Here is a 115343-nt window from a genome sequence, read left to right as displayed (position 1 = left end):
ACACCTCTGTCTCACGGCTGCCGAGCACAGCATTCATTCCGTAGTTATAAAAACGGATCTGATAAGCTTCTGGGGAAATCTCCGGATAATAGGCATATACCTGCTTTTCTACCTGGAGCTCGATGTCCTGGATATTCTCAAGCAGGATCGGATCGCGGATGCCGGCAAAGACAACCGTCCGGTAGCTTGTTTTCCTTGCTCCCTCCAGCTTGATCAGATGCTGTTCGGCCGGGATATAGCGGCTGCCGGAAACCTCCACCTCTCCTTCACCCAGTTCTGTAAAGCGGCAATCGCTCAAATCAAGCAAAAAACCCGGGCCATGAAGCAGAAATGGATGCTCTTTTTCATAAAATGTATGGGCCGCTACAGAAATCTTCGTGCAGATGCGGGATGGATTCAGTGACCTGACGGTAAAGCAATCATCTTTGATGGTGCCGAGAATGCTGTCCTTGGTCGTGCCGGGTTCCGCACACAGAGCGCCGCATTCAAGAATTTTCCCCAAATGATAGGAAAGCCCGCTATCCTTTCCATGTAAAATGCCCACGGCTGCAAATGGAGAAGGGTCATAGGACCGTCCGCATACAATAATACCGGCACCGCCCTTCAGAGCTTCCAAAATAGGTTCATGTCCCATCTGGGCGACAATTCCGTTTGTTTCCAGAATTCTTTTCTCAGACAGGTCCGGGACATTGGGACTCATCGGCCTGACTTTTCCATTCTGCTGTGCTTCTAAGACCTGCTCCTTTGCAATATCTGCCCAAATGATGGCAAGCTTCACAGAAAAGCCTCTTTCGCGAAGGATTTCCCGGATCACATCCACGGTCGACTCTACATGTACCTTAGCCCCCGCGCCTCCGGCGGAGCCAATAATAATCGGAACCTTGGCTGGGACTCCATAGGAAATCATGATTTCCAAATCCTTTTTCAGGGCTCTCCTGCTTACAATCGAAACACCGGCACCAAGCTTATGGGGCCCCGCATCCGTTGAACCGGCATCCACCACAATCGCATGCGGCCCCGCTTCCATCCCCCGCCTGAACGAGCTCTCCGGAAAACCATAGCCCAGCATCCCGCACGGAGAAAGGATTCTGACTTCCTTCATTCTCAATCACCTCTATTTATCAGATATGACGATTTACCTGTTTCTATGAATAAAATATGTAACCGGTTACACAACACCCTCAAAATATGCCGGCTACTTATGTAACCGGTTACACATTATTCTAAATGTTCAGATAAATGGTGTCAATAAGATAACAGATATGTTAGCCTATCCTAAAAAAGGAAATCACACAAAAAGTATCCTCCTTGCAATAACTAATCAATACCTTACCGAACGTATGTAAATTCATAGAGGGAACAAATAATGCTCATTTGAGAAATGACTTATAAATTTATAAAATATCCGGCAGGAAAAATGTCGGAATATATAGAATGTTGACAATAAAAAGAGATGATCACATGGAGCAGAATGTCAAAAAAAAATGGATTTGCTCTCAATGCAATTCCGAGATTGCTGACTACACGGAGTATGTCGATAATGATGGAGTTTGTGATGATTGCTACAGCATCCCTTTGAAGAAGAGGCGGGGTCTGGTTATTCGGTGACAGGTACCTCCCGTTTTTTGTCGAAATTTGAACTGATATTTGCATTCAAAAAGCCGGCTGAATTTTCTTCAGCCGGCCTTTTTTTTAGTGACAGGCACCTCCCGGATTTTGTCGAAACAACCGGGAAATACCCACTCACTTCTTTAGTTCATCAGTTCTGCTTTTCGCAGGAATTCTGCAAGGATTTTTGCCATTTGGTCACGTTTGGTGTAACCATTTGGATTGAATGTGCTTTTCGTCATTCCTGACATGATGCCGGATTGATAGACAGCCTCGGCACCTTCTTTTGCCCATGCTCCGAAATGGCTGGCATCTTTGAAGTCTGTCAGCTTTTTATTCGCATTCAGCTGCGATTTGTCAAACTCCAGGAAGTCCAAATCCATTGCTCTTGCGATCATAATGGCCGCCTGGGCGCGTGTCAGCTTTTCGTTTGGCGCAAAGGTGCCATCCGGTTTGCCGCTGATAATGCCGTAGCGGACAGCTGCTGTCAGTTCCCCGTTTGCATTGAACCACTCATTCCCCTTAACATCCGAGAATTTCCCGTCATACGCTTTTGCCGGAAGCCCTAAAGCCCTTACAAGCAGGACGGTGAATTCCGCCCGGGTGATTTCTTCCCCAGGTGCATATTTCCCATCTGCTTTCCCTTTAATGATGTATTTGGAAGCTAGGGTTTCAATATACTCCTCTGCCCAGCTAGACCGGTCAACATCCGGGAATGTCTTATTATTTTCAACGATCGCATAAACGGAATTTGTCAGTGATTTGATCTTCGCTGTTTGACCGTCAAATACAGTTGGAACAGCTGTAAAGCTGCCATCCTCGTTGAATCTGACAGCAACCGATCTGTTAGGATCAAATTTCTTGCTGCCCTTAATCTCTTTTTCTGCAAACTTTCCAAATGCTGAAATGCTCTCTTTTTTATCCCCAGCTCTAGCCTCCAGTTCAAACGAGAACGCATCTGACACAATTTTTGCATGTACAGATGGAGCTGCAGTTCGATTAACCGACACTGTAATATAAACAGCATCTTCAGAAACACCCATTTTTTGGGCCAGGGCCGCAGTATCAATCTCTGATACTGGGATTCTGTAGATTGCACCTTCCGCCTGGATTTCGATGATTACATTTTTGTTTTTTCGAGCTGCTTCACTGAACAGTTTTGCAGGCAGCTGCGCCAGGACAGTTTCCCCTGCAGCAGGCTTCTCCAATTTCACTTCTATTACTGTTCCATCAGATGAAATAGCATTTACGATCTCCGCCATCCTCTCGGAACGGATTTTTGTAATAACCTCCATTTTGCCGGATGGGTTCTTTTGCCTGACTATTTCTGCAGCCCCTGCCGGAAGCTGAATGGTTCCAGGCTTTCCAGGTGCAGGGGGATTGGGTGGCTCATGATTGCCGCCACCATTGCCGCCAGGGTTTTCCTCTCCCTTTTCGCCTTCCTTGATGATTACAACTGTTAATGGATCCAGTGTCAGCTTTCCGTCTGCAAGGGTAAAGCCGGACTGATTTTTAACAGCCTTCGTTCCAGCTTCATCATTATCGACAAGGACAGTTCCTTTGGAAAGATCCAGTTCCCCAAGTGTTATGCTGCGGGACTTGCTGTCAGCATTCATAAAAACATAATAGCTGCCAGTTTTGTCTGTTGATACATTTTTATAAGCTATCAGCAGATCCTGATCCTTCATTTCAGGGAAATTAAGCAGGGAAACGTTTTTGTCTACAAGGTCCTTCTCCCCGAGGCGGAAGGCGTTTGTTGATCTTCTCAGTTCAATCAGGCCTTCAGTGTATTCCCTTGTCATTGTATTTACTTTATAAGCTGATGCGTTTGTGGCTTTCTGCCAGTCGAATTTGTTGATCGCATCAGATGAATCATAGGAATCATGGATAAAGTAGCCAAATGGATCCCCGTTTTCATCTGTCAGCTCATGGTATTTCTGCTCAGGCACACCATCAGCGAGCCATTGCTTTGTGCGTCCGTATTCCTGGCCTGCATGCAGGAAGGCAGTCCCCTGCGAGGTCAGGATCAGCGAGTTGCCGAGGCGGATCCGCTTATGGATTTCCAGATTATTTTCCGGGATGGCCGGGTCTTTTTTAATAGACTGGGCGATCACATCGTACAGCGGCAGATTATCGTGCGCTGCAATGTACTGGACCATGTCGCCTGGATCATCATCTGCAGTATTGGACGGCTGGCCTTTAATATTATTGAATATAACATTCAGATCTCTCGCGCCGCCTGTGATGAATCTCGGCTCCCCTTCAGAACCGAATCCGGATTTCAGCTCATTGCGGATTTCATCAGAGAACACGCCGACATCATCGGTCTTATCCATCCAATCCTGGTCCGCTCCCATTCCTTCAAGTGCCGGGTCAGATAGATGTCCTGCAAATGTCCGCCAGCCTTCGCCGATGAACAGGGCATCCGGATTGATTGCAGCAGCCGCATCATAGGCATTCTGGATGGACGGATAAGTTGCATCCCCCATCATGTCGAAACGCATGCCATCAATCTTGTATTCATCAAACCAGTATTTCACAGAATCAACCATCAGCTTCTCAGCCATCGTATGGCTTGTCGCCAGGTTATTGCCGAATCCTCCAAGGAAATTGCCTTTGGCATCCTGGAAAGCATAATAGTTTGGCACAATATCATTGAGCGTGCTTGCTTTTGCCATATGGGTGTAAACAACGTCAAGGACAACACCCATACCGGCATCGTGGATCGCATCAATCAATTCCTTCAGTTCCTTCACACGCAGCTCAGCGTCTGCAGGATTTTCCGAGTAAGCACCGTCAGGAGAGAAATAGCTGTGCGGATCATAGCCCCAGTTATACTCGTTTCCTCCTGCTGAATATTCCATTTCCCTCTCGCCCATTTTCGTCTCATCGCCAAAATACCAGGCCATGACAGGCAGAAGCTGGACGTGCGTCACACCCGTCGACTTAATATAGTCAAGCTTGTCGATGAATGCTTTATAAGAGCCCCATCTCGCATCCAGATCGCTTTTAATGGAAGGATCGGAAGTGAAGTCGCGGACATGGACCTCATAGATGATGGCATCCTCACGCTTTTCATACCCTTTAATGGAAGCATGATCAAAGCCCTTAGGATCCGTTCCCTTCAGGTCGATGATTGCCGCTTTTCCGACATCATCTCCGTCCGGACCGGCCTCCCCTTTCGTATTTACGGTAAAAGCCGCCATTGATTTCGCATAAGGATCAAGCACCTTTTTGGTTACTCCGTTATTGGTCACTTCATACTGATAGTAATAGCCTTTCAAGTCCTTCACCCGAAGGTCGGACGGCTTGACTTCTTTTGACCAGACGCCCTTTTCTCCAAGCTTGAGGTCTACACTGCCGATCAGCTTGGCAGCATCTTTTTTATCATAAAAATTGGCCGTAACCTTGCTTGCTGCCGGCGCCCACAGTTTCAGCACCGCTCCGCCTTTTTTGTAGGCAGCTCCAAGGTCATCTCCATCATAGCTGTACAGTTTATCAAGCATCCGCCAGCCTGATGATGCAGAAACTGTGCGTCCGGAATAGGATACAGAAAGCGGCAGCTTCTCAAGATCGAATGCTGCTTTAACTTCAGCCGTTTTTTCACCTGTAATCTCTGCACTGGTGACAGATATTTCTTTTCCATCCTTATCACTGATGGACAAGCCGGCTTTCAATCCGTCTGCAGTCAATCCTTCTGTCATTGTAAAGTTTAATAGAATTGTATCTTCTGAGATGACTTCTGCAGTGGTCATCCCTGATGCCACATCTCCATATGGAGAAATATAGACAACATCGTCTCCCTGCTTGATCCATAGCTGATTATACTTATCCAGCAGGTTGAAGGTCTTATCCCCTGCATCTTTTTCCTGCGTCTTTTCGTTCACAATAAGGAAGCCCAGCTCCTTGCCATCTTCCTTCAATTCGATGTCAGCATACGCTCCATAACGGTCTGTTCCGGTAAAATCAGCCGCACCAGCTGGCCAATTATCAGAAGGAGCTGCTGAGTCGCCCCAGTGCCAGAGACCGAAATCATCATAGTCCCCGTTTTCACGGGTATAATGGATGCGGACGGTGTTATCCGGAAGATCGACAGGTTCATAGGTATACACCTCATCCGACCCCTGCTCTATCCAGATTTCATTCATCTCCGGCGAGGAAATGGTGAAGCTCTTATCGCCGCCGTCCTTGCCTGCATCCCCTTTGGATACATCCATGATAAGGAAGCCGATATTTTTGGCTCCTTCAGCAAGAGGTACATCTATATAGGAACCATAGCTGTCTTTCTTTTCAAACATCGTAGCACCTACCGGCCAATTGGCTGACGGTGATTTCACATCATTCCAGAGCCATGCTCCATAATTGTCATAGCTTCCGTCACCGCGGTTATAGTGGATGCGGACAGAGTTCTCAGGAATCGGCTCTATTTCAGGTTCCTCGCCCTCATCCCCGCTTTGAAGCGCTGCCCCTGTGATGCTGCCATTATCCACGGTCAGCAGGACAGTACCGCCATCAGAGTTGGCCGGGATTGTCAGCACAACTTCTCCAGCTTCAGCAGTTTGGTAGCTTCTATTAGAATAATGATCTGTTACTGTGGCTGTTTTTGAATCAACCGACAGTTTGATGGTTTTTGCATTCTTCGCTGTGTTCAGGCCGGCATAAACGGTCTGTTCCCCATAGCTGCGGGCAAACAGCAGGAATTGCTCCTTGTCAGAGCCGCCGATCACCGTACGGTCACCTTTGGCAAAAACCTTTGAATGGTCTTTCCTGAAGTTAAGAATCTTTTTATAATGATCGAGCATATCATTGCCATCAACTTTATCCCATGCAAAATCGTAGCGGTTGTCATATTGCGGGTAGTTGTTGGCGCCTGTCTGGCCAAGCTCTTCTCCGTAATAAATGACAGGCTGTCCTTTTGCAGTTGCCTGCAGGGAGGCTGCTACCTTCATTTTGCCTGTGTCCCCGCCAAGTGAATGCAGGAACCCGTCCTCGTCATGGCTGCTTAAAAACTGGCCAAGAGTCGCAGTGTTGTCTACTTTGTCATTCCGGGCAGCAAGGGCATCATTGGCAGTCTTCAGCTTGCCGTTCACAAAATTGCGGGCTGTTTCTTTGAAGCCGAAATCAAGCAGGGAATCCATCATCCCGGACTCGAGGTAGCCAAGATTATTATCTGCACTTGCTCCCCATGCTTCACCGATCATTTTGAATGCCGGCATCTTTTCGGTGAGCGCATTTTTAAAGCTCATCCAGGTGGCGTCCTCCACGTGCTTGACAGTATCAACACGGAAGTAGTCAATTGTGTTGCCGTTTGCAGTTGTTGCTTTCTCAATCCAGTCTGTCTGCCAGTCGATGATCTGCTTGCGGACGGCGGGGTCCTCAGTTTTGATATCGGGCAGGCTGGAAAGCTCGCCAACCACTTCATCGGTGCCCACATTGCCCTGGCGTACGATATCTTTGAAGCGGCTGCGGTCTTCATCGTCCGGATAGCCTGGCGGAGGGTTTTCTTTGCCGGCATCCAGCTCTTTGAGGCCGTATCCGGTATGGTTCAATACAACATCCACCATGATTTTAATACCGCGCTCATGGGCTTCGTCGATGAGTGTATGGAAGTCCTCCATTGTGCCGAAATGAGGATTAAGCTTGCTGAAATTTTCCGCCCAGTAGCCATGGTAGGCATAATACGGTTCGCCATCAGCCTCACCGCTGCGGACATCATATTGGATATTTTCCACGACCGGGGAAACCCAAATTGTATTGATGCCAAGCTCATCAAGGTAGTCCAGCTTTTCTGTTACCCCTTTGAAATCACCGCCCTGATACGCGCCGCGGGAATCGTCATAGTCCAGTCCGTATGGATCATTATTGGAGGAATTGCCGTCAAAGAAACGGTCTGTCAGCATAAAGTAGATGACTGACTCATCCCAGTCGAAATCATTTTCGCCGGCAGATTGGCGTGTTTTGATTTCAATCTCGGCATTCCCGCTATATTCATTGCCATAAGAATCTACTGCAGTAATGGGGATATTTTTCACACCGGCGGTTGTGCTGTCCTCTGCAGCAATGGTGATTTTACCGAGTGAAGGGTCGATTTCCAGCTGATCAGGACCGCCCAAAGAGGAAGTATCAGCAAGAATTTTAGTAATCTTCACCTCATCAGTCAGTCCTGCTATATCCACACTCAGAACCGCATTTTGGCTATAGTCTATGGCTGCCGGCCTGGTTATAGCAGATACAGTCAAGTCAGCCTGCTGAAAGTCGATGGCAGAGATACCGTCCTTGGTGTTGTAAGGATCTGTGACCTCTGCTGTCTCTCCGCCTTTGGTTACAAGAAATGAGTATTCATGCCTTCCGTTCGGGATATTCTCGTATGTAAGCATGAAACGCTCGTTTTCAGGCTCATACACCATCTCTTTTGTTTCGCCGTTGAACTTGAGTTCAACCTTCTCAATAGAGCTCATGCTGTCATTGGCAAAAAGCTCTTTATCGCGGTAATAGAAAGTGGCATTGCCTTTATTAATGACAGGCGCTGAACCGTCCGGAACAATCCGGATCTTTTCCACACCGCTCGTGATATAAGCCTTTGTCAAAGAATCATTTTTGTTCACAGGAATGAAGCGGTCTCCAAATTCCTTTTGTGCTGTATTCCAGTCCTCTGTGCTGCGGAGCACAAAGCCGAACTGCTTTGTTTCAGGGGCAACAGCAATATTGACGGTCGCAACCCCGTTTTCATAGGATTCAAAATTAATCTGGTCATCCTTCACGCCTGTGTTCCAGGCCCAGATATTCCAGCCCTCATAGGCTTTGTCATCGCGGGTATAAGTAAAACGGACCTGCCGTTCAGAGGTTTCTGCTGCTTCTGGGGTGTCGGATGCTTCTGTTTCTGCTGCATCTGCCGATCGTGCCGGCAAAAATGGCAGCCACAGGCTCAATAGCATGATTGCCGACAGGAAGATGGATAACTGGCGTCGGTTTTTTTGCATGTGCTTTCCTCCTTTTGGTTGGTTAATAGGATAGTTTTTTTCGGGGGGAGCCTCCTTTCTTGGAAATGATCCTGCAGGATAAGCTGCTGTATCCCGCATTGCGAAAACGTTTGCACAAAGTTGCACAACTAATTAACTGTAACCGTTTGCAAAATATAGGACGAAATGACTATATTCACTAGCGAATATTATAATAGAGTTTGTGCAACCGCTTGCAATACGTAACCAAATTTTACAATAATTTTCAGAAAACAGCAACCGCAAAATGGGCCGGGGGGGTCGGTTCAAGTGGGCCGGGGGGTCAGACCCCTTGGCCCATTTTGCAAATAAAAAAGGGACAAGACATGACCTTCAGCGAATCACCTTTTCCCTTTCATCCTTTTATAATTCACTGTCTCTTTCAAACCTGACTTTGGGGTCCCTTCAACACAATAACGCAGACAACAAGAAAACTCTTGTAACTTTTTTTCGCCACTTACGTCTATTTCCAAAGATAAGGAGGAGAAGTATGGCAAAAAAACTATTATTATCCACCACGTTGCTCGTCTTGCTGCTGGCAAACTTATTTACCCCCCCAGTGAAAGCAGATGCCACTGATGATGCAGCTAAAATGTATTTAAAACGGCATGAATTAATCATGAAAAAGAACTCTGCAAAGGCCCAGCTTGATGGCAAAACCATCTCTGCTGATCCGTTTCTAATTCGGAATGGCCGGACATACGTACCTTTAAAACTTATCCGCGATTTAGATATGGGGTCAGTTCAATGGATTGCCAAAAATCAAGCCGTGCGGATTGAGCTGAAGGAAGAATATTTGAATAGGAAGGCCGAATTCAGGGTAGGCAAGCCTTATATGTATGGGGAAGATGGAACAGCATGGCCGGAACCACCCATTCCTGAACCTTTTAACTTGAACGGAAGGGTCTATCTTTCTGTTAAAAGTTTATCAGTGCTCGGAATAAGTGCTTCCTATCAAAATGGAACGCTTAAATGGGCATGGAGCGAGAAGAGGATAGATCTATCAAAGCCACGCATCAAGGCAGAAAGCTCAAAAACCAGCTTTACTGTTCTTTCTGAAGAAGGACTTTATGCGCCGCAGTATATGACAAGCACAGGATTGAATGGCTGGACAGGTTCTACGGGGCAAGTTGTTGAAAAAGGGATTAGTATGGATGGCAAGACATTCAATCGCGTTAAATTTTCTATAAATCTGCATCCTGGCATAAATCCTGTACAAGTAACAGCTGTATCCATGGGAAGCAAAACACTAGAATTTCTTTGGCAGCCGGAAAAGGATGTTCCAGTTCCAATTTCAGATGATAGAGGCTTAGAAATTACTGAACCGGCTAAAGGCTATCTAACGTTGTCGAAAGGCGACACCCTTACAATTCAAGGGAAGATAAAGGTAAGCGAAAAGAATCTACCGGTAGACGAATTCACATTTTATACTTCTAAATACAGCAATCTTGACTGGAAGATCATAAACCAGGAGAAAGCACCGGTTAAAAATCAGCAGTTTTCAAAGAAACTCACCTTCACAGAACCAGGCTATTACTATATTAATATCTATGGACCAGATATCCGATACAGTTCAAGATGGTCCCATATAATAGTAAAAGTTGATTAAACAGGAGCAATTGCTCCTGTTTTTTTAGGTGTGCAAAAGTGGTATAGGTGACAGGCACCCATTTTTTCTTCTTAGCCACTCCAAAACCCTATCATAAAGGCTTCGACAAATTTCGGGAGGTACCTGTCACCTATACAACCCCCATCTATACAACTACTACTATATATTGTAAAATAATCTATATTTGACCATTATAGGAGGGCATTATGCCAAGGAAGTTTATGAGGGTGTTGATCCTGTTTGTGTTTTTAGTTGTGTCTTTGTTTCCGGCTTCTTCTTTTGCTGCTGATAAGAAGATTAAGATTTATGTAGATGATAAGCAGTTATCTGCTGACCAGGCTCCTGTTATTATCGGCGGGAGGGTTTTGGTTCCCCTGCGCTCAATTTTTGAGGCATTGGACTCTAAGGTGAGTTACAGCGCGAAAACCAAAACCATCTCTGCCCAAAAAGGCGGAACAAATATTGAGATAAAAATAGGTTCACCGCGGGCAAAGATCAATAGCCAGGGCGCCACAATGGATGTTCCGGCTCAGATTCTTAACAGCCGCACACTTGTCCCAATCCGGTTTGTAAGTACTGCATTGGGGAGTGAGGTAGCATACAGCCATCAAGATAAAAGAGTGGACATCAAATCAGCCAGCTATACAGTTTCTGAGCTGACGGCTTCTGACACAGGAAATTTTGGAGATGCCCGGGATATGAATGTCAGCTTTAAGCAGCCCGGAAATCATTCTGCTATCGATTTTTACAGATTAATAGCTGTTAAAACATCAAAGGCTGCAGCTTTTAATGTTAACAATGCATTCAGACTGCCGGCAAACCGCTATTTGGATGCTGCAGACAGCAGAAATACAGTAAGCAGGAATCTGTCTTATGGAACATTGGATTCTGATGGCGAGATAATCAGGAACGACATTTCCTACACGATATTTGTCATTTCAGTAAGCCATTCAAGAGGAATATTGGGATCAAGCTCTGCCGCCATCACCCTTCAGGATCGCTTTACAGCAGGAAAGGTGTCAGGGGTTAAACTCAAGGATGCCAGTGATTATGGGGATGGACGGGATATTGAGATGTCGTTCAGCCGCCTCTCTGATGAATACGGCCTTGATCATTATCGTGCAATTATTGTAAAATCCAGCAAAGCGAGTTCATTTGATCTATCGGCAGCCCTGCAAGTACCTTCTTCCTATTATACTGCCATAAGCAAAAATGGACAGAATATAAAGCAGACATTAGCAAGCAGCACGAGAGATAGTGACGGCACCTTCATACAGGAGGGTATAAAGTATAAGCTGTTTGTTGTTTCAATAGGTGACCGAACTTGGGGATTCAGCAGCTCTTTGTCTTCCCCATCTTCGGATCTTACGCTAATTTCAAAACCGGAGGAAATCCGTGCTTCCAGTGTTTCAGTGAAGGATACATCGGATTTTGGAGACGGGCGCGATCTGCAGGTCAGCTTTAAGCCGGCGGCATCTGAGTCCCGTGTTTCCGAATATCGGGTCATGGTTGTTAAAGCTTCAGATGCAAGCTATTTCAGTTTGGCAAAGGCTTCTTATGTGAGCTCATCCAACTATACCCGGGTAAATAAAACGGGAGCAGACATCACATTGAATCTCCAATCCGGCACCAGAGACGTGGACGGAAACTATATACAACAGGGCATCCCATACCGCGTCTTTATTTTTACCGCGGGCAGCCAGGGCAATGACTATAAAAATTCATTGTCTTCAGCATCAGGCTCGGTAACTCTTGCCAACAATATATTAGCCTCTGCAGTATCCAATGTAAAAGCGAGTGATATAGGCGACTTGGGCGATGGAAGAGATCTGGAAATCACCTTTAATAAGGCTTCAAAAGAAGACAATATTACCTCTTACCGGATCTTGGTCATCAAGTCATCCCAGGCAGCTTCCTTTAACCTGGCTGCTGCAAATTCCGTTGCCTCCCGAAATTACACAACTGCAGCTAAAACTGGCGGCAACATCAGGACGTCCCTTTCAGCTGCTGCCCGGGATGTTTATGGTGAAGTAATACGAGAAGGAGTCGCTTATAAAGTATTTGTACTTTCCGTTTCTTCAGGAGGGAACACAGCCAATAATTCATTATCATCCGCTTCGCCTGTAGTTACGCTTGAAGGAAACAGTACAGCTGACCCAGTTGGAAACGTGCAGGCCGCTGATGTAGCAGATACCGGAAACTCAAGCGACATTGAAATTTCCTTCACAAAAGCAGCAGACGAAAGCAAGATAACTGAATACAGGATTATTGCTGTAAAAACAGCAGAAGCTTCATCGTTCAATTTAGCGAGGGCGAATGGGACTGCGGCTGCCAATTACACCAGAGTCACCAAAACCGGCGGCGATATAGTGAAAAGGCTGGCATCCAATGCTAAAGATGCCAATGGAGAGCTTATCAGGACAAGAGAATCCTACAAGTTTTTTGTCCTGAGCGTTTCGGCGGCAGGAAATCCCAGTTCAAATGCACTTTCACTAGCATCACAGCCTCTCCTGCTGCTTGATGTTCAGGTTAACGCGGCTGCCCAGGTTACAGCAGCTGACATCTCAAACAATGGAAATGGTTCCGATCTAAATATCAGCTTTAACAAGCCTAGTGACGATTCAGGCATCATTAGGTATGAAATCATGATTGTCAAAGAATCAGACGCTGCTGGCTTTGACCTGAACACAGCGAATGCAGTCCGTAATAACATCAATCTATGGGTTGAAAAAAATCAGCCCTCTCAATTGACGCTTCGGTCTGATACCGTTGATATCTCAGGCAGACTCCTTCAGCCGAACATTGACTATAAGGTATTCGTCCTGGCAATCGCTGATGGGATAACCGCAAGCAGGAATAATTTATCTGCTCCATCAAACACAATTACTTTGACTACTAATTGACAAAAAGAGAACATTTTAAAACACTTGGATTCTTCCAAGTGTTTTTTCTTATTTCACTCTCCGTGGTAAATGAATCCATTCCAGTATTCTTCCTCCTTTCACATTACATTTCTGTTACAATAATTCCGGAATTACAAGATTATTGGGAGGTTACTATGAAAAAGCTAGCATCATTGTTTATTGCCATCACGTTCTTTTTCATACCATTATCAAATGCGTCAGCATCACCTGGAGGAACGGATTCAAGCGGGGGCCATACCTGCTGGACCAATTGCGCTCAATATGGACTCAAAACAGGTGAATATCATTATCATGATAGTAACGGAGATATAATTAGGGAGACTCCGGAACCGATCCCTTCACAGCCGGAGCCTGCAGGTCTTTTTACGGACACAGGCGGCCATTGGGCTGAAGCGAATATTAATCTGCTCTATGAAATGGGCCTCGTTGGCGGTTATTCAGACGGATCGTTTGGCGTTAAGAAAAGCATTACTCGTGCGGAAGCAGCTGCAATCATTACACGCCACCTTGGCTTATCCCCTTCCAAGCCTTCATTCACAGACGTTTCTTCTGGACATTGGGCTTATGCTTCAATCGGGGCGATTGCAAAGGAAGGAATTATGGGAGGCTATACAGACGGGAGCTTTAAGCCTAACGAAGCAATTACAAGGGCCGAGTTATCGGCTATGCTTGTAAGGGCATATGAGCTTTCTGGTAAAAGCACCATCTCTTTTAAGGATGTTTCAAGCAGGCACTGGGCATACGGTGTGATCCAGATCATGGTTAAAAATAACATTACCGGAGGGTACCCGGACAATACGTTCAGGCCTAATTCAAATGTTAATCGGGCGGAATTTGCATCATTCCTTGCACGGATTATTCGAAATACAGATGCAGAAGCAGCTGGCGGTGAAATCACCGCCTTTTTTATTGATGTCGGCCAGGGAGACAGCATTCTAATTAAAACCCCAAATGGGAAAAATATATTGATCGATGGAGGAAACCGCTATGCAGGTGATGAGGTTATCAGCTTTTTAAAGCAAAAAGGCATCAACTCCATTGATCTAATGGTAGCTACCCATCCTGATGCAGATCACATCGGTGGACTCGTTGACGTGTTAAAGCAGTTTCCTGTAAAAAAAGTATTGGACAGCGGGAAAGTCCATACAACAGAAACTTATTCAGAATATCTGTCACTCATTGACCTAAAGGGAATCCCGCTTGAAATTCCTTCTGTGGGGGAATATTTGAACATTGATGAAGACCTGATTGTACGGGTACTGAATTCAGCGAATGAAAGCTCCAGCTTGAATGAGTCATCAATCGTATTGAAAATCGTCCATGAAGATGTCAGTTTTCTGCTGACAGGCGATGCAACTGTTGAAAATGAAGAGGATATGCTTCATAGCTTTGATGTATCAGCCGACATTTTGAAGGCTGGCCACCACGGCTCAGATACATCCTCATCTATAAATTTCCTAAGGGCGGTTCAGCCTGCTTTTACAATCCTGTCATATGGGGAAAACTCATATGGACACCCGTACTCAACCGTCATCCAACGATTACAATCAATTGGCTCTGAGCTATTCAGCACTTATAATGATGGAAATATCAAGGTACAATCCACTGACAGCGGATATTCTATAACGGGAGACAAATAAGATGAAGGCATATATCGTTGAAGCAATAGAAGGCGAAATTACTATCCTCCTGCCTCGCAATGACGAAAATGAAAGAGTTATCGTCCAGGCAGGTCAGCTGCCCGCGGGAATTAAAGATGGGGATATCATTGAAGCTGAAATTAGCGATGAGAGCAGAGTTGTGGAATACAAGCTGTTGACTGAGGAAACTAAGGAAGTGGTTGAGCGGAATCAGGGGTTGTTGGATAAGATTCTGAGAGATAAGAAGTGAATTATTTCTGTTCAAGAGAAAACCTTCATTAGTTCACTGTAAATATCTGTATTATTATTTATGTTACTTCAATTATATTGAAGAGCTCCTCTCAGATGAGAAGGAGCTCTTCTTTGCTAGTTATATAGGGTTATTTTGCTCAACTTAATCAGTGTTCAGAAGGCAAACCAAAAATAGTAACGTTCCCGCTACCTTGAACACCAGAAGACTTGATTAAGCTATGTTCAGATGGTAAGCCAGCCTGTTCAGAATACCCATTAAAAAGTGAGGAGCCTAAAGCTATTATCCCTAGAGCCATTGTACCTGCCAAAAGAATTTTCTTCATAGAAAATACCTCCCTATCTCATATGTTTATTGTATATTTTACCATCAAGTTAATAAATTTTCCAATTCACTCTCAACGATTCTCACTAATTTTTCATTTCTCTGTAATTTCAAAATGTATATTGATTTGTTAATATATTCTTTTCCTTTTTCTACTTTGCCTAATTTTATAAGATTTTCTCCATATTGATAATATAGGTTAGCTGAGAGAAATAGGATTTCCTCATGAATACACAGATCAATCCCTTTCTGGCAAAAGATCAATGATTCATTATAATCTTCAATCTCCGTAAGTGTTTGGGCAAGACCTAACAACACTCTGACCTTTCCTCTGGGATCAAGTATATGTGGGAGTTTTTCTAAATCTTCATATGCCTTCTTAAAGATTGAGATTGCCTCCCTATAATCCTTTGTATCTCTATGTAAAAGTGCAACACTCGTCAATATCTCAATCTCCCGCTCAGACAAATTCTCCCTTTTGGGATTAGTCAAATCAATCGCCTGATGCAGAAGGCTGATTGCCCTTTCTTTATCCTTTTCCAAGTAGAAAACGCATATGCCCTGGTGCCAAAGAAGAAACTGTTTCAACAACACAGGCTGAAAAATTGGATTATTGAGCTCTTTTTGCACGATTTCATAGATTGCTTCATAGTTCCAGGTTCGTTTATGTTTATTTATAATTTGCATGACTGCTGTAGAGTAATTAATAGAAGATTTTGAGGCGACGTTAAAGAAATATGTAAGATCAATGCTAAGCTTGTTCAATAATTGATTAAGGATTTCAAGGCTTGGGTAGTCTCTCTCCTTCTCATATGAGATCAACTCTTCCTCCGTACAAATCCCTTCGGATAGCTCTTTCGTACTCATATTTTTATATTGACGAAAAGACTGCAGGCTATCACCAATTAGGTATTCACTTAAATTCATGATCCTTCCCTCACTAATATAGGATATTTGTTAGAACTATAGTACCACTAAAACAGTACCAATTAGTATTAAAATATGCTTGCATGAATAATTTTTAATAACTTCTGCCACTGGAAGCTGTGTCTGCTTTATATAAACTATTATCATAATAACTGAGTCTGGCACTTTTTCAAATTTTGGCTTTTTATAAAAAGAACCCTCCCGGCAGCAAGTGCGTCAGGAGGGTTCTTTGGTATGCATACCTTACGAGAAGGTATAATTATTTTTTCACTACGCTCAAACCAGATTTCTGGGCATTTCCAGCTGCGTCTTTGAGGTTAGCATCTTCTGCATTTACTTTGATAGTAGCCAAAGAGCTAACTTTTGAAGAATCTGCAACAGTTAATACCAGCTTGCCATTTTCAACTTTAGGATTAGTGAAGGCAACCACTGCACCCTTGCTATCAAGCAGTGAAATCTCATCAGCAATGGAAGGGTTAGTACCAGTAATAGCGATATTCTCTGAGTATGCCACAGTAACTTCAGTCAAGTTTGTCACAGTAAGTGACGTTACTTCTGGAGCTGTGTTATCAGTGATTTCCAGAGTCTGAGTGAACGGCAGGCTCTCTTTGTTATCAAGAGTCTTTACACCAGTAACAGTGAAGATCGCCTTTGCGTCGCTAGCTTTTACAAAGCCTTCTGGAAGAGTGATTTCTACTGTTGTCTGATCAACGGCACCATTGTCCTTCTTGAAAGCAATATCAGTACCAGCTGGAAGCACAGTTCCGTTAACTGTGTATGCAGCAGGGTTTAGAGCTGAACCAGTTCCAGTAGCTAGTACCTTTTCACCGAAATCTACAGTAATGACATTGGAAACTGCATCCGCGTCTTCGATTTCAAAAGTTGTTTCTACAGGCTGGCCGTCTTCTGTTACATCTACTGAGAATTCGTGTTTAGCGCTGTCGTTAGGTGCAAGTGCTTTGTCTGCTACATAACCTTCTGCAAGTACGAAGCTGTATTTATCTGCTTTAAGATCGCTAGCAAGTGTAAATACGACAGTCTTAGCATCGTTAGCAGCTAGTTTTGCATCTGTAACTACCTGGCCAGAAGAAAGAATTTCCCCTTTAGAGTTCACAACAGAAATCTTGCCAGCTTCATTAACTGTTACTTCCTCACTGTAAGTCACAGAGAATGAAGTTACTTTACCAGCAGTTTTAGACGTTTCTACTTTTACAACTGAAGGAGCTGTTACGTCTTTGTTAACTGTAACAGTTTTAGTGATTTCAGCAGCATTTGTGTTGCCGATTTCGTCAGACAAAGCATCTTTTGCAACTGTCAGAGTTACAGTGTCAGAGTTTCCGTTTTTGTAAAGGTAGCTGTCATTCAGAGTAACGATGTACTCTTTGCTGTTTTCTGGGTTTACTACTGCTTCTGTAACAATATTAGCAGTGTAAGTTCCAACCTTACCTGAGATAGTAAGTTTGTTATCCTTCAAATCCTCATCAACTGCAACCTTAACCTGGTTTTCACCAGCAGCTGTTACGCTTGTGATTGAAGGAGCTACGTTGTCAACAGATAGTGTCAGTGCCTTTGTTTGAACTGCTTTCACGTTGTTGGCAGCATCTTTTGCATTTACAACAGTAACATCGTAAGTTTTAGTTGCATCAAGGTTAACTGCTACAGTTGCTTTGTTTCCAGCAACAACAGCATCGTAGTTAGTACCATTGATTTTAACTGTTTCAATAGAAGAAACTTCTTCGTCAAATGTTAATGTTACTTTTTTGACTCCGTCAGCTGTATCTTTGATCGCTGCTGCTGCAGAAGTCAGGACTGGAGCTGCAGTATCGTTTACAGTTACTTTTGCATTTACAGGCTTAACGAATTCGCCGTCTGTATCTTTAACAGCTTCGAAAGGAACCTTTACTGTGTAGCTGCCCTTGAAGATTTTTTGAGCTTTCAGTGTCAATGTTTTGCCGTCTGCACTCAATTCTTTAGAAACAGTACCTGCATCAGAAGCACCTGTTCCAGCTTCCAGAGTGATTGCGTCAATAGTTTTAGTGTCTACTGCCTTTGTGAACTTAACTTCGATTGTTTTTGCGTTAACGCCTGTTACGCTGTCAACAGAAGCTTGAGCCGCATTTGGCTTTTCTAGAGTAGAGCCTTTTTCCCAGTCAGTTTCAGTCAGAAGCTTGGCAAAGTCTGCACGCTTGATCTGAGCATCTGGTGAGAAAGTAGTGCTTGTAGTACCAGTTACAAGTTCATGTGAGAACAGGATCGCAACATAGTCAGCATACCACTTGTCAGCTTTTACATCAGTGAAGTTAGCTTTCGGGCCATTAGCATTTAAAGTTAAGTCGTAAGCATCAACAACCATTTTAGCGAACTCGCCGCGAGTCAATGTACCGTTAGGGTCGAATTTGCCTGCTCCTTTACCATCAATAAGGCCTTCTGCATAAAGAGCATTGATGTACTCTGCGTACCATTTAGACTGATCTACATCAGAAAATTTAGCAGCTGGAGCTTTGTCTGTATCCAGCTTAAGGATGTTTGCCACCATTTTAGATGCTTCAGCGCGGTTGATCTTTCCGCCTAAGTCAAATGTTCCGTCAGGACGGCCATCGATGATATCAGCATCTGCAAGAGCAGTAATATAGTCATAGTAGAAGTTATCAGCTTTTACATCTTTAAAATCAGAAGCTGCGAAGCTGGCAGCTGGTGCCACTGCAGAAGCAACCATAGCAGCTGTCATAGATGATGCAATAAACTTTTTATAATTTTTGGATTGGTAAGCCATAATAAATTGTATCCTCCCTGTTAATTCTAGTAGTAAAATCTAGTATTCAATTCAGAGAATGTATGTATGATTTCCCAGAATCATAGCATTGCTCTCTGTCCTGTATCTTTTATCACGGTAAAAAAAGCACCCATCAGAGGGATTAACCTACTCAAATGCTCTCTTTTACCAAAATGATTATATCAAAGGGAATTATGTTAATAAATAACATAGGCATTATTACATTAATTTACCGTTTTAGTATAATTTTTATTATATTTCCATAGTATATATTAATCTTCTAATTGAAGGAAATTAGGCAATCAGAAATTATTATGCCTTATGTCGAGCTTATATAGTCCTGCTGAATCAGAAGCTGAGGGACAAAGGACCTAATCACCCGTTTTTTCTGATGGGACAAACTATTCAATTGTTTCGAAAAGCGAAATATTCGACACCCTTCATTTCATTCCTACAAAACTAGACCCGAACATGGTTCCTAAATCGACAAGGTGTCAGCGGCTTGTCGATTTAGAATAGTCTTTGTAAGAAAAATAAAGGGGAGTGGCAGGATGAAGAAAAACAAATGGATTACAGGATTAAGTACAGCAGTTGTTTTATGTGCGGGGATTGGAGGCACAGCCATTGCGGCCCCATCTCCTGATGCCGGCAAGGCAGGACAGTACGAAGCCAGCTCTGTAGCTGGATTTACTGACTATGCCGAAATGGTGAACAAGCTCCAGCAGATTGAAAAGAGCAGCCAGGGAAAAGTGTCGTTATCGGTTGTCGGGCAATCCAACCAGGGGCGGGACATTTACCAGGCACGAGTCGGTACGGGGAAAAAAGTGATTCTGATTGAAAGCGAAATTCACGGCAATGAAAAGACCGGTACAGAGGCTTTGCTGAAAATCCTTCAATACCTGGGATCAAGCAACTCACCAGAAGCCAGGGAAATCCTCGAAAGTGTCACTTTGGTCGTTCTGCCAAAAATAAATCCGGACGCTTCAGAGCTTGACCGACGCGGAAACGATATGTCCTGGGCAGAAGCTGTGCAGGAATTCCCTCAGCTTGCAGCGGCAGTGAGGCCGGCCTGGAATTATTATGCATCTGGCACAATCCAGGAGAGAAATTACACCGGACAGCCCGGGTTTGATGTAAACCGCGACTTCAACCCTGACCTGGATTACATCCCCCGAGCCGAGGATTTCCCAGGCAGGTCAAGCCAGCCAGGCTGGTACATAACACCGGAATCCCAAACCGTAAGGGACGTGTATAAAGGATTAATGGCCGAGTTCGGGAAGGTTGATGTCTTCGTTGACCTTCACCATCAGGGGCAATACTATGTAGAGGGAACGGATGACATCGTTACTATGTCTTTGTCAGGCGAGTTTGTGCCTGATCCAAACACTCCAGCAGGAGCAAAATATGCGGAATATGCGGATCAATATAATGTTGAGTTTTCCAAGCAGCTGAATTTAGCAGCTTACAATGCCTTGCAATCAATCGGAAACTCTCCGTTCAATAACATTACCCTCTATCAGCGGAACCTTGACCTTCCAGGAACTGCATTGGGAAGCTTTGCCCTTAACGGCAGCGGCACTGTTTTGTTTGAGGTGAGAGGCCAGTCACATACGCTTGGCCAAAAGAAAAAAGGTCAGCTTGTCAAAGCAGTCGAAACCGGATTGAATGCCATTATTAAAGGAGTTGCAGATGGATCCGTGGAAAACCTGGATGCGGATGATTATGAAAAAATCCCGAATACCGCTTATGAGCCAGGGCTGTAAAGGATAAAAGAAGCCTCCATCCTGTTCACGACAGGATGGAGGCTTTAATTGTATTAATTGCAGTTATATGTAGTTATACGCTGGCCCACATAGATTTTGTTCGGATCTGAGATATTGTTCAATGATGCCAGATAGGCTGTTGTAACTCCATATTTAGCGGCAATTCCTGAGAGTGTATCTCCAGATTTCACGTAATAATAGACCGGGCCGAAGCAGCCTGCAGGGGCAGCCTCAGCAGTAGAAGCACCAATATTCCCAACACCGCCCAGGATACCTAAAGACATAGCAGACGCTAATACGATTTTCCCAAGTTTTTTCATAATATCTCCTCCTAAAATAGTTTCGGGTCCTTCCCTTCAAAACTATCAAATATTGGCAGCCGCAACAATGGGGTTGGCCTTGGGAAAACTTACGAAAATCCTGTCATTATCATTTAGGCCTTATGTAGTGTTTATTTGAAGACTGGTCTGATTCAAGAATGCCAGGTTCTCTATTAAGTAATTTATTCGCTGCAAGGGTTGTCCTGAAGTTCTTTATTGCAGTACCTGCTTGGGAAAATCTAAAGATAATAGTATTTTTCAGCAAAAAAAGAGGAACAAGTACCTGTCCCTCTTTCCTTATACCGCCTTAGACTGTATCATAAATCTTCTCTCTCCGTCCCACCATGCTACCCTGAGTTCAGGATATTGAGAGGATATTAGAATGGCCTCTTCAACATTCACCGTCACCACATGGGTAAAGCCGAGTGAAATCGCCATTTCCCCTTTATCGATATGCCCTGCCGCAATTCCATCGCCTTCGCGGACAAGGGAAAAGAGCTGCTCATCCCAAAGGGTTCTCTCAAATTGATGATCGGCGATATTTTCTGCTCTTGAAACCCTGCTTTCCGCTGGATTGAGCCTGAATCTTTCCCATGGCAAAATGAAGCGGGCATTTTCTTCCTTTGTTTCAAAGCAGAAAAAGTCAGGCATTGAAGCGGATTTCGGATCCTTGCAGATAACCAGTGTCTTTACTTCAATTCCTTGCTTTATTAAAAACTCTTTGCTGTTGATCAGCGTATTCCCCATCCCCGCAAAGTCTTCAACTAGGAGGGCTTTCTTTAGGCTGGGGCATGGCCTTTCCACTCGGGCGACTCGCTGCTGCGGTCATATGTCAAAAAATAATAAGGCAGCCCTGTCAGGAAAGCCAGGTGAAAGCCAGGAAAAGAGCCGCCCCGCAAAATAATCACGAGACCGTCAAAGCCCTCCCCCCTTATCTCGTCCGCCAGAGAATCAAGCGAAAGGGAAATCTGATTATAATCAAGATATATATTCTTCATTTATCCAACCTCTATTAAAAAGACTCAATAAACAGTAAAGCTGCTAGAATGCATCTAAAAGCTTTGCCTGTGTCATTATATTATAAAAAAAGAGGAAGGGTAAATGGCAAGATTTGATTGATTCCTTCGGAGGAGCTGTGCGCCAATTACCAGAAAACCGTTATTTGTTCTGGCTCATACTTTTTTGCTGCCTGTTTTGGCCTGCAGCATATTTAATTAAACCAAAGACAAGCAGCGCAAGAAAGATGCCTCCGCAGTCCACCATCACATCCAGCAGCAGCCCGCTCCTCATAAAGCACAGCTGCAGTATTTCTGTTGCCATCGCATATATGGCTGCGATTATAGCTGAATATGCTTGGGGGATGAGGCTCAGCAGCCCGCCAGTCAAAATAAAAAAGGAAAGAGCATGTCCAGCCTTCTGGAAAGCAAAATCCCTATCAGCACTGGGTGGCCAAGGCAGCAGCAGCTCTCCAAACGAAGGGTCCCCCTGCCATTCAAAATGAACTTCTCCAGATTCTTTTAAATCAGCAAAACTGCTCGAACAAGTACAAACAAATATAAAGGCACTCATCACAACCACAAAGAGAATCCTCAAAATAGCGCACCGCCTTAGTTTCTTTAAGAACAGTCTCGCCGTTGAGGAATTAAACTATACAGCGTAGATCCCCGTGTCAGGCACTGCTCGTGGACAAATATAGGAAAAGTGTCTTTTCGCGGTGCCTGACACGGACCAAAAAGGGGCAGCCGCCGCTGCCCCTTTTCTTTGTATTATTTGCTAAAATCTATAATTTCTCTTTCCTCCCCCAGCAGAATAGAGGTCTGCCTTGGGCTTGTCTGCGCGATGATCTTGCCGTTCCTGATAGAGTAAAGGACGGCTGCCTGTTTGCGGATGGCTTCGTATTCATTTTCAGCGTCAAGGACAATGAAGCTGGCCGGTTTTCCAGCTTCTATCCCGTAGCTGTCTTCGATATGAAGCGTCTTGGCGCTGTTATCTGTAATCAGATCGAAGGAACGGACAATTTCTTCATAACCCATGAGCTGGGATACGTGGATGCCCATGTGGAGAACCTGAAGCATATTGCCTGTTCCAAGCGGATACCATGGATCAAAGATATCATCATGCCCGAAGCTCACATTCATTCCCGCTTCGAGAAGCTCCTTCACTCTTGTGATGCCCCTCCGTTTTGGATACGTATCAAAACGGCCCTGAAGATGGATATTTACAAGGGGGTTAGCCACAAAGTTTATTTCCGACATCTTCAGAAGCCTGAAGAGTTTGTAGGCATAAGCATCATTATAGGAGCCCATCGCCGTCGTATGGCTGGCCGTCACCTTGCTGCCGAATCCGCGCTCATATGCTTCCGCTGCCACTACTTCTACAAACCGTGACTGCTCATCATCGATTTCATCGCAGTGAATGTCTACAAGGCGGTCATATTTTTCCGCAAGGTCGAATGCAATTTTCATAGAAGATACGCCATATTCTCTCGTAAACTCAAAGTGCGGAATGCCGCCGACCACGTCTGCACCCATTTTCAGCGCTTCTTCCATCAGCTCTGCCCCGCTCGGATAAGAAAGGATTCCCTCCTGCGGAAAAGCGACCAGCTGCAGATCGACATGTGAAGCCATTTCTTCTTTTACTTCTAAAAGCGCCTTCAGCGCCGTCAAGGTTGGATCCGTCACATCCACATGTGTGCGGACATGCTGGATTCCCTGTGCGATCTGCCATTTGAGCGCTTTTTTAGCCCGCTCCTTTACATCCTCATGTGTCAAAGTCTCCTTGCGCTGTGCCCATCTCTGGATGCCCTCGAACAATGTGCCGCTCTGATTCCATTCAGGCTCTCCTGCTGTGAGCGTTGTATCAAGGTGGATATGCGGTTCAATGAACGGGGCAGAAACAAGCGCCCCTTTTACATCAAGCTCCTCACCTTGCCAATCTGATACATCCCCCTTCGACAATTCCGCAATCTTTTCGTCTCTTACTGTTATATTCCAAAGCCCATCCTTACCTCTAAGCTTCGCATTTTTAATTAACATCATTTAGCTCACCTTTTCCATTTCTGATATCGTGCCTGTGTTTGCCGTGAGAGCTGCAAGCTTCGTGATGACAACGAATGTGATCGCCGCTCCTAGCAGTGCATTGACCGGAGGGATCCCCGGAATAAAGTTCGCAGCAAGCACACCTGCACCCCATGCGATCATGGCCGGCCAGTTGACAGCTTTGAATGTCATTTGCTCAAATTTCTTATACTTGCCTCTGTTGATGATAAAATAGTCTGCGAGAATGATGGCGCCAACAGGCGGCAGAGCTGCCCCAAGGATGGTCAGCCATCCGACGAAGTTATTGTAAAGCCACATTGCCAGGATAGTTCCGACGATTCCGTTAAAAATGACAACCTTGCTTTTTGAGATTTTCGTGATGCTTGAGAAACCGAGTCCGGATGCATACAGTGCATTGTCATTAGTTGTCCAGATATTAAGCCCCAGCACAAGGATGGCCGGGAGGATCAATTTTTGAATGAACATCACTTCGGAAATATCTGATTGGCCAGTTGCGATTGCGCCGATAGCACCGAAGATGAACATGAGTGAATTTCCGATAAAGAAGGCAATTACAGTCGTAATGATAGCTGAACGCTTTGTCTGGGCGAAGCGGGCAAAGTCAGGCGTCAGCGTTCCGGCACTGATAAAAGAACCGACACAGATCGTCAATGCTGCTGCAAGCCCGATTGCTTCTGTAGGCTGATACTGCATAAGGCCGTCAAGACCTCCAACCGTTTCTGTTGCCTTGAACACTGAAAAGCTGCCAAGAATGGTGATAAGCGGAACCGCGATAAAGCTCAAGATCGCCAGTGCCTTCATTCCGAAAAATGCTGTCGCCGTCATCAGGATGCCGGCAATCGCAATCAGCAGATACGCATCAAGCCCTGTCACCTTCTGGACAGGAAGAGCAAACATCGCGACACCGACGCCGAACCAGCCAACCTGGGTCGCTGCCAGTAAGAATGAAGAAAGATAAGAACCTTTTTCACCGAATGCATAGCGCGTCAGCAGATGGGTCGATAAGCCGGTCTCGGCCGCGATATAGGCAAGCGCTCCAGTATAAGCGCCAAGAATCAGGTTCCCAGCCAGGACGATGCCGATAAACTGCATAAAAGTCAGCCCTGAACCAAGCGTCCCGCCTGACCACATGCTTGCCGAGAAAAACGTCAGCCCCAGCATCACCACAAGCATTCTCCAAAATCCGCTGCGGTGCTTCTGCGGAACCGCACTCAGTGAAAAATCCAAATCTACTTTACTCATTTCCATTCCTCCTATAAGTTTCAAAAGTGTTGAAACTGGTACCGAAGGAGCCTTCGATGCTAAGAAGCTGGAACGAAAAAAGGCTTCTCGCCGTTTCCGACAAGAAGCCTTTTTCCTCATGAAAAACCAGCGGGCAGGATACACCTCACCCAATGATTCTCATAATTTCCGCTGTCCTTGCCAGCCTCACGGGACTGAATTAAAGGTACCAGTATTTAATTGTTTATTATTATTGCAGAAAAATAGGGGGATGTCAAATAGGTGGGTGGCGCGAAGAGGTGAGGTTTTACGATTTTATGGGTTTTTCTTGGAAGATTAGACGTCAGCTCTGCAGAAGGAGGCTGACTCGGGAGATAATGTCCTGCTGGATCGCATTTGAGTGTGGTATAGCATGAAAAATGCCCCTCTACTATATGTAAAAGGGACATTTTTCTTAATAGAGCTCCGAAACGTATATGATTCAACATAAATTTTCTATTATTCTACCTAAATTCTTAATTATTCTACCTATTTTTCCAATGATTCTACATAAAATCAGCGTTATTCTACAAAAAATACATTTACTGGAAACTGACACATCCTAACTCCGGCAAAAATGCCTTCATTCTGCGAACAATGCAATATCAGTTAAAGACAGACAAAGAACCTGCTCCCATAACCCACGTCCTAGCCATAAGCATATCCCCCGCCGAAGTCATATGCACCCCATCTGTCGTCAGTTTAAGACTTCCCCCTGATTCAAGGTACTGGATAAATGCCTTATGCTCCGTAACAACCGCAGCCTTGAACTGCTCAGCCAGTTCTTGTACAGCCTCAACATATGGAATAAGCAGCCGGTTCCCTTCCGAATGAACGTCCTCCTCAATGACAGTCGGCTCCATGAGCACGACTTCAGCTTCAGTCTCCTCCTTCACCTGTGTCAGCAGATCCTGATATACCTCCTTGAACCTGCCAGGATCAATCTGCACAATCCCCGGACTGTCCAGCTGCCGCCATACATCGTTAATGCCAATCGAAATGGACACAAGATCCGGCTGAATATCAATAACATCCGCCTTCCAGCGGTCGGCAAGGTCAATAATACGGTTGCCGCTCACACCTCTGTTGATAAACTCTAACTCCTTTTCAGGAAAAGACGTCAAATAGTAGTCCCGGAGGTTCCTTACATAACCGAATCCAATCTGTTCAGGATCCTCTCTTCTGCCGTGATCTGTGATGCTGTCGCCGATAAATAATAGTTTCTTTGATTTCATATGCTTCACCTGCTTTAGTTTGATTCCTTATATATTAGATCATCATCCCAGGGATTCCTGCTGACAGGATCAGATTACAGGCTGCCTTGTCTAACCAAAACTACTACCCTCTGTCTATCTGATAAGGAGAAAACGAAGTCACCACGTGCTGAGAAATGAACTGCTGCCCTGCAAAATGGTGTGGAAAGAGACAAATTGTCTTGCCAATGACTATTAAAAGTTGAAAAAGCATAAAAAATGCCCCTCTAATATGTGCTAGAGGGGCATTTCTCATTAAATGAGATGGATTCATACAGGATTCTACCTGTATCCAGTACGATTCTACCGACTTTTGCTGTTATTCTACCAACTCTTCTGGTTATTCTACCAACTTCCCGACTGATTCTACCAACTCGGCTATTTAATCTACCAACTTCCCAAATCACTCCGCCCCATTTACATTTACTACCAAAACAGTGCCAGGCACAATATTAAGTACTGCCAAACTCCCCGCTCTACCCTATCAGCGACTGATAATACTCATACCCCTCTTTATCTGTAAACCCTTCATGCACCACTTTCCCCACAGCCTGCACCATTTCTTCCGGGTGCTGGGATTGGAAAATGTTTCGGCCCATATCTACTCCGGCTGCTCCTCCCTGGATGGAGTTGTAGGCGAGGGTGAGTGCGTCTTTTTCCGGAATCTTTTTACCGCCGGCGACCACCAGGGGAACTGGGCAGGCGGATGCTACTTTCTCAAAATCATCGCAATAATAGGTTTTGACGATCTGAACACCAAACTCTGCCAGCATCCTGGTCGCGAGCAGGAAGAACTCGGTAGTGCGCGCCATTTCTTTGCCGACAGCGACGACACCCAAAGTCGGGATTGAGTATCTCAAGCCAACATTAACAGCTTTGTTCAGCTCTTCAATCGTCTCTTTTTGCCCATCTGCACCGATAAAGGTCTGAATCGCAATGGCGCTGGCATTCATCCGGACAGCATCCTCGATATCAACCACCATGGATTCATGGCTCAGGTCATTTTGCAGAATAGAAGAACCGGATGACGCCCGGAGCGCAATCGCCTTGTTGAATGAAGGCGGCACACTGCTTCTGATCGCCCCCCTTGTTCCCATCAGGCAGTCAACATATTTCTCAAGCCTCGGGACAAGCAAATCGATCCGTTCAAGTCCTGAGGTCGGCCCCATAAAATAGCCGTGATCGAATGCGAGCATAATGGTCTTTCCAGTCTTCGGGTTGAAGATCCTCGACAGCCGGTCTTTCATGCCCCAGTCATAATTGGCGGCCCCTTTTACATGGAAGCCCTCACCGCCCGCAAATGGTACATCTTCAAAAAAGTTCTTCGCCGCTTTATTGCCGATATTATCTGCCATCCTCCGCAACTCCCCCTAATTAAAAGTCATAATCACCAGTATTTTCTTTTGTAAAAACAATCCGCTCCGGCAGCACGATGATTCCGGAATCGTCCGCTTCATAGTCATAGCCCTGGATGCTGTTCGGCTCAACTGTCACTTCGCCAAGTTCAGGAACCTCCAGCTTGTCGCCAACCTTCAATTCATTGCCCTGTGCCAGGTGGTAAGCAATATAAACAGCAAGCGCTCCCTGATCCTGGACATCCCATAAGCCATGATTTAAGATAGTGCCGTTCTCCAGGAATGGCCTCATGGAATTCGGTGACGCAAACCCTGTGATCGCAACATCCTTCGCTGTCAGCCCTTTATTCTCCGCTGCCTGTGCCATTGCTGGAAGAGCAGTGGAATCAGGGCAGATGATGGCATCAATATCAGGATAGGAATCAAGGATGCTTTCCCCTACCTGCAGGGACTTCTGCTCATTTCCTTCTCCAAATTGCCTTGTGACAATTTCCCATTTCGGATATTTCTCTTTTATATACTGATCAGCATATTCAACCCAGGAGTTTTGGTCAGGAACGGTCGGACTTGAATAGAACCAGGCGACCTGCTGGGCTTCATCAGGATTTTCCAGCTGTCCGGCAACCATATCGACGAGCATCGCACCGAGTATTTCCGGTGTCCCCTGATTCACATAAACAGAACGGTATTCCGGATCAACGTCAGAATCCCAGGTGACTACCTTGATGCCTGCATCGAGCGCCTTTTTCAGCGCCTGGTTCAGACCGTCTGAAGAAACAGAAGAAATGGCAATGGCATCTGCCCCGCTGCTGACAGCGCTGTTGATGATCTGGACCTGATTGGCCACGGTCCCTTCCGGCGCCCCGTCATACTTGACCTTGAACCCTTCTTTTTTGGCCATAGCCTGGGCCCCGTTATTGCCTGATTCAAAAAATGCATTCCCGGTCATTTTCGGGATAAAGACAACTTCAATGTCATCAGCTTTTTTCCCGCCGGAACTGCCGCCGGAGTCTTTCTCCCCGCTGCAGCCTGCCAGCAGAAGCGAAGCCATGGCCATACCAAGGAACAGCTTATAAGGCTTAAATCTCATCTCAATCGACCCCCATTTTTTTAGGTGCAAGAATCCTTTTCACCGAATGCTTGAAATCAGATGACAGTCCAAGGAATGCGACAGAAATAATCAGAAGCAGGCCGGTCGCAAGGCCAATATACTGTGTGGAAACGCCGCCCATCTGCAGACCGAGCTGCAGCAGACCGACGATGATGCTGGCAAGCGCAGTGCCGATAACACCTCCTTTGCCTCCCGTGATCAAGGTTCCTCCAAGCACAACGGCAGTCAGGATCGGCATCAAATATTCAGAGCCGAAATCCGCCCGGGCGCTGCCCAGGTAGGAAGTCAGCATCACGCCTGCTACACCCGCGCTCAATCCCGATAGGACATAGGTGCTGGCGATGATTTTTCTAGTATCAATGCCTGCGTATTCTGCCGCATTCTGGTTGATGCCGGTTAGATATATATACCTTCCGTATTTCGTTAAATGCAGAAGGACATATGCGAAGAAAAACATGACAAGGAAGAGGAGAACAGAGTTTGGGATGCCCATCACTTCCCCATAGGCCAGGCTGCTGAAGGCCTCCGGAAAGCCTGATATCCCTTCATACGTACTCACTCCTGACAGGCCGACGATGACAATGGATATGCCGCTGTAGAGCAGCATCGCTCCAAGGGTGATCACCATCGCCTGCACTCGCCCGTAAGCGATCAAAATTCCATTCAAGAGCCCGCAAAGCCCGCCTGCCGCTATCGCCAAAATGACCGACAGCCAAATATTGAGCCCTGCCACCTGCGATAGAATCCCCGCAAGGACCGAGGTAAGCCCAATGATCGATCCGCCGGATATGTCGATCCCCCCTGTGATGATGACAAAGGTGACAAAAAAGGCGACAAGGGCGATGCCGATAAAATCATTAAAGCTTCCCAGCAGGATGGAGATATTCCAGAACCTCGGATTGATCAGGCCGAAAACAATTATTTCCACAAGTAAAATGAACAGCAGCATAAGGTTCCATTTAGGAATCTTCCGAATCACTTATATTTGCACCTCCTTCTGAAGGATCCGCGCATTCAGCCTTTCCTTTTTCGCCTTTTTCATCGCTTTCCTGGTCAGCAGGGTGTCGATGACCACAATAAGGATTAAAAGGGATCCGGATATTGCCGCATTCCAGAAAGCAGGGACCTTCATGAACACAAGAGCCGAATTGATTGAAGTCATAATGATGGCGCCGATCCCCGCTCCGATGACAGACCCGATTCCGCCGCTGAGAGAAACTCCGCCGAGAACAGCGCCCGCAATGACGGTCATTTCAATGCCGGCTCCTGCAGTGGTTGAGATGAAGCCAATCTGGCTGGCAAAAATCAGCCCGGCTATAGAGGCGGAAATGCCGGAGATGACAAAGGCATAAGTTTTATAGCGCTGCACGGGAATTCCGAGCAATACCGCTCCCTCTTCGTTATCACCGATTGCGGCAAAATACCTTCCTTTATTGCTTTTTGAAAGATAAAAATGTACAAGGATCACCGCTGCAATCACCAGCAGGGAGAGGATATTCACACCGGCCAGGCTGAACTTGGAAAGACCCTTAAAGCCTGCCGGCAGATTCTCCACCCATTTCCCATCAGCATAAATGACATGAAGAACCCGCGTGATTTCAAGCATTCCCAGGGTCATAATAAAAGATGAGATTTTTAGCCTCGTCACTCCCAATCCATTGATGAGCCCGATGGCCGCACCTATGAAAAGGGCTGCCGCTGCTGCCGTGAAAAGGCTGCCGCCGCTTTTCAGGATGGTGCCCGCCACCGCAGCGCTAAGCCCCATGATCCCCCCTATTGAAATATCAATATTTCCTGTCAGCAGCACAAATGTCATACCCACAGCCAAGACAATATAAAGAAGGCTGCTTTTCACAGAGGCCTGTATGTTTGCCAGAGTCAGAAAGTCGCTGTTTACGAGGCCGACAAGCGTAAACAGCATAATTAAGAATAATAAAGTCCTGAATTCCCGCCGTGACGCCGCCCATTTCAACGCAGACATCTACATCACATCCTTCATAACGTTCCAAAAGCAGATTTCATCACATTGGCAGCATTGATTTCATCAAATCCGAGGCATACATTGCAGGTGCCCTGATAGATGGTGTAGATTCTGTCGCTGAGCCTCTCAATCTCCTCCAGATCGGAAGAAATCAGCAGGATAGAATAGCCCTTTTCCTTTAAGTCGGCTATGATGCTGTAAATATCGCCCCTGGCACCGGCATCAATCCCTCTGGTCGGTTCGTCCATGATGATCACCTGCGGGTTACCGGCAAGGATCCTGGAGATGACAACCTTCTGCTGATTCCCGCCGGACAGTGATTTGATTTCATCCTCCTGGCTGCTCACCTTAATCCTCAGCCGGCCGACATATTCATCTGTAATGCTGCTTTCCTTATTCCTGCTGCTGAAAAAGCCCTGCCGCCTGAGTATTTGGGCCGTCAGATTATTCCTTACCGAGCTGATAGAGAATATCCCATTCAGAAACCTGTCCTCTGGTATATAAGCCAGGCCATTTTCAATTGTTTGGCGGACAGGCAGATTCGTAATATCCTTCCCTGCCAGGAAGACCTTCCCGCTCTTCACTTTGCCTATGCCATAGATGGCCTCAGCAATTTCCGTCCGGCCGGCTCCAACCAGCCCCGCCACTCCAACTACCTCACCTTTAAAAACCTGGATGCTGATATCCCTGAAGCCATCCCCGCTGATATTTCTCACATCAAGGACCGGCTCCTCATCAGCACGCTCCCTCTGCTTTTTTTCAAAAACATCCTTACCCTTTTCCTGGCTTTCTTCCGGCAGCAGCCCTTGGATGAGCATCTCCTTCGTAAATTCATCGATTCTTCCTTTAAGCGTTATTCTGCCGTCACGGAGAATGACTGCATGGGTTGAGATTTGAAAAACCTCATCAAGCCTGTGGGTAATATAAAAAATGGCCACACCCGATTCTTTCAGCCTCTCAATCAATTGAAACAATGCTTCCGTTTCAGCAAAGGTCAGAGCAGAAGTAGGCTCATCAAGTATCAGGACCTTTGCCTCCCTGAGAAGCCCTTTAATAATTTCGAGCTGCTGCTGCTCCGCTATTGACAGGGATGCGGCCAGCCTTCCAAGTTCAAGATTCCAGTCCAGCCGGCGAATGAGCTCAGCGGCCCTTGCCTTCACTTCAGCCTTATCCCGGGCAAAGCCAATCGTCAGATTCTGTTCAACTGTCATATTGGGAAAAAGCAAAGGCTCCTGCGGGACAAGATAGATCCCTTTTTCATGGGCGATAGCGGGATGATAGTGCCCGATTTCCTCTCCGCCAATTTCGAGTGTCCCTGCATCCGCCTTATAAACGCCAGTCAGAATCTTCATGAGTGTGCTTTTTCCTGCCCCATTGCCCCCAATGATCGAAATCACTTCTGATTCACTTATTTCAAGCGAGACCCCCTTCAGGACCTTATTCTGCTGAAAGGATTTATGGATATCCGCAAGCCGGATAAGGCATGGAAGCTCCTCCATATGACCCCTCCTTCTAAATACCTGCATATTTGAAAACGCTTACTCGCTACATTTTATTCACGGCAAATCATTTTATTAATTTTTGTTTGAAGAAAATATGAATTTATTATTTTTCTTCTGAAGTTCTAACCGGTCCTGGTCCCCTGACGCAATGCCATCCCTTTGCCTCTGGCATTTTTCCGTATCAGCATGCCCGCAGCCACTTTACTGTCATATTTTCTTTTTCCCTGAACATATGTTTAACTGTAAAGATTTTGTTTACATCCCATAAGAAGATGAGTGATGACAATGTCCTATGAAAATGATCTGATTACAAAGATTGCCTGGAAGTACTATATTGAGGGGCTGACGCAAAATGAGATTTCCGAATCTCTGAACCTTTCAAGGATGAAGGTGATCAAATACCTTGAAAAAGCAAAAGCCAATCATGTGATCCAATTCAGGATTGATCTGGAGAAGATCAATTATCAGGAGCTTCAACAAGAGATAAAAGAAAAGTACCAGCTGAAGGATATCTATATTGTCCCGGCCGCCAATGATGCGGAAAGCGAGAATTTTACGCTGGCCGCGGCGCAGTATATTGAAGACAGGATTACCGGGGATACGCTGATCAGCATCGGCTATGGGGAGGCCGTCTCCAAGACGCTTGGGCATTTGCAAATTTCCACTAAATATAATGTGACATTCGTGTCTTTATCGGGCGGTGTAAAGTTTTATATGCCGACCGCAATTGATACACGTTCTGACTACTATACCAATCCCAACTACAAGCACTACATCATCCCTTCTCCATTAATGGTCTCATCCGAAAAGCTGGCAAAGGAAATGCTTGCGGAAAAGCCCATCAGGAATGTGCTCGAAATGATCCCGCATTCCAATATGACGATTATGGGCATCGGCGCCCTTAATGACAAAGCCACCATTGTAAAAGAAGGCTATTTGAATTCTATGGACATTGACATCATAAAAACCCAGGGTGCTGCCGGCGATATGCTGAGCCAATTCTACGATATTAACGGCAATCTCATTGATTTAGATCTTCATAAACAGCTGATCAGCAGCGAAATCGGCATACTGAAGTCACTCAATCACGTTGTGGCCGTTGCGGGAGGCGCTCATAAAAGGGAAGCGATCATCGGCGCCCTAAAGGGAGGATATATTGATGTTCTGATTACTGACGAAGCAGCAGCAAGAGGCTTAGTTGAGTGAACCGACCATGGCCGGATTAGATCAGGGGAAGGATGACTGTGAATGGATCAATATTTAATGGCGATTGATGCAGGGACCGGGAGCGCCCGGGTCATTCTCTTTGATACAAAGGGAAACGAGGTCTGCACCTCACAGGCAGAATGGAAGCATTTAGAGGATGAAAGGTATCCCGGGTCAATGGATTTCGATGTGGAGAAGAACCTGAATATCATTATTGCATTAATTAAGGAGACCATTGGAAAAAGCGGCGTAAACCCTGATGCGATTGTCTCTGTCTCGACAACCAGCATGAGGGAAGCCATCGTCCTCTATGATGAAAACGGCCGGGAGCTTTGGGCCTGCGCCAATGTCGACTCCCGCTCGGAAAACGAGACAGCCAAACTAAACAGCGGGGACAGCTCCCTGGAGGCCGAGATGTACAGCATCTCCGGCCAGACCTTTTCTTTAGGTGCCATTCCCCGCCTTCTTTGGGTTAAAAATAATCTGCCTGACATCTATCAGCAAACAAAATATGTGACCATGCTGAATGACTGGATTGTCTACCATCTAAGCGGCATCCTCTCTGTTGAGCCTTCCAATGGATGCACGACCGGACTGTTCAGCCTGGCGAACCGAAGCTGGGAAGCTGAGATTGGCAGGAAAGCCGATTTGAGAGATGATATTTTCCCAGCCGTATATGAAAGCGGAACAGCAGTTGGTAAGATCACCTCTAAAATGAATGCGCTTACAGGTCTAAGCACAGAAACACTTGTTGTCGCTGGAGGCGGAGATGCCCAGCTGGCCTGCATCGGGGCCGGGATCATCAATGAAGGAGACGCCGCGGTCATTGGCGGGAGCTTTTGGCAATATGAATATACAACGAAAAAGCTGCAGATGGATCCTGGATGCAGGGTCAGGATCAACTGCCATAGCATTCCTGATACATGGCAGTATGAAGCCATCGCCTTCTTCCCCGGCCTTGTGATGAAATGGTTCAGGGATAGCTTCTGTGATCTGGAAAAATATCTGGAAAACGAAACGAATGAAAGCATCTATGAACAGATGGAGAGAAAAGCACTGCATGTTCCGGCCGGCAGCAACGGCCTGCTCTGCACCTTCTCAGATACCATGAATTATATTTCCTGGAAGCATGCAGCACCCGGCTTCCTCAACTTCAAGCTCGACAGCGCCAGGTTCAATAAGGCTGCCTTTTACCGGGCGATCATGGAGAATGCCGCCTTCGTTACAAAAGGAAACATGGAGCTGATCAGCGGAATAACCGGCGCTTCCCCCGACTCTGTTATATTTGCAGGCGGAGCTTCCAAAAGTCCATTATGGTGCCAGATCGTATCCGATGTCCTCAATAAGCCAGTCAAAATTCCGGTGGTACGAGAATCCACTGCCCTTGGTGCCGCCATCTGTGCAGGTGTAGGAGCAAATATATACAGCAGCTTCGATGATGCAATTGAGAAGGTCGTGGCATTTGAAAAAACCTATTATCCTAACAAAGAAAATCACGCAGTCTATGAAAAGCTGTATCAAAAGTGGACCCGTATTTATAAAAACCAGCTGGAATTGGCAGACCAGGGACTCACCGACCATATGTGGATCGCCCCGGGATTAAAAGAGAGCGGAGTGTGATGAGAGATGAGCGTAATCAATGAAAACGAGGAAGCATACCGTTTCGGGGACAGCGGACCGAAATATCTCCTGAGGGGGCCGCGAATGAACTTTGGCCTCGTCGTCCTTCAGCCCGGCCAGGACTTCCCTGCCCACTACCATGAAATCATGGAAGAAAACTTCTTCGTCCTCGAGGGCGAGCTCGAAATCCATATCGACGGCGAGATCTTCAGCTGCCGGAAAGGCGACTTCATCCATGTGGAGCCGAAGAAAGTACATTATTTGGTGAATAAAGGAAAGGATGTCTTTAAAGGGGCGTTTATGCTGGCTCCTTATCAGATCAAGGATAAGGTGGATGTGGATTATAGACCGAATGCACAGTAAGGGACAGAATTTTTCTGTCCCTGTTTTTTTGAAATAAATGTCCTGCTTTTTTGAGCTTCTCCTATATTCAAATCTGATAATAAACCTGCTCCGAAGAATTATCACACAATACCAATAACAGGAAATAAACTATATCTTTTCTTCCCATTTACCCCACTTACAAAATTAGGATATGATTATAGTAAATTCACAACATAGAAGGGAACAACAAAATGAAGAGTTCAATCTGGAGAGTTTCAATCGTATTGATTATCAGCCTCTTATATTATTTAAGTATATATGAAGAGGATCCAACGTTTGGTCTTTTAGAGATCGCAGCAAATATCAGGTTTATAGGGTTCACATTCCTTATCAGTATTCCAATTGTTTTTATACTAAACAGCAAAAGGTTCTATGATAAATTGGGACTGGTGTTTTTCTGTGTACTACTGTCTATTTTTCTGGCCTTCTTGGGTGTGGGAAAAATAAAGTTTCTTATTGAGGATTCACTTGTCAATAAAGCAGTTCAGGCGACTGAAGAAAGCTTTCATGTCCAATTGCCGGAAGAAGCTGTTTTTAAGGCATTTGAAAACCACTTGCTGGTGGATAATGAGAATGGCGGCTTATCTGTTTACGATTCGAGCGGTAAAGAGGTAGAAAGAAAGACGATTAGGGCCATAGCAAAGGAAGCTGTCCCTGGCCTGCCTCTTACAGATGAACAGAAGGAAACGACTTATTATGATGCATTTATACCTGAGAGGCTTCATTATAATCTTTTAGAAAAAACGAATGACTATAATATGTCCCTCATATTCAGATATGTTACAAATGAGGTCCCGCCAAATTTCACACCTGATCCTGATATGCCAGCGGATGCTAAGGAAATCAAGTTTAATTATATGATCACCTACACAGTAGCCTTAGATAAAGATGGGAAGCTCAAAATTGATCCTCAGCAATACCATAAGGAATCAAAATACCTTTTTAGCTACAAAGCCTCCGGAGAAGAACTTATCGCCGCCCCGCCGAGTGCCATATTAATAAGTGACTTGTAACTATTTCGCAATAAAAAATTCCCAGTAATTTCATCTTACAAATATTGGCGGTTTCCTCTATGCTTTTAAAAGCATCACTGAATTTTCCAATAGAGGTGAAAACATGAAAAATCAAAAGATCAGTATATTAATAACCCTTTTATACTGCTTTCCATTTGTCTTCTTTGCCATGTACCAGGATTTTTCATTCCGGCCTCTGCTCGGTTATTCCATCATGGTGATAGGCACCGGCCTTCTGGCTTTCTTCAGCAGGCTTAATCAGAGCTTAATTCCCTTTATTGCCGGGAATATTGCTTCATTCGCCATTTCTTTTTATTTTACGATCAGCATGGCCGGGAATGACCGATGGCAATCATATACAAAGCCGCTTGAACCATACCAGGCCCTCATATTGTTTACCTGCCTGAACCTGGTTCCGCAGCTGATTGGTGTTTGGGCCGGCAAGAGATATAGCAGGAAAGTGAGAGCATAAAGGAATGCATTAAAATTATAACTCCTATTCCTATATTTGCTGGTTTTCCTTAAACTATATTAGTTAGGAATTTTTTTGAAAGTATAAATGGAAAAGGGCCATACTCCACAAAAAGGGAGTATGGCCCCAGGCTTCTATTTCGCCCGATGAACAGTCAAATTCACTTTATTCGTTTCACATACAAATGTAGAAAGATGGACAGGTTCATCCTTTGAATCAAACGCAATCTTGACGATTCTGAAAAGATTTGCGCCAATATCGCATTCCAGCAGTCTGGCGTGATCTTTCGTGGCCCCGATCACATCGATGATTTTGTCATTGCTGATTATTTCAGTGCTGTAATCCTCCAGGAGGATCTGATAGGTGGATTCAAGCCTCGCAATTTTCTTTTCCAAATCAGGGAATCGGCTGAGAGAGTAATGTGCGATGTCGTAGAATAAAGGGCGGTCATTTACATACATCAGCCGCTCCAATTCAAGAACAGGGCTGCCTTCTTCAATACGCAGATGCCCGGCGACTTCTTCTGATGCAGATATGACTTCGCTTCTTAATATCCGCGAGTTGGGAATCATCCCAAGCTGATGGCTGAATTCCGAGAAGCCGCTTACAGACAAGAGCTCGTTATGGAACTTGTTTGAAGTTACAAACGTCCCTCTGCGCGGTACGCGTGTAAGTGTTCCTTCATTCACTAATTCCTCAATGGCTTTTCGGATCGTAATCCGGCTCACATTATAAATATCACAAAGCTCTGCTTCTGTTGGAATTTGTTCATCGGGCTTGTACTTTCCGCTCTGGATGTCATTCTTCAGCATTTGCCTGATTTGCATATACAGCGGCTGAGGCGTTGAAGGATTTAAATTCATCTGGCTCATCCTTACCGTCAATAGATTGTTAAGATCTATTATACATTGATCTAACTCCCCAGTCACCAGGCACCAAAATATCTGATTGTATTGGCGGCAGTCTTTGCGCCCAATTCCAAACAGCTTTGTATTGAAAGGCCCTCCAAAATACCGTACGTAAACCCGGCTATGAAAGAATCTCCCGCTCCCATCGTATCCACAACCTCAGTATCCACCACACCATACTCGTAAAAATCTCTTCCATCATAAGCAAGCGAACCTTTTTCACCCAAAGTGGCAACCGCAATTTTTGCCCCTTTGCCAACCGCATTTTTTAAAAACTGGCGGATAAACGCATCATCTTCCTTATAAGAGAAGAAAGGATAATCAACATATGGCAGCAGACTTTGAACCAGCTTATGGGCCAGCTGATCAGAAAAGTCAAAGGACGTCAGCAGCCCTTTTTTCTTAAAAAGAGAAAAATAGTTTTCCGCATGTCCCCATAGCCCTGCATGCACCAGCTGATGAGCGGCAATAAACTCAAGTTCCTCTCCTGTCAAAGCAAATTCTCTCATAACACCTTCATCATAGTCACCAAACCGCCGGTCATTGCCTTCCATATGTACATCTGTAACAGCTGTTTTTCCTTCCTTTATGGAAAGATGGGCTGTATCCACCCCCTTATTCCGGATGGCTTTGATCATTTCTTCTCCATAGTGGTCTGTGCCGACCCAGCCAATATACGCGGGTTCCGCTCCCAATGATTTTAAATAAACCGCCACATTTACGGGATTTCCCCCAGGATAGGCTTTCCCGCTATCCTTATAGACATCCATGCAGTTATCCCCGACTGTAACGACCTTCATGGTGCTTTCACTCCTTTCAGCTTAAGAAAGGAGCACTACCGCAAGTAGTGCTCTATTTTTCTTAATATTCCATTTTGCGATAATAGCGTCTGAGTTCTAAAGGATGATTTCTCTCCCGCTCAAGGTAAACGCTGATGCGGCTGAGGGCAGCCCAGTTGATATTGACAGCGAAATGCTTCCTGAATTCATCGCTGATTCCTTCCATTTTAAAATCCTTCGTATCAATCACGGTAAGTTCTTTTGTAATCTTCTCAGCGAAACGCTCAACACGCTCGGCAAGCGGACGGGTTTCATCTTCCCCTTTTAGCAGGATGACACTTGTATCTTCGACTACCAATTCAAGCGTGCCATGGAAAAACTCAGCAGCATGAATCGATTTTGCGTGGATCCACTGCATCTCTTCCAGTATGCACATCGCATAAGAATATGTATTGCCCCAAAGATTGCCTGACCCGACCATCATATGGTAGTCCGTATCTTTATGCTTAACAGCAAATTCCTCCGCTTTTTTATCGAAAGACTTTACTGCATCGAGAATAGCTCTTGGCAGCAATGATACTTCTTTCACGAATTGATCATATTGCGGAAACTCTTCATTGTTATGCATGAACCGGAAGGATACCATATATAAAAGCATAAAGAATGTATCAAAAGAATGCTTTTCAGATCCAGTTGTAATGCAGTAGTCGACAATTTTTGTCAGCGGCGTGTCCGGCTCAGCTACCAGAGCCAGTGTAGTTGCTCCTCTTTCTCTGCAAAATTCTGTTGCGGCCACCGTTTCCTCTGTTGTGCCTGACACAGAAGTAAAGATGCAGACAGAATCCTTTGTAAAATGCTTAGGATTTGTGGCCATGAATTCTGAAGCAATTTCTGCGCGGACATCAATGCTTGAGTGTGTTTTGAACATATATTCATAAGGATACATCATGGCGATCGTTCCGCCGGCGCCAATCATGTAAATATTGCTGTAGCCTTTTTTGCAGATACCATCAACAATCTCTTCAATTTTGCCCCTGTAGCCAAGGCCCTCTTTTTCTACTAGTTTCAAAAACAATTCTTCATCAAACTTCAACATGGGAACACTCTCCTTATGAGTCTCTTGCTTGTGACTTTATTTGTTATGTCTTGTATTATAATCAAACATTATAAAAAGTTCAATCTTTTTCCTTTTAAAATTTTTCAGGGAGTCAGCAATCACTAACTCCCCTTTTGCATTAGGCAACTATATTTTCCTTACCAACCTTTGAACCGTACTTTCTTTCCCAATAATAGTAGACAGGCAGCCCTGTGGCGACGACGATAAGCGCCGCTATCATGCCCTGGATCGGCGCCCAGGTGAAAGTTCCCCATGCTAGCCAGGCAGCCCCGGCAATGGCCAAAATGGTTGTAATCCTCCATAAAGGCATCCGATAGACCGGCTTATAATCGTCTCTTTTCCGGCATTTATAGACGGCCGCAAAGTCCATAATATTGATCAGGAGCTGGATAAGCGTAAAATATCCAAGCAGGGCCGTTAAATTGCCGAAGAAAACCAGGAAGCACGCATAAATAACCTGCACCAATATCGAAAAGCTCGGAGTTTCATATTTCGGATGAACCTTGGCAAAGCGCTGAAAAAACAGGCCATCCTTTGCCATCGCGTACTCCAGGCGAGGCTGGAACATGATGCATGAGCTCAAAGAACCGAGTATGACAACAATCGCTGTCACTCCTACGAATGATGAAGCAATATCCGATAAACCCGGGATATACTTAACCGCATCAGAAACAGCAGCATTGGATTGAATCAGCTGTTCAAAAGGCATCAGTCCGATTACACAGACAGCAAGCAGCGTATAAAGCGTAAGTATAATGAAGATTGAAGTAATCAGCGCACGCGGCAGCACCTTGCCCGGATTCTTAAATTCCCCGGCCATAAAACAGATTGCCGCCATGCCTGTATATGCCCAGGTTGTAGCTGAAACGCCTCCGATCAGGCTTGTTTCCGTACTTCCAGACACTGGATTATAAGAAAAGTTTCCTGGGTTCATATAGATAAAGCCAAGCGCAATGACAATCAGGAATGGAATGATTTTTACTGCTGTAATAATGACTTGAAAAAGGCCGCCTTCTTTCACACTCCTGTAATGAATTGCGGTGATGGCCAAAATGATGGCGATGCCGAGCAGTTTTCCATTCATCCCGTCAAAGAATGGGAAGAAAGAAGCAACATACGAGACGATCGCAAGGGCCATAATCGAAATGCTTGGCGGATCAAGCGCCCAGAAGGTAGACCATCCATATAAGAAAGCCAATGGCCGCCAGCCTGCTTTATTGAGATACACGTAACCGCTTCCATTTTGCGGGTAGGCTGTAGACAGCTCTGCCAGCACCATGACTTGCGGAATAGCAATCAGCCCGCCGATGACCCAGGCCAAAATTGAAATAGTCGGGGTGCCTGCCGCTTTTGCCACTTCCCCTGTCGAAACAAAAATACCGGATCCAATTGTCGTCCCAACCGCAATAGCCAGCGCAGCCCAAAATCCAAGCTTGCGTGTAAGAGCCCCATTACTCATTTTGTGTTCCCCCAGTTTTAGAATGGAATGCTTCCATCTCTCTTAATTTTTTCACAGACTCTGAAACTATTTCCTTTGGATTCTTATAATATTCAGATCCCATAATCTCCAGGGTGCATGCCCCCTTATACCCGCTGCTTTCAAGAGATTCCATATACCCCCGCCAATCCAGCACTCCATCATCCAGGGCCAGATGGGCATCTGACACACCATCCCCATCAATCAAATGAAAATGCTTAACCTCACGAAGAGCGGAAAAATAATCTTCAGGAGTTTCCCCCGCGAGCTGCATCGCTACGGTATCAATCATTCCTGTCAGAGAAGGTGATCGGATATCCTCAATCATCCTCTTAACTCCCTCAACATCCATCACAAGATTGGTCTCAAACCTTGTTAACGGCTCCAGGACCAGATTCATCCCTTCCTTTTCCGCAATCTTTGCCAGCTGATGAATCGAATCAGCGGCATAATTCCACGATTCTCCCGTGCTCACAGAATAATCCCCAATGCCTGAAGTAATCAGCATCATATTGCAGTCCAGCTCCAGCGCAGCATATAAATTATCCTTAAAGTACTCAACACTGCTTCTTCTCCAATCAGAATCGGACGCCGCAATATTGTAAGGATAAACACATTGCTCCGGAGTAAAGCAAACCAGCTCCATATCTCTCGATTTGAGCTCCCGCTTCATGCTTCTTAAATTGCCAGGCAGATTCCGGTATACATAGAAATGCGGCTCTCCAGCCCATAACTCAATATGCCGGATATCAAGACTTGTCATGCACTCCAAAAACTCCTTAAACGGATAATGCCTGAATGTAATATTCATCCCGGCAAGCTTCATACAATCCCCCCTTATGAAAACGATTTTATTTGTTATGATTTGTATTATAGTTAGGTAGTACAAAACAAGCAATACTTTTTTGAAAATTTAATATTTTCACCCGAATGGGACACAAGGAAAGGCACCTTGTCCCACAATAAGAAATGCATTAAAATTTACACATTAGGCTAGAAATCTAAGTACAAAGCTAGGAGCTGCCCTGTTGATAAAAAATTTGCTTTTCTTTCTCTTTCAAATGATCTTATTCACTATACTTCTCACCATCAACTACTTTGTCGATCAATATGTAAGCAGCCCCTATGATTCTGGTGACCTGTTCGGGATTGGAGAAATGCTGCTTTTATTCATCCCGCTTGCCCTCATTGCCGAAAAAGTATATAAGCGCTTTACTGTTATCTCTTTTTTTCACAAGCTGCTGATAAGCATACCGGCATTGGCTGGTGCCATCTTGATAACCGGCCTTGCTTTGGGCCAAATACAGGTGGGGTGAAAATAGTCAAAAAGTCTTCAGCTTCATTCTCTGCTGTTAATATCTAACCAAAGCCGTAGAATAATCAAAAGAACGCCTTATTATTATGGAAGAATAATAAGGCGTTCTTTCTATAATCCTCTAAGTTTTAAAATTAGCATTCAAGGGTCTACAAATATAAAAAAGTCATATCAATGATATGACTGTCTAAGAATTCCGGCTCCTATAACCCTCCCCTTATTTCGAAAACTGTAACTATATGCTCCCTGTTAATCCAAATCAAACTCAGCCGTCAAATTATACACATCAAAGTCCCCTGATTCTCTAAAGTCCAGTACTTCTTTCACAATACGGTATTCTCCGGTATCCAGTTCCCCATGGAGCTGCTCCCAATTAACACTCCATTCCTCCATATCTGAAGGACCCAGGCCATAGCCAATATCCTCAACCGCGTGATTACCAGCTGTAATATATGGAACTTGGTACCAGTCGCCTCCAATTTTCTTTTCCAACAGGTAAGCTTCGCCATAGATACATTGCTTATCAGAATTATTCTGAAGAATTACAGTCATTCCGGTGCGGGTGACTGTTCCTTCCTTTGCTGTCATAGTTACACCATTAAAGTTGTCGACAGTATCATAGATTGTAGTTGTCCAGTCAGTCGTTACAGGCTGGTCAGAATCCGCACCCTTACATCCAGATAAAAGCATCAAACTTATTGTCATAAAGAAAAACAACCAAAGAAATCGTGTCAAGAAGTCACCCCCTTAAGTTGTTAGACGCTATATATATGTAAAAGTTTCAAAGAACCATCGGGTCAGGCCCCTTGGCTCGTTTCTCGCAGGGGAGCCATGGGGTCAGGTTCCTCGGCTCACTTCCCGTGAAACATTTATGTGAAACAAGATTTATCGGGTGGTGCCTGTCACCAAACATAAAGCCGCACAGCCAAGCAAAATGGCTCCAAATCCTGCAATTATAATCCCAGGCGATATAATCTTCACAAAAGAAATCCCAATCATGCTGATGCCGACAATCAAATAGTGATGAATAGCATGGAGGCGGAAGGTTTTCTGCTCTATATGCCAGGCGTGGTGATAGCCTTGAAGGAATCCAAGCGTTGTCTGTAGCAGGAGTGCTGTGTATGGCAGAGAACCTGCAGGCTGGCTGATGGTGCCTGCAAGAATATAGACAGCTCCCATCCCTATGTAAATGAACGGGTGATGGGAGCTGTATTTGCTGCCTTTGGTCTGGTAAAGGCGATAGCCGAAGGCAGCAGAGAAGGAAAATATGGCGAACAGCCAGCCAAACAGAGTAAAGGACAAGGCAGCCTGCTTTAGCCATACAATATAATAAGGAAAAACGACAACCTGCCCGACCGACACCAACAGGGGGATGGCCTGTTCACTCTTGATTTTCATGAGCTGCTCCTTCTTTCAGATAATAATCATAGAATAGATTCTGAAAAACTTCATTCGGGTCGCGTTTCAGCTTTTCCGCCCGGAACTGCTCCCACTCCGGGTACGCCTCTCGGAACTGCTCCTTGGTTTGATAATGATAGTATGGAAGATAATAGGTCCCGCCATGTTCAAGCGTCAGACTGGTCCACTTTTGAATAATTGATTCCGCCCCTTCTATCTGTTCTTCGCTGAGACCGTGCTGAATCAAAACGACCAGGCCCAGCATGTCTTCCTTGGCATAATTCAGGCTTGTTATACTGTCTTTTGCTGCATATCGGACCGTAATATTATGGATTTTAAAATCTTCACCTTGATCTGAACCTGGCAGCAAATTTTTCAGGTCTTCCATATACTCCCCGTACTGATTGACAGGCACGAAGAATTCCTGCAGCACCTCTACCCGCCCCGGCTTCGTGAATTCCATGAACGCGGAGTTGCCGCGCATCACATTATTCCTGGTGATGTTCTTTCCATTCAGAGACCTTGCCATGAGCTTTTGATTGTTCCAGAACAGGTCCTCCCACATACCACCTTGACGGCCGATATCCATTGCAAGCTTTCCCATCCTGGCTCCTTTTTCTTCCTTAAGAGGGACAGCTCGATCCTGCTTTCCTGTATGGTTATAATCCACCACATACATTTCATCGAGGAAGGTACCCGGCGCGACGCTTACCCTTGCATAATGCATAGCTGTGTCATCATGGTTCAGCAGATTGGTAAAATAGGATTCGTATTCATCCGTTTTCAGCTCTTCTGTATGGATGGTGTACACTTCATCCTCCGTCAGCTCCAGCGTGACATCCAGGATTACCCCAAATAATCCGTATCCGCCAAACATATACTTCATCCATTCCTCCGAATCTTCCCTCGTTACTGTCTTAATTTCACCCGCAGGCGTCAGCACAGTCATTTCCCTTACAGTCCCTGCCATCGGACCAAAGCGGATATCCCGGCCGTGGGCGTTGACCGATAAAGATCCCCCGATCGTAAAAATCGATTGTGACTGTGTAACCTTCAAGGCGAGCCCATCATCCTTCACGGCCTCCTGGACATCCTCCCATGAAGCCCCGCCCTCCACCTTAACAGTTTTAGCTTCCTTATCAACCTCAAGGATCTTATTGAATGACCGCATATCCAAAACCACACCATCCCTGTAATAGGTATGGCCCCCCTGCGAATGCTGCAGTCCGGCAACCGAAATATGCCGGCCGCTCTGATTGGCTTCTTTTACAATCTTCTGCAGATCAAGGCGGTCATCTGCTTCGACCACCCGCTCAATCCGTTCTGGCAGAAGGCCTGTGTAATCTGTTGCCAGCGCGCTTTGGGAAAGTCCATATTTGCGTGTTTCAATCGGGATGTTGAAAAAAATCCAGAAAAGAAAGGTACATACGATACATCCTAAAAACCAGGGCCTTCTCATCAATACAATCATTTTCTTCATATCTTCACCTGTTGTATAAGTTTATTTTCATTAGCATTTTTACTAATAAAGTGTAATTTTACACAATTATAACAACAGCATGATGGAAAGAAAAGATATTTTTGGAGAAAATGCAGAAAAAAACCCAGCCTTTTGGCCGGGTTTCCTTGCTATCTAATAATAGCTTCATATCTATTAATCTCAACATCTGAAACCTTCCATGTTCCATTCTCATACGTCAAGGTGATCAGCCGGTCATGATATTCATACGGTCTAGGATTGATGACAGAATCAAATATAGTCGCTTTCGTTTCAGAAAGATAGTCTACTGCTGCAGGAGAAACATCGGTCTCATAAAAACTCAAGTTATCTTTTATTCCATTTCTCCGGATCAGCTTATTGATGAACGTATCGGTGAAGTATGGCCGGAAGTAGGTCCGGATTTGAGGGAACTTTGATAGGTCAGTCGTTTCATTCAATTTTTCTAATATAACGGTAATCTCCTCATCACGCATATAACGAGGGAGATGGTTCTCCAGGGCGACCAGCATAATTTGGCTGCCCATTTGATAGAAAACAGTTTTAGTTAGATTATCGTATTTTATATAACCGCCAAAAGCCTTCTGCAGAAGAGCTGCCGGAACATAAGTACTATTATTAAAAATTCTAGGTGCTACTTCATAGGTGGACTGGCTGCCATTAATAGTGACATTCTTTGAGCCTGTTTTTAAAAGCAGTGTGTTCTTGTCCAGCTTAATCGAAATGGTTTTCTCGGACTGGTTCCATTTTACCTCGGCGCCAAATGCCTCGGACACAACCCGCAGCGGAACCAGCATCCGATTTTCATAAATGAGTCCTTTGTAGGAATATGACCATTCCCAGTTTGGCTGTTCAGCTTGGCTAGGTGAGATGAAACTGCCAAGTGATAAAAACAGGACCAGCAAAGAGACAATACATTTTTTCATGTATACACTTCCTTTCTGTTTTTTATTACCCATTCACAATAGAGTTTTTCCAATTATTTTACAAGTGTCCTAAGTATCCATTTTACAAATTTATTCAAAATAACCAAAAAATATACAGCGGAAGTCTGCTTCTTTCGCAGTGCGTAAACTTAGACTCCTTTCAATCAAAAAACTGCAATAAAAAAAGGACAGATTAGATAACCTGTCCTTCCTTCATCAACCTGCTGCACTTCTGTGAAACATTGGTGTGAAACAAGATTATTCGGGTGGTGCCTGTCACCGCATCAACCGTTCAATCTCCTCCACAACTCTCCCAAACTCCTTCTCTCCCATACTCCCCAGCCTCATATGATATCCCTCGAATGCAAGATTCTCAGTAATCTTATTCGGCACGATTACACATCTAAGCCCCGCTGCTATGGCAGCTTTTGATCCATTCATAGAATCTTCAAAAGCAATGGCTTCGGATGGTTCGATTCCGAAATGGCTGATAACATTCCTGTAGAGAGCCGGATCCGGCTTTACCTTCTCTACATCATCAGAAGTCTGGATGTAATCAAAGTACTGTAGGTAGTTCAATTCTTTCAAAAAGAAGGTGACCCATTCCCGGTTGGAGCTGGAGGCGAGTCCGATTTTCAGTCCTCTGCTTTTGGCTTCTTTCAGATAGTCTTCAACTCCTTCACGGGCAATAGGAGATTGAAGTTTTTCCTTATGTAAAATATGAGATCTTTCGATAATATCTTCGATTGTCATGGTGCCGTTTGATTTTTCCATGATATATTCATACAGGCCTTTTGAATCTGTGCCGATGAAGTGAGCATAGTCGGCAATCGGCATTTCACTGTGGTCAATTGCGAGCATGTCGCAGAATGCTTCATAAAGGGCATATTCTGTGTCGATGATCAATCCGTCAAAATCGCAGACGATTGCTTTAATCATAGGTTCCACCTTCCTCTTTCTTTCTATTTATCCTCGCTTAAAATCAAACTGCCTTCCCCATACTGCCCCATCCAATCCTTACTGAAAGCTTCTACATTGTCTTCAATAGATGGAATTTTGACGAGTGCTTCGATCAGTTCCGGTGCTGCAGTAATTCCGTGCGCGCCGGCAAGGCAGACATTGTGGATCTGCTGGACGTTTTTGAAGCTGGCTGCCAGGACTTCACAAGAGAAATTATGCTTTGAGAAAATCTCAGTAATCTCTGCAACTACCTTCGCACCATTGCCTGTAAGATTATCGATCCGGTTCACATAAGGAGCCACATAATCGGCGCCGGCTTTGGCAGCAAGATACGCATTCATCGGCGTATATACGGTTGTTGCCAGTGTGCGGATGCCCTCTGCCTTCAGCATTTTGATCGCTTTGATGCCCTCCATGGTGACAGGAATTTTTACGACAACATTCCCGGATACAGCTTCACAGAGCCAGCGGGCTTCTTCCGCCATTCCCTCTGCATCTCCGGCAATGGTCTGGGCAAACAGCTCTTTTTCTTCTCCGATAACAGCTCTGATTTCCTTCAGCAAAGGCAGGAAAGGCTTTTGCTCCTTTACGACGATGCTCGGATTGGTGGTGACCCCGTCTATCGGGAAAAAATCCACGAGCTTCTTAATGCTTTCAACATTTGCTGAATCAATGACTAATTTCATTTTCCTTGCCCCCTCTTATTAAAAATAATAGCCTAACTCTTGGTTGGACAAAAGTTAAGCTATTGTATTCTATTCATTATGAGTAGATCCGGATTGTGTCCCCAGCATTGACTTCCTGGATTTCACTGTCTTCCAGGTACAGGGTGCCTGGCAGTTCCGGAGTTTGTGAGCCGTCAAACTTCAGGGTAATATGGCCGAGTGAGGAAAGATTTTGTTTTACAGCATCGCCGACAGAAGTAACTTTATATTCATTGCTGCCGATCTGCAGGGTATCGCCTGCTGCAATCTCGCCTTCAACTTCTTTTACATCGATCAGGAGGCAGTATTCAGCAAGTTCAGCTGGAGCATTATCCCCGAAAAGGATGAACATTTTTTCACCGAGAAAGTCAGTTACCGAAGGGCCGATGCTGTTGATTTTAGTTTCAAATTTCGTTGTCATGGTTGTGTCTCTCCTTTGAATCAATTTTCTCTATTGCGGTACGGGGGCAACAGGTGCAGATGCACTAATGAAGCCCCTTATCCGCATACTCATTTTCTATTATTTACTCTCAATCATATAAGCCAAAGCTTGCGAGCCAGGCAATGAAGACGGTCGGCGCCCCCGTGAGGAATCTGGAGTAGAGGACAGACGGCACCCCTACTTCGACTGTTTCAACCTCAGCTTCTGCAAGTCCAAGTCCTACTGGCACGAAGTCTGCCGCAGCCTGGGCATTGATGGCGAACAGGGCCGGCAATGCAAGGTGGGCCGGGATGTTGCCTTTTCCGATTTCAACCCCGATCAGTGTTCCGACTACCTGGGCAATAACAGCGCCAGGGCCTAAGAATGGGGAAAGGAGCGGGAATGAGCAGACAAGTGCGATGACGATAAGCCCCCATACAGAACCTGCGAAAGGTGACAGGAATTTCGCGAACACGTCGCCGATTCCTGATTCCAGGATGACCCCGATGAGCATGGCAACGAATGCCATGAACGGAAGGATCGTTTTGATAACTGTATCAATGGCATCACGGCCGGCCTGGTAGAAGACGCTTGTGATCGAGCCCATGGCCATACCGACTCTTGCCATCAAACCTTTTGGCTTTTGCTGTTCACTGATTTTCTTGTCTGAGCTGTATTTAGGTGTTTTGATCCCTTCAGCAGCCTCTTCCTGTAATGGCATTGCCGGTGCGGGAGCCGCTGCACCTTCAGCATCTGCCACCTGGATGTTTTCCGCCTTTACGCCGGAAACGTAGATGTCTTCTGTAATATGCTTGGCCAATGGACCGCTCTGGCCTGTCGGCATAATGTTGATCGTCGGAATGCGCTTTTGCGGATATAGTCCGCAGCGCAGTGTGCCGCCGCAGTCGATGATGACGCAGGCCATCTCTTTTTCCGGCACAGATGTTTTAAAGCCGTCGACAAGCTCACAGCCTGTCAGTTCAGCAATCTTATCTGCGATTTCCGGCCTTTGTCCGCCGGTAATATAGACGACTTTATTCTTTTCGTCTGTCGGAGTTATCACTAAAGGTCCGCCAAATCCGCCGGCACCCTTTGAAATTTTGATTGATTGAAAAGCTGTCATGTTTCCCACCGCCTAGAATTCTATAGTTGAACTGTATCTTTTAGTTTTACGTTTTGCTGCTTGGCTACATAAGAAGTTGTCAGGTCAGTTACCCAGCCTCTTAGGAAGTTGGTGACAATCCCGACAAGGAAGTAGCGGAGTGCAAGCTCGGTTACATCATGGCCCAGTGTTGTTATCCCTGCTGAAATCCCGAGGAATACGAAAAGCTCACCCGGGTTAACGTGCGGGAATAAACCGTTGTGTGTATGGCATGAATATGATGCTGCCGCATAATAGCTCGGCTTATATTTTTCCGGAAGAAATCTTCCAAGTGATAATGTCATAGGATTGGCAAGGACGAATGTCCCGATGATCGGCAGAACAAAATATCTTGTAAATGCGTTTTTCCCTGACTTTCTTGCAAGCCTCTCGACCCGCTCTTCCCCAACGAGGCGGACAAGCGCGTTCATAGCAACCAATAGCATGATCAATAGCGGTACAATATCTGTGACAAGGCTGACAAAGGTTTCCCCGCCTGTGCGGAATAAGTTCATGAACCCTTCAGCTAATTTGATGATAAAATCCATCTCTTCACCCTCTTCTCATTTCTTTCTTTTTCGGCATGATATAGTCGATCCAGCCTTTTTTCACCTGCAGCTCGCCGCCCTTGGAGATGATGTCATAGCTCTTGAGCGCATCGGCAATCGCAAGCTGGGTCAATTTATCATGGCCTTTGAAATCTTCTTCAGAAATCTTCAGCAGGTATTTCCCCTCAAACCCATTCAGGTCCTTTACCTTGGAAAAAACGGTCACACCCTGCATTTTCGCCGCCTTCAGAATTTTATTCCTTTTATCGATAGCGAACATGACGACCGTCCCTGCACGCAGTTTCCCTGTTCTTTTGCCGATGGCCACACGGCCGAGCGACCTCATTTCGGCGTACTTTTTATTAAAATGCCTAATCTGGAAAAACCCGAGGATGCTCTGGACCAGCCAGGCGATCCCAATCAGTATGATTAAAAATAGTATCATCTTCTCAGCCCCTTTCCCTGTTTGACCGTTCGATGCCGGAGACAAAATCCTCGTAGGATCCCGCCTTCACCAGCTGTGCGATGAGCTCTTCATTGTTCGCAATCGCAATAATTTCATCATAGATTTTGACAATCAGGCTTTCATTGCATTCATTCTGTTCCTCCGGCAATCCGAGCAGGAACACAAGCCTGACCTCCCTGTCATTCTCCATGACCCCTTCCGGGAAAATCCCGACCGCAAGCTCAATGTCATCTGACTGCTGATTGAAGGTGTGCGGAAAGGCGATATAGCGGTCAAATACCATCGACCCCTTTTCTTCCCTTTCCTTCAGCCGCTCCTCGAATCCAGGGTCAAGTCGGCCAATTTCAGTCAGCTCGTTTACCATATGGAAGACGTTTTCGTGATAGCCTTTAGAGCTGTCCAGCTGGAAAAATGACTCTTTAGCAAGCAGCTGGGCCATCACAGATTGATACTCGCTGCCATTTTGAATGTTGAGCCTCTGTCTGTAGGCCGCTTTCTCAATCTCCCTCTTCACACTGCTCTCATCGAATATTTCGTTGATCATGATAAAAGGTGCTTTGGTCTCAAAGGGCAGCTTTACGGTAGAAAAAACAAGATCATAATAATCCAGGACTTCCTTCGCTGCGTCCTTTTCGGCAAAAAGGTCTATTTCTGTATTCTGATTCAGGATGCGCTCCAGCTGGATGCTGACGAGCTTTGCCGTCCCCCGGCCGGTCCCGCAGACTACTGCTGCTTTTTGGAAGCGCTTGACCTTGATATCGCTTTGGCCGATGAAGACCCCGAAGTAAAAGGCCAGATAGCCAAGCTCATCCTCCGGCACCTCAAGTGCATATCTGCTCTCGATCACTTGTCCGGCAATCTCCGCCATCTTATAGGCAACCGGATATTTTTCCTTCACATCGGCGAGCAGCGCGTTCTTCAGGCGAAGCCCGAAAATCAGCCGGTTCAGCATAAAGGTCAAGTGGTACAGGAGATCCTTAAAGAAGGATTCATTCTGCTCAATGATTTCCTTTTTAAAGCCAACCTGCTCTAAAATTTGTTCCAGCAGCCGCCTTACATCATCGGTAATCGCGATATCTGCCAGCGTCCGGTTGTTCGTCGGCGTCCGCCTTCCTGCAATCGGAATCGTGATGAACAGAGCCTCCGCCTCAGGAATTTCTATCGGGAGCTGCTTTTGGATCGCTTCAGCAATTTCAAGCGCAATCCCATGCTCCTGTGTGCCGATCAGCTTTTTATGCTTTTCCTCGATAGCTTCAAGATGATGATTTTTCAAAAGCCGGTCCAGCATGATGATGATGAATTCCATCAGCCTCGCCTGGGTAGGAGATTCAAGATTATACTCATGCGAGATTCTCTCGATCGCCTCTGTAATATCTTCATCAAGCGGATAATCGCCATACAGCACATCATACAGATGATCAAGGATGTAGAAGCGCAGATCCAATTCCCTGCCGCTCAGCTCCATCCCCCTGTTCGGCTTGCCGTGGATGATGAGCTTGTAGGTCTCAAGAGAAACGGCTGCCTTTTTCAGCTCATTGACGAGCGTTGTGCGTCCAAGGTGCATTTCCTCAGCCAGATCATCCAATGTGTATGTTTCTTCGCTGTTGATGAGCCTGTCGATGATGAAGCCGATCCGGCCCTTTTGCGAATTCAGAGAAACGCTATCCGTGCTGCTTTCTTCCAGCAGTGATTGGAACGCTTTCATATTATCGATTTCAAACCGGAAGCCTTTGCCCCTTTCACTAATGAAAGCAGCAATTCCCTCCAGGTCTTCATTAAGCTGTTTGATGTAATTCCTGATCGTTCTGGTGCCCACACCCATTGCCTCTGCAAGCTCATCAAGTGAGTGATAGGTTTTTGTCCGGGCAATTGCCAGCATCTTTGCTGCACGTTCATCTATCATTCTGTCAGACATTCTTATCACCCCTATTTATATGGAAGCCGGACGGTCTGCCCGCTGGCCGGCTCCCATAAAGGCGCTGAAATCACGTCTTTACAAGCGTCAGCCGCGGGATTTACCGCCTGAAATATTAAAGGTTGTCCCTGTCACATAGCCTGCACGGTCAGAAGCTAGATAAGAAACCAAGTCAGCGATTTCTGTCAGCTTCCCTTCGCGCCCAAGCGGGATCGATTTGCTGTAATCAGTTGAAAGGCCATCAACCGTCACACCGCGTGTGTACGCCAGTGCTTCATTATAAGCATCTGTCCTGAGGCCAGTCGTTTCAATGATACCAGGGGCAATCGCAACGACACGAATATTGTGTTTGCCAAGCTCCTTCGCCCATGCCCTAGTAAAAGCAATAACTGCCCCTTTTGTAGCGGAATAGCAGCTCTGTCCTGCAGACCCTTCCTGGCCGGCCTCTGAAGATACATTGATAATCACGCCGCCGCTTTGCTTCAGCATCTTCTTCGCAGAAGCCTGGGCAAACAAGTAAGGCCCCTTCTGATTCACAGCAACCATGAAATCAAAGTCTTTTTCACTTAACTCATATTCCGGCTTTTCTCCCTTGTCGTCAACCAAAAGTCTAGGAAGATTCACACCAGCATTATTAACCAGGATATCCAAAGACCCGAACAGCTCAACCGTCTTCGCAACCGCCTGGTCAACGCTCTCCTTCTTCGTCACATCACATTGGATAAAGTAAGACCCGTTTTCCTGCTCGCCCTCACTCCCATTCAAATCGGCAACCACAACCTTCACGCCGTTCTTCAGGAGTTCATTCGTAATATGTAAACCGATGCCCGAAGCACCACCCGTAACAATCGCTACCTTCTCTTCCAAACCAAGCCAAGAACCGCTCATCTGTCATTCCTCCTATAACCAAGTTGAAAACACTTACAATTTCTAATTTCAGTATAGTAATAGAATTGAGAATAATTAATACAGACTTTTTCACTCAAGTGTGAAAATGGGTGAATGAATTGGGCCAGGGGGTCAGGTCCCTTGGCTCGTATTTTGGGTGGTGGGCCATGGGGTCAGACCCCTCGGCCCGACTTTTCAAAGCTGTGGTGGGACATGGGAAAGGTTTACTTGCTAGGGAGGACTCTCCCCGCGATGGAAGGGAGGGGCGGTAGAAGGAAAGGTAGAATCAAAGTGCCTCAAGAAGAGGATATGAATTACTCTAACCAAAGAAATGTAGACCAGAGTGCCTCAAGAAGAGGATATGAATCACTCTAACCAAAGAAATGCAGGCCAGAGTGCCTCAAAAAGAGATTATGAATCACTCTAACCAAAGAAATGCAGGCCAGAATGCCTCAAAAAGAGAATATGAGTCACTCTGATCAGAGAAAAGTAGAATCAGAGTGCCTCAAAAAGAGATTATGAGTCACTCTGATCAGAGAAAGTAGAATCAGAGTGCCTAAAGAAGAGGATATGAATCACTCTAACCAAAGAAATGCGGAACAGAGTGCCTCAAGATGAGGATATGAATCACTCTAACCAAAGAAATGCAGACCAGAGTGCCTCAAGAAGAGGATATGAATCACTCTAACCAAAGAAATGCAGGCCAGAGTGCCTCAAAAAGAGATTATGAGTCACTCTAATCATAGAAAAGTAGAATCAGAGTGCCTCAAAAAGAGATTATGAGTCACTCTAATCAGAGAAAAGTAGAATCAGAGTGCCTCAAAAAGAGATTATGAGTCACTCTGATCAGAGAAAGTAGAATCAGAGTGCCTCAAAAAGAGATTATGAGTCACTCTAATCAGAGAAAAGTAGAATCAGAGTGCCTCAAAAAGAGATTATGAGTCACTCTGATCAGAGAAAAGTAGAATCAGAGTGCCTCAAAAAGAGATTATGAGTCACTCTAACCAAAGAAATGCGGAACAGAGTGCCTCAAAAAGAGATTATGAGTCACTCTAATCAGAGAAAAGTAGAATCAGAGTGCCTCAAGAAGAGGATATGAATCACTCTAACCAAAGAAATGCAGACCAGAGTGCCTCAAGAAGAGGATATGAATCACTCTAACCAATGAAATGCAGCCCAGAGTGCCTCAAAAAGAGATTATGAGTCACTCTAACCAGGTGGAAGGGACAGTAGAACTAGCATGCCGCATGGGTTTTCGGTTAATTAATCAATCGTTTGATTAATTTATCATCCTGAGCAGAGGCTTAACAAAAAACGGCCAGACTGGGCATAAGGATCATAACGGAGGAATTTAAACATATCCGGTCAAGACAACTTGGGAGCAAGGCGTCCGTCCCCTGAAAAAAAGAATGCGCACAGCTTCATTCAAGGCTGTGCGCTCTTTATTCTCCCCATCGTATTTCTATCTCCTCGTAAACATTCAAGCTGCCCTTTGCAGAATATCCCTGGGAAGGCGTTGATATGGAGAGAAGGGACAGCAAATCTATCCCTCAGTCTGATTTATGAAGAAACATAACTCCCCACCGTATCAAAAGCATCAAACTTCTTCCCATTCAGCTCCTCAATCGCTTTAATAGAAAGAGCCAAGGGGTCAGGTCCCTTGGCTCACTTTCCATGAAACATTTTGTGAAACAAGATTTTTCGGGTGGTACCTGTCACCGCTCCAACCGCTCCAACCGTACCATCGTATTAAACGCATCAAACCTCTTCCCATTCAGCTCCTCAATCGCTTTAATAAACGTCTTGGTAGTATGAGGTGTATCATACAGAATGCTGAAATACTCTCCCCGCTTCTCTTTTGGTGTTTCTTTATAGGAGTTGCCTACCATCCATCTGCCATAGAAATAGCTGGGGAAATAGGTTTTTTGAACAGGATCTGAGAAGAAGCGGAACGCGTTGTTAGCTTCTATTTCGGTGATTCCGCCTTCTTCGATCAGGTAAGCGATGACTTCTTCTTTTGATTTCTGTCCAAGATTATACTGATAGCAGGCGTTTGTTGTGAACATCCGCTGATAATCCAGGTAATTTCTTGCAAGCTGGTATTGCTTCTTTTGACTGTCGGTAATGCCAGGTGTTTCTTCATTGAGGTCATCCCAGCCAAGGAAGCTTAGCGCTGTCTCCGGCCCGCCCTCGAATAATGCATTCGTCGGGCTGTTGATCAGATAATAGGATGCCTCCAGCGGAAGTTTGCCCTGCTTGAACAGATAATCCCAGCGGCAGTAGAAGGCCTGGTGGCCCGGGTAGGCTTCATGTGTCATGATTTGCGCCAATATCGGCTCAGTCCATGGACGGTCTATATTAAACGTAAGGTTCCCGCGGTAATCGCCCGTGTATTTAGAATAGCCGCTCCAGAACACGCCGCGTATACTCTTGATCCAGTCAATCCCATCCTCTTCAGGAAGTCCGATGACTCTTGAAATGGTGCCCTGTTTGCTTTTTTCGCGGAAATTTTCTGCGACAGACGTCACTTCATCGGGTGCTATGAGCGTGTCTGAACGCCATGCTTCCGCTTTCTCCCGAACAGTGCCCTTGTAGCCTAACTCTGTTAATCCCTTCTCAACAAGCTCCTTTGCATGCTCGAGCTGCTCATCTGTTATAAGGTCAGATGGCAGCTCTTGAATATTGGCAATCAGTTCATCATACGGCACCTGATCTCCCTGCAGGCTTCTGGCGAAATAGCGGAACCCATTGACCATGGAGCGCAGATACTCTCCTTTATGGCCCTCTATTGTTTTAATGCTATTTTCTACTTCATCAAGAGACCTGCCTATTTCATCAAAGGTCGAAAGTGAAGAAACTGTATCACTATAGCTGGCAGTGGCCACTTCCTGTTTATACATTTTTTGTGTTTGATCATTTAAACTAAGGACAATGTCGACAATCCTTTCTCCTGTTGGTGCGTCCGTCCATCTAAGCATTGATTTTTTCCTCCTTTTCGGCTGAAGGTTTTGATAGATTCCATAATTCTTCTATGTCAGCAATGATAAGCTTCAGCAGACTTTGGTATAATTGCTCTCCCTTTCCTGCTGTGGCTGCTCCTGCATTGCCCATATATCCGTCTTTGAACAGCTTCTTGCCTAAATTCTGAAACTTGATTTTCGGATTCATTGGCACCTGATGATTCCCTGCCAAAGAAGGATCGGCAAGATCTTCACTGATTGCCAGCACAAGGGAAGTTTCATCTTCACCGCCATGCCCCGGCCCTTTGGTGATCGTTAAAATCTGCTCTCTGTAATCGATCCACCAGTTGATGGTCAGGACGCGCATCCCCAGGTCAGAAAGCTTTTCAGCCACAATGCTGAGGCTCGGTATATTTCCCCCATGTCCATTGAAAAGGATGATCTCTTCAAATCCATTTCTATGAAACTCTTTGCCAATTTCAAAAACATACTGAGAAAAAGCTTCAGCGGAAATATCGATCGTTCCTTCAAACGGAGCAAGTGCCCATGAATGGCCATAAGGGATTTCCGGCGCCATTAAAATCCGATTGCCGGCTTCCTTCTCGAGCCTCCGGACAAATTCACGGGGAATCCATACATCTGTTCCAAGCGAGCAGTGAGGGCCATGCGTCTCCATCATGCCAATTGGCAGCAGCACCGTGCTGACCGACTCTTTCAATTTTTTAAATTGCAGAGCTGTCAAATTTATCATATACATAGAATTAGTCTCCTATTCTTTCATATATTTTAAAATCATTTCTGCAAGCAAAGCTGCTCTGTACGGGAGATTATCCAGGTCCACATGCTCGTTTTCCGAATGAGCACCATCTCCAACAGGCCCCAGCCCATCTATCGTCGGGATATCTATCCCAGCTGTAAAGTTTCCATCGCTCGCTCCCCCGGAAGACCCTTCCCTCAATTCGTAGCCATGGGAAGCAGCAATCTCTTTCAAGTCGCTATATAGAGCTTTCACTGCTTCGTTCCGTTCCAGCGGGAAGCGTTCAAACTCGCCGATCACTTCTACTTTTGTTCCTTCTACAAAGCTCGGCCGGTTCCTGATTTTCTCCATAAGCTGGAAGGCCTGCTCTTTTTTGGTTATCCGCACGTCAATTTCTGCTGAAGCTTCCTTCGCAATCACATTGCACCGCGTCCCGCCCTGTATCACACCGGCATTAATGGATATGCCTTCTTCCCTATTTGCGAGCTTTTTTAAATCAATAATCTGATAGGCCAGTTCCTCAACGGCACTTGCCCCGTCCCACGCATTGATGCCGGCATGGGCAGCAACACCCTCGACTTTTAAAAGGAACTGCCCGGCTCCTTTGCGTTCCGTCTTCACAGCACCATCCGGGCTGATGCTGGATTCCGGCACCAGAACCAAAGAACTTTTCTTTGCTTCTTCGAGAATAATATCCTTCGAATGCACACTGCCTATTTCCTCATCGGTTGATACCAGAAATGCCACCTTACGGCTGCCGGTTTCCCCGAATTCCTTCAATGCTCTCAATGCCCAGAGAGTGACGGTCAGGCCGCCTTTCATATCAAACACACCGGGCCCGTATAAAATATTTCCGTCCCGCTTTATCGGGATCGCCCCAGCATCCCAAACAGTATCCATATGGCCAATCACCAGGATCTGCTCTTTATCTCCCTCTCCATATGTAAAGAGATATTGATTTCCCACCTCCTCTTTATCTATCTTTCTTACCGGTCCGCCAATCAATCTTTCATATTCTCCACTCAAAACCTCACCACAGTGATCGACATGGGACTTTGAATAGGATGGAGATTCAGCTCCTGTCAGCTTCAACAGGGTTTCAATCATTTCCGTTTGATTTTCTTTTAAGAAATTAAGAATCTTAGACATTGCAGCCTCCTTTCTTTGAAAAACCTAATAGTTTCTCAAGCCTGACTGCCCTTTTTAATAATCGGATATCTTCTTTATGTTTGCCGGCCAGCTGCATGCCAATCGGCAGCCCTCCTTTTGAAAGCCCGGCTGGTATGGTCACAGCCGGATGCCCTGTTACATTGAAGATTCCGGTGAATTTCATTTCATCATCCATCTCCAGTACAGGATCCTCTTCCGGCGCGGGATAGGAGACTGTCGGCATGAGCAGAATATCTGCAGCGTTCAGCGCTTCATCAACCTGCTGCCGGAGTTCTGCCATTTGCTGCCTTGCTTTTAAATAGTCAAGCGAGTTATGCCTCAGTCCCGCTTCAATCTGCTTATAAGTGACAGGTGCGTAATCTTCCTTTCTGCCGGCCCATTGCTCATGAACCAGTGCCGCCTCTGGCAGGAGTACATTCATCAAGATGTGCTCAGTTTTATCGAATAAAGGGATATCAATCTCTCTTATATTCCAGCTGGCTTTTTCTGCCTCGGCTAAGGTGTTATTATAAGCAGCAATGACATCCTCATCCGCTCCATTCAGGAAAGAGGGCGGCAGCACCCCTACAGTCAGCTCTTCTTCATCATCTGAAAATTCAGCCACCTGAGGACATAGAGATTCCATAATAACCAGCAGGTCTTCAGCACTCTTAGCCATGGGTCCGGCATGGTCCAGGGAACCTGACAACGGGAAAGCACCTTCAACTGAAAGAAGGCCATATGTTGACTTCAAACCGGCAATCCCGCAATAAGATGCCGGTATCCTGATGGAACCTCCAGTATCCGTACCAAGAGAAAACAAGCTCAGCCCTGCCGCTACCGAAGCAGCCGATCCGCCGCTCGAGCCGCCAGCCGTCTTTGAACTGTCCCAGGGATTATTCGTCTGGCCATAATCAGGATGGACAGCGCCATATGCAAATTCAAGCATATTGGTTTTGCCTGTCATCACAGCTCCGAACTGTTCCAAAAGCCGTATCAATGGCGCAGTTTCCCGAGGGATATGGCTATTTAAAATCCTTGAGCCGCAAGTCGTCTTAACTCCACTTGTATTGAACAGATCTTTTATACTGAAAGGAATGCCAGCTAAAATGTGCAGCTTTTCCTTCCGTACAAAAGCCCTCTCAGCCTTTAGAGCAGCTGCTAAGGCTCTTTCCTCCGTAAGTGTGATAAAAATATTGAGCTCTTCATTCAATTCCTTTACTCTCTTGTAGATATCCCGAACGACTTCGACAGGCGACAATTCTGTTTTCCGATAAAGCTCCGCTGTTTCAATGATTGAAAGCTCATTCCATCTTTTCATCCTAGTGTCCAACAGCCAGTAAAGGATCGTCCAGGTTAATAGCCAGTGAGGTGACCAAAAACAGAATGATTCCATCTGTATTGGCATGGTATTCCTTTATGCTATCTCCAAATTCATCAGTGATTTTCCCGACAAGATCACCTTTCTTAACTGAATCTCCGACTGCAACAGCTGGATACCATAATCCCTTGTAGTCAGCTCTGTACCAATCAAAGGTATCCAGCTGTCTCGTAGGTTTATCTTCTACAGTGCCCGCGAGATTCCCGATATGACGCAGCGCGTTCTTTGTGCCCTCTTGCAGGAGAAAGGAGCTTTCCGGATCAAGAATCCCCTGCTGCCCGGCCTCTGCGATAATGGCTTTTTTACCCTGGAAGCTGGCTGAGCTGTAAGTAGATCCCCCTACCTGATCGGTTGAGCCTACTATATATTCAATCCCCATAGCAGAAGCAAGCTGACTGGATTCGGCTGCCAGTTCCTGGTTTTCTCCCTTATGATAAATCGTAAAGGGGACAAGGGCTTCAATCATATCGCCGCCATGAAGATCGATGATATATTCCACAGGTTTGATGGCTGTCTCTGTTAAAAAGAAGGCCAGCTTCTCAGCTGCTGTTCCATCTTCTTTGCCCGGAAAAACCCGATTAAGATTTTTCTTGTCATCCGGGTGGACATAGATGCTTCTGGCATAAAAAGAAGCAGGGTTTGCGATTGGAAGGACGGCAATCTTCCCTTTTACACCCTCTGCTGATAAGTTCCTGCCGAGCGTCAAAGCAGCATCGATAGAAGTATATTCACAGCCGTGGATGCCGCCGAGTATAAGGGTCGCCGGTCCATCCTCTTCTCCATTAATCAGGAAGGCAGGAAGTTTTTCCTGAATTCCCGGGAATTCAAGATAGCTCTTTACTTTTTCTCCCCTGCCGGCAGCAAGATTTCCGATTTTCCACATACAAGCTCCTCCCCTTCCTTTATGTAATTGAATAGAAGCGGCCGTCTGCTGGATACAGCAAACGGACGCTTCCTATAGATTTCAGGCTTACTCTTTCGTCAATTTATGGAACGGCACATACCAAGTGTTCATAGGGTTGATTTCATAGCCTTTGACCCATGTTCTCTTAGCTGTTTGCACCAGGCGCTGTGCAGGGAAGATATACGGCACTTCCTCTGCCATGATGGACTGGACTTCTTTATAAACTTCTTCACGGCGGGCTTCATCAACCACTTCTCTACCTTCTTCAAGAAGCTGGTCGACTTTGCTATTTTCATAGAAAGCGAGGTTGAAGCCTGGGCCTTTGCTGGAAGAATGGGCAAAGTACCACAGATTATAATCCGGGTCGGCATAGTCCGGTGTCCACGCCGCCAGAGCAAGCTGATGGCCGCCGCTTGTGACTGTTTCAAGGAATGTCGGCCAGGCCAGTGTTTTGATTTCCAGGTCAATACCGATTTGCTTCAAATCTGACTGCATCATGACAGCGATATTCTTACGGACTTCATTGTTTTCGGAAATCAGGAGCTCAAGCTTGAATCCGTCTTCATGGCCGGCTTCTTTTAATAGCGCTTTTGCTTTCTCAAGATCAAATTCAGGCTTTTGAATATCCTGGTTATAGCCAAACATGCCTTCTGGGATGATTCCGCCGGTTCTCTGTGCAGCTCCCAGAAGAATATCATTAATGATAGAATCGTAGTTTACAGCATGTGACAATGCCTGGCGGACCTTCACATCATTGAGCGGCTCTTTTTCCATATTGATGGCGATATCATCGATCTGGTAGCCAGGAGAGCTGACGATTTCAACCCCTTCTGTTCCTTTCATATTGTTCATAACATCCGGGGACAGCATCGTATCATCGAGTAAATCGATTTCTCCTTTTTCAAGCATCAAACGGGCTGTTGCCGGTTCATTGACAATCTGGATATTTACGGTTTCAATCTTAGGAGCTTCTCCCCAATAATCTTTATTTGCTTTTAAGACCAGCTTCTGTCCGCGGTCCCAGCTCTCCAGAACATATGGCCCGGAGCCCATCTCTTTATCTGCCAGGAACGTTTCCCCAAGATCATCTCCGTGGTTTTCTGCCAGCTTCGGATTGACGATATTGGCGTATACAGTACCAAGGCTTTTCAGGAATGGAGCAAACGGTTTTTCAGTTGTAATTTTGATTGTATGATCGTCGACAATTTCAAAGCTGTCTTTGTTGATGACCTTTGAAAATTGCCCTGCAGCTGATTTTCCAATATCAATGGCGCGTGTATAAGAGTATTTAACGGCTTCGGCAGTAACTGGTGAGCCGTCATGGAACTTGGCGTCTTTATTTAAATAGAAAGTATAGGTTTTTCCATCTTCGGAAATATCCCATTTTTCTGCCAGCTGCGGCTTGACCTCTGTATCAGTTCCATCGTATGTCACCAATCGGTCATATAGCATGTAAGTGATTCTGAAAGAAGTATTAGCTGCGGTTCCGTGTGGATCTAAGTGAGGTATATCCTGGTTCGTTGCAAAGTTCAGCACGTTTGGATCGCTTGGTGCAGCACTTTCCTGGCCGGTGTTGTTTTCTCCTTCTGAAGCTGTGCCTTCACTCGTAGAGGATTCCTGATTGTATTTATTGCAGCCTGCTAATGCCAGTAAAAGAACCAAAACGAGAGCCATCATTTTTAACAAAAAATGTTTTCTGTTCACTTCTTTTCCCCCAAACTATTTTTATTGTAAAGATGCAAACAAACCAGCCTAAGAAAGAATCGCCCCCTTTCAAGTAATCTATTATCTATTTTTTGGATCAAGCAGATCCCTTAACCCGTCTCCTAAAAGATTAAAGCCAAGAACCGTCAGCAAAATAGCCATTCCAGGGAATGTCGCTGCCCACCAGGCATCACGCAGTATTTCCCTGCTTGAAGACAGCATGGCTCCCCACTCCGGGGACGGCGGCTGTGCGCCCAGCCCGATAAAGCTCAAGCCTGCTGCTGCCAGGATGACAAAGCCCAGGTCCAGGCTTGCCTGGATGCTTGCCGGCGCGATGGAATTCGGGATGATTTCCTTTAAAAGGATCCTGATGGGGTTTGCCCCAAGTGCCCTTGCAGATTCCACAAACTCCGAGTTTTTAATAGAAAGCACTGATGAACGGACAATCCTTGTGTACCAAGGCCACCAGGTGATGGCCAGAGCCAGCAGTACATTTTCAATGGATGGCCCCAGGGCAGCTGCAATGGACATGGCCAGGATGATGCCCGGGAAGCTGAGAAATATATCGGTGATCCTCATGATGGTCTGATCGACGATCCCGCCCATATATCCTGCTACCGCTCCAAGGATGGTGCCGATAGGGAAGGCGATCAGCACGACCAGCAGGCCTATTTTTAAAGAAATGCGTGTGCCGTAAATAATCCTGCTTAAAATATCCCTGCCCACTTCATCTGTTCCGAACCAATGCTCTGAACTTGGAGGAAGCAGCTTTTGCCCGATGTTTACCTGCAGCGGATCTTTAGGCGCAATCCACGGGGCAAAGATGGCGAGGACGATGATGAGGATGACTACTATTAATCCGATCAGTGTTAAAGGACTCTGGAAAATGCGTCTGGCCATTAAGTTCCCTCCTTATTCATAATTAAGTCTCGGATCGATTACCTGGTATAAAAGATCGATGATCAGGTTCACTGTGATAAACAGCACGGCAATGAGGATGGTGACTGCCATGACTGCCGGGAAATCGAGATAGGTGATCGCATTGACTGCATACTTGCCGAGGCCCGGCCAGGAAAACACCGACTCTACCAGGACACTGCCGCCCAGTGAGTGGCCGAAAGTCATTCCCAGGAGTGTCAGGATTGGCATCATGCCATTTCTCAGCGCATGGCCGTACAGCACCCTGTTTTCAGAGCCGCCCTTGGCTGAAGCTGTCCTGATATAGTCACTTCTTAATACTTCAAGCATTGAAGACCTTGTCATTCTCGTAATCATCCCGATCGTGACAGCAGCCTGTGTGACTCCCGGCAGAATCAGATGGATCACGGCAGAATTGAACACTGTCCAATTGCCGGTTAAAAGTGCGTCGATTGTGTACATGCCTGTGATATTTGTCGGCGGGGGAAGCCCGGTATCCAGCCTTCCTGATCCAGGCAGCACCCCCAGCTGCAGATAGAAAAACAGCAGGAAGATGATGCCCAGCCAGAATGCCGGCATGGCGACCCCTATCAAGGCCATGACACGGGCGAATTGATCCGCGATTTTATCCTTTTTGCTGGCGCTTATGACTCCTAAAGGAATCCCGATCAGTATCGTAATGAACATGGAAAAAAAGGTCAGTTCCAGTGTTGCCGGAAAATACTGTTTGATATCCTCCATAACAGGACGGTGCGAATAATTGCTGTTTCCCAAATCTCCCTGCAGCAGGTTCTTCATGTAATTGAAGTATTGGACATATACCGGATCGTTCAGACCCATTTTTTCCTGCAGCTCTTCAATGACTTTCGCGTCTGCGTACGGCCCTGCAGCCAATCTTGCCGGATCTCCCGGGATGGTGTTGGATATGAAGAATGTCAGCAGGCTGATGCCGATCAGGATCGGGATCATCAGCAGCAATCTCTTTAGCAAATAGCGGAGAGCATCCACTTATTCCGCCTCCTTTGTTTCTATGAAATTTGCGATTTTCTATTTGCCTCTTCTGGATGTACATGGATGCAGGCAACCCAGTGGTCCATCACTTTTTCTTTAAGGCTCGGCACGTCCTCTTTGCATGCAGCGGTAGCGGACGGGCATCTGGTATGGAACGGGCATCCGCTTGGAGGATTGATGGGACTTGGCAAATCTCCCTGCAGGATGATCCGCTCTCTTTTCTGGGTAGGGTCCGGCAGCGGCACTGCTGTTAAGAGTGCTTTTGTATAGGGATGCAGAGGATTTTTGTATAATTCCTCCACATGGGTAATCTCGACGATTTTCCCCAGATACATGACCGCGACCCTGTCAGATATATGCTGCACCACCGATAAATCGTGAGAGATGAATATGTAGCTCAGGTTCAATTCTTTCTGCAGGTCGACCATCAGATTCAGCACCTGGGACTGTACTGAGACATCAAGTGCTGATACAGGCTCATCCGCTATAATGAGCTTAGGATTCAAGGTAAGCGCCCTGGCTATGCCGATCCGCTGCCTCTGGCCCCCGGAAAATTCATGCGGGTAACGATCCAGCTGATCTTTGCGGATGCCTATTTTATCAATGATACCCTCGATGATTTTCATCCGCTCAGGCCTGCTTTTCAGTCCATGTATGATCAGCGGTGCTTCTAAAATAGAACGGATGGTGCTCCTCGGATTCAAAGATGCATACGGATCCTGGAAGACAATTTGCATATCCCGGCGCAGTTCTTTCATGTCTTTTCTTGGGAGATTCGTAATATTTCTTCCATTGAATAAGATCTCTCCGGAGGTGGGTTTGATCAGCTGAAGAATCGACCTTCCCAGGCTCGATTTTCCGCAGCCGGATTCACCTACTATCCCCAGGGTTTCCCCCTGCTCTACCTTAAAGCTGACGCCATCTACTGCCTTGACCGTTTTCTTTTCGCCCAGAAAGCCTTTTTTAAGAGTGAAGTGCTGTTTTAACTCCTTTACTTCCAGCAGTGTCAAAAGATTCTCCCTCCTTTCCTTCGTATAGCCAGCACGCAGCTTGATGATTTTGCCCGACATCTTTTATTTCCGGCATATTCGTTCTGCAGATTTCCATGGCCATCCCGCACCGGTCATAAAAGCGGCAGCCCTGCGGCATTTTATCAGGTGAAGGCACCATGCCTGGAATCGACCCGAGCTTCTCTTTCTTGACTCCGAGCCTCGGTACAGAATCCAGCAGCCCTTTTGTATAAGGATGCTTAGGGCTGGCAAACAATTCTTTCACATCCGCCTGCTCGACGATTTTCCCGGCATACATGACCACGACCCTGTCACATACTTCAGCCACAACGCCCAAATCATGTGTGATCATAATAATCCCCATATCATTGGACTTCTTGAGTTTGTTCATCAGCTCAAGAATCTGCGCCTGGACTGTCACATCCAAAGCCGTGGTCGGCTCATCACAGATCAGCATGCTTGGGTTGCAGGCCATTGCGATTGCGATCATAATCCTTTGCCTCATCCCCCCGGACAGCTGGTGGGGATATTCATAGATCAGCTCGTCAGCCCTCGGAAGCCCGACCTCTTTCAGCAGTTCGATGATCCTGCTTTTTCTTTGGTTTTTACTTAAATCGGTATGAAGCATAAGCGTCTCATCAATCTGCTTCCCCACTGTGTGCAGGGGGTTCAGGGAAGTGAGCGGATCCTGGAAAATCATCGACATCTTATCGCCCCTGATTTTCTCCATCTGTTTCTTCTTATATTTGGTTATGTCGTTTCCATCCAGAACAATTTCGCCATCAAGCTTGGCCTTATCCGGCAATAGGCGCATAAGGGAAAGTGCTGTCATGCTTTTCCCGCAGCCGGATTCCCCGACAATCCCGACTGTCTCCCCTTTATTCACCCGGAAAGAAATCTGATCTAATATTTTTGTATATTTGCCGTCCTTTTTTAACTCGAGGGATACGTTATTGATATCAAGCAGCACAGAATCACCACCTTTAGATTGTTAGTAGGCTTTTTACATTTTCCAATTCCTCAAGAGCATGCACATAATGATCTGAAAACTCCCTGCTTACCCGTTCCTCATCCTTCGATCTTAAAGCTTCCAAAAGCTTTTGATGATTCTCAACCACCAGTGCCGCCCGGTCCGGCAGCATATTGGCGACAGTCAAGAACATAGCGCCAACCTGGGTGTTCAGCTGTTTATGCATATGGATGAGCCTTTCATGCCGGGAGGCTTTGACAATGGTCCCGTGAAAAAGAATATCGCATGAAGCCTCTTCTTCCAGATCTTTATTCCTTAATGCCTCCCCAAAAACATCCAGGCATTCTTGCAATCTATTAAAATCATTTTCTGTTAAATGTTTTACAGCGAGCTCTGCAGCCTTTGCTTCCAAAAGGGCCCTTAATGTATAGATTTCGTAAGCGTCCTGGAAAGAAAGAGTCGTCACAAAGGTTCCTCTGTTGGTCTCGTGCTTGATAAGCCCCTCATTCTGAAGCATGCTCAAAGCTTCCCGGACCGGCCCCCTCGATATATCCAGGCTTTCGGCCAGCTGCACCTGGTTAATCTTTTCTCCTGGTTTAAGGGTGCCATTGAAGATCATTTTTCTGATTAATTTTGCTACATGGTCTGATAGGTTTTCATGATGGAATAACATTCTCTTCACCCTGCTCATATTTTGATTTTAGTAAGTTAAGATTTTCCCATGACATCTGCCGGTCGCCATTTTCTATTTCTTTGATAAGAGAGATCAGTGTTTTCGTTAATGGCATCTGGATGTGATGCCTTTCCCCTATCTCGACGATCGGGACGAGCTGTGAATCGATTTCGGTTCTTCGCTTTCTGACAGCCAGGTCCCGCCATATGCCGCTCTTGGTTTTTTTATTGCTTGCCATCCGTTCGCTCAGCCGTTCCAATTGATCATTCAAGGTTTCTTCATCCGTCTCTCCCCTTGGATAGACCAATGCGGGTACCCAGTCATCAAACCCGATAGGGACAACACCAATCTTCTCAGCTACTTCCAGGATTTCAGCGCACAGCTCCATCAATGCTGGCCGCAGCTCCTTGTTCCGGACGACAGCGGCCATCGTTTCATCCACAAGTGCTGTTCCGTATAATAATCCTGCGTAGGACATCTTCCCCCACAAATAGCCCCAGATGTTTTCTGTCACCTGTACAGGGCCCCAGCAGGAAAGGATATCTTTCAATTCCAGCACTCTCGGACTTATGGTGCCGTCAAGCTCCCCAAGGTACAGGGCTGCCGTGCCGCCATAAAGGATCCTGCCCGGGCCCAGGTAATCCGCTGAGAAATTCACAAAACAGCCGATTGTCTTTTCCTTGCCTATCAATTTAGCAATCTGGTTTTCACATAATCCATTCTGGAACGAAACCACCTTGGTGTTCTTGTCAATCAAAGAAAGAAAAGGTTTCAGTGCCTCTTCGGTATGCTGTGCTTTTACACACAGAAAGACAGTGTCCAATGGCTTTCCCTGCTCTACCAGCTCTTTCGGTGTAAAGGCGGTGCATGCTGCATTCAGGATCTCATCCGGACCTTCAATCCTGAGTCCCTGCGCATTCATCGCACGTACATGGTCTTCAGCCGAATCGCAGAATATCACTTTGTTTCCGTCCCTGACGAGATATGCTCCCAGCACCCCGCCTATTGCTCCCGCTCCAATAATCGTAATTTCCATTTCTTATCCTCCTAGAAGAGTTGTTGTCCGCCATCAGCTGAAAGGATTTGCCCGCTCACATAACCAGCCCAATCAGATGCAAAGAATAACACTGGATAAGCTATATCTTCCGGCTCCCCCAAACGTTTTACTGAGATGGAAGCAATCAGATTCTGCTGCTGCTCTTTTGACATGCTCTCCCACTGCTTCTTGGTTGAAGGATTAGAGACAACAAATCCCGGAGCAACATTATTAACTGTGATTCCGTAAGGGCCCAGCTCCTGCGCCATCTGCCGCGTTAAGCCGATCTGCCCCGCTTTGGCACTTGCATATGCCTGAATCCCGGTCAGGCTCGTACTTCTTCCTGCACCGCTTGATATATTAATGATTCTTCCAAATTTATTTTGCTTCATATGCGGGGCGACAGCTTTGATCGTGTAAAAAGCTGCGTCCAGATTAACGGCAAAGATTTTGTGCCAATCCTCCTCCGGCACTTCCTCTACCGGTTTGTGCACCTGCCCGCACACACCTCCGGCATTATTGACAAGAATATCGATTTTGCCAAGTTTGCTTATGACAAATTCAATCAGCTCTTTCACATTACTTTCTTTTGTAATATCAGCTGCATATGTATGAAATTGATTTTCCTGGCCCTGTTCTTTCGCCAAGCTGTTGATCTCTTTCTCGGCCCTTTGAAGATTTTCTTCCAAAATATCCGTCCCAACAACAGTGGCCCCATGCGTTATAAAAGCCTCGCAAATCCCTTTTCCAATGCCATGGCCTGCCCCTGTAACCAAAACGACTTTCCCGCTGAAAAATGTTGAATGTAAACTGTTAACACTTTTAACCAAGACAACACTTCCTATGTTTTACAAATTTATTAATATTTACAGTAAAGGGTGAAAGTTTAATTGTCAATATTTTTTGAAAATTAATAATTTTACTACTATTTTAAGATAATGACTCTTGAATGCAGCTGATCACTTCTCTTCTTTTTTAAAGCATAGAATCTCTCAACCAGAAATCTTGGTACATAAGTATGAGGAAAAAGGGATAAAAAGAACCCGGCTTTTTTATATAGGGGGGTTGAGAACAGGTTAAGTTTTAATCAAACGATTGATTAAATGCCCATTCTCTATTGGCACAGGTGGGATTGTCTCACTTTCGAATATGGATTAAAATGGAATAAAACGATGTACCTAGTAGGGGGAAACAATTTGGCAACACCAGCCCAAAAGCATTTTCGAAAAGAAATGAAGGAGCTTAACCGCAGCAGCCAACCATTCGGCCAGACCGATATATATCAGCCTGCACTTAAAAGCAGACGGCCCAAGGCCAGGTGGAGCTATAGCCTGATTGCTATTGTGCTGGTCCTTACAGTACTATCCGGCATGCCAAAGCAATTCTACAATAATTTTATTGTATACAAGCATGAAAAAATGATTGCCTACTTGAAGGAACAGCAGGCGTACACAGAACAAAGCGGCGCTATCTTAAATACCTATCTCATGCAGTCATCCACCCCTGCCTCTTTAAACATAGATGCATTGCAGGAAAGCAAAAAGAGCCTGAACAACCTCATTTTAGAGGCAAATAATATGAAAGCCCCCTCTGCTTTCAAAGAACACAAGAATTCAGTTATTGGAATCATGGAAAAAAGGCTTTTTATTCTAACTTATTTAGAGGTGCTCGCCAGCAGCAGCCAAAACTATAATGAGCTCACCCCTCATATCAATGAGCTGAACACAAGACAGCAGCTGGAGAGGAATCATCTAGCGGGTATATTTGAGGAAGAAAACATTCCGTATATATTAGAGGATAATGGGATGATTGGGCCAGGGGGTCAGGTCCCTTGGCTCACTTTTCATGAAACATTTATGTGAAACAAGATTTTTCGGGTGGTACCTGTCACCTTCATCCTTTCCCACAGTATTATTGTTTCAAATTAGCTCCCCATGTTACACTAATTTTATTATGAAAATGAAAATCCCAAAAAATACCCATTACATCGTTCTTTTCCTTTGGTTCGTTTCATCGGCTTACCTTGTATACAAGTATTCTTTAAACGCAGGATACTGGAAAAATCCGCTGTTATTATCCCTTTTCTTTTATGTGGTTCTCATTATTATGAATAAAGGCTTTAATAAACTAACCCTATGGCTTATGTTGTTTTATGTCGGTTTTATAATCTGGATCATCATGGATATTTTATTGGCACTGAGTTCAATTTCTGGTGATTAATGATGAGATAAATTGATTAAATAGCAGTACGATCAAATGCGGCTATTTGAGTCTGCTTTTTCTCTTTAAGAAATTCTTTTACAGAGGGTGTTCCAGCACAGAGTAATCATGACAAAGAAAAGAACCTGGCGATGTGAAGCCAGGTTCTTTCTTTGTCTTGCTTTGACAGGTTTCATGACTTTATATCCCTAAATAATTTCTTCTTTATTGAGGATATTATTTGTACATTTATAACGGAAGAACCCACTGAGCAGGCAAATGCCTAAATTGGCCCTCCCTTTGTGAAACAATTCGTGAAACAAGATTATTCGGGTGGTACCTGTCACCAATACTCTCTACGCCCTCTTCCCCCGCCGAAACGGCTCCTCAAACAACGACCCGATCGCATCTCTCGTAGAATCCAAATACGTAACTGTCTTCTCATAAGTCCTTGACGCCACGCACATAAATAAGATATCGATTACATGAAGCTGTGCGAGGCGTGAGGATGTGGCGCCGCTTCTGAATGTGGCTTCCATGGAGTTGGAGGTATACAGGCAGATGTCTGCATAGCTAGAAACCAGGGAGCTGCCGTACTTGGTAAGGCTGATGGTGGTTGCTCCCTTTTCTTTTGCCAGCTGCAGGACTTTTGCGACTTCATACGTTTCTCCTGAAAAGGAAATGCCCAGCACGACGTCCCTTTCATCAGCATTGGCAACCACGGTGGTGCACATATGCAAATCGTTGTATGCCCTTGCCGGCCTGTTGATTCTGAGGAATTTCTGTTCCGCATCCATCGCAGAAATGCTTGAGGCACCTACTCCAAAAAAATGGATTCCTTTCGCGTCCAATAATGCTTCTACAGCTTTTTCAAGCTCCTCGCTATGCAGCAGGTCTGCGGTTTCCCGGATGGTTTGGAGGCTGTGGGAAGTCATTTTTTCAATGGTGGAAGGACATGATTCATTGGGTTCTATATCCCTAAGTACGTCTTTTGCCTTCCTTTGCAGGTCGCCGGCAATCCGGATCTTCAGCTCCTGGATGCCGCTGACATTAAGGGATTTGCACATCCGGATGACTGCCGCGCTGCTTGTGTTTGTCGCTTTGCCGAGGCCGGCTGTTGTCATGCCAATCGCATCCTGGGGCTGTTTTAAAATAAACTCTGCAATTTTCCGTTCTGAAGGAGGAAGCTTATCCTTCATTTCTTTCAGCATAAAAATGCCTGCGTTTGTACTCGACATGTCAGAACCAACTTTCATTCTTTATTCGTCATAAAGATGACAGGCGACCCAATGGTTTTTTTCCACTTCCAGGAACCTGGGCTTCTCTTCAGCACATCTTGCATGCGCCTTTGGGCACCTTAAACGGAATGGGCAGCCTGAAGGCGGATTGGATGGGTCCGGCACATCTCCCTGCAGAATGATCCTTTCCTTTTTCATATCAGGGTCAAGAGAAGGGATTGCTGATAATAAAGCTTGTGTATAAGGATGAAGAGGCTTATTATATAAATCTTTTGTTTCTCCCAGTTCCATCATCTGCCCCAGATACATGACACCCACCCGATCACTGAGATGCTGGACAACATTAAGATCGTGGGAGATGAATACATACGTTAACTGAAACTCTTCCTGCAGCTGGATCAGCAGATTAAGAATTTGCGATTGGATGGAAACATCCAAAGCTGAGACCGCTTCATCAAGGATGACTACTTTCGGCTTGACGATCAATGCCCTGGCGATGCTGATCCGCTGCCTCTGCCCTCCGCTGAACTCATGAGGGAAACGGTTGAGCTGTTCTCTTGAAAGGCCTACTTTTTCAATCATTTCAACGACCAGTTCATTCGCTTCTTTCTTTGTGGCCAGCTTATGGGTCAATAATGGCTCCAGCAGCAAGGCCCTTACAGTCATTCTTGGATTTAAGGAACTGAAAGGATCCTGGAAAATCATCTGAATATCTTTCCGCATTTTACGAAACTCGCCTTTAGGTATATCGGAAATCCTCTGACCATCAAGAAAGACTTCCCCAGAGGTTGGTTCATATAGTTTTAAGATAGTTCTTCCAGTCGTTGACTTGCCGCAGCCGCTTTCCCCTACCAATGAAAGCGTCTCGTTTCTGTTGACGTGAAAGCTGATGTCATCGACGGCTTTCACATTTCCTACCGTTCTTTTAAAAACGCCGCCTTTAATGGGAAAGTATTTCTTCAGGTTTTTGACTTCAATCGCATAAGCTGTATCAGCCATATAGCACGCCCTCCTCTTCATGCAGCCAGCATTTGCTCTTATGGTCCTTTTCCACAGCGTTCATAGCTGGCTCTTTTGTCCGGCAGATATCCATGACATGAGGGCAGCGGCTGGCGAATCTGCAGCCCATATTCTCGTATTGTGACGGTGTTGGAACATTACCAGGTATCGAATATAACGTATTTTTCCGGTCTCCCAAAGAGCGGATTGATTTCAGCAGCCCCTGTGTGTACGGATGGGATGGATTTTTAAATAATTTTGCTACCGTCGTTTCTTCCATCACCTGCCCGGCATACATAACGGCAACTCTTTCGCATGTTTCCAGAATGACGCCAAGGTCGTGCGTGATCATCAGGATGGATGTGTCATTTTTTTCGGACAGTTCATTCATTAAGTCCAGTATCTGTGCCTGAATCGTTACGTCCAGGGCTGTTGTCGGTTCATCTGCAATCAGCAGCTTTGGCTCGCAGATGAGTGCCATCGCGATCATGATCCGCTGCCTCATCCCGCCGGAAAGCTGGTGCGGGTAGCTTTTGAAAATTTCTTTGCCTCTGGAAATGCCGACTCTATTGAGCATGTCCAGACCCATTTCCCGCATCTCTTTTTTGCTGAAATTTCTATGAAACTTCAAGACTTCCAAAAGCTGATGTTCGATAGTATATAATGGATCCAGCGCAGTCATCGGCTCCTGGAAGATCATCGAGATATCATTTCCCCTGATTTTCTGCATGGCCCTTTTAGATAAACCCGTAAGCTCTTTCGTTTCGTCCGTGTGCAGCGTGATGCTGCCTTTAGATACTCTCAGGACATCCGGAAGCAGGTTCATGATTGCGAGGGATGTAAGACTCTTCCCGCTCCCTGACTCACCGACAATCCCGTACTTCATCTTCTTTCCGATCGATAAATTAATGCCCTCGACCACATTGTACTTCGTCTTCTTTGTATTTACTTCTATAGATAAATCCTTGATTTCCAATACAGAATTCAAAATGACCTCTCCCCTTCAGAATAACAGTCTTTCGATTCAGCAGGACTGCTATGCTAAGATGCTGCTCTATTGCTTCAGTTTCGGATCTAAAATATCCCTGAGGCTGTCGCCCAAAAGGTTAAAACACAGGATCGTAAAGACAATGGCCGTTACTGGAAAAAGGATCGTCCAAGGCGCAAATTCCATATAAGTCCTGCTCGCATTCAGCATGACTCCCCATGAAGGATCAGGCGGCTGGACGCCAAGCCCAAGGAAGCTTAATGCTGCTTCAGTCAGGATAGCGCCTGATAAGGCTAATGAAATCTGAACGATAAAAGGGGCCATGATATTAGGGGTGATGTGCCTGGTGATGATCTGCAAAGGCTGCACCCCAATCGCTACAGCACTCGTTAAATACTCGTTTTCTTTCACAGACAGCACCGCCGATCTTACAAGCCTGGTAAAAACGGGGGTGAAGACAATTCCTATGGCAATCATCGTGTTTGTAAGGCTTGGCCCTAAAACAGCCACAATGGTTAATGCCAGCAAAATGTCAGGGAAGGCAAAGAAGACGTCCATGACCCGCATGATCACCTGATCCACTTTCCCCTGAAAATATCCGCTGATCAAACCGAAGAACAATCCCGCCGTAGCACCTATTCCGACAGCGATCAATCCTACCTGCAGCGAAACCTGGGCACCATATACGGTCCTTGAAAATATATCCCTTCCCAGTTCATCTGTACCAAACAAAAATTGGCCGCTCGGACCTTCCAAAGTGTGTTCGGTGAACATCTTATCCGGGCTGTAAGGGGCGATCAAGGGTGCAAACACAGCAACCAGAATCACGATTAAAATCCCAATAAAGCCAAGCAATCCTACCTTATCACTGGCCAATCGCTGAAAAAACTCTTTCATGAAGATCACACTTCCCTTTTCTGCATACTATTTATACGAAATTCTCGGGTCCAGATATGAATACAAAATATCTACAATCAGGTTGATCATGACAAAAACAAATGCAATGAATAAAACCGAGCCCTGAACGACTGTAAAATCCCGCTGGTTAATACCTGTTAAAACAAGCTGCCCCAGGCCAGGGAGCGAGAATATTTGTTCAATGATGACCGTTCCGCCCAGCAGGACGCCGATCTGCATCCCGATAATCGTCAGGATCGGAATCATCGCATTTCTTAATGCATGCTGAAAAATCACGACACGCTCTTTTGCACCCTTCGCACGAATGGTACGGATAAAATCGAGCCTCAATATCTCCAGAATCGAAGACCTTGTCATCCTGGTTACCGCTCCAGCCATAGAAGTTCCGAGGACAAGCGCCGGCAAAAACAATATTTGCAGATTAGTAATCGGATCCTCGAAAAAGCCGACATAGCCGACCGGCGGGCTGTAGGAAAAGAACAGGGCCAGTACGAGAATCAATACAGTAGCAAGCGCAAAATTGGGAATGGACACGCCCAGCAAGGAAATGATCCGCACACCAAAGTCTGTCTTAGAGTTGCGTTTAATTCCTGCAATGATCCCCAGAGGGATAGCAATGATCCATGAGATAAAAGCAGACAGCATCGTCAGCTCAAATGTAATGGCAAAGCGGCTTGCAATATCAGGAAGTATCTCTTTGCCTGTCCGCATAGACTCGCCAAAGTCACCCGTCAGCACGCCGCCCATCCAGCTGAAATATTGCTCATGGATAGGCCGGTCCAGCCCAAAATCCTTCCTTAGCTGCGCCAGCGCCGAAGGAGTGGCATCGGTCCCAAGGATAGTAGCTGCAACGTCGCCGGGTATAATTCTTAATGTGAAAAAAATAACGACTGATACGCCGAATAATACGGGAATCAACATCAATAAACGTCTCAGAATATAGGCATACATCAGTGTTCACCCTTAATGAGCAGAAGGCTGCCAAGGCAGCCCCTACTTTGTTATTTTTTTGAAACCTCTAGTATATACTCACCGTTATGCGGATAAGGAGTAAATCCTTCTACCGACTTTCTAACCGCTACATATTTCATTGGAGATACCAGGAATAAATTTGGAGACAATTCTATTAATTTTTCCTGCGCTTCAGTATAAATTTCTTTCCGCTTAGCAGTGTCAAGCGTTGTCTTTCCAGATTCTACGAGCTTGTCATAATCTGCATCAGAGAAGCCCCAAACGTTAGCAGAACCTTCTGTATGGAAGAAGTATTGCATAGCGCGGTCAGGGTCTGTACCGGAACCGTTTCGGCCGATCAGTACATCAGCTGATGTATTCAGCCATGTATCGATATACTCGCCCCACTCGATTTGCTTGATTTCCGCATTCACGCCAATTTCTTTCCATTGCTGCTGCAGGATCTGGGCAGTGTCGACCATATCCGGATATGTCGATGCCGTTGTAATCGTAATGTCAAATCCATCTGGATATCCTGCTTCAGCTAATAGGCTCTTGGCTTTTTCAGTATCATTTGCATATAAGTCGTTCTTTGCTAAATCAATGGCCCAATCTCCCATTGATGGCGCCACCGGACCTGATACCACTGCATCACCATTCCAAACAACATCCGCAATTGCTTTGCGGTTCGTTGCAAGACTTAGAGCCTGGCGGACCTTTGGATCGTTCAGCGGCTTAACATTTACATTAAAACCTACATAACTGTATTCAAGAGATTGATAGTCTTTTACTTCAATCTTATCGTCCTTCGCAAGCAATGAAGCTGACTTTGCGTTTACTGTAGTCAGGTCAACCTCACCAGTACGGATTGCGGACATCCTGGAAGCTTCATCCTTCATTGTGAAGTAGTCCACTTCATCAAGCTTAGGAAGGCCTTCTTCATAATAGTCTTCGTTCTTTACCAGCACTACCTTGCTGTCCGGCACCCACTCTTTGAACTTGAAAGGCCCTGTACCAACAGCAACCTGCTGCAGGTCACCGTTTTCTTCTACCACTTCTTTGGATACAACCACTGCACTCGAGTTTGTTAAGTTAGACAGGAAAGTCGCATCAGGAGATTTCAAGTTAAATTGAACCTGGTAGTCTCCCAGCACTTCAATGCTGTCTACATTTGCAAAATACGAGGCAATATGTGAAGCAGTTTCTTCAGCAAGGATGCGTTCGAAGCTGTATTTCACATCTTCAGCTGTCATTTCATTGCCATTGTGGAACTTAACGCCTTCACGCAGATTGAACACATATGTCTGGTCATCCGGCTGTTCCCAGTCAACCGCAAGGTCGCCGACAACCTCCATTTTGTCATCGAACTTTACTAGACCATTGTATATTTGGGAATAAATGCGGACAGAAGAATGCGCCGGCGTTTTATGCGGATCAAGTCCAGCAGGCTCCTGGTCATTCGCAATCTTTAAGATTTGTTCTGCCTTTTTGCCGCCTTCACCTGCTTCTCCTGCAGTTTCACTTTTTCCTGAACAGGCTATTAACATCGATGCTAAAATAGCAAGTACAAATAGCAATTGAAAACCCTTTTTAGACACTTACTTTTCCCCCTTTTTTTATAAAAAATATTGCTGTATTTCTGCAAAAATTTCTCTTCTGAACGGATTGATATTCTTTGGCTCATCCACATGCAGCCGATTTGTAAGAAGCACTGCCTGCAGGTTTTTCTCCGGTACAATCCAAAGGGCAGTCCCGGTAAAGCCAGTATGGCCTACGCCTTCCGGAAAAGGATCTGAGCTGTGCCAGCCTAAGCCCCTGTCTTCAACGATATTCTCCATGGATTTTTTGATCAGATCAGATTGGATAAACTCTGTATCTGCCGCATAACCCCTTTTCAAATACAAATCAGCTATTCCGCTCAAGTCTGCAGCAGTTCCAAATAAACCTGCATGCCCTGACTCGCCGTTAAGAAAATAATAGGCATTGCCATCATTGACTTCACCTATAATGGGTTTGCCCGTGTCTCTCCAGCCCGCGAATTCCCTATGTCTGCTTCTGCACATGTCCATCTCTATCCGATTGCCAAACTCTGTGGCAGCTACATCATCAGTTTGAACAGGACCATAAGTCAGGCGGCTTAATTTCAGCGGAGAGGCCAGCTCTTTTTCAACGATTTCCTTCAGGCTGTTATCATGTATTTCTTTAAGAACTTCACCTAGTAAAATATAATTCAGATCACTATAAACAACCTGACTTTCTTCCTGATGCTTCAATTCAATGGAGTTTAAAATCTCATAGAGGTTATGGTTTGGCAGTTCTGTATAGAAGGGATGCCAGGCTGTCAGTCCTGAAGAATGCGTTAGTAACTGTTTGATTGTGAGAGGCGCCAGTATATTGTTGCTGGCCGCTGCTGGAAGACAGTGTCCTAAGGTTGTATCCAAGGACAATCGGCCTTGGCCTGCCAGCTTTAAAATCAATGTTGAGGTGATAATTTTCGTTACACTTGCCAGGTCAAATACTGTATCGATGGTGACTGCATCACGCGTCAACGAGTTTCGCTTGCCATAAGCCTTGAACAATATTTCCTTATCATTCTGCTTAACAAGGCAAACACCGCCGGCCATATAATCTTTATCCATGTATTTCTGGAATATGTGGCTGACACTCTTTTCAAGAGAATTCATAGAATTTTCATCATTCAAGCTAACCATGATGTACCTGCTCCACGGCCCCCCGGACAAATCCATCCGCTTTTGCCAATAGCTGCAGCGCATCTTCATACACAACGTCGGAGAGAAGCATTACGATGGCTGGTTTAACTGAATATTCGGTCTTCTCAAGAACCTTTGATGCTGTTTGATAATCAGTCCCGGTTGCCTCGCAGACGATTTTCTTCGCCCGCTCCTTCAGTTTAAAATTGGAAGCATTAACATCAACCATTAAATTTTTATAAGCTTTTCCCATTTTCACCATGGAGGCAGTGCTGATCATATTCAATATCATCTTATGGGCAGTCGCTGCTTTCAGGCGGGTCGACCCTGCCAGGACTTCAGGCCCTGTCTCCACTTCAATCCTAATGTCAGCATGCTTGCTTATTTCAGCATTTCTATTACTGGTCAGACTTACTGCTATAGCGCCAATTGAACGTGCATATTGAAGGGCTCCTACCACATAAGGGGTCCTGCCGCTTGCTGCAATCCCTATGACAACATCATTGGCAGTTAAGCCACGTGCCTGGAGGTCCTCCTGACCAAGCTGTTCATTATCTTCGGCACCCTCCACCGCTTTCATGAGAGCCCGGTCGCCCCCTGCCAGGATGCCTTGAACCATTTCGGGGTCTGTACTGAAAGTTGGCGGACATTCTACCGAATCCATCAAACCCATCCGCCCGCTTGTACCTGCGCCTGTGTAAAACAGCCTTCCGCCTTTCCGGAACGAAGCAACAACAGCTTCCACTGTTTTTTCAATTTCCGGTAGTACCTCCTGGACTGCTTGTGGGATGAAAGAGTCTTCTTCGTTCATAAGTCTCAGTATTTCAATCGTCGGCATACTGTCCAGCGCCGTGGATTTATCGTTATGCATTTCTGTTGCCAGTTTTGTTAAATCTTCCATTTACCTACCATCCTAATTGTATTGATAAGTTTTAAAAAATCGCTTTACCAGGCGATCTTGCCCATGATTACTTCTTTGGATGCCCCGGTAGCCGCCGGTAAATTATTAGGCTGCTTGTGGTAGCAAAGATATCCGAATATCGCAAAAGCTATTGCTTCTTTTGCATCGCTATTGATGCCAAGCTCCTTAGTAGAAGCGATTTTCACCGTTTCCGGCAAGTAATCTTTCAGCCCTTTTATCAAGCTGGTATTGTTAAGCCCGCCGCCGCTGATATAGATTTCTTTCACACCATCGTCCTTGATGTGCTTCTCGAGTGCTTTTCCAAGTGAAACAGCCGTCAGCGCTGTTGCAGTCGCAATCCTATCTAATTCCGATATATTTCTGCTTTCTGCCTGATCCCATAGATCCTTCGCATACTCGATGCCAAATTGCTCCCTGCCTGTGCTTTTAGGAGGAGCTTCTTTGTAATAAGGATGCTCCAGCAGCTCCTTTAGCCACTCCTGATCAACCTTTCCGCTTGCAGCAAGATTTCCGTCCTTGTCATAGCTTTGGGCTCCATTGGTATGCCAGGCAGTGAATGCGTCTATAATCATGTTCCCTGGCCCGGTATCATAAGCAGTCACTTTTTCACCGGAAGCATTCTTAGGAAGCACGGTGATATTGGATATTCCTCCAATATTGACGAGTACCCTTCCCGACTCTTCCGACCTGAACAGGATGTAATCCAGGAAAGGAACTAACGGGGCACCCTGTCCGCCAACTGCCACATCACGTGTCCGGAAATCGCCGGCCGCAGGGATTCCAGTCCTTTCGGCAATGACTGATATGTCACCGATTTGCAGTGTGTTTGGCCGGTAATAAGGATCGTTCTCCTTATAAACCGGATCATGGAATACGGTCTGTCCATGTGAGCTGACCAGGTCAATCTCCGACACATCAATTCCGGATTCCTTGATGGCAGCTAACACACCATCTGCAAACACTTCCCCCAACAGCATATTCATTGACGAAATTTCAGGAGATAAGGTATTCGGGACAACCACCTTTTCCAGGCGGGCTTTCAGTTCTTTCTCGTAAGGAATCGTTGTAAAAAAAACCAGCTCAAATTCCATCTTGCCGTTCACTTTTTGCACATCAACAATGGCAATATCCATCCCATCCAAAGAGGTACCCGACATAACACCGACCACTTTCATTCTCGGAAAATCCAAACTCTCACTCCTTTCGAAATTTTTGTAAGCGCTTAACTAGTATTCTATGGAAAACAAAATAAAATATCAATACTTTTAGGAATTTTTTGAATTATTTTTTCAGAAAGTGGTACGAATGTATTATGGAAAATAATTTACATTTATCGCGTTACTAAGCAGAAAGCTATGAAACCCGACCCTTATTACTACAAATACGAAGAAGTAATTGCTACACTAAACCTGCAAGCTACTATCCTGAATAGTCAGAAATAATACATCTATTTAAAGGAGGAGCTAACATGGCAAGATTAAACGGCAAAACAGCGGTTATTACCGGCGGAGCAGGCGGCATCGGAAAAGAAACGGCTAAGCAGTTTTTGAATGAAGGAGCTAAAGTCGTGATTGTGGACCTGTTCCAGGAATCCCTGGATGAGGCAAAAGCTGAATTGGATTCTTTGGGTGAAGTGATTGCTGTACAGGGAGATGTGACAAAAGAAGCTGATGTAAAGAATTATGTTCAAAAGGCTGTTGAGGCTTTTGGCAGAATTGATATTTTCTTTAACAATGCAGGAATTGAAGGCAAGGTTCAGCCTATTGCAGAAACAGATTTGGAAGACTTCCTGAAGGTCCAAAACGTGAACGTAGCCGGTGCCTTTCTGGGGCTGAAGCATGTTATGCCTGTCATGACCAAGCAGGAGAGCGGAAGCATCATTAATACTTCTTCTGTTGCGGGATTTGGCGGAACACCTGGGGTTGCACCTTATGTTACATCCAAGCATGCGCTCGTCGGCTTAACAAAAGTGGCTGCACTTGAGGCAGCTCCCTTCAATGTCCGTGTTAACTCGATCCATCCATCACCTGTTAATACACGCATGATGCGTTCGCTTGAGGCCGGATTTGCTCCGGATAATGCTGAAGGAGCTCAAGAGCAGTTTGCTCAGGGCATACCGCTCGGCCGCTATGGCGAAAGTGAAGATATTGCCAGCCTGGTGGTATTCCTTGCTTCAGATAACAGCAGATTTATCACTGGCTCCCAATATCGCATCGACGGCGGAATGGCTGCGTTATAGCATTAGTAAAAAAAGCTGACTCATCGCTTTTCGAGTCAGCTTTTTCTTTTGAAAAGATTAATATGCTTGTATAGGTTTATCCGCCTATAGGAGTGGTAAAAACTTAGTTGAGGCTTATTTTAGGATTGAGGGGTACAAATACATATGAATTCAAATGTTTTTTCTTACAGCAAGTTCATGAATTTCGACGAAGCAGCGGACAGCATCCTAAGGATGATGAGCAGGATTTTAAATATAAACACACTATTCATAGCTAAAAATGATCAAAGGACAAATGAGATTGTTAAGGTTGTTAATCATGGGGATACTTTGCTGAGGGAAGGAGATACTCTTCCTTTTGAGGAAACCTTCTGCAAACTGAGTGTGGATCACGGCAAGAAGGTTCTGTTCATTCCTGATATTACAAAAAGCGATTTATCACATGCTCTAAATGTGACCCGGAATTTAGGAAGCGGCAGCTTTGTAGGCCTTCCTATTTTTTATGAGGATGGGAGAAATTACGGAACCATCTGCGGACTGGATACGGAAACCTTTGAGCTCACTGAAGAACATGTGGAGCTGTTTGAGACGATGAGCTCTCTGCTCTCCTATGTACTGGAGCTCGATGATGCGAACAGGCAGATTCAAACACTGTCAGCACCGCTAGTCCCGATCACTACAGGAGTGGCCATCCTTCCAATCATAGGCAATATCAATGAATTCCGGCTGGAGACCATCATAGAATTGGCCCTCACCAAGAGCGAGAGCCTGTCACTTGAGTATCTAATCATTGATCTGTCAGGGATTCTCCAAATCAACGATATGGTGAGCTCATCCCTTTTAAAAGTTGCCAATATGCTGAGCCTGATAGGCGTAACCCCCATACTTACCGGTATCAGGCCTGACTTGGCGTTAAACGCAATCAGCACAAATACAGATTTGAAATCAGTAAAAACCGAGGCAAGCCTGGAAAGCGCTTTGAAGACGATTGGGTTTACACTGAGCAGAGATGAAGGCAGAAACGGAGGGACAGGCTCATCATCCCGCTCCCTTTTTAGGTGATACTTCTTAATCAATCGTTTGATTAAATGCTCTTAAAGCTAGAGAGGGACAGTCAATCTGTCCCCTCCGGCTCCTAACAACAAACTTATGAAACATGGCTGTGAAACAAGATTATTCGGGAGGTACCTGTCACCACTACCACCTCTACCATCCCACTACCAGTCACTCAATCTTCTCTCCCTCACCAGAAATAAGTTTAAGCTGATCATTTTCGTACCCTATTTTATATGTCACTTTGTATTTGCTGTAGGCAGCTCCTCCGTCTTTTCGTTCATCAGCAGAGATGATGGCGACTACAGTTGCATGATCACCATCCGTGCTGGCGGTGAGATCATCAATAGAAACTGACTCTGTGTTCAAATAACCCTCCCGAAATTTCTCATAGGTGATGGAGGATTGCCAGCTGCTTCCGATCAGGGAGTAGGCGGTAACATAATCTCCCTGGTTAAGGCAGTCGTAAAAATATTCAACAAGGTATGATGCATAATCACCGATTGAGTATTCTTCCTCCTCATAGCTATACTGGTCTGTTGCAATGGCAACATCAGCAACATTGGTCATTGGAGACTTGGACCAGCCTTCAATAAGCGGCAGAATACTGTTGATCGGGATGCTGAATCCGATGCTGCCTTCGTCCATCCCGGCTGAGTTGATGCCCAGGACCTCCCCGGTCTTGCTGTCAATCAGAGGACCTCCGCTATTGCCATGAGCAATCGGGGCAGATATTTGGTAAACATCCTCATATTTGAAAGGCTCCAGCACAAAATCCCGGTCCACGCCGCTGATAATTCCGGTGGTTACCGTATTCTCAAGTCCAAGCGGAGTGCCAAGCGCCAGAACCTCATCCCCAACCTCGCCTTTGCGGTCGCGGGCGATTTTAAGAGGCTCAGTCCCCTCCAGCCCCTGAACCCTGACAAGCCCAATATCTGTCTCACTGCTTACGCCGATCACGACTCCGGAAAATTCCCGTGAATCGGAGGTTTTCACCTTCACTTTGCTGGCATTTGCCACAACATGGGCGTTTGTCACAATGTCTCCTCTGTCGTTATAGAGGAAGCCGGAGCCCAATGAGCCATCATCCAATTCTATTTTCACAACAAGCTTCTGAGTATTATGAATGATTCCTTTCAAGTCCTCTGGTGTTTCTGTCTCCTTGGATGCCGGATCCGCTTTAGCTGCAAAGGCAGATGGTGCGGTTAGCTTTTTGGGCATTGAGTCTTTCATATAAAAATAGCCGTATGTGCCGCCGCCGCAAATTACAACGACGGAAGCGATACTGATAAACCACTTTTTCATATTTTCACCCTCTTAATTTAAGTACCAGGTTATATTGTCAATTTTCACAGTCACATTTTGATAGACTCCATAATACACGTCATCAAAGGTCCCTGACTCTCCCGGCTCCAAATAATATGGATAGACAGTAGTTGATCCCTCAGCAATATAGCTATTGTTTTCATCGTAAATGGAATAGTAGATTGTCACGGAGCTGATTGATGCCGTCGCGATGTTCTTCACTTCCCCGGTTACATAGAGATCGCCGTACTCATCAACTTCTGCTGTCAGCCCCAAAGACTCTACTGCAGCAGTTCTATTTTTCAAATCTTCCTGGGCTGCAGCTTCCATCGCCTGTTCAATCCGCTGCTGCTCTGCCTGTTCAAAAGCTGCCCTTTCCTGCTCGACCCGGTCCCTGAATGCCAAAAGCTTCTTGTCATTCGAGGCGTACTCTAAACCTTTATCGATAACAGAAAAAGCGTCTGTGAACTGTTTGCTTTTTAATTTCCCCTCGGCATCATCCGTGCTGATTTGGATAATTTTATTTAAAATCTCCGTTTTTACCGGGGTGGCTTCTTTTTCCGGCAATGTGGCCAATATACTCAATTTCCCTGCCAACTCATCCACTGTCTTTAGTCCGTTCAATTCCTTTTTGATTGTGCCAACAGCAATCTGCACTTCTTTTTCTTCGACCTTAGCTGTAAAAGGCTCAAACAGAGGACTTTTTGACCCGCTTATTTTGCTCTTTAGACTTGCCAGTCCCTTCGAAGCTGCATCAAACTCCGTTTTTTGAATTTTGCTGCTTGCTGTATCAAGAAATCCCTCCAGTTCTAAAGCCAAATTGACCAATTCAAGGTCATCCTGAAGAGCGGTATAAGCAGGACGCTTGGAAATCCCCTGTTCCAGCAGCTTTTTGGAAGCTTCATAGTCTCCCTTCAAAGCTGTTTCCTCAGCCGACTTCTTTAGGTCCAGAACTTCCGCGTTAACTTCTTTTTCCTGAATATAATAGTAAGATAGCCCGAAAGCGACCAAAAGGATGCTGACTAGAGGAAAAACGACAGGAAGAGCACCCATAAAGGTGAAACGCTTTCGTTCGGAACGAGAGGTTTCTGCATTGACCTCCGTTGTATTAACTTCATCTGTATCGTCTGTACGCCCTTCGGACAGACTTTCATCAGCAGCTGCAAGCCCATTTTCCTCAGGGAAAGCCGGACGGCTACTGCCATCTTCCTTCACTTCCTTCTCAGGCTTGGCAACAGGAGCCCCACAATTCGCACAGAATTTAGACTCTGCCGGCAGCTTCTCGCCACATTGATTACAAAACACCCAAACTCCCCCTTTATAGTTAAATAGTACCAGATGACGTAAGGCGGTTCTACTGCTTCCTAAAAATAGAAGCACAGTCACCCGTGCTTCCTTCCTGTCCTTGTATATTAAGGAATAATAGGAGAATAGAATACTTGAAATTCTATGATCCAATTGTCCTGTACTGTATATAAAAAACATGCCATGAGTTTGCAGCTGGCAAGACAGGCTTTTCCTTTTACTGAAACAAGTTGTGAAACATAACTGTGAAACAAGAATTTTCGGGTGGTACCTGTCACCTAAACTTTTGATAGGCAGAGTATTCATCACCGTCGTACATTCCCAGACCCGTAAAGTCGCAGCTTCCTGCTGATGATACCTGGTTGACACGAATGTTACCGCCATCTAATTGTAATATGGCTTTACAGCTTCCGCTTGTGAAAGATGCACTATCATCAGAAAGCAAATAGGCTTTCCCATAGAAGTCATTAAATTCCCACGGCATCTGGTAACCATATAATTCTCCGCCAGTTGGATCATATCGAAAGCCTGTTTGAGATACAAAAGAGATCGTTTCAGGTGTTTTTTCATATACATATAGATCTGTCAGCATTCCGGACCCTGTATACCATGGATTATAATATTGGCCCAGCCATGGGTCAGCCCCGGCTTCAGCGTTCCCTATCATCACAGTTTTAGTAGCGTTATTCCAACTGACCTTTTCTCCTAAAGATTGACTTATGAAACGCAAGGGCACCAGTGTTTGATTATCCTTTATTTGGGCTGGAACGGATATAGTAAAAGCTTTTTCATTTACTTTCGCCGTCCTGGATCCTATTTTTAACCAAACTTTTGTATTTCCTTTACTCGCATGAATGGTTTTGTCTTTTTGATTCCATTTAACATCTGCATCTAACGCCTCAAATATTCCTCTTAAAGGAACTAGAGTTGTCCCACTCTTAATAATTCCCTGGTTGTTAAAATGCTGTCTTTCTCCATTAAATATGTAGGCAGAAACATCCCCGGAAGCTTCTGTTTGAGTAAAGCTCAAAGATAACCCGGATAATAAAACCAACAGCATTACGGCAATTCTAATAATCCTCAATTATATCTCCCCCTATTATTTATAGTGTAAGTTTACTATAAAACAAGAAATAATTGGTAACTGTTTTTGAAGTGCATAAACCCGACATTTTGGTTACCTAAAGAAAAACTATAATTGAGCAAAAAAAGGCCTGCCTGAATGCAGTTATATGCGTGAAACAGCTCCGTGAAACAAGATTTTTCGGGTGGTACCTGTCACCACTATAAAACGAAACGAAGAGCCGATACGTATCGGCTCTTCGTTCATCATTATTGCATCTGAACATCTAATGCTGGACGGTAATTGTTATGTTCTGAGTAGACCCATGCATTATTGCCAATGCGATACCAGCCATCGCTGTATTCATATACAAGATATTGATCTTCTATACTTACGTATCCATCATAACCTGCATCAGAATTAATCGGATAGCTTGCACCCGGACCAGTTCGGATTACGGATGTCTCAATGCCCCTGACTACACCTAATTGCCTGTTTAAATTTAAATCAGGTTTTACTTTAATTCCTTCAATTGTTACTTGTTTAGGAGTCGCAATAGTTCCGGAATTGGTTCCATTTAAAGTTATACTAATAGAGTTAGTTGGCCTGTAAACAAAATGTTCTGAATAGACCCAGCCATTAGTTGCGATTTTATACCATCCATTGCTGTAATCTGAAACTAAATATTGGTCTTTAGGATTTACATAACCCTTATTACCCAAGGAGGTATTGATTGAATAGGATGCTCCTGGACCTGTCCGAATTACGGTTGTTTCAAAGTTTCGAACTGCCCCCAGCCTGGTGTTTAAATTAAGATTCGGTTTAATATCTTCAATTGTAATTGAAGGCGGCTGAGAAGGTATTGGGGTTCCATCTGTAATATAGTCTATTGGATTTACAGCATTGCTTTTTGATTCATTCCATGCCCCGTTATGAACTTCAAAGTGTAGATGCTGGGCACTTGACTGACCAGTATTACCCATATAACCTAGTGTCTGACCGGTAGTTACAATCTGCCCAACATTAACGGACCGGCTTGACATATGAGCATATACTGTCTGCCATTGGGTATTGTTAATAGTATGCCTTAGAAATACAACATTGCCATAAGATGATGAATAATAGGATTTGATGACTGTTCCTTCTCTGCCAGCCTTGATGGGAACAGAAGTAGAATTGGAAATATCGATCCCTTTATGAAACTTGTTATCGTAAGATCTATAACCAAATCCCGAGCTTAATGTACCCTGGGCAGGCATAATAAAATAACCTGTAGCAGCACTGCTCTTTGAGACAGGAAAAAAAGACAACAACATGAGAAAGACAAGAGACAAAGACAAAAATTTACTATTTCTTTTCATTTTTTGCTCCCTTCTGATTTCTTACAATTTTTAGTACAATGTTTATTCTAGGTCACTAGATTTTGATAAACAAAGGAAAATTATAGTAAAAAAGGAGAGAGTAAGCGCTAAAAAATATGATTTTCCCAACAAAATTTATTAGTAGAAAGGTATAATACCGCAATTAAATTATGAAAACATAAAAAATACTTAATTTTAGTCAATTTTTTCCCAATCATAAAACTCTACTCATTTTCCTTTTATTCATAGATAACCAATAGTTAAGGGCTAAAAAATTTGAGGCAATGACTTTCATTATTCCCTATACTGTCTTGCTTGTTCTTCTTTGATATATTCGCGATTTCTGTCCGTATACAAGTGTCTATTCCTCAAAAAAAAAGCATGCCCCATAAGCACACAACTAAAGGATAAGTTTATAAAGCTGGTAACAAACACCACTTAACCTATATCACCAACTTCCAAACCAGCTTAACCCAACCAAAAAAACTAACCCATAATAGCACACTCAACAGTACACCCCAATACATTCCTATCACAAAGCTTCCTTCATCATTATTCATTAGGCAGCACTCCCGTCCATTGATACTGTTAGAAAGTATGATCAAATTCGACGGAAGCTAAACCTAACTGAATTTGCCTTTACAAGTTTGCAAATAACTTCAATATCAGCATAACTCCTTATAACTGATTGCTTCTGAAAGGCACATTTATTGAAGAAAATGCAATTAGTCCAATCCGCCAACTTCAAAGTTTATTTCAGTGGCCAAATCTTCTTCATCTTGACTACCTTCCACCCCATATGATGCCTCAACTTTCATTGTATAGCTCCCTGCAGCCATTGAATCTAACAAGCTTCCGAACGATTCATCTTTTTTATCGAATTCGAATGTTTCTATATAGGGCTGATTTTTCGGTATAACAAACTTGTTAGCAGTATCTACACCTTCACTTGATAATTCAAAATTCCCGTCATCACTAAGTAATTGATAGTCAATTAAAGTGGCATTTGAATAAACGCTCATTTCTTGTTCTGAACCTAAGTAATGGAGCTCCGCTGTCACTACAATTGGTTCATCCAACGCAAAGTTTTGTTTCTCACTTTTTACAACCAGCTTAAAATGTCCGTTTTCAACTTCTTTAGATATTCCTGCTGGTTCAACATCTTCCTTAACATCTAAAACTTCTTCGGTAACTTCTTTGTCCGTTATATTACAGGCAGCTAAAAAAATTGAACAAGCTCCTATAAATATTAACTTTTTCAAAAGCCTCACCTCTTTACTACATTAGTCGTACCTCCTGATTAAAAGTTTCGAAAAAGCAAAAAGAGCCGAAAATACGAGACATGCGTACTTTCGGCTCTAATTTATAACATTCATTTTTAATCACTCACACAAAAACCGGCAGCCCTTCTCAAACCGGTCACTATCCTCCGCTATATAATACCAGTGGTCGTCTATTTTCTTGTACTCCTGATAATAATCAAATTTCTTTGGGCTTGGAAATTTTCCTGTGGAGGAATATATAAACCCTTCCTGCCAGCCAACCATATCCCAAAACGGGGATTCCACTGATTCAAAATAAACATAATATTCATCTTTTGAATGCATGCCCGCTCTTATCGATTGGGTTTTCACTGCGTTCTTATATTGCGGGGGAGTAGGGTAAAAGAAAGTTCCATTCCCGCCATCTTTCTTCTTTATCTCTCCATTCACTAACATGCTAATGATTTTTTCTCTATCATTTTTATAAACATAAAAGTTCATTTCTGTTTGTACCATAGGCAGCAGAACAATCACTACCACCAGCGTTACTATTTGAATAGTAATGGCAATCCACTTTTTTTGAAATAAACAAATGATCGAAAATACGAAAATAATCGCAAAAAAACCATATGGTACTAACCCAAAGAGTTTATTCCCCACAATCAAACCATACAATGTATATAGGATTAATAAGATACTGCTGCCCGCCGCAAATATGTTTATATTCTTCTTTATCATTACTTTCCTCTTCCTAACACATCTTATTATGTAATAACTTTATTAACCTTTAATAGGTAATTGTTCAGTAAAAACCGCATGATCTAATTATGGAATATAATAATCATTTAGTGAATAATAACATATTTTAGTGTAAAATTAAACTATTATTGTAAACGGAGGAAATTTATGAGGTTTTTAACATCTTTGGCAACAAGCATCATTGTGACGATCATTTTCTATTTGGGGGTTTTAGGATATTCTTTTTTGTTACCGATTGAAGATTATCCGGATGGGGGAGAAGGTCTGGATTCATTAGCGTTTCTGATCATTATGACCATGTTCGTAGCACCATTGGTCTTTTTAACACTAACCGTCACTTTTACTCTATTATATAAAAAATGGAATATCAAAAAGCTTTTGTTCATTTCACTGGTAAGCATCTGGACAAGCCTCTTGTTAAATTGGCTATCAAATTGCTATTATTTAAGCTTCAACAGAGCAAACCATTTTGCTCCAGATGTGCCGCCAACCTTATTATTAGAAATCAGCAATTTTATCATTGATCGCATTTATATATTCCCTCCAATCTTTATTGTGATAGGTTACCTAATCATGCGAAGAAAACCTTCCTGGTTTAATCTTAATGCAAGTCTTTTAGGGATTATTACTGGCTATGTCCTATCATATGGTTTATTTATCCTTTGGAGAATCAAGAATAATTCACTCACCTCTTACCATTATTTTGACGCTTTTGAGCTGGGGATACTTACGATTGGATCTTTTGTTGGGCTGGCAGCCGGGATATTTATCGGTAGAAGCAGAAATAAATCTTCGTCTATTGAGAAAGTTTAAAGAATCTATTATTTCCTGGATAAAAAAAGACAGAACCGATTCCTTCGTAAGGATTAGTTCTGTCTTTTTGTTATTTGAGGTACTATTCTACTCGTTCTAAATATACCTTGCCGTAATCCCCAGAGCTGGCCTCCGTATTTGTAAGCGCTCCTTTAAAGATTCCATTTTCAATTATTCCTGACATCCCTACACTGTTATAGCCGCTTGGCTGTTTAATCCACTTTTTATATTTCAGTTCAATATAGCCTATATCTTCATTATATTCATAATCCATTTCGAATTCGCCGGATTTTACACCTGGATTTTCAGATAAAGGGTAAAATTTAAAGATAGCTGTAGTATCTTCAATCTTTAATGTCAATCCTGTTTTCCCTTGACCGGCCACGTACCACCCTTCGTAAGTTCCGATTGCGGAAGCTGCTGCATCATAACCGATTTTCACTGTTTTTGTAGCGTTATTCCATCTGACCTGTTCTCCTAAGGATTCACTAATAAAACGCAAAGGAACAAGGGTATTTCCATTTCTTACTTGAGCAGGAACAGAAATGGACACAGCTTTTCCATTAACTTTTGTATTTCTAGAACCAATTTTCAGCCAAACTTTTATATCGCCTTTTGCAGCATCTATCGTGCTGTTTTGCTGATTCCAGTTAACTTTTGCTCCTAAAGCTTCGAATATCCCTCTTAATGGAACAAGAACTGCACCTTGGCTGATCACCGCTTTGTTACTATATGCTTGCTTTTCTCCATCAAGATAGATAGAAATCTTGCTGGAAGCTTCGGTACTGCTGGTACTAAAAGCAAAAACTAACATCAGCACAAATAAAGATAATACTAATTTCACACTTCTCAAATCGAATCCCCCTTATTTTTCCACAATTATGATTGTATTTTACTATTGACAAACAAGCAAGCTAATAATTTGAATAATATATGTTTTCATTTTCTATTTCTCTCAGGATAGGTGTATAAGGGGGAATCATAGGATTGAGGGCAGCATTTGATATGGGAGTAAAAGGAGAGTGAAAGATAATCTCCATGAACCTGCCGCCCCTCTATGAAACATTATGTGAAACAAGATTTTTCGGGAGGTGCCTGTCACCACTTCTACCGCTCCGCTGCCATCAACAGCGCCCCTATTATCCCCGCCCGGTCCCCAAGCCCCGGCTTCACGATATAATCCACCAGTTCCGGCAATGGGATATAATCCTTCATAAGCTCCAGCAAGTACTTGTATATAGAATCAAATACTTGCGACTGATTCATGACGCCTCCGCCAAGGATGATTTTCTTTGGCGAGAGGATGAGGATGTATTGCATGAGTGCCTGGGCGAGATAGTATCCTTCAAGGTCCCAGACCTCTTTCCGGTCTACTAAATCTTTTCCTTTAGCTCCCCAGCGTTCTTCTATAGCCGGTCCGGCGGCGAGGCCTTCAAGGCAGTCGCCATGATAAGGACATTTGCCTTGGTAAGCATCCTCAGGATGGCGGCGGAGCAGGATATGCCCCATTTCCGGATGGGAAATGCCTTGAAGCAATTGCCCGTTTACCACGGCACCTGCCCCGATGCCTGTTCCTACTGTAATATAAAGACAGCTGTCCAGCCCTTTAGCGGCCCCCAGCCTCGCCTCGCCCAAAGCAGCAGCATTCACATCTGTGTTGAAGCCGACTGGAACGCCAAACGCTTGTGAGACTGTTTCGACGAACGGGTAGTTTTTCCATGCCGTTTTCGGAGTGGATGTGATATAGCCGTACGTCGGGCTATCATGGTTAACATCTATCGGGCCAAAAGATCCGATGCCAATGGCATCAATCTCATATTGTTTAAAAAATGAGATGGCTGCTGCCAGGGTTTCTTCCGGGACAGTGGTCGGGATCTGGATAGAATCAGCAATCCTCCCGGTTTCATCTCCGACAGCACAGACAAATTTCGTACCGCCGGCTTCAATCGCTCCTAGCATATATCATTCCCCCCGTTACCGTTTAAAATTGGATGATTAGAATTTTAATTTTTTCAGATAGATTACTAGAGTTTATACAGCAAAACCAACTATATGTTAGCGCTAACAATAATTTGCGCTAAATTCAGACTAATTACTCCGATTCATACGTGGGAAACAATTAATTCCGCCTGACCTTCTACTCCAAACGTTCCAAAGCCGGCTGGAAGAATAAAATGATCTCCCTTTTCAAAGGTATAGACCTTTCCATCTGCCTTAAGGACCCCACTACCGTTCAGCACGCTGACTAAGAGGAATGGCTTATCCTGTTCAAAGCTGGCCTTACCCTCAAGATTCCATTTATAGACTGTAAAATATTCAGCTTCAACAAACCTCTTTATTTCAGCATCCCCATGTTTTTCCACAGTCGGCTCAACTCTTGCTGATTGATGCGGAATAGTAGTAACGGCTATTGATCTATCAATATGGAGTTCACGTGTATTTCCTTCCGCATCCTTCCGATCATAGTCGTACACACGATAGGTTAAATCAGAGCTTTGCTGCGTTTCAAGGATCAGAGTCCCTTTGCAGAGAGCATGGATCGTTCCGCTCGGCACATAGAAAAAATCGCCAGGCTTAACAGATACGCGGCGCAGAAGCTCGTTCCAATTGCCCTTCTCAACATGCTCAATAAACTCTTCCTTCGTCTGGGCCGTATGGCCGAAAATCAGCTCGGCCTCCTCATCGCAGTCTATGATATACCAGCATTCCGTCTTGCCCATCTCTCCATTCTCATGCTCTACCGCATAAGAATCATCCGGGTGGACCTGGACCGACAAGTCAGCGTTCGCATCCAGGATCTTTGTAAGCAAGGGAAACACCGGAGAAGAATAGCTTCCGAACAATTCGCGGGTGTTTTCCCATAGATCGCCAATTGTCCTGCCGGCAAAGACTCCGTTCTTTACCTTGCTTTGCCCGTTTGGATGCCCTGAAATTGCCCAGCACTCCCCTGTCTGGTCAGAGGGAAGAGAGTAACCGAAAGTATTCCTTAAAGCCGTCCCTCCCCATATACGTTCCTGAAAAACCGGTTCTAAAAATAAAGGTTCCTTCATAATATATGGCCTCCTTATATAAAAGCAGTCTATTACAAACCATGAGATGGTGCTCACACGCAAGAGGGACTGCAGATCCTATGAACCTCTCCCTACTCCAGCTCTCTCATGAAACAGTCTGTGAAACAAGATTTTTCGGGAGGTGCCTGTCACCGTTTTCTACTGCTCCTCTATCACCGCCACAAACCGCTCCGTAATCTGCTGCGGCCTCGTAATTGCTCCTCCCACCACAACGGAGTGTGCTCCATGCCTCAATACTTCCCCGGCCATATCCGGTGTAAGGATATTCCCCTCAGCAATCACCGGCACGTTAACGGCTGCAGCAACGTCTTTTAAAAACTGAAAGTCATTGTGGTAAAGCTTTTTTCCTGCTGTTTCCTCTGTGTATCCGTGCATGGTGGTTCCGACGCAGTCAAAGCCGAGTTCTTCTGCGCGGATACAGTCTTCAATGGTGGCGCAGTCTGCCATCCACTTTTGATGGGGGAAGCGCACTTTTGCTTCCTGCATAAATGCGATGAGGTCCATTCCCCCGGGTCGAAGCCGGCTCGTGGCATCTGCAGCGATGAGGTCGACTCCGGCTTCGGCGAGCTCTTCGACTTCTTTTAATGTAGGTGTAATATAGACATTGGACCCTTCATATTCCCGCTTGATGATTCCAATGATGGGCAAGTCCACATACTCCTTGATCGCCTTAATATCCTCTATCCCGTTCGCACGGATGCCCAATGCGCCGCCTCTTTTGGCCGCATCGGCCATGCGCTTCATGATTTCCGGCCCATGCAGCGGTTCATCCTCCAGTGCCTGACACGAGACGACCAGTCCGCCTTTAATTACCTCCAGCATTTTTCTCACTCCTTGTAAAAGATAGTCCGCATTCAAACATCCGGTTCCATGGCGCAAAGGTGGTGACCTTAGCAAGCTCTCTTTCTTTGAAGCTATTCAGGATCAGCTGTTTGAAGCGGTCAGTCATTCTCCGGTCGCGCTCTACATTCACATGCTGGGCTGACTCTTTTAAGTTAAAATAGTCCAACTCATGCTGCGGGAGAAAATCCGAGACCATTTCCATCCGGATCTCCGCCTGGTAGAAATAATCATCCAGCAGATGGTAAATAATATTCTCCCTGATGGTTTCCGGATCGCCTTGAAGTCCGATGACTCCCTGGCAAATCGTCGTACCGAGCGTATTGCAGTTCGTGTTCCAGCCTTTGTAGGAAAGAAGCTTATCCAGCACTTCTTCTTCATCCAGCAGGACAATCAGCTCGCGGTCACCGCCATTAGCATAGGCAGAATCTGAAATGATGACTTTTTTTCCGTCCTCTATAAATCTTTTAATTTTATCTACAAAGGTCAGCATGTTCCGGAAGCTTGTGTAGGTGATATCTTTTTTGCCCTGTTCCCATGACTCCTGCATCACCCGTCCCGGCGTATTGATGGCCAGGATCAGGTCTGCTTCATCCGGCTGCTCTGTCAGCTGGCAGCCTGCCGCCATCACATGGGCATTCAGGCTCTCGGCAAAAGGGCGGTCCTCATACAGAGGAATCAGCTGCGGGCCAAGCGTGCTGCTCCAGAAAGGATAGATTTTGAGTTTTTGCCCTTTCAGCTCGTTGTAGACTCTCGCAAGCAGGGTAGCTCCCACTTCATCTGCACCAGGATACATCTGGACTTTTTTGTAAAGGCGGAGCTCCTCCCGCCTGGAAACAACAGCTTTCTGATCCAGCGCTGTATAGCCGTATTCCGCGCTGTCGTCCTGAGGAATGGAAAGAAAATCAATGACTCCTTCAGCCACAAGCTCAATCATTTTAAGATTAATAGACAAGTTGAAGCGGCGGCGGTTTTCATAATCCTGTATGTATTCTCCAGGCAGCTTCCTGCTGATGTCCTCCAGCTGCTGTTTTTCTTCATCTGTGAGCGTTTCCCTGTTCTGCTTATCCAACAGCCAGGCACGGAGGAAGATTTCGCGGCCCCAGTGCTCATAATAATCCGGCTCTTCGTCACCGGAACTGTATTTTGGGGTCCTCATGATCAGATTGGAAGCAAAGACCGGGAGTGCCGGATAGTCCGCTTTTAAAGACCGCAGCCTTTCCATCCACACATCAGCAGCTTTTTCCTCTAAAAAATGAAGCCTTGAAGGAAGCAGTCCACCATACACAAGCATATCAATGCTTAAAATGAGGGCATCGGCATCCTTTACTGCTTCCTGAAGCCAGGTCCATAATGCCTCTGTATCGGCAGGATGCCGTTTGCTGCCCAGCAGTCCCAGATCCGGTGCTGCTAATTCAATCTCTTTTGATGACTTGGCAATCATCTCCACAAAGCCGATATTGCAGGGGCGTTCATCAATGGGCAGATAGACGATTTTCATGGCCGGCACCTCTTTTCTCTATTTTTTAGAAGGGAAGACATAAACTTCAGCTTTTCCTCTTCATGCACAGCGGGCACCTCATGCGCGTATTCCGGATAGGCCCGTATTTCCTTTGGCCCGCCGAGATGATTGAACAGGGCAAATGCACCGGATGGAGGACAAACGATGTCTTCCAGACCGGCTGAAAGAAGGACTGGGCATCCCACCAAGCTGGCCATGTTCATGCAGTCAACATAACTGAGCGTCTGATATACCCGCTCTTCCGTTTGATGAAGGGGGTCATGAACCTTGAAAAAATGAGAAATTTCCTGATAAGGTCCATCCGAGGAAAGTTCGACGGAACGCCTGAAATGGGTGAGAAAAGGGATGTCGGCGAGCGCAAACAGGATGTCATCCTGCAGGGCGGCTGCGGCAATCGCCAGTGCGCCGCCCTGGCTTCCGCCTTCAACAAACACACTTCTCTTCCCGGACATTTCCCTGACAGCATCAATGCTGCGGAAGCAGTCCATATACACCAGGCTGTAGTAATACTGATCAGGGTCCATCAGGCCGAGTGTCATCCAGCCGCCCGGACCTCCATTCCCATAATGATTTCTATCTGGAGACAGGACATTCTGCCCCCGCACCTCCACCATCAGTACAGGAATCCCCTGAATCACGTGCTTGAAGCTGTAATGCGGCTGCAGCGTGTTCCAGTTATAGCCGTGAAAAATCACTGCCGCAGGGGTGTCCGTTTCCGCTGATTCCGGTGTAACATACACCCCATGGATGCGGGAGTTCCGGAACCCGTCAAAATAAACATCATATACCTTCACTCCCGGAACCGGATAAGCCCGCTCCTTCATTTCCATATTCAGCGGATATTGATTGTTCTCTGAAATCCGCCGCTTCCAAAAAGCATCAAAATCATCCTGCCTGGTCAGGGCAGGCTTGTAATGCTGCAGCTCCTCAAGGGGCATATCAAAAAGGTTCATCTCCCCACTCCCTTTCCAAAAAAACAGGAGCAGGAACCGACCTCATAGCCGTTCCCCTCCTGCTCGAGTATAGATTAAATGATTTCCTTCCGTTCCTTCTGCTTCAAGCCGGCCTGGAGCTCCTTCAGGATGATGTCTACCAGATAGAAGGCTGAGACCTCTTCAATCGAGCTGCTGTCCCCGGCGATGTCTCCGGCAGACGGAATCAGCAGGCGCAAGTCTGAGGCATGAGCCAGGGGAGAGTCCTGCTGGCTTGTGATCCCGATCGTTTTGCAGCCGGCTTTTTTGGCCGTCTCCAGCATGCCGATGACCTCTTGGGCATAGCCGGTCGTGTTCAGTCCAACCACAGCCGTTTTCCTTGTAAGGGTTTGGACACTCATCTCCATCTGGTAAGGCGTCAGAAAAGCATCGGCTCGGATTCCGAGCTTCAACAGCTTAAACTTAAGCTGCTCGGCAACATGGGACATTTCATTGATTCCGTAGAGATAGACCTGCTCAGAGTTTGCGATAAGTTTGTTTAATTGATCCATATCATTCGCAATGTGAAGCGCATCAAACTTCTTCAGCATGCTGGAGTAGGTTTCTTTTACTTCCGAGAGGCCCGGCATATCAGACTGCTCATGCAGCCTTGTGCTGACAGAAGCTTCCTTGGCCATCAGGCGGAGTTTATTATAAGAGCCAAACTCCAGCTTCTGGCAGAAGCGGGTAATGGTCGCTTCTGATACATTGATTTGCTTCGACAGCTCGGAAATCGTCTTGTTCGGGACCGATTCTACATTTGAAATAATATATTTGGCAATCAGCTCTTCCCGTTTGGTGAGCTTATGCTTATTCGATTCGATCATCGTGGTGATGCTTTTCAAGGGCTGAAGGGTTTCCTGCAGCAGGAAATGGCGCAGGGCCCCGATCATCCCGGCATCGTTCAGGTTCCGGGCAATCTCGATTTTCGTCTGGCTCAAGATCGGCTCGATGATATCCTTTTTCAGATGCTTCTTGATGATCGGATACAGATAGTCCTTCTGAACGGTGATTCCTCCGCCTATGATGATCATCTCCGGATTCATCATATAGGCGATCGTGGCAATCCCTTTAGAAAGATAATAGGCCAGCCGCTCGATTTCCTCTCTGCACACCTCATCCCCTGCCTGGGCTTTTTCAAAAATCAGCTTGCCATCGAGTTCACTTTCGTCCAAGCCTGTTCGCTTTGCGACATTTCGGATCAGCGTCCTTGTTGAGGCAAGCTCCTGGAACTGGTCCCCTTCAATCGGGATATAGCCGATTTCCCCGCCGCTGAAGCTGTGGCCCGTGTGCAGCTTGTTATCGAGAATATAGCTTCCGCCGATGCCGGTTCCGACCGTCAGGCAGAAAAGACTTTTGGCATCCTTGCCTGTACCGATCCAGGATTCAGCAAGGCCGGCACAGTTGACATCATTCTCAACCTCGACCGGCAGGCCGAACCAGCTTTCCAGCTCCTGCTTCACCTTCATTCCCGTATACTCAGGAATCAGGTCTGAAGCATAAAGGATCTCACCCTTTTTGGAATCAACCTGCCCGGCAGAGCTGATGCAGATCCCGCTGATCTCATGCTGGGCCATCAGATTCTTTCCGAATTCCTTCACTTTTTCTATAATGGCGGTGCCGCCCAAAAATGCCTTAGTCGGGGATTCGAACTTTTCCATGAAGGTTCCATCCTCGGCTAATACGCCGTATTTGAGCAAGGTCCCGCCTATATCAAATGCAATAAACTTTCTCATATCGATCACCTTCTATTTCATGGGATGGAGTAGGAGGCCTTGCGGATGGGCCTTTCTTTTTACGCGAATGGTCTTGATTTGCTTCGGCTGGAAGGAGAGAGTCAATTCGCGTTCCGCTGTGAATCCAGTGACCGTTTCCCCTGTAAAATCAACCTCCGACACTTCCGTTGGCAGAAAGCCAAAAACAAGTGCTGTACTGGCTTCTTCATCAGAAGGATTAAAAAGCCTGATATCGAATGAATCTTCTTCTTTTAACATAAACGATGAAAATGCAATCCCATGGGAAGATAACTTAAAGAGTTTTTGCTCCTCTTTCTTCTCACACGACTGCTGGACGAGCACCGGCTGCCGCATTACTTTGGCATGGTTCAGAGAGTGATGCTCCCTGCCGAGAATAAGGCCGTACTCAAACTCATAAGTCCCGAGGCATTGAGCACCTGGCGTTTCGAACCCCGGACCCGCCCCGTTTCCGCGTGTCCTGAGATCGCGCCTTGATAGCCAGCCGACACTCCGGATCATGGTGAGGAAAAGCATATCATTCCCTTCAAACCCATCCACCTCATATTCCTGCAGGCCCCTGTGCACCAGCTGATGCTCATTCGCCATGGCTGAAGAATAAGAAGGATACTGATTCATCACGGCTTCCTTATTTTTGGGCATATCAAAATTTTTCTCGCGAAGAGTTTCTCTTTTTATAAGATCAAAGGCCGTGTCCCCATAGCTGTAATCCGCCCTGCCCGCTGCAAAGCCGACACGCAGCTTCTGGTCTCTTGCCTTGTTTTCGACTGTTGTTTTAAAATCAATCGTTCTTCTGCCTTTATTAAGTGTAACAATGGTGGTCATCCGGTTCGCGACCGTATCCACGCTTGCTCCTGTCCTGCTTTCATTCAGGGAAGCAGGCAGCGTCAATTCATACTCAAGGACAGCAGACTGGAAGGTTTCCCCCTTGGTGATATCCCTGACCAGGGCAAGAACCGCCCTGCTTTCCAAATCATTCACCGGCGGAGAGTAATTATAGGTATCCCCCGCATCCAGGGATGACAGGAACTGGTGCTGATCATGATGCACCCTGCCTGTTTCCAGGTCTGTGATAATCAGTCCGTGCCGGTCCCATTCCACTTTATAATAGTCGTTCTCAATGCTATCCGCTTGAACCTCTTGAGCCGCAAGTGCCTCTTTTTCCACAAGCCCGATCTTCACCCTCTTGATCTCTGCCCCGTCAAATGGCATCTCAAAAGCAACCTCATAAACGACGTATTCTCCATAATGCGGCTCTGCCAGGATGTCGTGCAGGAATTCCTCCCGCTGCTCCCTGCTTATGATGTCAAAAGCAATTGAGGCATCATCTTGATAGAGCTCGATGGATCCACGGTCGAGCTGTGCAGGCACTCTGATCGCTGCCCTGACTGGATATATATCGGCAATGGGTGTGCTGTTGATTAGATAGAGATACGGATTCTCTTTTCTGCTGTCCAAAAACTCGAAAGGGTACAAGCCGTTCAAGGTATCCCGCGAGAACTGGCGGATCGCGCCCAGCACCTTTTTGGACCGTGTCTCCATTTCATCATGGACTTCATCTACACTGCAGCCGCAGATGCTGTCATGAGGCTGGTTCTGCAGAATAAGCTTCCACACATATTCCATAAAATGTTCTGACCGGCTGCTGGCGTTCGTCCAGACGTTCAGTGCTTCCATCACCCCGATTGCCTGGTCCTCGCACATCTGGTTCTGGTTCTTCAAATAAGTCCTGGTTGACAGGACGCCCGGTAAAATAAAGATTTTGGAAGGATCACGCTGCTCGCCATGGATTTTCCCCTCAGGCTCTTCTCCTTTATAGGACTCTATGAATTCAGACATCAAGGACTGCTGGAACTTGATCCCGGGATTCTGCTCTTCAAGTCCTTTAATTCGTTCCTGTAAATCCGGAGCCGTAAATGTATGATCCGCTCCGTTCATCACAAGCGCTTTGCCAAGTGTGAGGTAGGGAGAGCTGCCTTCCAGATAGGATTTTGCTTCTTCCACGTAAGCTTCATGCTTAAGGAAGGTTTGATAGTATCCTTCAAACAGCGGGAGGACAAAGGTGAATACCTTGCTGCTGTCCGGCCCTTCCCATGTATTTTCGAAGCGGTCTGAAACTGCTCCGCGGAAAATAAGAGCCGTGCTGATGCCGGATTGCTTGAGAATCTGCGGCATCTGGCTGATATGGCCAAAGGTATCGGGCAGATAGCCGATATCGCAGGATGAGCCTGCAGCTCTCGCCATCTTCGTTCCGATCTCCAGGTTCTTGATCATGGACTCTCCTGAAACAAGGAACTCGTCGGCCAGCAAATACCAGGGGCCGGCTTCGATTTTTCCATCCTTTATATAAGAAAGAAGATTTTGATATTCCTCTTCCCCGACCACTTCACGATAATCGTCCAGGACAATCGTCTGGCCGTCGAGGAAAAAGTTTTCGATTTTCCCTTCTTCAAGCAAGGATTGGATATAGCGCAATCCGTTCCTCAGCTTGTAGCGGAACTCTTCAAATGTTTCATACCATTCCCGGTCCCAGTGGGTGTGATTCAAGATATGTACTTCTCTGACGTTTTCCATTCACTGTCCCTCCACAGGATATAGCTTCTTTTTCAGGATGCTGCCATCAAGCTTGTTCAGGTCCGCCTTTTCCCGGATGGAAACAGCACAGGCGAGTCCGGCGGCCTGGCCCATATCCCTTACGGTCGGCTGGATCCGTAGGGAAGCCTGCATCAGAAACGTACTGGAAATATGGCGGCCGACCGCAATCAGATTATCCACCTCAAAGGTGATCAGCGACCGGTAGGGAATTTCATAGTACTCTCCCTTTGAAAGCTTTGCTTCTTCTATATTTTCAGTTGTGACACTATGCACATCAATATACCAGTCTCCGCGGGCAATCCCGTCCTCGAAACGGGCCCGCTTCACATAGTCCTCTTCTGTCATCGTATATTGGCCGGCAATCCGCCAAGATTCCCTGATGCCGAGCTGGGTGGCTTCTTTTAGCAGAAAGGCATGTTCGAAGCCAGGCATATACTTTGGTAAAAATTTCACAAGCCTTCTGATCATTTCCCTGCCTTTGGTCACTGCTTTTGATCTCAGCACCGGATCTGTCGTTTGATGGATCCCCGGGATATGGGGGCAGTTAAAAGACATGGCCGTCGGCTTCCCCGGCTGGGTGAAAGCCTGGAAATAGCGAAGGTCTTCCTCCTGAAGATCCCCATTTTCGAGGCCTTTTCTAAAAAGAGGCTCCAGCTTATGCCCCTTGCCAGGCACCATGGCGATTTCAAAAAAGTCAGGGTCTTCGATCTTGCAGAACGCTTCTCCCTGGGAAAGAACAAATTTCCTGAGAGCATCCACATCGATTCCGCCCATTTCGAACCGGAAGGAAATCTGCTGGTTCTCCCCATTTTTGTTCCCGGAATGAGCAGGGACCCCTGCCGAGCGGGAAAGAACAGCATCTGCTGTAGCATCAATAAATGTCTTTGCTTTGACTGCCACCAGCCCGCTTGAGGTATTCAGAATAACAGAAATGATCCGGCTTCCTTCCTTTATGCAGTCCACGTAGCTGCTGTCATAAAGGATCTCGCCGCCGCGCTCGGTGATGAGCTGCTCAAGGACAAAGCCCAGCGCCTCAACATTGAACCAGCTGCATGTGGTGGTTCCATCATTTGTCCTGATATTCTCCTGATGAAGCCTGCTGATGATCAGGCTGTTGATTTTCTGTGCTTTTACGTACGTGGGCATCATGGGAGAAACAAGGGAATTGGTTTGGGTGCCGCCAAGAGAAATCGTTTTTTCGACAATAAGAGTGGACAGCCCTTCCTCGAGCGCCGACAAGGCCGCAGCGGCTCCCCCGGTTCCCCCGCCAATAACGGCGCAGTCAATTTCATATAGCACAGGCAGCTCCCTGCCGTAAAAAGATTCAGTTTCCATCTGCTAAAAGCCTCCTTGTGGATCCATTTTGGATCAGCCTTTGACTGCTCCGTCCGTTGCGCCTGAGATGAAATACTTTTGCAGCCAGATAAAAATCAGCAGCGTCGGGATCGTGGTCAGGATAGAGGCCGCACTGATCAGCTTCAGGTTGGCGCCGTCGAAGTTCTGCGACAGCTGTGCGAGCCCGATCGATAATGTGTACATCGTGCTGTCCGTAGAATTGAGAAGCGGCCATAAATAATCTCCCCATGTTCCCATAAAAGTGAAAATCGCCAGGGTGACAAGGGTCGGTTTGACGAGCGGCAAAACGACCAGATACCACACCTTGAACCGGTTGGCTCCGTCCAGGTAGGCGGATTCTTCGAGATCCTTCGGGATGCGCAGATATGCCTGCCTCATCAGGAAGATGCCAAAAGCGGTTGATACCTGCAGGACAATCAGCCCGATATGGGTATTGCGGAGGCCAAGCTCTCCTGCCAGCTGGAACAATGGCGCCATATAAAGCTGGAAAGGCACCATCATGGTCGAAATAATCAGCGCGAGCACCACACTTCTTCCCCTGAAATCCATCCGGGCGAGCGGATAGGCTGCCAGGCTGCAGAAGAGAAGATTAAAGGGAATCGCAAGCCCTGTCACAATCACGGTGTTTAAAAAATAGGTGCCGAAATTGGCTTTATCAAAGGCGGCAATAAAATTTTCAAAGGTTGGATTTTCAGGCAGGAATGAGCCATAGATGCCCTCACCCGGAGATTTTGCTGCAATGAACAAGGTGATGAGGAACGGCCCGACGGTCACGATTGTGATGAGGACCATCGTTAAATAAGCGACAGCCTTTTTTCTAAATTGGTTTGAATTCATTCTGCGTTCCCCCTCTATTAAGCTCTCAAATCATCTTCCCGCTTGCTGGTCAGCTTCATCTGAAGAAGCGATGCCCCAATGGCCATCACGAGCAGGACCAGTCCAGCGGCAGATGCAATGCTGACGTCCAGGCTGTTGAACTTGGCATAGATGTACATGACCAGGGTGGTGGTTGCACCGGCAGGCCCTCCCCCGGTAGTCAGGGCGATTTCTTCAAACACCTTCATTCCGGCGATGATCGTCATGACCGAAACAAGTGTGATAGAAGGAGTCAGCATCGGCACCGTAATCCTGGTGAACTGCTGCCATACTGAAGCGCCGTCAATACTGGCTGATTCATACACATCCTTTGGAATCGACTGCAGCCCGGCCAGATAGATGATCATATAATAGCCGAGGCCTTTCCAGATTGTGATGGCGGCAACAGCTGTAAGAGCCGTCGAGGATTGGACAAGCAGATTGGTCGGTGAGTCGAACAGGCCGATTTTGGCCAATAGTTCCGCAATCACGCCATTTTGCGAATACAGCATTTTCCACATCAAAGCGGCAACAACCATCGGGGTAATGACCGGCAGATAATATAAAACCCTAAAAACACCGGCGGCCCTGATCTTCTGGTTCACAAGGACTGCTAAAATCATTGGTAAAAAGACATTCAGCGGAAGCACAATCACCAAAAAGACTAGCGTATTGACGAAAGCGTTCCAGAAATCACTGTCTGTGAATATCTCTTTAAAATTGGCCAATCCGACAAATTCACCTGTACCCGCAATGATTTTATAGTCCAGGAAGCTCCATTTGAAAGCTTCAATGATCGGATAGGCAAGAAAGGTGCCCAGAATCACGATCGACGGAAGCAGGAACAGCCATGGGGTCAGCGGCAGCTTGAACTTCTTGCGCTTTTTAGGTACGGATTTGATTTCAAGGTTTTGAAGTACTGCAGGTTCTCTGTTCATTTTGAACTCCCCTTTAAAAGAAACTCGGCGGCTTTGCTCTCTATTGCTGAACAAATCCTTTTTATGACAATTATAGAATAACCGTGCATGTTGTGCGGCAGAAACATGAGAGACTAGCACTTTTTTATCAAAAGGCTAGTCTCTTGTCTGCAAATCAATATTAGCATTGGCATAGTGAAGGTGAATGTCTCTTAGACACTTCGCTATTTTTCCAGAATGTTAGCCTTAATTAGAATGTCACTTTCTCGCCGGATTTTTCAAACGCCTTATTCCATTCTTCTTCCAGCTGCTTCAATGCTTCCTCAGGAGAAAGGTCTCCCTGGAGGTTTTTCGTGAAGATCGTCTTGGTTGCTTCACGAAGGTCTGCACTGTTTTCAGTTGGCGGGATCAGGACTTCTGCGCGGCTAAGCGATTTGGAGGCTTCAAGCATGCCTAGGCCCTTTGGAGAATCGCCAGGGTTTGCAAAATAATCGTCTTCCAGTGAAGCCTTTGTGGACGGAAGGACAGTTCCGGCTACTTTGGCAAACTCAAGCTGGTTCTCAGCATTGGTCACGAATTCAGCAAGGGCAACAGCCGCTTCTTTGTTCTGTGTTTTTGCCGGTACAGCAAAGTTCATGACAGCAACGTTTACAGGAGCATCCGCGTCATTCAGCGGCTGGCCTGCTTTGGATGCCTTGAATACATCAGGGGCACCAGATTCAACCGGCCCAAGGAATGTCACTCCGCCTTCAAGCATAGAGATATTCCCGGCCATATACTGCTCCTGTCCTGTCTTGATAGAGCCTTCTGCCGCTTCCTGCGGGATGATTCCTTCTTTGTACATCTTTTGAGTCACTTCAAAAAACTCAAGCAGGTTTTTGTTGCCGGCCAGGTTTGCTTTCCCGTCTTTCACGATCGGCTCGCCGTTAGACAATGACACCATTTTTTCCATGATTGTATTTCCATCGTTGATCACCGGATAGTAAGCCGGTTTCCCTGTAGCTTCGGATACCTTTTTGGCAGTTTCATAGAGTCCCTGCACGTCAGAAGGAAGTTCAGTTACACCCGCCTGGCTGAAATGGTCCCCATTGTACCAGGAAACAGTTGTCGTCAGATACCAAGGCAGTGCATACAGCCCTCCATCATACTTCCCTGATTCAAACGGGCCTTCTACATAAGCGCCATTTGCTTCATCGCTGAGTTCGTCAGTCAGGTCAAGCAGTCCGCCCTGTGCGGCAATATTGGACATATAGTGCGGGTTCAGGTTGACGAGATCCGGCACATCGCTTCCAGTAAGGGAAGTCAGCACCTTTTGTTCCATTTCATTCTGCGGGATATCCTGGATTACAACGTCCACTTCAGGATGCTGTGATTCAAAATCCTTCTCCAGATCCTTGAAATATGTATCAAATGGCTCCCCTGCCAAGGAAGCAGTCCACATCGTGACTTTTCCTGAAAGCTCCCCGTCCTTGGCTTTCTCTTTGTCTGTTCCGCCGCTTGTATCATCGCTGCTGCATGCTACCAATCCTAAAGCCAGCATCGCTGTCATTGATCCTGCAGCCCATTTTTTAACAGTTTTCATTTGTATTTTTCCCCCTTGGAAAATAATTTAGAAAACGCTTCCATATCCACATTATAAATGCTCGCTTTTCTCCTTTCAATGGTTTTTGTAAATAATTTTTAATAATATTATTTTTTTGAAAATAATTTTCTAAAAAGGGATGAAACAGGCATATCCCGTTCATCCCCTAGTCTGCTCATTAGTTTTGGCGGTCAAGGAAATAGCTGACCCATTGCTTCGTTTCCGCCAGCTGTGACTTCATTCGTTCGCCTACAGTTGAGGCAAGCTTCCCGGATTTTATGCTATCCTGGATTTTTGTCTCGGCATTTTGGAAAGCTTCTGTACTTTTCTCAGGGTTTTTCCTGACTGATTTCTGGATATCCTGAAGTGCCTGGCGGATGTCATTGCCTTCTTTTCTTGCCAAAGCTCCTTTAGGAATATATAGATGGTTGATCTCTTGCTGAATATCCTTCAAAACAGCATAAACTGCTTCAATCGGCTCTTCCCCAGGATTAACGGCCTTTTCACGCCATGGCCCTTTGCCGAGTGCATCAACAGAAGGCGCACTCGCCTGGCCAAAGGCAAACATGTTCACTCCGGCTGTTCCGTACTTGGCTGACATCACATCTTCCACACTCGCCATCTCACTCAAGTGATGATAGAAGGAATAAATACCTGTATAATACATAGTTCCTTCCGGCATCAGCTTTTTGCTTGCCTGGACAGTGGATTGGATGCTGTTAAAGTCATGTCCGTAAGCCTGCGGGATGACTCCGTCAATATCCTCCTGCCAGTCACTTATCAGGACAGCCTCAGGGCCAGGCTCCGGTGTAGCAGTCAGCATGAACTTGGAATTGAGCTCCTTTGACTGGGTATGAAGCCCATCGACAAAATCATTCTCCCTCTGCTGAATCCAGCCGGCCCATTTTTCCCACTCTTCAGGTGTACCGGTCGGACTCAGGTCCATTGGATCAAGGCCTGTTTCGGCTTTATAGAGGTCCAGGACCTCCTTGCTAAATCCATAGCTCTTTTCAAAAGGCTGGTGCGGATAGCGCATATAGTCGATGTTCAAGCCCTTGATGTCATATTTGGTCTGCATTTCTTTATAGATATCCAGCATGAAGGTTTGAACCTCCGGCTGGGCAATATCCAGCCAATAATAGTTGCTTGAAGAGTCTGGCTTTGGTTCGCCTGTTGTATTGGAGCGCTGGATGGCTGCCCATTCCGGATGCACCTGGAACTGGGACGGCAATCCAAGAGAAGAGTGGCCGATCATGAACCCATCTGTCCATGCCTGCACAGAAATGCCCCGCTTCTTCCCTTCCTCGATATAAGCCTGGAGCAGATCACTGCCATACTTGCCGTAGTCTGCATTTCTAAAATTCGGATGCTGAGCCGGTAGACCATACTCTGTCATCGTTTCACTAGGATAGATGGTATAGCCCCAGAAAGTGGTTTCCAGGTAAACAGAGTTAAAGCCTGCTTCCTCCATCCGGTCAAGCACCTGGTTAACACCTGCAAGAGTCGTTTCTTCAGGGCGGTACCAGATCGCCCTTTGCTCAGCTGCATGGGAAGGAAGAGAATAATAATAAGCATCATAAGCCAGTTGAGTAGCCTGGCGGGTAAGATCAAGGGCCAGCACAGGATCAGCGGCATTAACTTTCTCAGCTTTTGAAAGAACTTCCTTCGCTTCTCTGATAGCTGCCTCCGCTTCTTTCAGAGCAACATCCAGATATTCCGCTTTTGCTTTCTCAATCGAAGTCTCCGCTTTAGAGATGGATTGCCTGCTTTGGAACTGGAAGCTCTCCACATCCTGAACAATTTCCACTACACCATTTTCATCCACTGTCACTTTTGCACCGATAATAGAATTGCCTGATATCCAGCTTGAAGCCACTCCATGCCCGCTGACAACAAACCCATTTTCCGGGATAGCTGAATTGCCGCCGCCCAGCTTCGTGACAAAGCCGTCTTCAACCGTGATTTCATAGCCGTAAGGATTTGTTTTCGTTGAGCTGCCAAACTCAGAGGTATACACAATCAGCTGATCAGGGCCGCGGAATCCATCAAAAGGAGCTCCAGCCGGGTTGGATGCCCGTGTCGGATCCACTGAATTGGCTTGCCTTTCAGTCCGTTTCTCAGCTGGTTCATAGAGTGTGACCGTTTCGCCATCCTGGAGCTGCTCCAGAAACCCTTTGATTTCAGCAGTCGTAGAACTGCCAGTCGAAAGCACCAAACCTTCTTCCGGTATAGCACTGTCCCCATCCGTCTCCCTGGCAACCCGGTATGTATTGACCCCCGTCTTCTCAAGGACCACCTCTGTGCTGCCTTTTGCCGTTTCCGTATAATAGCTGAATGTGTCATTAAACAGGACAAGCTTATTCCCATTCGTCCGGTTATTCACATCATTCACCCTCAGCCAATCCTCCGACTCATCCTTCACACTCATAACATCATCAGGGACATTCGCCTCCGCTGACACTTTTCCGCCTCCACCAAATGATGAGACTAATAGACTTGAAGCAAGAGCCGTTCCGCTAAGCACCTTCAATGATTTCTTCAACGTGATTTCCTCCCCTTCAGAAATTCGCACTCCTTAAATTGGCAGCGCTTCCATTAAAGTATAAACAGGGAAGAGTGTGAAATTCAATCGTAATATGTAATTAATTTTCAATATTAAATATTTTTTGAAAATATATTTCTTTTTAATGACTATATGCCCATAAAAAAGCCATGGGGTCGGATCCGACTGGGCCATGGGGTCAGACCCCATGGCTCACCGATAAAAAAAGAGTGAAGCGTCTTCACTCCACTCTTCGTGAAACCATCCTGTGAAACAAGATTTTTCGGGAGGTACCTGTCACCGCTACTAAAATCCTCAATGATTGAGTATTTCTTCATTCCCTCTTCAATCAGCCGGAGCTCGTCCGCTTTGATAGGTGAGATTGTCTGTTTTCTCAGGTACACTTTCCCGTTTGGTTCTTCATAAATTTCATATCCTTCAGGTACATTCTGAATATCTGCTGCGCCTTCAGCCTTTTTTGAAAAATGGAAAGAGAGGTTTCCTTTCTTCGTTAGCCGGCTATGTAAAAAATAGGTATCACCCCTGAAATTCTTGACAGACAAAGCCATATTCATTTCCCCTCTCTGCATGACAATCTTTTAACTGCAGACTACCACATTGAAGATTGACTTGTGAAGATTATAGAATCCTCATTCATCCAATACCTCAATCCGCTCTGCCCCTGACTTAGGAGGAAGCGACTCTTGAGCCATTCCCTGATGAGTAACCGATACGTTTTGCCCGACTTCTAATTCCTTAAATTTTGTTCCGCTAACGTAAAAAATCATGCCATTTCCTTCTTGGGAAGCAATATCCATGATCTCTTCTCGTGTTCCATTCTCAAGCATCTCACCTGAAATCTTATTAATCACCAGGATCTGGTGGGCCTGTTCAGTCCATTTTAAGGCAATTACACCCTCAAAGACAGGCTTCTTAGCACTGACGCTGTCCACAACTTTTACCTTTATGGCTCCTGCCTGGGCTGGGGCTGAGGTGGCTTTATCTCCATTGTAATAGACTATTACATTTTGCCCTTCTTTAAGCTTTTCCTGACGTCTGCTATCTAGTTTGGATATATTAAAAAAAGTTCCTTCTCCCCCATAAGCTTCTGCAAGCTCCTCGAAGCCTTTCTCCTCCATCTCTTTTTCAGTCGCCGGTACAACCCAAATTTCGGAATCACTTTTGCTTATGATATAACCCTCTTCTTGAACTGCACCCAGAGTACAAGCCGATAACAATAAAAGACAGCAAAATAATAACAGTGTTCTAATGGTTGTCATTCCTTCCTCTTAAGATTGCAGTTAAGGTATTCCTTTTATTTACAATTATATTTGAACTGGCTTGATTAAAGAAGGACAATAATAGATTTTGTGCAAATTCAAAACAATCCTATCTTTAAGCAGATTGTTGGCAGGATAGGCATACAAGGATACTTCTGACTACCTTATGAAAGCGATAAGAATTAATCAAACGTTTGATTAATGACAGTCAAAAGGACGGTGCCATGGAACTTTTTAAACTGAGCCACGGGACCTGTCCCCTTGGCTCCCCTTGGCTCAAAAAAAATATCCCCACACCATGTCCATTTTCTATTCACATCTATATATAAGAGATGAACAAACAAAATAGGAGTGATTGGGAATGCGGATGCAGATGAATGGGCGGAATCAGGTTGAAAGGCAGGTCCGGTGGAGAGATGAGTTTGATTATATGGAGGGCTTGTTGTTATATTTGCTTCTTAAGAGTGCTGCGATGCTGAAGGATGTGGTCCCGTTTGGTGAGATTGTGCTGAATATGAGGCAGTATGTCCGTTCTATTCATTTACTGCGGAGAGGCCTATGGTTTTACTACTTGAAAAAGAGGGATCTTAATAGCTATTCGTGGATTCACCATTTGATAAAGCGTCAGGAAAAGCTCGGTCTGATTACGGCGGAGCGGCTTCCGTGTGTTTTTTTGTTTTCGATGTCTGGTGTGGAGGAGTCTGGAAATACTCGAATGCTGGCTGAAACGGAAGAGGCAAGTACAGCCAAGGAACAGTCTAAAAACAGACAGAATCTTTTTTTGCTGACTGCAAGTGAAGCGGTCGTTGAGGACTCGTGAATCGAACCTGAATACATAATAGAGAAAAGAAATAAAAGAGAGAAAAGAAAGAATTAAAACAACAACAACAGCATCTCTGAAGAAGTCTGGAGAGCAAAAAACACTGCTGTTGCTGACCACCTCATGGAGATGAGGGGAAAACGGTTTTTCCAGACAACAATCGATTTGGCAGCGATTGAACGGATCTGTGAGCTGGCTCTATCTATTGAGCAGAAGCATATTTATGGACGAGTAGTGACAAGGTGGAATAGGGAGGGAAAAACATAGGGACGTACCTCCCCTACCTCTTCAAGTGAATGCTTTTTATTTACATTTCCTTATAAGTCACAACTTTACTTACCACTCCTCTTTATGATGTTTACCAAGTAAGTTCTCAACGTATTTACAGACCGTGCTTTCTTGATAACCCAAAATTGCCGCTGCTCCTTTTGCGTATTCATTTCTTAACAAGTACGAACCACCTGGCTTATTACACGCAGTAGCCAACTCCTTTAAAACGATATCCTTCCAATTTGGTCTTTTTGGTCTAGCCATTATTAATACTCCTCCAATATTATTTAATTCTATATATGCTCTTAGAAAAGTAATTAGAATTATTCAATTCTAATTATGTAAAAAATTATTGCGGAAGTGACATTAATCTATCAATTAGTAGCCCAATAATACCTCAAATTCACTCTACAAACATCCCAACACCCACACTATAAAACCCATGATAATCAGGAGAAGGTGTTAACAACTTTTTAAATCTTATAATAACTTTTTCGAATATAGCTAAAGTAAATGGTTCATATAACTCCTCTTGAAAAATAATTCCCAGAAATACTGCTTCCTTTGTGGAATTATTTACTTGAGTTCCTCTCAATATAGAAAGCAATAATGCAAGCACGCTGCTCAAAGAAACACTTGCGCTAAATTGAGTTTTAGTTACAATTGGCTTACCAGGACCAAGTAAATTATTTTTGTTATATCTGTGTATCTTGGTATAGAAAGGGACTGGGCGACCGCGTTGTATATACTCATAATCCAATTTAAACTCTTCTTCAGTCTGATAAAAATGTTCATAGAGATGATCAATGGCCCACAGCAATATTCCTTTATTCATGGGAGTTTCCATGAAAGGAATCTCTGGTTCATATACCGGCCTTTTTTTATAGACTTTGTTTTTCCACGATCTCTTTGAGACCCCCAGTACAATAAATTGTTCAGACATTGACAATTCTTTATGGTTAAACAAATAAAAGCCCCTTAACATTAGATCTTTCATTTCTACAGGTACCACCCTATATAGGACTGTCGGAAGTTGAAATGGCAGATAAGTAAACTCGGAGGTTTCCTCATTAAAAATCGGCGCCTCAAATGCATATCCTGGAATCTCACATTTTCTGATGGCTTCAACTTCTAAATCGAATGTTAGAGTGGACTCTGAAAAATTTGATTTATCAATGTCTACAGATTCCACATCCTCCGCCCCAAAAAACTCTCCATATAAATTAATTCCAACATCCTTCAAATCCATTCCCATGACAGCCTCATTTACTGTGTAGGTACGATTATTCACTCGCTCCAACCCTCTAAAAATTTCAATGATGTCGGTTGCCGGATTAAATGAGACTATTGAAGGTTGGTCAAAGGAATTCTCGATTAAAGCTTCAGCAGCTCTCTTGACGGTATACGTAACCAATCCTGAAGAGTTAATTAGATTTTCTCCTATTACCCATATATCTTTAATTCCAGCTTTCTGATAGAGCTTTTTTCTTTCCTGTATCTTCTCTGGGTTTATATTAGAGCGCTGATATTCCACAACCCACTGAACTCCGTTTTCAAATTCAATAAAAATATCAGCAATCTGCCTCGTTTCCGGTATATAATGCTCAATTTCAATCTTTATTACCTTATGATTTAACAGGCTTTCAAGGTAATTAAATAGCTTTACTTTTCCTAATCGGTGACTTTCAGTTTCGCCTCCACCTTCATAAATGCACTCCAATGTCTGCCTGTGACTGAAGTGCGGAATTTTCTTCGGAACTTCAGCCCAGTTGATAATGACCTTTCCATTGCAATAAGGACAAATATATTGATCTATATTAGTATCTTACTTCAGCCTGCTTCTTTGATTTTTATAATGCGTTGATGCCAGGTTAATCAATTCATCCCTTAATAAGGCTTTTAGCATACTCCCCACCCTTTCGGTGTTCATCCAATATGTAAATTATACCAAAAACACAACTTCAAGTGGGAGGCGGAAGGGGGCATACTAAATGAGCTATTTTTAGGAATACCCTCATCCCCCCTCCCCAATCGAACCCTTCCACTTTTCTCCATCCGTGATACAATAGTGAAAAAATAGTTAAGTAGAGTGGTTGCGGAGGGAAGACATGGTTAGCAAAGATTCAATTTTACAGGTTCTTGGAAAAGAACTTGATACGCTTATAACATCCTATGAAAACGAAATGACACAATTAAGAAGAGAGAATCAGTCTCTTTTCAGCAAGAACAAGGAGTTAGAACAAGAGAATCAGGAACTGCATAACCAACTCTTACTTTCATCTCAGGTAAAAGTGGACATATTTGAAGAAGAGTCCTTCCAAACCCTCTTTTCTCAAATTATCAATGGAATTAGTTATGAGCTTATTGATAAGTTGTTTCTTTCTTCAACTAAAATGGAATCGTACTTTTTATTAGTAACACTAAAAAAATTAATCCAAGAGCAGAATTATGAAATGTCTCGTTATATCATTGATTGTCTTGCAGATAACCAAGCACCACTGTTATATGAAAGTAAGCAGCTCGACGATATATTTGAAGAAATTTTGATTATGATTTTCTTGAACGACAATCAAGAAATCAATTCTCGATTTGATGAATTACTTCTGTCTACACTTGATTTATTCCAACTGCTTCATAAGACAACGAAGAAGAGATTAATCATTCATTTTTTTAAAGATCATCTTGCAGATCTCACTGATAATGTTTTTTATTTGAATGAACCATCGATTATGACGAATTTTCTACGCATATGCTTTATCTATCATTTAATAGATGAGTTACGTGAAATCCTAACGTATATGCTGAAGATTGAATGGGGATTTTTAGATAGTAAGCTCTCGAAGGAGGAATTCACCTTTTTGCTATGGTATTCCTATCTTTTTAACCTTGATCAAGAATTGCTTGAAAAGGCAGTAATCAGTGTGAAGTGGTTCCAAAAATCAAAGGATTTATCATTGTATTATTATTTGCATGATTGTCTTAATAAAAAGGTATCCCATAAAAAATCCACTTTTAGATTGAAAAAACAAGAGTTACAAGCGAGCCAATTACTGATTACTGTAGAAATTGAGGAGATTGTGGCAAAGATAGAAAAGGAATTAAAAGCCTTTGCGCCGAAACCCAACCGAGCTCCTTTGTATGATAGCAATTTGAGAGTTGTGAAAGATAATTATTTTGACACGGTTATTAAGCAGCTTGGTCTAAAAGAGAAACTTATGACACTACCACTCTATCAGTCTATTAATGATAATTTTGCGAGTAAATACCTACAAGCAATGCTATGGATGTCAGAGGACGGAAGAGCTGCCTATCTACCAGAGAAACACCTGAGAGAAATCAAGAAGCAGTATTATCCGGTAAAACCAAAGGTCAAAGAATATTCAATGCCAATCGTTAAACAAATGACAACTCCTGCTTCAACGAAAATTTCGGATGAGTTTAAATGGCCAAATACCGATATCGGGGAGAAAACCCATGCAGAAGAACTCGACGATACCAAATTAAATGAACACAGCGCCCTAAAACTGATGGGATATCAAATTACTGGCCTCACACGTGATAAGAGATGGTCGATTCTAAAAAAAGCGGTTCCTGCATTAGGGTTGAAAAAAGTAGCCACTATTATTGCCTATAATGTCAAACTTAGAAAAGGACAAAAAAATGGAACGAAGAAATTCCAATATGCTATCACTGAGTGGGAGCATGACTTAAGTAAACTCAAAGAAACTTACTATAAGAAGGATTTTAAATGGCCAATTTCGTAAGAGGACTGGGGGTTCAGAGGCTTTAGATTGCGTGGCGAAACCCGTCTCATGGATAAACTGCTACCAACTTTCGAACACCTTGCACCGCTTTTTGCCGGCAAAATAACTAGCGCTATGGTTTACTTTAAGGAGTAATTCTGCAGCGCTTTTTCTATGTTAATTTAATGCCCATCCTGGCTATTCCTTGACAAACACTGTTTACAAACACGGCAGACATTATCAAACCTCAATTAGCTTTATTTTTAATTTCCGCTAATGGAACATCTTCATGAGGAAACTTTTCCGCTTGGCGGATGTGCTCCACCCCGCTTCCAAGCTCATAAAAAAGCCATATAAAAAGCAATCAAACACCTATACAAACTCGCCTACCCTAAGTAAAAACACACATCAACCGAACCCTCTGCCACCCAAATCAAAAGAAGTCTCTCTGGGGAAATAGCTCTCATAATTTTCAAGATGATACGGGCTTGTTTAAAATGGCTCTATACTAAATGTTGGGGTTCCTACACAAATTGAGACATAAAAAATGCACGTAATCATCCAGTCTTTTATACTTGAGTTGTCGAGAAACAAGTATAGATTGGAGATACGTGCATAATGAATTCTAACATAAAATTACCCGGATTTGAAGAAGTAGTGGTTCTATCAATGGAGGAAGTGGAAGAGAAGCTCCGCATTCATGTAGAGATGCCTGTCAGAGCCCATGTTTGTCCGGTTTGTGGGACATCAACGGAGAAAATCCACGACTATCGGATACAGAAAATTAAGCATTTAAAGCTATTTGAAAGACAGACGCTGCTCTTCTATAAGAAGCGCCGCTATGCTTGTCAGTGTGGAAAGAAGTTTTCGGAAA

98 protein-coding genes and 1 pseudogene (1 of these 99 running past the window's edge) are annotated in these 115343 nt (G+C 45.1%); 19 read left to right on the top strand and 80 right to left on the bottom strand.

The genetic code is table 11. The annotated features are described in order from the left end of the window. Positions 1–1102, bottom strand: partial view of an acyclic terpene utilization AtuA family protein gene (locus LCM00_RS15645; protein WP_224903792.1) — the 5' portion only. Its footprint begins 257 nt before the window's first position; 1102 of the gene's 1359 nt are visible here — the first part of the coding sequence; it begins with the start codon at positions 1100–1102; the stop codon falls past the left edge of the window. 649 nt (positions 1103–1751) lie between these two features. Further along, a complete protein-coding gene (locus tag LCM00_RS15640) occupies positions 1752–8588 on the bottom strand; it encodes a pullulanase (protein WP_224903790.1) in 6837 nt (2278 codons plus the stop codon). Between the two features lie 508 nt (positions 8589–9096). Between LCM00_RS15640 and LCM00_RS15635 the strand changes: the two genes are divergently transcribed. From LCM00_RS15635 to LCM00_RS15620, 4 genes are all read left to right on the top strand, one after another. Continuing rightward, entirely contained in the window at positions 9097–10215 is a 1119-nt protein-coding gene (locus LCM00_RS15635; RefSeq protein ID WP_224903788.1) for a stalk domain-containing protein, read from the top strand. Between the two features lie 206 nt (positions 10216–10421). Beyond that, positions 10422–13118, top strand: a complete 2697-nt coding sequence (locus LCM00_RS15630; RefSeq protein WP_224903786.1) for a copper amine oxidase N-terminal domain-containing protein — start codon at positions 10422–10424, stop codon at positions 13116–13118. 155 nt (positions 13119–13273) lie between these two features. Further along, on the top strand, positions 13274–14779 hold the full coding sequence (locus LCM00_RS15625; RefSeq protein WP_224903784.1) for an S-layer homology domain-containing protein: 1506 nt from the start codon (positions 13274–13276) through the stop codon (positions 14777–14779). A gap of 1 nt (position 14780) precedes the next feature. Further along, complete coding sequence (locus tag LCM00_RS15620) at positions 14781–15029, top strand: DUF3006 family protein (RefSeq protein ID WP_224903782.1); 249 nt, start codon at positions 14781–14783, stop codon at positions 15027–15029. A gap of 148 nt (positions 15030–15177) precedes the next feature. Here LCM00_RS15620 and LCM00_RS15615 read toward each other — a convergent pair whose 3' ends face one another. From LCM00_RS15615 to LCM00_RS15605, 3 genes are all read right to left on the bottom strand, one after another. Continuing rightward, on the bottom strand, positions 15178–15354 hold the full coding sequence (locus LCM00_RS15615) for a hypothetical protein (protein WP_224903780.1): 177 nt from the start codon (positions 15352–15354) through the stop codon (positions 15178–15180). A gap of 44 nt (positions 15355–15398) precedes the next feature. Beyond that, complete coding sequence (locus LCM00_RS15610) at positions 15399–16280, bottom strand: helix-turn-helix domain-containing protein (protein ID WP_224903778.1); 882 nt, start codon at positions 16278–16280, stop codon at positions 15399–15401. A gap of 259 nt (positions 16281–16539) precedes the next feature. After that, positions 16540–19053, bottom strand: coding sequence for an S-layer homology domain-containing protein (locus LCM00_RS15605; protein ID WP_224903776.1), 2514 nt, complete (start codon positions 19051–19053; stop codon positions 16540–16542). A 551-nt stretch (positions 19054–19604) separates the two neighbouring features. Here LCM00_RS15605 and LCM00_RS15600 point away from each other — a divergent pair. Further along, the gene (locus tag LCM00_RS15600) at positions 19605–20816 is read left to right on the top strand and encodes a M14 family metallopeptidase (RefSeq protein WP_224903774.1); all 1212 of its coding nucleotides are present in this window, start codon (positions 19605–19607) and stop codon (positions 20814–20816) included. Between the two features lie 53 nt (positions 20817–20869). On the opposite strand, the gene LCM00_RS24910 is transcribed toward LCM00_RS15600, so the two are convergent. From LCM00_RS24910 to LCM00_RS15540, 12 genes are all read right to left on the bottom strand, one after another. Continuing rightward, complete coding sequence (locus LCM00_RS24910) at positions 20870–21136, bottom strand: LysM peptidoglycan-binding domain-containing protein (RefSeq protein ID WP_404802165.1); 267 nt, start codon at positions 21134–21136, stop codon at positions 20870–20872. A gap of 297 nt (positions 21137–21433) precedes the next feature. Further along, positions 21434–21940, bottom strand: a complete 507-nt coding sequence (locus LCM00_RS15590) for a phosphoribosyltransferase family protein (protein ID WP_224903771.1) — start codon at positions 21938–21940, stop codon at positions 21434–21436. Beyond that, positions 21916–22134, bottom strand: coding sequence for a hypothetical protein (locus LCM00_RS15585; RefSeq protein ID WP_224903769.1), 219 nt, complete (start codon positions 22132–22134; stop codon positions 21916–21918). Before LCM00_RS15585 ends, LCM00_RS15590 begins: the two co-directional genes overlap by 25 nt. Positions 22135–22294: 160 nt before the next feature. Continuing rightward, positions 22295–22705: a VanZ family protein gene (locus tag LCM00_RS15580; protein WP_224903852.1), complete on the bottom strand. Its 411-nt coding sequence runs from the start codon at positions 22703–22705 to the stop codon at positions 22295–22297. Positions 22706–22902: 197 nt separating this feature from the next. Continuing rightward, positions 22903–24171 carry a cytosine deaminase gene (locus LCM00_RS15575; RefSeq protein WP_224903767.1) on the bottom strand — a complete coding sequence of 423 codons (1269 nt, stop codon included), beginning with the start codon at positions 24169–24171 and terminating at the stop codon, positions 22903–22905. 3 nt (positions 24172–24174) lie between these two features. Continuing rightward, entirely contained in the window at positions 24175–25437 is a 1263-nt protein-coding gene (codB, locus tag LCM00_RS15570) for a cytosine permease (protein ID WP_224903765.1), read from the bottom strand. A gap of 623 nt (positions 25438–26060) precedes the next feature. After that, positions 26061–26690, bottom strand: coding sequence for an SGNH/GDSL hydrolase family protein (locus LCM00_RS15565; protein ID WP_224903763.1), 630 nt, complete (start codon positions 26688–26690; stop codon positions 26061–26063). A 494-nt stretch (positions 26691–27184) separates the two neighbouring features. Then, positions 27185–28063 (bottom strand): 3-hydroxy-5-phosphonooxypentane-2,4-dione thiolase, encoded by an 879-nt coding sequence (gene lsrF / locus LCM00_RS15560; protein WP_224903761.1) that lies wholly within the window; start codon positions 28061–28063, stop codon positions 27185–27187. Positions 28064–28082: 19 nt separating this feature from the next. Then, positions 28083–29153 carry an autoinducer 2 ABC transporter substrate-binding protein LsrB gene (gene lsrB, locus LCM00_RS15555; RefSeq protein ID WP_224903759.1) on the bottom strand — a complete coding sequence of 357 codons (1071 nt, stop codon included), beginning with the start codon at positions 29151–29153 and terminating at the stop codon, positions 28083–28085. Between the two features lies 1 nt (position 29154). Next, positions 29155–30153, bottom strand: a complete 999-nt coding sequence (locus tag LCM00_RS15550; protein ID WP_224903757.1) for an ABC transporter permease — start codon at positions 30151–30153, stop codon at positions 29155–29157. Beyond that, on the bottom strand, positions 30154–31155 hold the full coding sequence (locus tag LCM00_RS15545) for an ABC transporter permease (protein ID WP_224903755.1): 1002 nt from the start codon (positions 31153–31155) through the stop codon (positions 30154–30156). Between the two features lie 14 nt (positions 31156–31169). Then, on the bottom strand, positions 31170–32654 hold the full coding sequence (locus LCM00_RS15540) for a sugar ABC transporter ATP-binding protein (protein ID WP_224903752.1): 1485 nt from the start codon (positions 32652–32654) through the stop codon (positions 31170–31172). Between the two features lie 288 nt (positions 32655–32942). Here LCM00_RS15540 and LCM00_RS15535 point away from each other — a divergent pair, with 288 nt between their 5' ends. From LCM00_RS15535 to LCM00_RS15515, 5 genes are all read left to right on the top strand, one after another. After that, positions 32943–33863 carry a sugar-binding transcriptional regulator gene (locus tag LCM00_RS15535; RefSeq protein ID WP_224903750.1) on the top strand — a complete coding sequence of 307 codons (921 nt, stop codon included), beginning with the start codon at positions 32943–32945 and terminating at the stop codon, positions 33861–33863. Positions 33864–33905: 42 nt separating this feature from the next. Beyond that, complete coding sequence (gene lsrK, locus LCM00_RS15530; RefSeq protein ID WP_224903748.1) at positions 33906–35483, top strand: autoinducer-2 kinase; 1578 nt, start codon at positions 33906–33908, stop codon at positions 35481–35483. Positions 35484–35489: 6 nt separating this feature from the next. Then, positions 35490–35846 carry a cupin domain-containing protein gene (locus LCM00_RS15525; RefSeq protein WP_224903746.1) on the top strand — a complete coding sequence of 119 codons (357 nt, stop codon included), beginning with the start codon at positions 35490–35492 and terminating at the stop codon, positions 35844–35846. A 212-nt stretch (positions 35847–36058) separates the two neighbouring features. Continuing rightward, the gene (locus LCM00_RS15520) at positions 36059–36880 is read left to right on the top strand and encodes a hypothetical protein (protein WP_224903744.1); all 822 of its coding nucleotides are present in this window, start codon (positions 36059–36061) and stop codon (positions 36878–36880) included. A gap of 103 nt (positions 36881–36983) precedes the next feature. After that, on the top strand, positions 36984–37352 hold the full coding sequence (locus LCM00_RS15515) for a hypothetical protein (RefSeq protein WP_224903742.1): 369 nt from the start codon (positions 36984–36986) through the stop codon (positions 37350–37352). 134 nt (positions 37353–37486) lie between these two features. Here the strand turns inward: LCM00_RS15515 and LCM00_RS15510 are convergent, their stop codons facing one another. The 5 genes from LCM00_RS15510 to LCM00_RS15490 form a co-directional block, all read right to left on the bottom strand. Then, on the bottom strand, positions 37487–38215 hold the full coding sequence (locus tag LCM00_RS15510) for a GntR family transcriptional regulator (RefSeq protein WP_224903740.1): 729 nt from the start codon (positions 38213–38215) through the stop codon (positions 37487–37489). 62 nt (positions 38216–38277) lie between these two features. Next, on the bottom strand, positions 38278–39060 hold the full coding sequence (frlD, locus tag LCM00_RS15505; RefSeq protein ID WP_224903738.1) for a fructoselysine 6-kinase: 783 nt from the start codon (positions 39058–39060) through the stop codon (positions 38278–38280). A gap of 61 nt (positions 39061–39121) precedes the next feature. After that, on the bottom strand, positions 39122–40135 hold the full coding sequence (locus LCM00_RS15500; RefSeq protein WP_224903736.1) for an SIS domain-containing protein: 1014 nt from the start codon (positions 40133–40135) through the stop codon (positions 39122–39124). A 139-nt stretch (positions 40136–40274) separates the two neighbouring features. Beyond that, on the bottom strand, positions 40275–41615 hold the full coding sequence (locus tag LCM00_RS15495) for an amino acid permease (RefSeq protein ID WP_224903735.1): 1341 nt from the start codon (positions 41613–41615) through the stop codon (positions 40275–40277). Beyond that, a complete protein-coding gene (locus LCM00_RS15490; protein ID WP_224903734.1) occupies positions 41608–42459 on the bottom strand; it encodes a sugar phosphate isomerase/epimerase family protein in 852 nt (283 codons plus the stop codon). Before LCM00_RS15490 ends, LCM00_RS15495 begins: the two co-directional genes overlap by 8 nt. A 235-nt stretch (positions 42460–42694) precedes the next feature. On the opposite strand from LCM00_RS15490, the gene LCM00_RS15485 reads away from it, so the two are divergent. Continuing rightward, entirely contained in the window at positions 42695–42949 is a 255-nt protein-coding gene (locus tag LCM00_RS15485; RefSeq protein ID WP_224903733.1) for a hypothetical protein, read from the top strand. A 248-nt stretch (positions 42950–43197) separates the two neighbouring features. On the opposite strand, the gene LCM00_RS15480 is transcribed toward LCM00_RS15485, so the two are convergent. The 25 genes from LCM00_RS15480 to LCM00_RS15360 all read right to left on the bottom strand — a co-directional run bounded on the left by LCM00_RS15480 (position 43198) and on the right by LCM00_RS15360 (position 69116). Continuing rightward, positions 43198–43653: an immunoglobulin-like domain-containing protein gene (locus tag LCM00_RS15480; protein WP_224903732.1), complete on the bottom strand. Its 456-nt coding sequence runs from the start codon at positions 43651–43653 to the stop codon at positions 43198–43200. A gap of 180 nt (positions 43654–43833) precedes the next feature. Next, positions 43834–44346 (bottom strand): hypothetical protein, encoded by a 513-nt coding sequence (locus tag LCM00_RS15475; RefSeq protein WP_224903731.1) that lies wholly within the window; start codon positions 44344–44346, stop codon positions 43834–43836. Beyond that, positions 44330–45826: an FAD-binding oxidoreductase gene (locus tag LCM00_RS15470; RefSeq protein ID WP_224903730.1), complete on the bottom strand. Its 1497-nt coding sequence runs from the start codon at positions 45824–45826 to the stop codon at positions 44330–44332. Before LCM00_RS15470 ends, LCM00_RS15475 begins: the two co-directional genes overlap by 17 nt. A 149-nt stretch (positions 45827–45975) precedes the next feature. Continuing rightward, positions 45976–46770, bottom strand: a complete 795-nt coding sequence (locus tag LCM00_RS15465; RefSeq protein WP_224903729.1) for a copper amine oxidase N-terminal domain-containing protein — start codon at positions 46768–46770, stop codon at positions 45976–45978. A gap of 276 nt (positions 46771–47046) precedes the next feature. Beyond that, positions 47047–47709 carry an HAD family hydrolase gene (locus tag LCM00_RS15460; protein WP_224903727.1) on the bottom strand — a complete coding sequence of 221 codons (663 nt, stop codon included), beginning with the start codon at positions 47707–47709 and terminating at the stop codon, positions 47047–47049. Positions 47710–47732: 23 nt separating this feature from the next. Further along, entirely contained in the window at positions 47733–48416 is a 684-nt protein-coding gene (locus tag LCM00_RS15455) for a fructose-6-phosphate aldolase (protein ID WP_224903724.1), read from the bottom strand. A gap of 76 nt (positions 48417–48492) precedes the next feature. Next, the gene (locus tag LCM00_RS15450; RefSeq protein WP_224903722.1) at positions 48493–48855 is read right to left on the bottom strand and encodes a PTS glucitol/sorbitol transporter subunit IIA; all 363 of its coding nucleotides are present in this window, start codon (positions 48853–48855) and stop codon (positions 48493–48495) included. Positions 48856–48964: 109 nt separating this feature from the next. Further along, the gene (gene srlE / locus LCM00_RS15445; RefSeq protein WP_224903720.1) at positions 48965–49978 is read right to left on the bottom strand and encodes a PTS glucitol/sorbitol transporter subunit IIB; all 1014 of its coding nucleotides are present in this window, start codon (positions 49976–49978) and stop codon (positions 48965–48967) included. Positions 49979–49998: 20 nt separating this feature from the next. Next, positions 49999–50544 carry a PTS glucitol/sorbitol transporter subunit IIC gene (srlA, locus tag LCM00_RS15440; protein ID WP_224903718.1) on the bottom strand — a complete coding sequence of 182 codons (546 nt, stop codon included), beginning with the start codon at positions 50542–50544 and terminating at the stop codon, positions 49999–50001. Positions 50545–50548: 4 nt separating this feature from the next. Then, positions 50549–50989, bottom strand: coding sequence for a transcriptional regulator GutM (locus tag LCM00_RS15435; protein WP_224903716.1), 441 nt, complete (start codon positions 50987–50989; stop codon positions 50549–50551). Between the two features lie 4 nt (positions 50990–50993). After that, positions 50994–52925 carry a BglG family transcription antiterminator gene (locus LCM00_RS15430; RefSeq protein WP_224903714.1) on the bottom strand — a complete coding sequence of 644 codons (1932 nt, stop codon included), beginning with the start codon at positions 52923–52925 and terminating at the stop codon, positions 50994–50996. Between the two features lie 87 nt (positions 52926–53012). Next, complete coding sequence (locus tag LCM00_RS15425) at positions 53013–53813, bottom strand: SDR family oxidoreductase (protein WP_224903712.1); 801 nt, start codon at positions 53811–53813, stop codon at positions 53013–53015. Positions 53814–55528: 1715 nt separating this feature from the next. Next, positions 55529–56791 (bottom strand): hypothetical protein, encoded by a 1263-nt coding sequence (locus tag LCM00_RS15420; RefSeq protein ID WP_224903710.1) that lies wholly within the window; start codon positions 56789–56791, stop codon positions 55529–55531. Beyond that, positions 56784–57530 (bottom strand): creatininase family protein, encoded by a 747-nt coding sequence (locus LCM00_RS15415; protein ID WP_224903708.1) that lies wholly within the window; start codon positions 57528–57530, stop codon positions 56784–56786. Before LCM00_RS15415 ends, LCM00_RS15420 begins: the two co-directional genes overlap by 8 nt. A 12-nt stretch (positions 57531–57542) precedes the next feature. Then, positions 57543–58679, bottom strand: a complete 1137-nt coding sequence (locus LCM00_RS15410) for a M20 family metallopeptidase (protein ID WP_224903706.1) — start codon at positions 58677–58679, stop codon at positions 57543–57545. Continuing rightward, the gene (locus LCM00_RS15405; protein ID WP_224903704.1) at positions 58672–60000 is read right to left on the bottom strand and encodes an amidase; all 1329 of its coding nucleotides are present in this window, start codon (positions 59998–60000) and stop codon (positions 58672–58674) included. Before LCM00_RS15405 ends, LCM00_RS15410 begins: the two co-directional genes overlap by 8 nt. A gap of 1 nt (position 60001) precedes the next feature. Next, entirely contained in the window at positions 60002–60943 is a 942-nt protein-coding gene (locus LCM00_RS15400; protein ID WP_224903702.1) for a M14 family metallopeptidase, read from the bottom strand. 87 nt (positions 60944–61030) lie between these two features. Further along, the gene (locus LCM00_RS15395) at positions 61031–62668 is read right to left on the bottom strand and encodes an ABC transporter substrate-binding protein (protein WP_224903700.1); all 1638 of its coding nucleotides are present in this window, start codon (positions 62666–62668) and stop codon (positions 61031–61033) included. An 81-nt stretch (positions 62669–62749) separates the two neighbouring features. Continuing rightward, complete coding sequence (gene nikC / locus LCM00_RS15390; protein ID WP_224903698.1) at positions 62750–63568, bottom strand: nickel transporter permease; 819 nt, start codon at positions 63566–63568, stop codon at positions 62750–62752. A gap of 12 nt (positions 63569–63580) precedes the next feature. Beyond that, on the bottom strand, positions 63581–64594 hold the full coding sequence (locus LCM00_RS15385; RefSeq protein ID WP_101549031.1) for an ABC transporter permease: 1014 nt from the start codon (positions 64592–64594) through the stop codon (positions 63581–63583). A gap of 20 nt (positions 64595–64614) precedes the next feature. Then, entirely contained in the window at positions 64615–65607 is a 993-nt protein-coding gene (locus LCM00_RS15380; RefSeq protein ID WP_224903696.1) for an ABC transporter ATP-binding protein, read from the bottom strand. Next, positions 65561–66577: an ABC transporter ATP-binding protein gene (locus LCM00_RS15375; RefSeq protein ID WP_224903694.1), complete on the bottom strand. Its 1017-nt coding sequence runs from the start codon at positions 66575–66577 to the stop codon at positions 65561–65563. The genes LCM00_RS15380 and LCM00_RS15375 overlap by 47 nt, the downstream gene beginning before the upstream one ends. Positions 66578–66590: 13 nt before the next feature. Further along, a complete protein-coding gene (locus LCM00_RS15370) occupies positions 66591–67250 on the bottom strand; it encodes a GntR family transcriptional regulator (protein ID WP_224903850.1) in 660 nt (219 codons plus the stop codon). Then, positions 67234–68286, bottom strand: coding sequence for a ketopantoate reductase family protein (locus LCM00_RS15365; RefSeq protein WP_224903692.1), 1053 nt, complete (start codon positions 68284–68286; stop codon positions 67234–67236). Before LCM00_RS15365 ends, LCM00_RS15370 begins: the two co-directional genes overlap by 17 nt. An 11-nt stretch (positions 68287–68297) precedes the next feature. Then, positions 68298–69116 carry an SDR family NAD(P)-dependent oxidoreductase gene (locus LCM00_RS15360; RefSeq protein ID WP_224903690.1) on the bottom strand — a complete coding sequence of 273 codons (819 nt, stop codon included), beginning with the start codon at positions 69114–69116 and terminating at the stop codon, positions 68298–68300. A 366-nt stretch (positions 69117–69482) separates the two neighbouring features. On the opposite strand from LCM00_RS15360, the gene LCM00_RS15355 reads away from it, so the two are divergent. Beyond that, the gene (locus LCM00_RS15355; RefSeq protein ID WP_224903688.1) at positions 69483–70148 is read left to right on the top strand and encodes a hypothetical protein; all 666 of its coding nucleotides are present in this window, start codon (positions 69483–69485) and stop codon (positions 70146–70148) included. A 693-nt stretch (positions 70149–70841) separates the two neighbouring features. On the opposite strand, the gene LCM00_RS15350 is transcribed toward LCM00_RS15355, so the two are convergent. The 9 genes from LCM00_RS15350 to LCM00_RS15310 all read right to left on the bottom strand — a co-directional run bounded on the left by LCM00_RS15350 (position 70842) and on the right by LCM00_RS15310 (position 80402). Continuing rightward, positions 70842–71723 (bottom strand): MurR/RpiR family transcriptional regulator, encoded by an 882-nt coding sequence (locus tag LCM00_RS15350; protein ID WP_224903848.1) that lies wholly within the window; start codon positions 71721–71723, stop codon positions 70842–70844. Between the two features lie 21 nt (positions 71724–71744). Further along, the gene (locus LCM00_RS15345; RefSeq protein ID WP_224903686.1) at positions 71745–72722 is read right to left on the bottom strand and encodes an ABC transporter ATP-binding protein; all 978 of its coding nucleotides are present in this window, start codon (positions 72720–72722) and stop codon (positions 71745–71747) included. After that, on the bottom strand, positions 72715–73710 hold the full coding sequence (locus LCM00_RS15340; protein ID WP_224903684.1) for an ABC transporter ATP-binding protein: 996 nt from the start codon (positions 73708–73710) through the stop codon (positions 72715–72717). Before LCM00_RS15340 ends, LCM00_RS15345 begins: the two co-directional genes overlap by 8 nt. Positions 73711–73776: 66 nt before the next feature. Beyond that, a complete protein-coding gene (locus LCM00_RS15335) occupies positions 73777–74607 on the bottom strand; it encodes an ABC transporter permease (RefSeq protein ID WP_148949807.1) in 831 nt (276 codons plus the stop codon). A 27-nt stretch (positions 74608–74634) separates the two neighbouring features. Continuing rightward, positions 74635–75579, bottom strand: coding sequence for an ABC transporter permease (locus tag LCM00_RS15330; protein WP_148949808.1), 945 nt, complete (start codon positions 75577–75579; stop codon positions 74635–74637). A 50-nt stretch (positions 75580–75629) separates the two neighbouring features. Then, positions 75630–77177 (bottom strand): ABC transporter substrate-binding protein, encoded by a 1548-nt coding sequence (locus LCM00_RS15325; protein WP_224903682.1) that lies wholly within the window; start codon positions 77175–77177, stop codon positions 75630–75632. A gap of 18 nt (positions 77178–77195) precedes the next feature. Continuing rightward, positions 77196–78290, bottom strand: a complete 1095-nt coding sequence (locus LCM00_RS15320) for a serine hydrolase domain-containing protein (RefSeq protein ID WP_224903680.1) — start codon at positions 78288–78290, stop codon at positions 77196–77198. Next, positions 78283–79191, bottom strand: coding sequence for an N-acetylmuramic acid 6-phosphate etherase (gene murQ / locus LCM00_RS15315; RefSeq protein WP_224903678.1), 909 nt, complete (start codon positions 79189–79191; stop codon positions 78283–78285). Before murQ ends, LCM00_RS15320 begins: the two co-directional genes overlap by 8 nt. Positions 79192–79235: 44 nt before the next feature. After that, entirely contained in the window at positions 79236–80402 is a 1167-nt protein-coding gene (locus LCM00_RS15310; RefSeq protein WP_224903676.1) for an anhydro-N-acetylmuramic acid kinase, read from the bottom strand. A gap of 278 nt (positions 80403–80680) precedes the next feature. On the opposite strand from LCM00_RS15310, the gene LCM00_RS15305 reads away from it, so the two are divergent. After that, positions 80681–81451 carry an SDR family NAD(P)-dependent oxidoreductase gene (locus LCM00_RS15305; protein WP_224903674.1) on the top strand — a complete coding sequence of 257 codons (771 nt, stop codon included), beginning with the start codon at positions 80681–80683 and terminating at the stop codon, positions 81449–81451. 144 nt (positions 81452–81595) lie between these two features. Then, positions 81596–82492, top strand: coding sequence for a GAF domain-containing protein (locus LCM00_RS15300; RefSeq protein WP_224903672.1), 897 nt, complete (start codon positions 81596–81598; stop codon positions 82490–82492). 162 nt (positions 82493–82654) lie between these two features. Here the strand turns inward: LCM00_RS15300 and LCM00_RS15295 are convergent, their stop codons facing one another. From LCM00_RS15295 to LCM00_RS15270, 6 genes are all read right to left on the bottom strand, one after another. After that, positions 82655–83788: a S1C family serine protease gene (locus LCM00_RS15295; protein ID WP_224903670.1), complete on the bottom strand. Its 1134-nt coding sequence runs from the start codon at positions 83786–83788 to the stop codon at positions 82655–82657. Between the two features lie 12 nt (positions 83789–83800). After that, positions 83801–85093 (bottom strand): FxLYD domain-containing protein, encoded by a 1293-nt coding sequence (locus LCM00_RS15290; RefSeq protein WP_224903668.1) that lies wholly within the window; start codon positions 85091–85093, stop codon positions 83801–83803. Positions 85094–85367: 274 nt separating this feature from the next. Further along, positions 85368–86177: a copper amine oxidase N-terminal domain-containing protein gene (locus LCM00_RS15285; RefSeq protein ID WP_224903666.1), complete on the bottom strand. Its 810-nt coding sequence runs from the start codon at positions 86175–86177 to the stop codon at positions 85368–85370. A gap of 248 nt (positions 86178–86425) precedes the next feature. Further along, on the bottom strand, positions 86426–87517 hold the full coding sequence (locus tag LCM00_RS15280) for a M23 family metallopeptidase (protein ID WP_224903663.1): 1092 nt from the start codon (positions 87515–87517) through the stop codon (positions 86426–86428). Positions 87518–88242: 725 nt separating this feature from the next. Then, positions 88243–88779 carry a hypothetical protein gene (locus LCM00_RS15275; protein WP_224903661.1) on the bottom strand — a complete coding sequence of 179 codons (537 nt, stop codon included), beginning with the start codon at positions 88777–88779 and terminating at the stop codon, positions 88243–88245. 120 nt (positions 88780–88899) lie between these two features. Beyond that, on the bottom strand, positions 88900–89517 hold the full coding sequence (locus LCM00_RS15270) for a hypothetical protein (protein WP_224903659.1): 618 nt from the start codon (positions 89515–89517) through the stop codon (positions 88900–88902). 186 nt (positions 89518–89703) lie between these two features. Between LCM00_RS15270 and LCM00_RS15265 the strand changes: the two genes are divergently transcribed. Further along, a complete protein-coding gene (locus tag LCM00_RS15265; RefSeq protein WP_224903657.1) occupies positions 89704–90351 on the top strand; it encodes a hypothetical protein in 648 nt (215 codons plus the stop codon). A gap of 82 nt (positions 90352–90433) precedes the next feature. Here LCM00_RS15265 and LCM00_RS15260 read toward each other — a convergent pair whose 3' ends face one another. The 15 genes from LCM00_RS15260 to LCM00_RS15190 form a co-directional block, all read right to left on the bottom strand. Further along, entirely contained in the window at positions 90434–91195 is a 762-nt protein-coding gene (locus LCM00_RS15260; RefSeq protein ID WP_224903846.1) for a copper amine oxidase N-terminal domain-containing protein, read from the bottom strand. 263 nt (positions 91196–91458) lie between these two features. Next, a complete protein-coding gene (locus LCM00_RS15255; protein ID WP_224903655.1) occupies positions 91459–92310 on the bottom strand; it encodes an ROK family protein in 852 nt (283 codons plus the stop codon). Between the two features lie 143 nt (positions 92311–92453). After that, entirely contained in the window at positions 92454–93401 is a 948-nt protein-coding gene (gene manA / locus LCM00_RS15250) for a mannose-6-phosphate isomerase, class I (protein ID WP_224903654.1), read from the bottom strand. Positions 93402–93560: 159 nt separating this feature from the next. Next, positions 93561–94244: an N-acetylmannosamine-6-phosphate 2-epimerase gene (locus LCM00_RS15245; RefSeq protein ID WP_224903653.1), complete on the bottom strand. Its 684-nt coding sequence runs from the start codon at positions 94242–94244 to the stop codon at positions 93561–93563. Then, complete coding sequence (locus tag LCM00_RS15240; RefSeq protein ID WP_224903652.1) at positions 94228–95763, bottom strand: DUF4127 family protein; 1536 nt, start codon at positions 95761–95763, stop codon at positions 94228–94230. Before LCM00_RS15240 ends, LCM00_RS15245 begins: the two co-directional genes overlap by 17 nt. Further along, the gene (locus LCM00_RS15235; RefSeq protein WP_224903651.1) at positions 95760–96737 is read right to left on the bottom strand and encodes an acetylxylan esterase; all 978 of its coding nucleotides are present in this window, start codon (positions 96735–96737) and stop codon (positions 95760–95762) included. Before LCM00_RS15235 ends, LCM00_RS15240 begins: the two co-directional genes overlap by 4 nt. 74 nt (positions 96738–96811) lie before the next feature. Beyond that, on the bottom strand, positions 96812–98491 hold the full coding sequence (locus tag LCM00_RS15230) for an ROK family protein (protein ID WP_224903649.1): 1680 nt from the start codon (positions 98489–98491) through the stop codon (positions 96812–96814). Positions 98492–98503: 12 nt separating this feature from the next. Next, positions 98504–101083 (bottom strand): glycoside hydrolase family 38 N-terminal domain-containing protein, encoded by a 2580-nt coding sequence (locus LCM00_RS15225; protein WP_224903648.1) that lies wholly within the window; start codon positions 101081–101083, stop codon positions 98504–98506. Further along, entirely contained in the window at positions 101084–102439 is a 1356-nt protein-coding gene (locus LCM00_RS15220; RefSeq protein ID WP_224903646.1) for an FAD-dependent oxidoreductase, read from the bottom strand. Between the two features lie 33 nt (positions 102440–102472). Then, positions 102473–103297, bottom strand: a complete 825-nt coding sequence (locus LCM00_RS15215; RefSeq protein WP_224903644.1) for a carbohydrate ABC transporter permease — start codon at positions 103295–103297, stop codon at positions 102473–102475. 17 nt (positions 103298–103314) lie between these two features. Then, complete coding sequence (locus LCM00_RS15210) at positions 103315–104253, bottom strand: carbohydrate ABC transporter permease (RefSeq protein WP_224903642.1); 939 nt, start codon at positions 104251–104253, stop codon at positions 103315–103317. Positions 104254–104482: 229 nt separating this feature from the next. Next, the gene (locus LCM00_RS15205) at positions 104483–105814 is read right to left on the bottom strand and encodes an ABC transporter substrate-binding protein (RefSeq protein ID WP_224903640.1); all 1332 of its coding nucleotides are present in this window, start codon (positions 105812–105814) and stop codon (positions 104483–104485) included. A gap of 178 nt (positions 105815–105992) precedes the next feature. Then, positions 105993–108356 carry a glycoside hydrolase family 10 protein gene (locus LCM00_RS15200; RefSeq protein ID WP_224903637.1) on the bottom strand — a complete coding sequence of 788 codons (2364 nt, stop codon included), beginning with the start codon at positions 108354–108356 and terminating at the stop codon, positions 105993–105995. Positions 108357–108505: 149 nt separating this feature from the next. Then, complete coding sequence (locus LCM00_RS15195) at positions 108506–108925, bottom strand: hypothetical protein (RefSeq protein ID WP_224903635.1); 420 nt, start codon at positions 108923–108925, stop codon at positions 108506–108508. 81 nt (positions 108926–109006) lie between these two features. After that, the gene (locus LCM00_RS15190; protein WP_224903633.1) at positions 109007–109636 is read right to left on the bottom strand and encodes a DUF3221 domain-containing protein; all 630 of its coding nucleotides are present in this window, start codon (positions 109634–109636) and stop codon (positions 109007–109009) included. A 361-nt stretch (positions 109637–109997) separates the two neighbouring features. Here LCM00_RS15190 and LCM00_RS15185 point away from each other — a divergent pair, with 361 nt between their 5' ends. After that, on the top strand, positions 109998–110456 hold the full coding sequence (locus tag LCM00_RS15185; protein ID WP_224903631.1) for a hypothetical protein: 459 nt from the start codon (positions 109998–110000) through the stop codon (positions 110454–110456). A gap of 123 nt (positions 110457–110579) precedes the next feature. Then, entirely contained in the window at positions 110580–110723 is a 144-nt protein-coding gene (locus LCM00_RS15180) for a hypothetical protein (RefSeq protein ID WP_224903629.1), read from the top strand. A gap of 69 nt (positions 110724–110792) precedes the next feature. Here LCM00_RS15180 and LCM00_RS15175 read toward each other — a convergent pair whose 3' ends face one another. The 3 genes and pseudogenes from LCM00_RS15175 to LCM00_RS24975 all read right to left on the bottom strand — a co-directional run. Next, complete coding sequence (locus LCM00_RS15175; protein WP_224903627.1) at positions 110793–110990, bottom strand: hypothetical protein; 198 nt, start codon at positions 110988–110990, stop codon at positions 110793–110795. Positions 110991–111129: 139 nt separating this feature from the next. After that, positions 111130–112446 (bottom strand): competence protein CoiA, encoded by a 1317-nt coding sequence (locus LCM00_RS15170; RefSeq protein WP_455768452.1) that lies wholly within the window; start codon positions 112444–112446, stop codon positions 111130–111132. Continuing rightward, positions 112447–112530 (bottom strand): annotated as a pseudogene (locus LCM00_RS24975) (hypothetical protein); the annotation flags it as partial. Between the two features lie 304 nt (positions 112531–112834). Here LCM00_RS24975 and LCM00_RS15165 point away from each other — a divergent pair. Next, a complete protein-coding gene (locus LCM00_RS15165) occupies positions 112835–114490 on the top strand; it encodes a hypothetical protein (RefSeq protein ID WP_224903625.1) in 1656 nt (551 codons plus the stop codon). A 597-nt stretch (positions 114491–115087) separates the two neighbouring features. Next, a partial coding sequence (locus LCM00_RS15160) for a transposase family protein (RefSeq protein WP_224903623.1) occupies positions 115088–115343 on the top strand: 256 nt, incomplete at its 3' end.

Source organism: Bacillus infantis (assembly GCF_020171945.1).
Classification (GTDB): Bacteria; Bacillota; Bacilli; order Bacillales; family Cytobacillaceae; genus Bacillus_AB; species Bacillus_AB infantis_A.
Note: the sequence above shows the minus strand (reverse complement) of the source record. Positions and strands in the feature narration are given on the sequence as shown.

Excerpts from the sequence above, each read along its gene's own strand:
- LCM00_RS15640 (WP_224903790.1), bottom strand. The coding sequence starts at position 8,588 with ATGCAAAAAAACCGACGCCAGTTATCCATCTTCCTGTCGGCAATCATG.
- LCM00_RS15635 (WP_224903788.1), top strand. The coding sequence starts at position 9,097 with ATGGCAAAAAAACTATTATTATCCACCACGTTGCTCGTCTTGCTGCTG.
- LCM00_RS15630 (WP_224903786.1), top strand. The coding sequence starts at position 10,422 with ATGCCAAGGAAGTTTATGAGGGTGTTGATCCTGTTTGTGTTTTTAGTT.
- LCM00_RS15625 (WP_224903784.1), top strand. The coding sequence starts at position 13,274 with ATGAAAAAGCTAGCATCATTGTTTATTGCCATCACGTTCTTTTTCATA.
- LCM00_RS15620 (WP_224903782.1), top strand. The coding sequence starts at position 14,781 with ATGAAGGCATATATCGTTGAAGCAATAGAAGGCGAAATTACTATCCTC.
- LCM00_RS15615 (WP_224903780.1), bottom strand. The coding sequence starts at position 15,354 with ATGAAGAAAATTCTTTTGGCAGGTACAATGGCTCTAGGGATAATAGCT.
- LCM00_RS15610 (WP_224903778.1), bottom strand. The coding sequence starts at position 16,280 with ATGAATTTAAGTGAATACCTAATTGGTGATAGCCTGCAGTCTTTTCGT.
- LCM00_RS15605 (WP_224903776.1), bottom strand. The coding sequence starts at position 19,053 with ATGGCTTACCAATCCAAAAATTATAAAAAGTTTATTGCATCATCTATG.
- LCM00_RS15600 (WP_224903774.1), top strand. The coding sequence starts at position 19,605 with ATGAAGAAAAACAAATGGATTACAGGATTAAGTACAGCAGTTGTTTTA.
- LCM00_RS24910 (WP_404802165.1), bottom strand. The coding sequence starts at position 21,136 with ATGAAAAAACTTGGGAAAATCGTATTAGCGTCTGCTATGTCTTTAGGT.
- LCM00_RS15585 (WP_224903769.1), bottom strand. The coding sequence starts at position 22,134 with ATGAAGAATATATATCTTGATTATAATCAGATTTCCCTTTCGCTTGAT.
- LCM00_RS15580 (WP_224903852.1), bottom strand. The coding sequence starts at position 22,705 with ATGAGTGCCTTTATATTTGTTTGTACTTGTTCGAGCAGTTTTGCTGAT.
- LCM00_RS15575 (WP_224903767.1), bottom strand. The coding sequence starts at position 24,171 with ATGTTAATTAAAAATGCGAAGCTTAGAGGTAAGGATGGGCTTTGGAAT.
- codB (WP_224903765.1), bottom strand. The coding sequence starts at position 25,437 with ATGAGTAAAGTAGATTTGGATTTTTCACTGAGTGCGGTTCCGCAGAAG.
- LCM00_RS15565 (WP_224903763.1), bottom strand. The coding sequence starts at position 26,690 with ATGAAATCAAAGAAACTATTATTTATCGGCGACAGCATCACAGATCAC.
- lsrF (WP_224903761.1), bottom strand. The coding sequence starts at position 28,063 with ATGGCAGATAATATCGGCAATAAAGCGGCGAAGAACTTTTTTGAAGAT.
- lsrB (WP_224903759.1), bottom strand. The coding sequence starts at position 29,153 with ATGAGATTTAAGCCTTATAAGCTGTTCCTTGGTATGGCCATGGCTTCG.
- LCM00_RS15545 (WP_224903755.1), bottom strand. The coding sequence starts at position 31,155 with ATGTCTGCGTTGAAATGGGCGGCGTCACGGCGGGAATTCAGGACTTTA.
- LCM00_RS15540 (WP_224903752.1), bottom strand. The coding sequence starts at position 32,654 with ATGGAGGAGCTTCCATGCCTTATCCGGCTTGCGGATATCCATAAATCC.
- LCM00_RS15535 (WP_224903750.1), top strand. The coding sequence starts at position 32,943 with ATGTCCTATGAAAATGATCTGATTACAAAGATTGCCTGGAAGTACTAT.
- lsrK (WP_224903748.1), top strand. The coding sequence starts at position 33,906 with ATGGATCAATATTTAATGGCGATTGATGCAGGGACCGGGAGCGCCCGG.
- LCM00_RS15525 (WP_224903746.1), top strand. The coding sequence starts at position 35,490 with ATGAGCGTAATCAATGAAAACGAGGAAGCATACCGTTTCGGGGACAGC.
- LCM00_RS15520 (WP_224903744.1), top strand. The coding sequence starts at position 36,059 with ATGAAGAGTTCAATCTGGAGAGTTTCAATCGTATTGATTATCAGCCTC.
- LCM00_RS15515 (WP_224903742.1), top strand. The coding sequence starts at position 36,984 with ATGAAAAATCAAAAGATCAGTATATTAATAACCCTTTTATACTGCTTT.
- LCM00_RS15510 (WP_224903740.1), bottom strand. The coding sequence starts at position 38,215 with ATGAATTTAAATCCTTCAACGCCTCAGCCGCTGTATATGCAAATCAGG.
- frlD (WP_224903738.1), bottom strand. The coding sequence starts at position 39,060 with ATGAAGGTCGTTACAGTCGGGGATAACTGCATGGATGTCTATAAGGAT.
- LCM00_RS15500 (WP_224903736.1), bottom strand. The coding sequence starts at position 40,135 with ATGTTGAAGTTTGATGAAGAATTGTTTTTGAAACTAGTAGAAAAAGAG.
- LCM00_RS15495 (WP_224903735.1), bottom strand. The coding sequence starts at position 41,615 with ATGAGTAATGGGGCTCTTACACGCAAGCTTGGATTTTGGGCTGCGCTG.
- LCM00_RS15490 (WP_224903734.1), bottom strand. The coding sequence starts at position 42,459 with ATGAAGCTTGCCGGGATGAATATTACATTCAGGCATTATCCGTTTAAG.
- LCM00_RS15485 (WP_224903733.1), top strand. The coding sequence starts at position 42,695 with ATGATCTTATTCACTATACTTCTCACCATCAACTACTTTGTCGATCAA.
- LCM00_RS15480 (WP_224903732.1), bottom strand. The coding sequence starts at position 43,653 with ATGACAATAAGTTTGATGCTTTTATCTGGATGTAAGGGTGCGGATTCT.
- LCM00_RS15475 (WP_224903731.1), bottom strand. The coding sequence starts at position 44,346 with ATGAAAATCAAGAGTGAACAGGCCATCCCCCTGTTGGTGTCGGTCGGG.
- LCM00_RS15470 (WP_224903730.1), bottom strand. The coding sequence starts at position 45,826 with ATGAAGAAAATGATTGTATTGATGAGAAGGCCCTGGTTTTTAGGATGT.
- LCM00_RS15465 (WP_224903729.1), bottom strand. The coding sequence starts at position 46,770 with ATGAAAAAATGTATTGTCTCTTTGCTGGTCCTGTTTTTATCACTTGGC.
- LCM00_RS15460 (WP_224903727.1), bottom strand. The coding sequence starts at position 47,709 with ATGATTAAAGCAATCGTCTGCGATTTTGACGGATTGATCATCGACACA.
- LCM00_RS15455 (WP_224903724.1), bottom strand. The coding sequence starts at position 48,416 with ATGAAATTAGTCATTGATTCAGCAAATGTTGAAAGCATTAAGAAGCTC.
- LCM00_RS15450 (WP_224903722.1), bottom strand. The coding sequence starts at position 48,855 with ATGACAACGAAATTTGAAACTAAAATCAACAGCATCGGCCCTTCGGTA.
- srlE (WP_224903720.1), bottom strand. The coding sequence starts at position 49,978 with ATGACAGCTTTTCAATCAATCAAAATTTCAAAGGGTGCCGGCGGATTT.
- srlA (WP_224903718.1), bottom strand. The coding sequence starts at position 50,544 with ATGGATTTTATCATCAAATTAGCTGAAGGGTTCATGAACTTATTCCGC.
- LCM00_RS15435 (WP_224903716.1), bottom strand. The coding sequence starts at position 50,989 with ATGATACTATTTTTAATCATACTGATTGGGATCGCCTGGCTGGTCCAG.
- LCM00_RS15430 (WP_224903714.1), bottom strand. The coding sequence starts at position 52,925 with ATGTCTGACAGAATGATAGATGAACGTGCAGCAAAGATGCTGGCAATT.
- LCM00_RS15425 (WP_224903712.1), bottom strand. The coding sequence starts at position 53,813 with ATGAGCGGTTCTTGGCTTGGTTTGGAAGAGAAGGTAGCGATTGTTACG.
- LCM00_RS15420 (WP_224903710.1), bottom strand. The coding sequence starts at position 56,791 with ATGCTTAGATGGACGGACGCACCAACAGGAGAAAGGATTGTCGACATT.
- LCM00_RS15415 (WP_224903708.1), bottom strand. The coding sequence starts at position 57,530 with ATGTATATGATAAATTTGACAGCTCTGCAATTTAAAAAATTGAAAGAG.
- LCM00_RS15410 (WP_224903706.1), bottom strand. The coding sequence starts at position 58,679 with ATGTCTAAGATTCTTAATTTCTTAAAAGAAAATCAAACGGAAATGATT.
- LCM00_RS15405 (WP_224903704.1), bottom strand. The coding sequence starts at position 60,000 with ATGAAAAGATGGAATGAGCTTTCAATCATTGAAACAGCGGAGCTTTAT.
- LCM00_RS15400 (WP_224903702.1), bottom strand. The coding sequence starts at position 60,943 with ATGTGGAAAATCGGAAATCTTGCTGCCGGCAGGGGAGAAAAAGTAAAG.
- nikC (WP_224903698.1), bottom strand. The coding sequence starts at position 63,568 with ATGGCCAGACGCATTTTCCAGAGTCCTTTAACACTGATCGGATTAATA.
- LCM00_RS15370 (WP_224903850.1), bottom strand. The coding sequence starts at position 67,250 with ATGTTATTCCATCATGAAAACCTATCAGACCATGTAGCAAAATTAATC.
- LCM00_RS15365 (WP_224903692.1), bottom strand. The coding sequence starts at position 68,286 with ATGGAAATTACGATTATTGGAGCGGGAGCAATAGGCGGGGTGCTGGGA.
- LCM00_RS15350 (WP_224903848.1), bottom strand. The coding sequence starts at position 71,723 with ATGTCGAGTACAAACGCAGGCATTTTTATGCTGAAAGAAATGAAGGAT.
- LCM00_RS15345 (WP_224903686.1), bottom strand. The coding sequence starts at position 72,722 with ATGGCTGATACAGCTTATGCGATTGAAGTCAAAAACCTGAAGAAATAC.
- LCM00_RS15335 (WP_148949807.1), bottom strand. The coding sequence starts at position 74,607 with ATGAAAGAGTTTTTTCAGCGATTGGCCAGTGATAAGGTAGGATTGCTT.
- LCM00_RS15330 (WP_148949808.1), bottom strand. The coding sequence starts at position 75,579 with ATGTATGCCTATATTCTGAGACGTTTATTGATGTTGATTCCCGTATTA.
- LCM00_RS15320 (WP_224903680.1), bottom strand. The coding sequence starts at position 78,290 with ATGGTTAGCTTGAATGATGAAAATTCTATGAATTCTCTTGAAAAGAGT.
- murQ (WP_224903678.1), bottom strand. The coding sequence starts at position 79,191 with ATGGAAGATTTAACAAAACTGGCAACAGAAATGCATAACGATAAATCC.
- LCM00_RS15305 (WP_224903674.1), top strand. The coding sequence starts at position 80,681 with ATGGCAAGATTAAACGGCAAAACAGCGGTTATTACCGGCGGAGCAGGC.
- LCM00_RS15300 (WP_224903672.1), top strand. The coding sequence starts at position 81,596 with ATGAATTCAAATGTTTTTTCTTACAGCAAGTTCATGAATTTCGACGAA.
- LCM00_RS15295 (WP_224903670.1), bottom strand. The coding sequence starts at position 83,788 with ATGAAAAAGTGGTTTATCAGTATCGCTTCCGTCGTTGTAATTTGCGGC.
- LCM00_RS15280 (WP_224903663.1), bottom strand. The coding sequence starts at position 87,517 with ATGAAAAGAAATAGTAAATTTTTGTCTTTGTCTCTTGTCTTTCTCATG.
- LCM00_RS15270 (WP_224903659.1), bottom strand. The coding sequence starts at position 89,517 with ATGATAAAGAAGAATATAAACATATTTGCGGCGGGCAGCAGTATCTTA.
- LCM00_RS15255 (WP_224903655.1), bottom strand. The coding sequence starts at position 92,310 with ATGCTAGGAGCGATTGAAGCCGGCGGTACGAAATTTGTCTGTGCTGTC.
- manA (WP_224903654.1), bottom strand. The coding sequence starts at position 93,401 with ATGAAGGAACCTTTATTTTTAGAACCGGTTTTTCAGGAACGTATATGG.
- LCM00_RS15245 (WP_224903653.1), bottom strand. The coding sequence starts at position 94,244 with ATGCTGGAGGTAATTAAAGGCGGACTGGTCGTCTCGTGTCAGGCACTG.
- LCM00_RS15240 (WP_224903652.1), bottom strand. The coding sequence starts at position 95,763 with ATGAAAATCGTCTATCTGCCCATTGATGAACGCCCCTGCAATATCGGC.
- LCM00_RS15235 (WP_224903651.1), bottom strand. The coding sequence starts at position 96,737 with ATGAACCTTTTTGATATGCCCCTTGAGGAGCTGCAGCATTACAAGCCT.
- LCM00_RS15230 (WP_224903649.1), bottom strand. The coding sequence starts at position 98,491 with ATGAGAAAGTTTATTGCATTTGATATAGGCGGGACCTTGCTCAAATAC.
- LCM00_RS15225 (WP_224903648.1), bottom strand. The coding sequence starts at position 101,083 with ATGGAAAACGTCAGAGAAGTACATATCTTGAATCACACCCACTGGGAC.
- LCM00_RS15220 (WP_224903646.1), bottom strand. The coding sequence starts at position 102,439 with ATGGAAACTGAATCTTTTTACGGCAGGGAGCTGCCTGTGCTATATGAA.
- LCM00_RS15215 (WP_224903644.1), bottom strand. The coding sequence starts at position 103,297 with ATGAATTCAAACCAATTTAGAAAAAAGGCTGTCGCTTATTTAACGATG.
- LCM00_RS15210 (WP_224903642.1), bottom strand. The coding sequence starts at position 104,253 with ATGAACAGAGAACCTGCAGTACTTCAAAACCTTGAAATCAAATCCGTA.
- LCM00_RS15205 (WP_224903640.1), bottom strand. The coding sequence starts at position 105,814 with ATGAAAACTGTTAAAAAATGGGCTGCAGGATCAATGACAGCGATGCTG.
- LCM00_RS15195 (WP_224903635.1), bottom strand. The coding sequence starts at position 108,925 with ATGGCTTTGTCTGTCAAGAATTTCAGGGGTGATACCTATTTTTTACAT.
- LCM00_RS15190 (WP_224903633.1), bottom strand. The coding sequence starts at position 109,636 with ATGACAACCATTAGAACACTGTTATTATTTTGCTGTCTTTTATTGTTA.
- LCM00_RS15185 (WP_224903631.1), top strand. The coding sequence starts at position 109,998 with ATGCGGATGCAGATGAATGGGCGGAATCAGGTTGAAAGGCAGGTCCGG.
- LCM00_RS15180 (WP_224903629.1), top strand. The coding sequence starts at position 110,580 with ATGGAGATGAGGGGAAAACGGTTTTTCCAGACAACAATCGATTTGGCA.
- LCM00_RS15175 (WP_224903627.1), bottom strand. The coding sequence starts at position 110,990 with ATGGCTAGACCAAAAAGACCAAATTGGAAGGATATCGTTTTAAAGGAG.
- LCM00_RS15165 (WP_224903625.1), top strand. The coding sequence starts at position 112,835 with ATGGTTAGCAAAGATTCAATTTTACAGGTTCTTGGAAAAGAACTTGAT.